Source organism: Lunatibacter salilacus (assembly GCF_009797935.1).
In the GTDB taxonomy this organism is placed as follows: Bacteria; Bacteroidota; Bacteroidia; order Cytophagales; family Cyclobacteriaceae; genus Lunatibacter; species Lunatibacter salilacus.
Genome location: NZ_VOLC01000012.1, coordinates 57672 through 173014, shown reverse-complemented (window position 1 = coordinate 173014; position 115343 = coordinate 57672). Strand labels below are relative to the sequence as shown.

Annotated in this window: 75 protein-coding genes (1 of these 75 only partly in view); 31 read left to right on the top strand and 44 right to left on the bottom strand. The window is 42.6% G+C overall.

Annotated features, from left to right (window positions below; genetic code table 11):
* The 3 genes from FQ608_RS16760 to FQ608_RS16750 form a co-directional block, all read left to right on the top strand.
* Positions 1–2189: the 3' portion of a ligase-associated DNA damage response DEXH box helicase gene (locus FQ608_RS16760; RefSeq protein ID WP_158859426.1), read on the top strand. Its footprint begins 268 nt before the window's first position; the window shows 2189 of its 2457 coding nt (coding positions 269–2457); its start codon lies off the left edge, out of view; the stop codon is at positions 2187–2189.
* Between the two features lie 87 nt (positions 2190–2276).
* On the top strand, positions 2277–3395 hold the full coding sequence (locus FQ608_RS16755) for a PQQ-dependent sugar dehydrogenase (protein ID WP_158859424.1): 1119 nt from the start codon (positions 2277–2279) through the stop codon (positions 3393–3395).
* Positions 3396–3644: 249 nt separating this feature from the next.
* Complete coding sequence (locus tag FQ608_RS16750) at positions 3645–4598, top strand: Rpn family recombination-promoting nuclease/putative transposase (RefSeq protein WP_158859422.1); 954 nt, start codon at positions 3645–3647, stop codon at positions 4596–4598.
* Between the two features lie 484 nt (positions 4599–5082).
* On the opposite strand, the gene gndA is transcribed toward FQ608_RS16750, so the two are convergent.
* Positions 5083–6981, bottom strand: coding sequence for an NADP-dependent phosphogluconate dehydrogenase (gndA, locus tag FQ608_RS16745; protein ID WP_158859409.1), 1899 nt, complete (start codon positions 6979–6981; stop codon positions 5083–5085).
* 339 nt (positions 6982–7320) lie between these two features.
* Here gndA and FQ608_RS16740 point away from each other — a divergent pair, with 339 nt between their 5' ends.
* Positions 7321–8178: a 3-keto-disaccharide hydrolase gene (locus tag FQ608_RS16740; protein ID WP_158859407.1), complete on the top strand. Its 858-nt coding sequence runs from the start codon at positions 7321–7323 to the stop codon at positions 8176–8178.
* Positions 8179–8442: 264 nt separating this feature from the next.
* Here FQ608_RS16740 and FQ608_RS16735 read toward each other — a convergent pair whose 3' ends face one another.
* The 6 genes from FQ608_RS16735 to FQ608_RS16720 all read right to left on the bottom strand — a co-directional run bounded on the left by FQ608_RS16735 (position 8443) and on the right by FQ608_RS16720 (position 14013).
* Positions 8443–9666, bottom strand: a complete 1224-nt coding sequence (locus FQ608_RS16735; protein WP_158859405.1) for a serine hydrolase domain-containing protein — start codon at positions 9664–9666, stop codon at positions 8443–8445.
* A 150-nt stretch (positions 9667–9816) separates the two neighbouring features.
* Positions 9817–11226, bottom strand: a complete 1410-nt coding sequence (locus tag FQ608_RS16730) for a Gfo/Idh/MocA family protein (RefSeq protein WP_158859403.1) — start codon at positions 11224–11226, stop codon at positions 9817–9819.
* 100 nt (positions 11227–11326) lie between these two features.
* On the bottom strand, positions 11327–12430 hold the full coding sequence (locus FQ608_RS16725) for an acyltransferase family protein (RefSeq protein WP_158859401.1): 1104 nt from the start codon (positions 12428–12430) through the stop codon (positions 11327–11329).
* Positions 12431–12660: 230 nt separating this feature from the next.
* Positions 12661–12738: a hypothetical protein gene (locus FQ608_RS28070; protein WP_394351663.1), complete on the bottom strand. Its 78-nt coding sequence runs from the start codon at positions 12736–12738 to the stop codon at positions 12661–12663.
* 59 nt (positions 12739–12797) lie between these two features.
* Entirely contained in the window at positions 12798–12896 is a 99-nt protein-coding gene (locus FQ608_RS28065; protein WP_394351662.1) for a hypothetical protein, read from the bottom strand.
* A gap of 25 nt (positions 12897–12921) precedes the next feature.
* Positions 12922–14013, bottom strand: a complete 1092-nt coding sequence (locus FQ608_RS16720; protein ID WP_158859399.1) for an SGNH/GDSL hydrolase family protein — start codon at positions 14011–14013, stop codon at positions 12922–12924.
* A 672-nt stretch (positions 14014–14685) separates the two neighbouring features.
* Here FQ608_RS16720 and FQ608_RS16715 point away from each other — a divergent pair.
* Positions 14686–16152: a Gfo/Idh/MocA family protein gene (locus FQ608_RS16715; protein ID WP_158859397.1), complete on the top strand. Its 1467-nt coding sequence runs from the start codon at positions 14686–14688 to the stop codon at positions 16150–16152.
* A gap of 304 nt (positions 16153–16456) precedes the next feature.
* Here FQ608_RS16715 and FQ608_RS27255 read toward each other — a convergent pair whose 3' ends face one another.
* Positions 16457–16669 carry a hypothetical protein gene (locus tag FQ608_RS27255; protein WP_262885516.1) on the bottom strand — a complete coding sequence of 71 codons (213 nt, stop codon included), beginning with the start codon at positions 16667–16669 and terminating at the stop codon, positions 16457–16459.
* A gap of 738 nt (positions 16670–17407) precedes the next feature.
* On the opposite strand from FQ608_RS27255, the gene glmS reads away from it, so the two are divergent.
* Positions 17408–19243, top strand: a complete 1836-nt coding sequence (gene glmS, locus FQ608_RS16705; RefSeq protein WP_158859395.1) for a glutamine--fructose-6-phosphate transaminase (isomerizing) — start codon at positions 17408–17410, stop codon at positions 19241–19243.
* Positions 19244–19263: 20 nt separating this feature from the next.
* Positions 19264–21477, top strand: a complete 2214-nt coding sequence (locus tag FQ608_RS16700) for a DUF4954 family protein (RefSeq protein WP_158859393.1) — start codon at positions 19264–19266, stop codon at positions 21475–21477.
* A gap of 109 nt (positions 21478–21586) precedes the next feature.
* On the opposite strand, the gene FQ608_RS16695 is transcribed toward FQ608_RS16700, so the two are convergent.
* Both FQ608_RS16695 and FQ608_RS16690 read right to left on the bottom strand, forming a co-directional pair.
* A complete protein-coding gene (locus FQ608_RS16695; RefSeq protein ID WP_158859392.1) occupies positions 21587–23554 on the bottom strand; it encodes a tetratricopeptide repeat-containing sensor histidine kinase in 1968 nt (655 codons plus the stop codon).
* 286 nt (positions 23555–23840) lie between these two features.
* Positions 23841–25220 (bottom strand): Gfo/Idh/MocA family protein, encoded by a 1380-nt coding sequence (locus tag FQ608_RS16690; protein WP_158859390.1) that lies wholly within the window; start codon positions 25218–25220, stop codon positions 23841–23843.
* Positions 25221–25490: 270 nt separating this feature from the next.
* Here FQ608_RS16690 and FQ608_RS16685 point away from each other — a divergent pair, with 270 nt between their 5' ends.
* Positions 25491–26600: a bile acid:sodium symporter family protein gene (locus tag FQ608_RS16685; protein ID WP_234364240.1), complete on the top strand. Its 1110-nt coding sequence runs from the start codon at positions 25491–25493 to the stop codon at positions 26598–26600.
* A 10-nt stretch (positions 26601–26610) separates the two neighbouring features.
* Here the strand turns inward: FQ608_RS16685 and FQ608_RS16680 are convergent, their stop codons facing one another.
* A complete protein-coding gene (locus FQ608_RS16680) occupies positions 26611–28188 on the bottom strand; it encodes a M81 family metallopeptidase (RefSeq protein WP_158859388.1) in 1578 nt (525 codons plus the stop codon).
* Positions 28189–28663: 475 nt separating this feature from the next.
* Between FQ608_RS16680 and FQ608_RS16675 the strand changes: the two genes are divergently transcribed.
* On the top strand, positions 28664–29950 hold the full coding sequence (locus tag FQ608_RS16675; protein WP_158859386.1) for a hypothetical protein: 1287 nt from the start codon (positions 28664–28666) through the stop codon (positions 29948–29950).
* A gap of 23 nt (positions 29951–29973) precedes the next feature.
* On the opposite strand, the gene FQ608_RS16670 is transcribed toward FQ608_RS16675, so the two are convergent.
* Positions 29974–32766 carry a c-type cytochrome gene (locus tag FQ608_RS16670; protein ID WP_158859384.1) on the bottom strand — a complete coding sequence of 931 codons (2793 nt, stop codon included), beginning with the start codon at positions 32764–32766 and terminating at the stop codon, positions 29974–29976.
* A 402-nt stretch (positions 32767–33168) separates the two neighbouring features.
* Here FQ608_RS16670 and FQ608_RS16665 point away from each other — a divergent pair, with 402 nt between their 5' ends.
* Positions 33169–33570, top strand: coding sequence for a hypothetical protein (locus tag FQ608_RS16665; protein ID WP_158859382.1), 402 nt, complete (start codon positions 33169–33171; stop codon positions 33568–33570).
* 108 nt (positions 33571–33678) lie between these two features.
* On the opposite strand, the gene FQ608_RS16660 is transcribed toward FQ608_RS16665, so the two are convergent.
* Positions 33679–35010 carry a PQQ-dependent sugar dehydrogenase gene (locus FQ608_RS16660; protein ID WP_158859381.1) on the bottom strand — a complete coding sequence of 444 codons (1332 nt, stop codon included), beginning with the start codon at positions 35008–35010 and terminating at the stop codon, positions 33679–33681.
* A gap of 198 nt (positions 35011–35208) precedes the next feature.
* Here FQ608_RS16660 and FQ608_RS16655 point away from each other — a divergent pair, with 198 nt between their 5' ends.
* On the top strand, positions 35209–36069 hold the full coding sequence (locus FQ608_RS16655) for a CPBP family intramembrane glutamic endopeptidase (protein ID WP_158859379.1): 861 nt from the start codon (positions 35209–35211) through the stop codon (positions 36067–36069).
* Positions 36070–36091: 22 nt separating this feature from the next.
* Here FQ608_RS16655 and FQ608_RS16650 read toward each other — a convergent pair whose 3' ends face one another.
* The 8 genes from FQ608_RS16650 to FQ608_RS16615 all read right to left on the bottom strand — a co-directional run bounded on the left by FQ608_RS16650 (position 36092) and on the right by FQ608_RS16615 (position 48441).
* Positions 36092–37858, bottom strand: a complete 1767-nt coding sequence (locus FQ608_RS16650) for an arylsulfatase (RefSeq protein ID WP_158859377.1) — start codon at positions 37856–37858, stop codon at positions 36092–36094.
* A 134-nt stretch (positions 37859–37992) separates the two neighbouring features.
* Positions 37993–38175 carry a hypothetical protein gene (locus FQ608_RS16645; protein ID WP_158859376.1) on the bottom strand — a complete coding sequence of 61 codons (183 nt, stop codon included), beginning with the start codon at positions 38173–38175 and terminating at the stop codon, positions 37993–37995.
* The gene (locus FQ608_RS16640; protein ID WP_158859375.1) at positions 38172–39797 is read right to left on the bottom strand and encodes a sulfatase family protein; all 1626 of its coding nucleotides are present in this window, start codon (positions 39795–39797) and stop codon (positions 38172–38174) included. Before FQ608_RS16640 ends, FQ608_RS16645 begins: the two co-directional genes overlap by 4 nt.
* 255 nt (positions 39798–40052) lie before the next feature.
* Positions 40053–41555 (bottom strand): BNR-4 repeat-containing protein, encoded by a 1503-nt coding sequence (locus FQ608_RS16635; RefSeq protein WP_158859374.1) that lies wholly within the window; start codon positions 41553–41555, stop codon positions 40053–40055.
* Positions 41556–41632: 77 nt separating this feature from the next.
* Entirely contained in the window at positions 41633–43051 is a 1419-nt protein-coding gene (locus tag FQ608_RS16630; protein ID WP_158859373.1) for a SusD/RagB family nutrient-binding outer membrane lipoprotein, read from the bottom strand.
* Between the two features lie 39 nt (positions 43052–43090).
* Entirely contained in the window at positions 43091–46504 is a 3414-nt protein-coding gene (locus FQ608_RS16625) for a SusC/RagA family TonB-linked outer membrane protein (RefSeq protein ID WP_158859372.1), read from the bottom strand.
* Between the two features lie 152 nt (positions 46505–46656).
* Positions 46657–47706, bottom strand: coding sequence for a FecR family protein (locus FQ608_RS16620; protein ID WP_158859371.1), 1050 nt, complete (start codon positions 47704–47706; stop codon positions 46657–46659).
* 126 nt (positions 47707–47832) lie between these two features.
* Positions 47833–48441 (bottom strand): RNA polymerase sigma factor, encoded by a 609-nt coding sequence (locus FQ608_RS16615; RefSeq protein WP_158859370.1) that lies wholly within the window; start codon positions 48439–48441, stop codon positions 47833–47835.
* Between the two features lie 211 nt (positions 48442–48652).
* Here FQ608_RS16615 and FQ608_RS16610 point away from each other — a divergent pair, with 211 nt between their 5' ends.
* Entirely contained in the window at positions 48653–49789 is a 1137-nt protein-coding gene (locus FQ608_RS16610; RefSeq protein WP_158859369.1) for a DUF4221 family protein, read from the top strand.
* A gap of 421 nt (positions 49790–50210) precedes the next feature.
* Entirely contained in the window at positions 50211–51338 is a 1128-nt protein-coding gene (locus FQ608_RS16605; RefSeq protein WP_158859368.1) for a DUF4221 family protein, read from the top strand.
* Between the two features lie 520 nt (positions 51339–51858).
* Here FQ608_RS16605 and FQ608_RS16600 read toward each other — a convergent pair.
* The 9 genes from FQ608_RS16600 to FQ608_RS16560 all read right to left on the bottom strand — a co-directional run bounded on the left by FQ608_RS16600 (position 51859) and on the right by FQ608_RS16560 (position 65569).
* Positions 51859–53340 carry an alkaline phosphatase D family protein gene (locus tag FQ608_RS16600; protein WP_158859367.1) on the bottom strand — a complete coding sequence of 494 codons (1482 nt, stop codon included), beginning with the start codon at positions 53338–53340 and terminating at the stop codon, positions 51859–51861.
* A gap of 4 nt (positions 53341–53344) precedes the next feature.
* The gene (locus FQ608_RS16595) at positions 53345–55225 is read right to left on the bottom strand and encodes a sulfatase family protein (RefSeq protein WP_158859366.1); all 1881 of its coding nucleotides are present in this window, start codon (positions 55223–55225) and stop codon (positions 53345–53347) included.
* 1304 nt (positions 55226–56529) lie between these two features.
* Positions 56530–58008: a RagB/SusD family nutrient uptake outer membrane protein gene (locus tag FQ608_RS16590; RefSeq protein WP_158859365.1), complete on the bottom strand. Its 1479-nt coding sequence runs from the start codon at positions 58006–58008 to the stop codon at positions 56530–56532.
* A 12-nt stretch (positions 58009–58020) separates the two neighbouring features.
* Positions 58021–61365: a SusC/RagA family TonB-linked outer membrane protein gene (locus tag FQ608_RS16585; RefSeq protein ID WP_158859364.1), complete on the bottom strand. Its 3345-nt coding sequence runs from the start codon at positions 61363–61365 to the stop codon at positions 58021–58023.
* A gap of 132 nt (positions 61366–61497) precedes the next feature.
* On the bottom strand, positions 61498–62580 hold the full coding sequence (locus FQ608_RS16580) for a FecR family protein (protein ID WP_158859363.1): 1083 nt from the start codon (positions 62578–62580) through the stop codon (positions 61498–61500).
* Positions 62581–62688: 108 nt separating this feature from the next.
* Positions 62689–63258: an RNA polymerase sigma factor gene (locus tag FQ608_RS16575; RefSeq protein WP_234364239.1), complete on the bottom strand. Its 570-nt coding sequence runs from the start codon at positions 63256–63258 to the stop codon at positions 62689–62691.
* Between the two features lie 540 nt (positions 63259–63798).
* Positions 63799–63963 carry a DUF1328 domain-containing protein gene (locus FQ608_RS16570; RefSeq protein ID WP_158859362.1) on the bottom strand — a complete coding sequence of 55 codons (165 nt, stop codon included), beginning with the start codon at positions 63961–63963 and terminating at the stop codon, positions 63799–63801.
* A 94-nt stretch (positions 63964–64057) separates the two neighbouring features.
* Positions 64058–64999 carry a M48 family metallopeptidase gene (locus tag FQ608_RS16565; protein ID WP_158859361.1) on the bottom strand — a complete coding sequence of 314 codons (942 nt, stop codon included), beginning with the start codon at positions 64997–64999 and terminating at the stop codon, positions 64058–64060.
* Between the two features lie 6 nt (positions 65000–65005).
* The gene (locus tag FQ608_RS16560) at positions 65006–65569 is read right to left on the bottom strand and encodes a LemA family protein (RefSeq protein WP_158859360.1); all 564 of its coding nucleotides are present in this window, start codon (positions 65567–65569) and stop codon (positions 65006–65008) included.
* A gap of 117 nt (positions 65570–65686) precedes the next feature.
* Here FQ608_RS16560 and FQ608_RS16555 point away from each other — a divergent pair, with 117 nt between their 5' ends.
* Together FQ608_RS16555 and FQ608_RS16550 are read left to right on the top strand one after the other, a co-directional pair.
* Complete coding sequence (locus tag FQ608_RS16555; RefSeq protein WP_158859359.1) at positions 65687–66082, top strand: hypothetical protein; 396 nt, start codon at positions 65687–65689, stop codon at positions 66080–66082.
* Between the two features lie 485 nt (positions 66083–66567).
* Positions 66568–67263 (top strand): class I SAM-dependent methyltransferase, encoded by a 696-nt coding sequence (locus FQ608_RS16550; protein WP_158859358.1) that lies wholly within the window; start codon positions 66568–66570, stop codon positions 67261–67263.
* Between the two features lie 196 nt (positions 67264–67459).
* On the opposite strand, the gene FQ608_RS16545 is transcribed toward FQ608_RS16550, so the two are convergent.
* Entirely contained in the window at positions 67460–67927 is a 468-nt protein-coding gene (locus FQ608_RS16545; protein WP_158859357.1) for a ferritin-like domain-containing protein, read from the bottom strand.
* A gap of 435 nt (positions 67928–68362) precedes the next feature.
* Here FQ608_RS16545 and FQ608_RS16540 point away from each other — a divergent pair, with 435 nt between their 5' ends.
* The 6 genes from FQ608_RS16540 to FQ608_RS16515 all read left to right on the top strand — a co-directional run bounded on the left by FQ608_RS16540 (position 68363) and on the right by FQ608_RS16515 (position 79711).
* Entirely contained in the window at positions 68363–69517 is a 1155-nt protein-coding gene (locus FQ608_RS16540) for an FAD-dependent oxidoreductase (RefSeq protein ID WP_158859356.1), read from the top strand.
* Between the two features lie 370 nt (positions 69518–69887).
* Positions 69888–73133, top strand: a complete 3246-nt coding sequence (locus FQ608_RS16535) for a SusC/RagA family TonB-linked outer membrane protein (protein ID WP_158859355.1) — start codon at positions 69888–69890, stop codon at positions 73131–73133.
* Positions 73134–73153: 20 nt separating this feature from the next.
* A complete protein-coding gene (locus tag FQ608_RS16530) occupies positions 73154–74602 on the top strand; it encodes a RagB/SusD family nutrient uptake outer membrane protein (protein WP_158859354.1) in 1449 nt (482 codons plus the stop codon).
* A 223-nt stretch (positions 74603–74825) separates the two neighbouring features.
* Positions 74826–77330, top strand: coding sequence for a zinc-dependent metalloprotease (locus tag FQ608_RS16525; protein ID WP_158859353.1), 2505 nt, complete (start codon positions 74826–74828; stop codon positions 77328–77330).
* Between the two features lie 11 nt (positions 77331–77341).
* Positions 77342–78928, top strand: a complete 1587-nt coding sequence (locus FQ608_RS16520) for an amidohydrolase (RefSeq protein ID WP_158859352.1) — start codon at positions 77342–77344, stop codon at positions 78926–78928.
* A gap of 405 nt (positions 78929–79333) precedes the next feature.
* Positions 79334–79711 (top strand): type II toxin-antitoxin system death-on-curing family toxin, encoded by a 378-nt coding sequence (locus tag FQ608_RS16515; protein ID WP_158859351.1) that lies wholly within the window; start codon positions 79334–79336, stop codon positions 79709–79711.
* Between the two features lie 225 nt (positions 79712–79936).
* On the opposite strand, the gene FQ608_RS16510 is transcribed toward FQ608_RS16515, so the two are convergent.
* Entirely contained in the window at positions 79937–80218 is a 282-nt protein-coding gene (locus FQ608_RS16510) for a hypothetical protein (RefSeq protein WP_158859350.1), read from the bottom strand.
* A 73-nt stretch (positions 80219–80291) separates the two neighbouring features.
* On the opposite strand from FQ608_RS16510, the gene FQ608_RS16505 reads away from it, so the two are divergent.
* Complete coding sequence (locus tag FQ608_RS16505; RefSeq protein ID WP_158859349.1) at positions 80292–80492, top strand: helix-turn-helix domain-containing protein; 201 nt, start codon at positions 80292–80294, stop codon at positions 80490–80492.
* A gap of 78 nt (positions 80493–80570) precedes the next feature.
* On the opposite strand, the gene FQ608_RS16500 is transcribed toward FQ608_RS16505, so the two are convergent.
* The 6 genes from FQ608_RS16500 to FQ608_RS16475 all read right to left on the bottom strand — a co-directional run bounded on the left by FQ608_RS16500 (position 80571) and on the right by FQ608_RS16475 (position 91450).
* Entirely contained in the window at positions 80571–81689 is a 1119-nt protein-coding gene (locus FQ608_RS16500; RefSeq protein WP_158859348.1) for a competence protein CoiA family protein, read from the bottom strand.
* Complete coding sequence (locus tag FQ608_RS16495; RefSeq protein WP_158859347.1) at positions 81673–84051, bottom strand: DUF2357 domain-containing protein; 2379 nt, start codon at positions 84049–84051, stop codon at positions 81673–81675. The genes FQ608_RS16500 and FQ608_RS16495 overlap by 17 nt, the downstream gene beginning before the upstream one ends.
* Positions 84051–85529, bottom strand: coding sequence for an McrB family protein (locus FQ608_RS16490; protein ID WP_158859346.1), 1479 nt, complete (start codon positions 85527–85529; stop codon positions 84051–84053). The genes FQ608_RS16495 and FQ608_RS16490 overlap by 1 nt, the downstream gene beginning before the upstream one ends.
* Before the next feature lie 251 nt (positions 85530–85780).
* A complete protein-coding gene (locus FQ608_RS16485) occupies positions 85781–87427 on the bottom strand; it encodes a response regulator receiver domain (protein WP_158859345.1) in 1647 nt (548 codons plus the stop codon).
* Between the two features lies 1 nt (position 87428).
* Positions 87429–90407, bottom strand: a complete 2979-nt coding sequence (locus FQ608_RS16480; RefSeq protein WP_158859344.1) for an ATP-binding protein — start codon at positions 90405–90407, stop codon at positions 87429–87431.
* Complete coding sequence (locus FQ608_RS16475; RefSeq protein ID WP_158859343.1) at positions 90407–91450, bottom strand: DNA cytosine methyltransferase; 1044 nt, start codon at positions 91448–91450, stop codon at positions 90407–90409. Before FQ608_RS16475 ends, FQ608_RS16480 begins: the two co-directional genes overlap by 1 nt.
* Before the next feature lie 1412 nt (positions 91451–92862).
* Between FQ608_RS16475 and FQ608_RS16470 the strand changes: the two genes are divergently transcribed.
* The 8 genes from FQ608_RS16470 (at position 92863) to FQ608_RS16435 (ending at position 99498) form a co-directional block, all read left to right on the top strand.
* Positions 92863–93090, top strand: coding sequence for a hypothetical protein (locus tag FQ608_RS16470; RefSeq protein ID WP_158859342.1), 228 nt, complete (start codon positions 92863–92865; stop codon positions 93088–93090).
* Positions 93071–93463 (top strand): putative toxin-antitoxin system toxin component, PIN family, encoded by a 393-nt coding sequence (locus FQ608_RS16465; RefSeq protein WP_158859341.1) that lies wholly within the window; start codon positions 93071–93073, stop codon positions 93461–93463. Before FQ608_RS16470 ends, FQ608_RS16465 begins: the two co-directional genes overlap by 20 nt.
* Positions 93464–93941: 478 nt before the next feature.
* A complete protein-coding gene (locus tag FQ608_RS16460) occupies positions 93942–94676 on the top strand; it encodes an EcsC family protein (protein ID WP_158859340.1) in 735 nt (244 codons plus the stop codon).
* 142 nt (positions 94677–94818) lie between these two features.
* Positions 94819–95058, top strand: coding sequence for a DUF433 domain-containing protein (locus FQ608_RS16455; protein WP_317168933.1), 240 nt, complete (start codon positions 94819–94821; stop codon positions 95056–95058).
* A gap of 71 nt (positions 95059–95129) precedes the next feature.
* The gene (locus FQ608_RS16450) at positions 95130–95372 is read left to right on the top strand and encodes a DUF2442 domain-containing protein (protein ID WP_158859339.1); all 243 of its coding nucleotides are present in this window, start codon (positions 95130–95132) and stop codon (positions 95370–95372) included.
* Between the two features lie 265 nt (positions 95373–95637).
* Positions 95638–95877, top strand: a complete 240-nt coding sequence (locus tag FQ608_RS16445) for a hypothetical protein (RefSeq protein WP_158859338.1) — start codon at positions 95638–95640, stop codon at positions 95875–95877.
* A gap of 197 nt (positions 95878–96074) precedes the next feature.
* Positions 96075–97952, top strand: a complete 1878-nt coding sequence (locus FQ608_RS16440) for a leucine-rich repeat domain-containing protein (RefSeq protein WP_158859337.1) — start codon at positions 96075–96077, stop codon at positions 97950–97952.
* Positions 97953–98760: 808 nt separating this feature from the next.
* Positions 98761–99498, top strand: coding sequence for a DUF3891 family protein (locus FQ608_RS16435; RefSeq protein WP_158859336.1), 738 nt, complete (start codon positions 98761–98763; stop codon positions 99496–99498).
* A gap of 1080 nt (positions 99499–100578) precedes the next feature.
* Here FQ608_RS16435 and FQ608_RS16430 read toward each other — a convergent pair.
* From FQ608_RS16430 to FQ608_RS16415, 4 genes are all read right to left on the bottom strand, one after another.
* A complete protein-coding gene (locus FQ608_RS16430) occupies positions 100579–103695 on the bottom strand; it encodes a PVC-type heme-binding CxxCH protein (RefSeq protein WP_234364237.1) in 3117 nt (1038 codons plus the stop codon).
* The gene (locus FQ608_RS16425) at positions 103692–104564 is read right to left on the bottom strand and encodes a phytanoyl-CoA dioxygenase family protein (protein WP_158859334.1); all 873 of its coding nucleotides are present in this window, start codon (positions 104562–104564) and stop codon (positions 103692–103694) included. Before FQ608_RS16425 ends, FQ608_RS16430 begins: the two co-directional genes overlap by 4 nt.
* A gap of 487 nt (positions 104565–105051) precedes the next feature.
* Positions 105052–105807 carry a 3-keto-disaccharide hydrolase gene (locus FQ608_RS16420; RefSeq protein WP_234364236.1) on the bottom strand — a complete coding sequence of 252 codons (756 nt, stop codon included), beginning with the start codon at positions 105805–105807 and terminating at the stop codon, positions 105052–105054.
* 20 nt (positions 105808–105827) lie between these two features.
* Positions 105828–107132, bottom strand: a complete 1305-nt coding sequence (locus FQ608_RS16415; RefSeq protein ID WP_158859333.1) for a Gfo/Idh/MocA family protein — start codon at positions 107130–107132, stop codon at positions 105828–105830.
* 202 nt (positions 107133–107334) lie between these two features.
* Here FQ608_RS16415 and FQ608_RS16410 point away from each other — a divergent pair, with 202 nt between their 5' ends.
* Positions 107335–110226, top strand: a complete 2892-nt coding sequence (locus tag FQ608_RS16410; RefSeq protein WP_158859332.1) for an FAD-binding and (Fe-S)-binding domain-containing protein — start codon at positions 107335–107337, stop codon at positions 110224–110226.
* Between the two features lie 420 nt (positions 110227–110646).
* Here FQ608_RS16410 and FQ608_RS16405 read toward each other — a convergent pair whose 3' ends face one another.
* Together FQ608_RS16405 and FQ608_RS16400 are read right to left on the bottom strand one after the other, a co-directional pair.
* The gene (locus tag FQ608_RS16405; RefSeq protein WP_158859331.1) at positions 110647–112248 is read right to left on the bottom strand and encodes a RagB/SusD family nutrient uptake outer membrane protein; all 1602 of its coding nucleotides are present in this window, start codon (positions 112246–112248) and stop codon (positions 110647–110649) included.
* A gap of 7 nt (positions 112249–112255) precedes the next feature.
* Positions 112256–115165 carry a SusC/RagA family TonB-linked outer membrane protein gene (locus FQ608_RS16400; protein ID WP_158859330.1) on the bottom strand — a complete coding sequence of 970 codons (2910 nt, stop codon included), beginning with the start codon at positions 115163–115165 and terminating at the stop codon, positions 112256–112258.
* Between the last annotated feature and the right edge of the window lie 178 nt (positions 115166–115343).

The window sequence follows — 115343 nt, the reverse complement described above, 5'->3', positions numbered from 1 at the left end:
TACAGCGGGCAATGCAGGAGGTTTGCGACAGCATGGAATTGCCGTGGAAAGTTGCCGTGAGAACGGGCGACACGGATACTAAAACCCGGCAGGCGCAGAAAAGAAATCCACCTGAATGCTTGGTAACAACACCGGAAACGCTGCATATATTGCTTTCCCAAAAAGGAAACGCTGAGCTATTCGCTGGAGTAAAAGCAATCATTATAGATGAATGGCATGAATTACTTGGAAGTAAACGTGGCGTTCAGGTGCAACTGGCATTGGCCTATATCCGGAATCTTTGCCAGCCCACCATACGACTATGGGCTATTTCCGCTACTATAGGTAATCTAGAGCAGGCATGTAACATTCTTCTGGGCGAAAATCTACCGACTAATATTATCCGGGCGAATATTGAAAAAGAGATCCAGCTCAAAACGGTGTATCCGGATGAATTGGATAAATACCCTTGGTCCGGTCATCTGGGCCTTCGGCTGATTCACAAAGTACTTCCTATCATTGAGTCCCAAAATTCCGTATTGCTTTTTACCAATACCCGGGCGCAGACGGAGTTATGGTATAAAAATATTATGGAGAAAAGGCCGGATTGGGCCGGGTTGGTTGCTATCCATCACGGTTCCTTGGACCAGCATACCCGGACTTGGGTAGAAGATTCCCTACATCAGGGAAAATTAAAACTGGTCGTTTGTACCTCATCGCTGGATTTGGGAGTAGATTTTAGGCCGGTGGAAGCAGTTATCCAAATCGGAAGCCCAAAGGGGGTAGCCCGTTTTATGCAGCGGGCAGGTCGCTCCGGACACAGGCCCGGCGTGCCGAGTATTATTTATTTTGTCCCTACCAATTCCCTTGAACTGATAGAAGCCGCCGCACTGCGTTACGCCATGGATACCGGAGACATGGAAAGCATCCAATCCCCTCAGCTCAGCTATGACGTTCTCGTACAGTTTTTGGTTACCCTCTCAGTCGGGGACGGTTTCTTGCCGGATCGACTTTTTGATATCGTCAAAAGCACCTATTCCTTTCGGGACATCACTCAGGAAACTTTCGATTGGATACTTCAATTTATCACGAAGGGGGGGAAATCACTTAGCGGTTATGATGAATTTTCCAAAGTTGAAATAGATGAAGAAGGATTATATCATGTCAAAGATAAGCGTACGGCAATGCGCCATCGCCTTTCCATGGGAACCATTGTAAGTGCCCCCATGTACAAAGTACGCTTCAAACATGGCGGGTACCTTGGAATGGTCGAAGAGTCTTTTGTCGCAAAGATGAAAAAAGGAGACCGGTTTTTCTTTTCAGGAAGAAACTTGGAGTTTCTTGCTATAAAAGACCTGAGCGTTTTGGTACAGTTATCCAAGAGGAAGAGTAATAACATCCATTCCTATTTGGGAGGCCGCATCTCCCTTTCTTCCAAACTAGCTGCCAATATGAGGAACATATTGGAACAGGCAATTCATGATAACTACTATTGCGAAGAGGTGGAGTTTATCGCCCCGCTTTTGGAGCTTCAGCAAAGTTTATCGCTGATTCCTGACAGCCATACATTTTTGATAGAAAAGAACCGGTCTAGGGAAGGTTACCATGTGATTTTCTTTCCGTTTGAAGGCCGGATGGTTCATGAGGTATTGGCGGCACTGATAGCTTATCGGATCTCCGTCAGTTATCCCATAAGCTTTAGTATGGCAATGAACGACTACGGGTTTGAACTTCTTTCTGACGTTCCCATACCGATTGAAGATGCGCTTGCGGAAGACCTTTTCAGCGAAATAAATCTTGAAGAAGATATTCTAACAAGCATCAACGAAACAGAGATGGCTAGACGGAAGTTTAGAGATATTGCTACCATTTCTGGCATGGTATTTCAGGGATTTCCGGGCAAACCTATAGGTCTTAAACACCTGCAATCGAATTCGGGAATACTTTATGGGGTCTTTGAGGAATACGAGCCGGATAACCTTTTACTTCTTCAAGCCCACCGGGAGGTGTTTGACTTGCAGATGGAAAAAGACAAGGTCCTACAGGCAGTTCAACGGATTAACTCCCAAAAGATAGTTCTGAAAAGTCCGGTGCAGTTTACGCCTTTCGGATTCCCCATCATGGTGGATGGTTTTTGGCTGCGATCCAGTCTAAGTTCAGAAACGTTGGAAGATCGGGTCATGAAAATGAAAGCTGATTTACTAAAATAACCCCTTAACATAAATTCAGATACTATACCGACAAAAATTGGTACCTTGTAATCACCATAATATTAATTAAACCAAAAACCCTATTTCATGAAACGATATATTATTTTAATGCTTTGGATTAGCAGTCAGGCCTGTCTCGCACAGACTCCTCCAAATGGTCCCGAAGTGACCGATTTAACTTGGGACAAATTCACCGTAGAAACGGTAGTAGATGACATCAAAGTTCCGTGGGGACTGGCTTTTTTACCGGATGGCAGCATGCTGATAACCGAAAGAGCTGGAGAATTGATCCATTTTAAAGACGGTAAAAAAACCAACATCCAAGGACTACCTGCAATCAAAGCTGCGGGTCAGGGTGGCTTGTTGGACATCACGTTGCATCCCGACTATGCTTCCAATGGCTGGATCTATTTTTCGTATTCATCCGAAGAGGGCGAAGAGGAAGGCTCCCATACGGCAATCAGTAGGGCGAAATTAAACGGTAATTCCCTTACCGATCTGGAAGTAATTTACAAAGCCGCACCCAATTCAAAATCAGGTTCTCATTTCGGTTCCCGAATTGTATTCGATGGGAATGGATATATGTATTTCACCATCGGCGAGCGGGGCGATCTGAACAACAACCCCCAGGATATCAAACGGGATGGAGGAAAGGTTTATCGCTTGCATGAGGACGGCAAAGTCCCTTCTGATAACCCTTTTGTAAATACGCAGGGAGCCAAGCCTGCCATTTACTCTTATGGCCACCGTAACCCACAGGGAATGATCATTCACCCCGAGACAAAGGAAGTTTGGGTGAACGAGCATGGTCCTCGCGGAGGGGATGAAATTAACGTCGTGAAAAAGGGAGCCAACTACGGCTGGCCGGTTATTTCCTATGGAATCAACTATAATGGAACCATCCTGACAGAAGAAACACACAAGGACGGCATGGAGCAACCACTATACTATTGGGTACCGTCCATCGCTCCAAGTGGTTTTGCTGTGGTGACTAGTGACAAGTATCCGGAATGGAAGGGAGATTTGCTGGTAGGAGCATTGAGCTTTGCCTACTTGGAGAAACTGACCTTAGAAGGAAATAAAGTAGTGAAACGAGAACGGGTCATCGATGGCATGGGACGTGTCCGAAATGTGGTAATGGGGCCGGATGGTCTGATCTATGCAGGTGTAGAAGGAAAAGGAATTGTGAGAGTTGTTCCGAATTAATAGTTGATGGGTTGATAGGTCGATGGGTTTATAAGTTGTTGAGTTGATAAGTTGATAGTCGATAGGGTATAAGGTAAAAGAGTGAAGACCTTACAGCTTAACCTGTTCCAATAATTCTCCGACTGGGTGAAGCAATTGGGTGAAGTATTAAATACACCCTTTTACTCCTAATCTCCGCTGGTACGTTTACTTTCCAAATATCCCATTTCAACATTTGTATCCATTCCAGATAATTTTTATATTTATCGCATGCAAGCCATTGCCCGCAACATAAATCCTTTCACCGATTTCGGGTTTAAGAAGATTTTTGGAGAGGAAGCCACAAAGGACCTGCTGTTGGACTTCATCAATGCCGTACTGGAGCCAGAGACAGGACCCATCGCAAGCCTGGAGTTTTCCAGAAACGAACATCTGGGAACAGGAAAGATGGACAAAAAGGTGGTGTTTGACATCTACTGCATAGCCGAATCCGGTGAACGCTTTATCGTGGAGATGCAGAAGGCTTTTCAGCTAAACCTCAGGGACCGCTCACTATATTACGCCACATACCCCGTTCAGGAGCAGGGTAAGCGGGGCAATTGGAACTACTCTCTTCAGCCCGTTTATTGCATTTCCATACTCGATTTTTCCATGGACCCGGAAGATGGGAGGTATCTACAACGGGTGGGTCTGATGGATATTGAGACGGGGAAACGGTTCAGCGACAAGCTCCATTTTGTGTATGTAGAAGTTCCCAAATTCCAAAAAAAGGAGTCGGAACTTGAAACAAAATTCGAGAAATGGCTGTATGTGTTAAAGCACTTGGAGTTTCTTGAAAGACTGCCGGGCAGCGTGCGGGAAAAGATATTTGAAAAAGTCATGGATATAGCGACAATCACAAACTTGGAAAAAAAAGACCTAAGGGCCTACGAGCAGAGTCTCAAGCGCTACCGGGATCTCAAGAATGCTCTAGTTGCCAGCGAGCAAAAAGGAGAACAGATCGGATTGGAGAAAGGTGAACAGATTGGACTGGAGAAAGGAGAACAAATTGGATTGGAGAAAGGTGAACAGATTGGATTGGAGAAAGGTGAACAGAAGAAAATTCGGTCCGGAATCGTGAATCTTTACAAAGAAAACATGCCCCTAAACCTTATCGCCCGCGTAATGGAAGTAAGTGTATCCGAGGTCGAAAAAATCCTGAAGGAACAGGGATTTGGGAGGTGAGGCGTTGGGGAGATACAGGAAGTGATACAGTAAGATTCTGTGATGCTGCCATTGACCGGATATAGTATCCACTACTTCCTTTAACTCCCAAAATTCTTTGAAGAAGTAATTCTTTTTATGCCAATTGCAATGGCATAATTGAGTACTTTTTAGAAAACAAAAGTTCGCAATTTTGACCACTGTCTTGCTAAGATTTGAAATAGATCCCGTTTATATACGTTTTTCGATTGTTGAAGTTGAAATATTGTAGCAATCGAAGCGAAGCGTAGACCCTGAGGAGCGTAGCGGTGCAGGGTACAGTTAAAACCTGCCTGCCGATAGGCTGGTATGGCCCAGCGTCCGAAATATCTCATAGCAATCTGTTTTCGTTTATCTGAAATAACGAGTCAACCTAAAATCCGCTCAGCAAATCCCCCCATAAACCCATAGACTTTTAAACCTATCGACTCATCAACCCATCAACCTATAGACCAATCAACCTCATCTACTCCTTCCAAACAGTATGAAAATGCTTTCCCTCAGGAGCATCCACACGTTCATAGGTATGGGCTCCGAAATAATCCCTTTGGGCTTGGATTAGATTAGCTGGACTTTCGGCAGTGATTGCGCCAAGGAAATAATTGATTGCGGCAGAAAATACAGGCAGGGCAAGTCCATGCTTAATCCCCTCCCCGGCTACAAATGCTAGTTTCTGATGGGATAGTTTCATACGGTCAATAACCTCTGGATGCATCAACAAATTGTCTGTAGTCGAAAACCAAGCTACGGCCGATTCCATTAAGCTGGATCTTATGATACATCCATTTGTCCATATACGGGCAATTTCGGAAAAATTCAAGTTCCAATTATGTTCATCACTTACAGCTTTCATCAGACTAAAACCTACTTCATGGTTGATGATTCTACAAGCCTGATAGGCGTCTTTAAGAGATTCTAAAAAATTGCTTCTATCTCCGGAAATTGCTTTCGGCTTATGTCCGTAGACTTGCGAAGCTTTAGATCTTTCGTCCTTCTTGAAAGAAATGGCTCTTGCCATAACCGCTTCAGATAAAACGCCATAAGGAACGCCATATTCCAACGCTGTAGTCACTGACCAGCCCCCTGTTCCTTTTTGGGCAGCTTTGTCCAGAATCTTATCCAACAACAATTCGTCATCTTCATAGGTATTAAGGATATCACATGTGATTTCTAACAGGTAACTAGCAGTATCTCCCTCTTGCCAAGTACTAAACACTTCAAATATCTCCTTGGGATCCATTCCCAAATGCCGTCGCATCAGGAAATAAGCTTCGGTCAAAGCCTGCATTTCCGCATATTCAATACTGTTGTGGACCATTTTGATAAAATGCCCAGAACCTTCCGGCCCAATATATGCAGTGCATGGCTTCCCTGATTTGTCCTTGGCTGCAATTTTCTCAAACAGTGAAAGTACCTTATCTACAGCTTCTTTTGGACCACTTGGCATGATGGAAGGGCCTTTAAGGGCACCTTCTTCACCTCCAGAAACGCCCGTGCCCACAAAAAGCAGTTCTTTCTCTTCCAGATAACTTACCCTGCGGTTTGTGTCTTTATAAAACGAGTTGCCTCCGTCGATAATGATGTCGCCTGGAGAAAGCAGAGGAATTAACTCCTCTATTTGATGATCGACTGCCTTTCCTGCCGGAATCATCAACAAGATTTTTCTGGGAGTAGAAAGCGACGTCACAAAGGACGGTAAATCATCAAAAGCCAACATGTTTTTCTGATCCGGAAACTGTTCCAATACCTTTGCTGCTACCTTTTCTTCTTTATTGGGTACATGCCTGTTATAGATAGAAAGGGGAACATCATTGTTTGATAAGTTTAAGGCCAGACTTTTGCCCATCACTCCCATTCCAATCACACCAAATGATGATAATTCATTCATGTTTTTTAAAAGAAAATGTATTTGTTCCACAATTTCAGCCGGAGTGGAATCAATTGAGACTTTATAACCATAAGCTGGCTTTTCCAAGGTAGCAAATTGAGATTCAAGCAGGGCGGGGTTCATAAAATGACCAACTCGGGCATCCAAACGCTCTTGAATCAGTTCCCTACTCCCATCCAAAAGGACCCAAATGGGATTACTCCCCCGTTTCAAGATTTTTCTATATTTCTCATTCAGTGCGGAACAGGCCAAAACAGCACCTCCGTTTCGATCCCAGGATTGAATTTTGATTCGCAAATTATTTAACCAAGGTATCCGGTCTTCGTCGGTGAGCGGTATGCCTTTTCGCATTTTTTCGACGTTGGAAGTCGGATGAAAATTATCCCCGTCATAAAATGGGAAATTCAATTTTTCAGCAAGCAACTGGCCAACAGTGGTTTTTCCACATCCAGTAACGCCATAAACGATAATTACCATACTCAAAACTACCAAAAAATCCGACTAATTCCCCCAGATCTATACCTTTCCTTTTGTCAATATCACCTAATAACCAATAAAAGTTTATTTGTCAATTGATTATCTGGAAGGCTGATGCTTGTCGGTTAAGGGGTAGTGCCCAATCTCCCCTTAGGTTAAGTCGCTCGTTGATCTGTCTGATGAAGTGGTCAACACCATATTCCGAGCCGGGAAAAAAACCAGGCACTTTGTTTACTTGGACCAGAACACAGCGTTTGAATTTGAAAAAATAAAGCTGTTTCCTAAAAAAAAGCTTATTTATTGACTAAATTCAAAATCTATTAAATATCTAAATCACCTATGAAGAATTACAGTTTATTTATTTTCGCTATTTTTCTAAGCATAATCTCGTGCTCCAACCCTGTTCAAACTGAAGAAATAGACATTACGGATGGATGGAGATCCCTTTTTAACGGTCAGGATATGGAAAACTGGAGAATAAAAATCGCAAAACACGAACTGGATGAAAACTTTGAGAATACCTTCCGGGTAGAGGATGGATTGATGAAGGTAAGGTATGATGGATATGAAGATTTTGACAGGCAATATGGCCACATCTTTTATGATGAACCATTTTCCTACTACCTCTATCGGGTGGAATATCGATTTGTCGGCGAGCAGGCACCTGCTGGAGAAGGTTGGGCGCTACGGAATTCGGGCGTAATGCTTCACGGCCAAAACCCTGAAACGATGACTAAGGATCAGGATTTCCCCATTTCCATAGAAGGCCAACTTTTAGGTGGAGACGGAGAAAACAACCGTCCAACAAGCAATTTATGCACCCCGGGTACCAACGTTGTGATTGATGAAGAATTGTTTACGTCTCATTGCCTAAATTCCAGTTCTAAAACCTACCACGGAGAGCAATGGGTGGTAGCAGATTTTTTGGTGTTGGGAGATTCCATCATCCATCACATTCTGGAAGGAGACACCGTACTTACCTACCATAAGCCCCAAATGGGCGGCGGCAATGTCAGCAATCATAATCCTGATGTAAAAGTTGACGGTCAACTGATCTCTGAAGGATACATTTCCCTTCAAAGCGAAAGCCACCCCATCGATTTTAAAAGAGTTGAAATTTTCGATTTGTCTTCGTACAAAGAGCAGGGAAAATTGGAAGAGGTACTTAAGAAATTAAGGGAAGCTGAAGGTTATTAGTAATTTAATTTTCACGAACCTCGGGTTTTGGCGGGAAATAAATGGCACGTCAACCCTCGCCGCTGCCAAAATGCCCCACCCCGTCCCTGCCCCTTTAGAGGAGGGCGATCGATGACGTCGATAAAGTCAATTTTTCTTTTTAAAACGGATTTATTTCGGGTGGCTAATAAGATTATACCTCTAAAGGGCTATGAAAGTCCAATTCATTTTCCAAATTCTAAAATCACAAATCTAAAATCTGAAATCTAAAATCCGAAATCACAATTACTCAGGCAATGCATCCAAAATCAGTTCCACCAACCTCGCTTTCTCACTGTTTTTGATCCATCGGGCTACAATTACCAAGTCATTTTGCTCATCGACATAAATCATGTTGGTTCCTGCCCCGATGTGAAAAAATGCAGACTCCGGTGCTGCGGGGATTTCTTTTCTATCTGTATTTAGAAAATAGTTCATAAATCCATATCCTGTCTGCACCGCCGTTGGGGTTCTGGATTTGGAAATCCAGTCGGACGAAATTAGCTGTTCATTTTTCCATTTCCCCTTATGCAAGGTTAGGTAACCAAACCGGGCCTGATCGTAAGCATTGATAAACATACCTCCACCCCAGTGTGAACCGCCACTAACCGACTGAACCACCTGTCCGTCCAAGACGATGAAGGAATTTTCGTAGCCAGTCCATCGCCAGGTGGGACTTGCTCCAATTTTGTCCATTATTTGTTCCCGTAGTACTATCGGCAATGGTCTTCTCCAAACATTAAGGGCAGCCAAAGCCAGGACGTTTACCCGTGTATCATTATACTTATACACTGTTCCCGGATCATTTCTTTTTCTGTCAAGCCACTCTGATGAATTATTCTGAGGGCGGTCTGCCCAATCCGGCTTACCCCAGAGTGTTCCCTCCCAATCCGATGTCTGTCTTAGTAAGTGTTCCCAAGTAATCTTCCTGTTGTGTTCCGTCTCAAATAGCTCAAATACATCTTCTTGTGTCAGGTGGTCTGCCTTATTGCGGAAGGCAAGTTGGGGATCATAAGGGATGATAGGTGCCATATAAGGATAGACTAGATCCTTTTCACTGTCAATCAATCCCTGGTCAACGGCCAAGCCAACTACGGCTGATAGAATACTTTTGGCAACACTAAAAGTAAGGTCAACCCGCTCCGGATCCCCCCATTTGCCGATAATGTACCCCTTGTAAATAATCAGCCCAGTAGCTTCTCCTCTATCTTTCAATGGTCCCACCGGAAACCCAAATGGTTCCCGACCGAAACCGCTCTGGTAGTGCGCAATTTTAAGATTTTTGTCAGCTTCACTCTCTGATTGCTCTGCAAAGGAAATTGCCTCTTGGATTTTATCCGCATTCATCTGCATCTCTACCGGATTCCTTTCCTCCCAGTGGCCCTTTTCGGGAAAATAAATGGTTTGGGAATAGCTGGGGGTAACAAGTAAAAATAAAAGTGGAAAAACGAGACAGGTAGTACGATTCATTGGTTTCAGAGTTGAGTTTTGAAGAGAAGTTAAGAAGAATATTTAAATTCTACTAAAAGCCTTGAAAAAATTAAAGGGCAAACGGATCTCCGTTTGCCCTTTTCATGACTAGTCAACATAAAATTACGCCGCAAATAAATGGTGTTGTTATTATACCCTTACTCCCGTAGTTCCCCCACCTGCCAGCGTAATGTCCACAGGGGAATTATTTGACCATGAGCCACCTGTAAAGTCCGGAACATCAATTGAATTGGATCTATTGGCTACCGACCACTCGCTTAATGGAGTAATTGCAGACCATAATGCCGCGTCATACACGTCCTGATCCAGCGGAAGCCCATTTCGCAAACAGTCTATCAGCCTCCAGTCCATCATAAAGTCCATACCTCCGTGTCCACCGATCTGCTTAGCCATTTCTCCAACTTTCCGGACGATTTCCGGGGTGTATTTTTCTCTAAGAGCAGTCATATCTTCCTCTTTCAGCCAGCCGTGACCTGAGGAAATTCCTTCTGTAGGCCACTTTTGTGCCATGCCTTTTGTACCGCTGATGAGGTGAATTCGTGAATAAGGACGTGGAGATGAAACATCATGCTGAATCATGATAGATTTGCCTTTTTTGGTTTTCACTACCGTAGTATTCATATTGCCCCTATATTTCTTAGTGGCATAGGTCGCATAAAAATTGTCTTCCTCCGCCAATTTCTCAGCGTGGGCCCGCATATGAAAATCGTTACTGGAAAGTGACGTCAAATAGTCCATCTGATCTCCCCGATTAATATCCATTATCTGACAAATCGGTCCCAACCCATGGGTTGGATAGATATTTCCGTCCCTATAATTTTCCTGTAGCCGCCACATTTCTTGGTACCCATCTCCTTTTTTGAAATTCAAGTCCAACAAATCGTGGATATAGGCCCCTTCCCCGTGAATAATTTCACCAAAATACCCGTCTCGAGCCATACTGAGTGTCATTAATTCGAAGAAATCATAACAGCAGTTTTCCAATTGCATGCAATGCTTCTTAGTTCGCTCAGAGGTTTCTACCAGTTGCCAGCATTCTTCGAGGGTGATGGCTATTGGCACTTCAGACACGGCATGTTTGCCAGCTTCCATGGCATATACCGCCATTGGTGTGTGCCATTCCCAAGGTGTCGCTATGTAAATCAAATCCAAATCATCCCTGTCTACCATCTTTTTCCAGGCATATGCAGATCCGCTGTAGGTTTCGGGCTTATGGGAGGTGCCTTCGAGACTTTTCATTACCTTGTCGACCATTTCTGGTCGCAGGTCACAAAGCGCCTTTATCTCAACCCCCTCTATTTTGCTCAGTCGATTGACTGCTCCCGGTCCACGCATGCCCAAGCCGATTACTCCGACCCGAACCACATTCATTTTGGGAGCTGCGAATCCAGACATGTTGAACCGTTGAACATGTTTGCGCTGGCTTTGGGCGTGTACCTGATTAAGCTGCTCGGGAGTGAACCCGGAAAGTCCTGCACCCAACAAGCCCATGCCTGTGATGCCTGAAAGTTTGAGGAAATCTCTTCTGTTATTACTCATAATGGTTTATTGAAAACGGTTTTGTCAGCGAAACTCTAGTAAATTTATTTCAAGGTAGGGCAAAAAACAATTGGATAAACAGTTTTTTACACCAACTGCATTATATTTTGAAGAATATTTTCTTTTGGTAGAGAAAATAACATATGTACCAGAAAGCACCCAAGGTAAAACAAGCATTTAAGAAATAAAGGACTGCCTCGCTTAGTCCAAGCGGACCAAGGAACCCATAGCTGAATATACTTATAAAATCGAACAGCCATTTTCCCAAAAGTCCTGCAAACATGTAGATAAAGATGGGATTCATTCCCACAATTATAAATGGAAATGTCCACGACTGAACTTTTTTCATGTCCACCAACCAGAAGAAGAATGCCAAAGTCAGTAATGCCCATCCTCCTGAGGCAAATACAAATGAGGTCGTACTGATGCGTTTGATTATGGGTGTCACACCGGACCAATCCATGCCATAACCAATCACCAGACTGATTAGCCCCGCAAATACAAAAGTTTTTACTTTATCGATATTGGCTTTGTCGGATAGCAGATAGTTTCCGCACATGGCACCCCAAAGCGTATGCACGGCCGTGGGAATACAATTAATAGCCACCCAACCTCCGCTGTTGATCTTACCCATAAGTATCATATCCGTATAAGAACCGAAATTTTCACCCTTAACAAAGGGAGTATCTGGGTTATAAAACCGATACATCAACTCCGTCAAAACCAATAAGGCAATTGAAACTCCAAATTGGATTTTAGCGGGCTGCCGAATAAATAAATATGTAAACAAAATTGTGAATGAAAGCTGGGTCAAAACATTCCAGAGCTCAAAAACCAGTTCCTTGCTATAAAAACAATGAAGTCCAGTTCCAAAAAGGAATAGAAGCATGCAGCGTTTCAGAATATGCCGAGTCACTTTATTTCTATCTGAGGATACAGCCAGTCGTCTGTTAAGTGAAAATGGCATCGCCACCCCAACAATAAACATAAAGAAAGGTTGAATAAGGTCCCAAAACCGTAGTCCATTCCAAGGGTGGTGAGTAAATTGTAAGAAAAGTCCGTGGAGTGCGGTTCCTTCGGGAAAGAGTTCCAAAAGTGCCCGATAGATCAACGCACTTTCCGCAATCAATAAAAACATGGTAATGCCTCTGTAAGCATCCAGGGAAACCAAACGCTGTTGAGGAGAAATAATGGCGTTATTCATGGTGTGATTTTAAGGGGTTTATCTAAAAGAAGAGTAATGTCAACTAAATGATTACAATCCAATATTTGTTCTATGGCATCAAATATAAACTTTCATTCTGCTCATCCAAAAATTAAAGATCAAAAATGCGTGGTAAAAAACTTCCGATTCTGAATTTTGCATTAATTATTAGAATCGATTGACTATAAATCTTTCCTTCGCTATCTATTCCCCAATGAAAAAAATCAGAATTAATTTTCCAGTATGATTCTTCGATAACTGAACAATGCGGGCTCCCCGCTATCTTTTATTTCTAATTTGATATGCAATCTAACTCACTTTGTCAGTTCTGACATATTAAATTTGAGCTCTTGGCTAGCAGGATTGGTTAGGATAGAATCTCCTGTATATCCACCGCTTCTTTATAAATAAACCATCGATAAAATACCGTTTCTCCATCTGGATCATTGCTGCCTTTAGCCGTCAAATGATGAAACTTTTTTGCAGACTAGTTATTCTTCCAAAATTTCATTTAGTATTTCCACATATGCCGAAGCGATCTGCTGCATTCCCCAATCGGAGGGATGCGTCCCATCCACCGTGGCATCCATATCCAATTGGATATCTTCTTTTGCTAATAAATAAATTTCCTCAATGCTATCGAAAAGCAGGTCCTTGTATACTTCTCTGACCCAGGTATTGACCTGGCCAACCGCCCCATCTCTTTCCCTATCCGTCAAGCTGTCTGTATAGCCTGCATGTTCGACCAAAAGGACAGGTGTATCGGGATGCTTCTCTTTAAGAAAACGTACCGCATGGTTCAGCCTGCTTTTTATTTCATTCTCCGTCCAGTTGCCTGACGGGACCAAATTGGGCAAGCAATCCAAAACATAGACCGCAGCCTCGGTATTTGAGATATGTTCCAATATCTCTGGTTCCAGTCGACCATTTCCTGAAAAACCAAGATTAACAACTGTGCGACCTAGATCCCGGCCCACAATCGCCGGCCATGCCATGCCTGGTCTGGAAGCGCAGGCACCTTGCGCTATAGACGTTCCATAGACAATAATTGGTTTTTCTGAGGATGGGGGAATAATTTTTATCAAACTATCTGTTGGCACACCTATTTCCAAATTTTTCACACCATTATAAAGTGGAAGGTATAGTTTAAATTCACGTTCCGCTTGTTCCGCCAGGTTGACTCGGAAAACATAGGCTACGGTGTCCCCAAAGGAATAAGATCCCCTCACCCATTCCAAATCACCGTTATTTTTCATATATAAATCCAATCCGCTTACGCCAGTAGCCGGCATATGCGCCATTTGAATATTACCGGCGGGGATAAATCGCACCTGAATCGTGGCTGCATCGGTCACAAAACGAAGCTCCATTCCGGCTGTATGACGCGAGAGGTTCCATACAGGTTTCCTTACCTGAGCCTCTGCTTCATCGGGAAGTCTGGCATAACCTACCGTGCCGCGAAGTTGACCATGAATTGAAGCACTCAGAGCCAATGGGTCATACCATTTAGTCTTTTGGGCAAAGGTCGAAATTGAAATTAAAACGAGAAAAATAAAGGGGTAAATGATTTTTCTTCTATACATAGGACAAAGGAAATTAAAAATAAAGAACTTCCAACTCTATATCACCTAAAATCGACGCCATTTCAGAATACGAACTCCAATAGGGTCCATAAATTTTTTCGGTTTTTGACAAAAGAAACAAATCAAATACAGCGTCTACAATCCCTTCTTTGGAATCCCTGCCACAGGTTTTTTCGTGGGTAAAAATAACTCCATGAAATCTTTCCTCAAAATGGGCTTCGATAGCAGGGTCATCGGTTGCAAGAAAAAACCGGTGTCGGATTCCTTTTTGATATTTTCTAAAATTTTATTTTCATACAAATAAAGTGGACTAATTGCAATTGAAATAATATTATCCGTTCTTCGGTTGTGGATGCCAATCATGTGCTTTTTAAATCCAAGTAGCTCCCTATTAATAGTTGAGGTGATTTCGTCCGTCGGCACAAAAGACTGAACGCCCTCTAAATTCGGATTAATATTGCTATCTGAAAAATTACCTTTACAAGTTCAAGAAAATTGTCAATTTAGATGTTTAAATTTATCGTTGACTAATTTATCAATGACGGTCACGATTTCATTCGAAGGTTAACCTAGCCTATGATAACTCCAAATTTCAGGCCACCTGAATTAATTGGGATAAAAAAGATTTTTTTCATACTTTACGGCCTATTTAATAAACCTGAATCAATTGACATGAGAGAACCTAAAAATCATCCGGAAGGAAATTCCCGGAGAAAATTCATTAAAAATGCCGCCATTGCTTCTTCAGTTATGATCGTACCGAGACATGTTCTTGGAGGGGTTGGATTTATTGCTCCCAGTGATCAGTTAAATTTGGCAGCGATCGGTGCTGGGGGAAAAGGTGCCAGCGATATAAAAAATGCCTCCGTAAATGGTCGGGAAAGGGTAGTTGCACTTTGCGATGTGGATTTTTCGGGTTCCGCTTCACGTTCTGTTGAAAACTTCCCCAATGCCAAGCGATACGCAGATTACCGGGAGATGCTGGACAAGGAAAAAGACATTGATGCGGTTACCATTTCCACCCCCGATCATGTTCATGGCCCCGCTGCGGCTTATGCCATGCAAAGAGGCAAGCATGTCTACGTGCAAAAGCCTATGACCCACAATATCCGGGAGGCTAGATTGCTGACCGAAATGGCCAGAACGGAAAAAATAGTCACTCAAATGGGAAATCAGGGCGGCTCAAATCCTCTACATAAATTGGTTCAGGGTTGGATTGATTCCGATAAGTTGGGCAAAATCGCCAAAGTACAGGTTTGGACAAACCGCCCCGTTTGGCCACAGGGAGGGCCAATGCCAGATCCTGATGCCAGCAAAAAGCCGGATGATCTTGCCTGGGATTTATGGTTAGGACCTGCTCCGTACAAACCGTACACGCCCAATATGCATCCCTTTAACTGGAGAGGCTGGTGGGATTATGGTACCGGTGCATTGGGTGACGTTGGATGCCATCTAATTGATATACCATTCCGTTCCCTCGGCTTAAAATACCCAACAGATGCCGAATGCAGCGTAGGTGCAGTTTACTCCAACATGTGGACAGCGGATTATAATCCTGAAGGATGCCCGGCAGCTTCATTTATTACGCTTCATTTTGATGAGACTCCCAAAAGCAAATCTCGGATAGAAATGACATGGAGTGATGGAGGTATCCGTCCTTCCCATCCTGACATCATCCCTGCCGATCACGACATTGGGGGGACAAATAGCGCCAACGGTGTGTTGATTATCGGAGAAAAAGGGATTATCTCTACCAATATAAATGATAGCTCACCGATGATGCCCAAACTTTATTTGAATGATGGCACAACAGAATTTGGCCCCGAGGTGGGCAGTGTGGATGAACCGGAATATGGGCATCAACGCCTTTGGGTAGATGCCTGTAAGGCTGGTTTCAACAGCAAAGAACATAAAGCACTTACCTCCTCATTTGACTACGCAGGTCCAATGACTGAAACGGTGTTAATGGGTAATTTAGCGATTCGTAGCTATATGCTCCGAAGGGAAAACAGCAAAGGTCAGAATGAATTCTTTGCCCGCAAAAAAATGCTTTGGGATGGGGAAAACATGCGAATCACCAACCTGGAGGAGGCAAACCAGTTTGTGGGTAGAACCTACAGGAAAGGTTGGGAGGTATAAATACCGACTGATTTGGGTACTTTCAATCAAGGGGTAAAGGACAAAAAAATTGAGTGTAAGATTTGAATCTAAATTCAAACCCATTTTCCCACAGATTGATTTGATATAAAAAAGCAAAGAGGGCATAAATGGCCCTCTTTGCTTTTTTCCATTTCTGGAATATATCGATAATCTCAATTTGTTTTTAATTTAATCGGTAAAAAAGGGAAGTATTTCATATGAGATTTTTTGGAAAGCAACTATTGAAATCCCGACACATATTAGATACTATAATCAGTTTTAATGGGTTTCAAATAAAAATGATTTATTGGCTCTTGCCCTCAAACAAATCCCTTCCCAATGTAAGTGCCCTGATTTTTGCATTGGCAATAGAGCGCTTTAGCATCCAAAATCCACAATCAGGATGGATGTATCGAATTCGGTGTTCCCCTAACACGTTAGCTGCATGTTCCAGTCTTTGGGCAATCAGGTCCGGGGTTTCCACCACTGTGGATTTAATGTCCACCACTCCACCAATCCCATTCCTATGCCTATTCCGGTCTTAAATCTTTGAAATATTCCAACTCTTTGTATCCCCATTTCCCAAAGGCTGGACAAAGTATTCAATCATGCCGTTTGTTTAAGGATGGTTAATATCAAATCGGTACAGTTCGCCATCTGCTATCACATCTATCCCCGCTAGTTCTTGGGTTTTCATTACGACCATGGTCGCATCTTCTAGTGCCTGCTGACTTGGACTTGCTTGAAGTCAGTCCAACATTGGGTAAGAACCTACTGATGTAGTTTTTATCATGCAAGTTTTGAGTTTAATCCTGTCAATTATATGTTGTCTGTCTTTCAGATACCGTATAAATTTACAATTTTCTTCTTAAATACTTTTTCGACTTCGCCTAAAAAAACTAAACCAGTAAATATATCGCTAGTTTGTCAATCATCTGAATCGATTTCTGAAAATATATTTGGTTTATGTTCATATATTTATTGTATAATTATTTCAAGAATTAAGGTGGGTTCTAACATTCGTACTAATAACTAGCAAAAGTTCACATTTATTATTTCCGATGTTTGTTACAATTATCAATTTTACATTAAAACCACCAATACTTTAACTAAAATTTACACATAGTATTGGTTTTATAACAATTCGTAAACAAATAAGATTGCTTTTCAATTTGTGATATTAAATTTTTTATGCCTAATTTTTGGCCTCAAAATCTACTTTTCATTTTTACAGAATCTCATTTAGATAATTATTATGTGTGGAATTGTTGCATACACGGGAAAAAGAGAAGCATATCCCTTGATTTTAAAAGGCCTCAAACGACTCGAATACCGGGGATACGACAGCGCAGGGATAGCACTGGTTAACCAAGGTATACAGGTATATAAAAAAATGGGAAAGGTAGCTGTCTTGGAAGACAGTTTACTGGGAATTTCCCTTTCATCCCAAACGGGCATTGGCCATACACGATGGGCCACTCATGGAGAACCTTCCGACCGCAATGCTCATCCACACCGTTCAAGTAACGGAAAGCTTGCTATGGTTCATAATGGTATCATTGAAAACTATGCGCTATTAAAACAAGAATTGTCTAACAAGGGATATCAGTTTGATAGTGATACGGATACGGAGGTTTTGTTAAAGTTTATAGAAGACATCCACATACATCATGCCGGTTCATTGGAAGAGGCTGTTAGGATTGCACTTCGGAGAGTGGTGGGAGCTTATGTGATCATTATAGTCGATGAAGATGATCCCGAAACATTGATTGCGGCCAGAAAAGGAAGCCCCTTGGTTATTGGCATTGGAAAAGGGGAACATTTTCTGGCTTCCGATGCGTCACCTATTATTGAATATACCAAGGAAGTGGTGTACATCAACGATTACGAGGTAGCGATCGTCAAACCTGACGAATTAATCCTGAAAAATCTGGGCAATGAGCGAATTACTCCTTTTATTACGCAACTTGACATGGAGTTGGCGGCAATTGAGAAAGGCGGGTTCGATCATTTCATGCTTAAGGAAATCTTTGAACAGCCAGTAAGTGTATACGATTGCCTTAGGGGAAGACTGGATGCCCAGTTGGGAACCATCCGAATGGGGGGAGTAGACCCACACCTGGATAAATTAACTAATGCAAATAGAATCATTATTATCGCATGTGGAACCTCATGGCACGCCGGGTTGGTAGCCGAATATGTGTTGGAAGAACTATGCCGGATCCCTGTGGAAGTGGAATATGCCTCGGAGTTTCGCTACAGAAACCCCGTCATCAGGGAAGGGGACGTGATTATTGCCATTTCGCAGAGCGGTGAAACAGCAGATACCCTAGTAGCAATAGATATGGCCAAAAAGCAAAAAGCGTTCATCTTTGGTGTAGTCAATGTGGTAGGTTCAAGCATTTCGCGCCAATCGGATGCCGGTGCCTACACCCATGCTGGCCCTGAGATTGGCGTAGCATCCACAAAAGCCTTCACTGCGCAACTGGTGGTGTTAATGATGATTGCCCTCAAGGTCGGTTACGCTAAAAAAAGTATTGATAAGGTCCGGTTCCTTCACTTAATTAATGAACTTAACGAAGTCCCTGAAAAAATAAACTTTATACTCCAATCAGCGGAAAACATTCAAGCTTTGGCTGAAAAATATAAAGATGCCAGGGACTTTCTTTATTTGGGTCGAGGGTATAATTTTCCCATCGCTCTGGAAGGTGCGTTGAAATTAAAGGAAATATCATATATTCATGCAGAGGGATATCCGGCAGCCGAAATGAAACATGGTCCAATTGCATTGGTAGACGAATCCTTGCCAGTTGTTTTTGTTGCCACTAAAGACGCTTACCACGAAAAAATAATGAGCAACGCACAAGAAATCAAAGCAAGAAAAGGAAAGGTCTTAGCAGTAATATCAGAAGGCGATGTTGAGTTTATCTCCATCGCGGATGATGTGATGGTGGTTCCTGTTGCTGATGAACTGATAGCCCCTCTGCTAAGTGTGGTACCGCTTCAGCTATTGGCGTATTATATCGGTTTGGCAAAGGGGCTGGATGTGGATAAACCACGAAACTTGGCCAAATCAGTCACTGTAGAGTAATTTTTTTACCCCGAAATACTATGAACCAAATCAAAAGATCTCCCCTATCCACGTTGGGTTACAATTTTGTTCCTTCCGAATTCCTTCCTGAGGGTGAAGACGAATATTACCTTCGAAACAAACAAAACAGAAGCGGGACAAACCACCGTCAGCTAAATGCCTTGGAAATAGAGATTTTGGTCAGAAACCGCAACCAATCTGATGACTGGAATAAGCTATTGGTTGCGGAAGATTTTAGTCCGGAACTGGTTAAAAACTGCAAGTTTTTCGGCCTGGTCCGCATCGGAAAACTGGAACCCTGTTACCTGGAGTACCACAATCTACGAATGCCGGTAGGCCTTTATAACAGTACGATCATTAGTTGTGATCTCGGAGACAACGTTGTAATTGACAATGTACACTATCTTTCCCACTATATTTTGGGAAATGAAGTGATTTTGGTAAATGTCAATGAAATGTCCACTACAAATTATGCGAAATTTGGCAATGGTATTGTTAAGGAGGGAGAAGACCCTTCCATCCGAATATGGTTGGAATTATGCAATGAGAACGGAGGCAGACGGGTACTGCCTTTTAGTGGAATGTTGCCGGCGGATGCCTGGATTTGGTCTAGGTACCGGACAGATCAACAACTCCAAGAAAAGCTCCTTGAGCTTACACAAAATCGATTTGACCATAAAAGGGGGTACTATGGAAAAGTAGGAGACCGATGTATTATCAAAAACTGCCTTATAATCAAGGATGTGTGGATCGGTTCCGATGCCTATATTAAAGGGGCAAACAAACTCAAGAATCTAACGATACATTCCCTACCTGACGCTACCTGTCAGATCGGAGAGGGTTGCGAATTGGTCAATGGAATTATCAGTGAGGGATGCAGGGTTTTTTATGGGGTGAAGGCGGTTCGGTTTGCCATGGCCTCCCACTCCCAATTGAAATATGGAGCCCGCTTGATAAACTCTTATTTAGGAAGCAATTCCACCATATCATGTTGTGAGGTGCTCAATTCCCTAATCTTTCCGGCACATGAGCAGCACCATAACAACTCGTTTCTATGTGCCGCCCTACTGATGGGACAAAGTAATATGGCAGCGGGGGCTACCGTAGGCTCAAATCACAATTCTAGGGGGGCTGATGGAGAATTTGTAGCTGGTAGAGGCTTTTGGCCGGGTCTCTGTGTCAGTTTAAAGCATAATTCAACCTTTGCTACATTCAACATTTTGGCTAAAGGAGATTATCCCGCTGAGTTGCATATACCCCTGCCCTTTTCTCTTATTAGCCATCAAGTTCATCTGAATAGGATTCAGGTAATGCCCGGGTACTGGTTTTTGTACAACATGTATGCGTTGGCACGAAATGCCTGGAAATACAAAGACAGGGATAAACGGATAGAAAAAATCCAGCATTTAGAATATGATTACCTGGCACCGGACAGCATTCAGGAAATATATGAAGGACTTGCAATTCTGGCCAAGGCTACTGGAATTTCATTCTTAGCCCAAGATGAGGATCCTTCGGGCTATGCTTTTGACCACCCAGCCGAACTGGGATCCGCCTTGTTGGGTAATCAGGATCCTCGGGTTGGGTGGGTTGAGATCTTGGTTCACGGCTGGGAAAACAGCAAGCGGCCAATCCAGCTGATAAAAGTACAGGACGCTTGGAATACCTACCATCGCCTGCTGGTCTTCTATACCGTGTCTACGGTATCAGAATTATTCGGCGTGAATGAAACCACAGATTGGGATGAGCTTTATGCATTGATTCCAGAAGAGACGATTAAATGGGAATGGAAAAATGTTGGTGGTCAATTGATGCCCTCCGGTGTCCTTTCCAATCTAATTTCAGAAATTAAGGACGGGAGCCTCCCGGATTGGGATCATATTCATAGTCAATATTCCCAACTTGCAACTGAATACCCGACTTGGAAAGTCCAGCATGCTTTTCAGTGCCTGCTGGCGGCGAAAGGCTTAACGAAAGGATTGTTTGATCAAAACCACTGGGACGATTTTATCACAGATGCCATCCACACCCGAAAATGGCTGTCGGATCAGGTGTTTGTTTCCAGACAAAAGGACTATATGAATCCATTCAGAAACATGGTCTACGAAAGCGATGAGGAAAGAGACATTGTGCTTGGAGCTTTGGAAGATAATAGTTTTATACAGCAGGAAAAAAGAGATTGTAAGACATTTATCAAGCGATTGGAAAGTATAAAGATGCCAAAAGCATCCTAACTCTTTTATCTCTAAACACCATTAGCGTTCTCTGTATGCCTTATAGGTAAGTTGGTTCACATAAAACTGACTGCATTACCCCCCAGTTTCCTGTTCAAGTTATACTATTTTATAAAAGCGGCATCTCCACAAAGAAAGTAGTTCCTTTACCTTCCTTACTTTCAAACCAAATACTACCCTCATGTGCTGTTACAATTTGCTTGGATATGGCTAATCCCATCCCATACGGGGTTTCACCGGCAGTGCCAACCCGCTTGCTGTTAGTAAACAATTCAAATACAGAATCTTTGATTTTGTCAGGAATACCTATTCCCATATCCTTCACAGTTATTAATGCTTTGTTTTGATTGCCCGACAATCGGACGGAAATTAATCCTCCAATTTCACTGAATTTGATGGCATTGGCTATTAAATTACTCATTACCCTCCACATTTTTTCCCTACTTACAAGGGCAGTCAGAGGAACAGTTTCCACGACAATTTTTTGTTGCTTTTCATCCGCCCTATGGCGTAACAAATCCACGCAGTAATGAATCATCCTTTCCAAATCTACTGATTCCTTTTTAATCCCTTCGGAGCCTCGGTTTACCTGCATCATTTCTGAAACAAGGTTCAGGGAGTTATCTCCGGATAGTTTGATATGCTCCAACAATGTTCGGTCCTCGTCCGACCAATTTTCGCTTTCAAGCAACACGTCAGCGATCATTGTCATACTGGATATTGGGCTCCTCAAGTCATGGGCTACCATGTGCATCATTTTGGAATTTTCCGCCTGGCTCTGCTCCAAAGCACCCAAAGCATCCTGCAATTCGATATTTTGTTTACTGATTTGCTTATTTATTAGCCGATGTCTTTTCAAGTGGTACCAGACTGCAATCAAAAAACCAAATGCAATCAGGGTAATGACTACTGAACCCATGAGGTAAAGTTTTTTCATGTCATTAGCCCTCGTTATATTAGCTAGTTGCAGTTGTTGCTCAGTACTCCGGAATGATTCCTCCATATCCAAATATCTGGATTCCGTAGCTTTCAATTCTGAAACTTTATAAAGTTCCAGGAAAGCAAGTAAATCCCTGTAAGCCGAATCAATGGTATTGTTGCTATCGTAATAGTGCCATCTTAAATTGTAAAATCGACTGAGAATATTTTCATAATGCTCGTTTTTGACTTCTATATTTTTTATGGAAACATCCAGCTTTTGAATTACGTCCAACGCATTCTCCGGCTGGTTCAATTTAAGGTAAAGATTCCCCAATTTGATTTTAGCAGTGCGGGCGTCGGGAATATCATAACCGGGACGGTCGTTGATCTGAATGCTTTCCTGTAAGGCCTTTTCTGCTTTCTCCACTTCTCCCATTTCCGCAAACACGCCTCCAATATTCCCCAATACCACCCCTCTGGCCACTTCTACAAAATTTGATTCAGCCTGAAAGGACGACTGTGGATAAACAATTTTCTTGGAGGCAATAAAATCAAGAGCAGTTTCATAATAATGGACTGCACTATCCAACTCCTCCAATTTTTCGAAGGCCAGGGCAATAGTATTCCAATACATTTGGGGATCTTTGACAGAAACGACAAAACCCGAACCGGAAGGACATTGCAAAACTTCATCCAACGCCCGTTTGACGTAAATAATTGCTTCTTGGTACTCTCGTTGGTTGTATTTAAACAATCCTAACTGATAGGTCAAATCTGCCGTTTGGCATGGCGGCAGGCGTTGTCTCGCAAACTCCCTTCCTTCATAATAGTTTTTGAAAGCTTCAGAAAATCTTTTATTCGCTTTCAGGACATCCCCTTTTACGAAATAATTCTTTGCAAATTCGGCTTGATAGATATGCTCTTTACCTTTCAACGCATAATTCATACTGTCCTTATATCGATCTGCCATTTCAAGGTCCGATACGTAGTTAAGGTAATACCTCGCTAAATGAAAATACCTATTCCACTCTTCCAAGGGTTGTATGTCTTCCATTTCAGCATATGCTGAATCCAAATAGGCCAGCGAATTGGCATAATGTCCAGAATTTAAGAGCCGGTTAACATTCTCGTAAATCAGATAAATTTCCGGTCGCATGTCTTGGTATTTTTGATTGTCAGACGTACAAGACCATGCCAATGACAAAATTAAAAATAAAAGCAAAAAACGTATTAACCGCATAGCACAAAATGACCCAATTGAAAAGTGTTAATATTGCAATGCTAAAGTTAGCGAAAAAAATGAAATATAATGGCGCTGGCACCTATAAACCAAAATACGGGCCAATCTAGGAGTAAAACAGGCAGGGGTAAACGATCCCCCGCCGTTTAATTCTCTATTTACATCTACTTTCAATGCTGTTAATTTTACCATAAAGACAAAATTATCCTTTGTACCCTTTTACCTTCCAACCCCTTCTATATTTTCTCGAAAGGTGTTTCTCTGCAGCCGGAAGATTAGCTATTTTCATTGTCTTTGCATCCCATTGTAAGATTTTTCCAGGTTCCTTTAAAGCTACCGTTCCTAAAATTATCGCCTCAGTCATTGGACCGGATTGGGCGAAATGACTTTCGGTATTAGTCTTACCGAGGCAGGCATCAATAAAGTGATGATAATGATCCCGGTCTGTTAATTTTGGTGCACGTACCTGTTTAAATTTCTCTTCAGGTAATAAAACAGGCATTTTTGTATGAGGGATCAACAAGGCTCCGTTAGTACCGACAAGCATAGCTGATTCGGCTGGGTAATCTTCCACGGAAAACAACTTTCTGACTTCTTCGGGTGGATAAAACTCCCCATCGAACCATTCAACTTTTAACTCACTTTCCGCTGTCATTTCGTTACCTGGAAACATCCAGGTGATGTGGTTGGACTGCGGCCATGTATCTCCCATCCGCTCAGGGGATGCCTGCCAGGAATCCTGTACACGTGCTGTGACTGAAACAGGATCCTTAAGCCCCATACCTTTCCAAACCGCGTCGAAAATATGGCAGCCGATATCCCCAGACCATCCCGTCCCAAAGTCTTGCCACGCTCTCCATTTTGAAGGATGGTAGATTGTGGGAGCATATTCCCGCATAGGTGCAGTGCCTACCCATAAATCCCAGTCAAGGGTAGCTGGTGGCGTTTCCCCCTTTTCAGGTCTTGGACCTTTGAACCGGTAAGCTTCCGTTGCTCCAGGGCGATTTGAGCATAGATAAACTTGCTTGATTTTTCCTATATGTCCTTCTTTTATCCACTGAACGGCAGTACGGTCTCCTAATCCGGAGGCATGCTGCGTACCCAATTGGCTGACTATACCTGCATTGTTTGCTGCTATGGTCAAGGCTCTCACCTCAGCCACATCATGACACATTGGCTTTTGACAATAGACGTGCTTACCCATTTTGATAGACTCAAACGCAATGGCAAAATGGTTGTGATCCGGTACACTAACATTGATGGAATCAAAATTCGCTGATTCATTTTTCAACAGCTCCCGCCAATCTGTATATGTTTTTGCATTGGGTAATGCATCGGACGCCCGCTTCAGATGATTGGCATCCACGTCACAAATAGCCACTATTTCAGCCTCTGGGTGGGACATAAACCGGTTTAAATCATGCCAGCCCATACCTCCCACGCCCACTGCAACATGGCGGACTTTGCCGGGTAATTTTGAAGCTACTGCCTGATGGGAAAAAATTAAGGGTGCGGTTATTCCTGCTAAAGCCGCTTTTTGAAGAAATTTCCTTCTGGAAATATCAGAAATGTCTTTTTTCATGATGTTTTGTACGGGTTGATTGTAAATTGTTTGAGAAATATAAAAAGAATATTTCCTAACATAGGTAAATCCTAAAAGTAATATTCCAGAATTCCACCAACGGCATCGAAAAATAAAACCATTTGATAAGATCTACCTTCATTTTTCTGTCAAAGGGTTAAAAAGTTCAACGTTAATTGTAAAAAATTATGCAAATGACCCTATCCAATCTGTTCTACTTCTAATGTAGAATCACTTGATTAAGCTGATAAAATTCTATAGCTTTCCCACATGTGGAAGAAAAGTAATTTGGCAATCTTACTTGGTGTCTTTTCAATGGCAATCTGGATAACGGCCCTTACATTGACCTTTTTTCAGATTTATCCGTTGGCAAAGTTAGCTGCCTTCTTGGGAATCGTCGGATTTTTAATCCTAATTCAATTTTCGTCAACGGTGAAAGGATTTTCATTCACCGCATGGGTTCTGGCTGCGGTTGGCATGGCGTTGATGTATCCACACCACATCACTGTCTTTTTAGGCTTTTCTACTGAGGATTGGATAGTACCATTAATTCAGTTGATCATGTTTGGGATGGGAACTACAATGGGAATCACCGATTTTTATGGTATTCTACGCATGCCAAAAGGAGTTTTGATTGGTTTGGGATGTCAATTCACCATCATGCCGATTTTAGCAGTCATTTTGGCCAATGTTTTTGGCTTTCCGCCAGAAATTGCGGCTGGTGTAATTTTAATTGGGTCTTCCCCAAGTGGGGTTTCCTCCAACATCATCACCTATTTGGCTAAAGGAAACCTGCCCTTGTCCATCACGCTGACCTCTTTTACCACCTTACTGGCCCCACTTGTTACCCCATTGCTAATGAAATACTTAGCTGGTCACTACATTTCACTTGACTATATGAGTATGATGTATGGCATTATCAAGATGCTTTTTATACCTGTTATTTTAGGAATTTTGGTAAACCGTTTGTTGCGCACTAGGGCAACTTGGATACAAAAGGCCATGCCAGGAGTCGCCATGGGTGCCAATGTGCTAATCATAGCCATTATCATCGCAGTAGGAAGGGACAGTCTCCTGACATTAGGAATAGCCTTGCTGCTTGGTGCCATCATTCATAATGCCATTGGGTTTTTGTTGGGTTATTGGAGCTGCAGATTTCTTGGAATGAGTAAAATTGATTGCCGTACCATTGCCATTGAAGTGGGTATGCAAAACGGAGGTATGGCAGCAGGAATTGCGTCGGATATGGGCAAAGCCGCCACAATGGGGCTATTTCCTGCTATATTTGGTACCTGGATGGATATATCAGGTTCGTTTCTCGCCAATTTATGGAGAAAATCCCTTCCTAAAACTGTCCAACCACTCAAAGATTCCAAATGAACATAAGAACCTATTCACCCATTCCAAACAACCCTGCTCGTACGTTTTTAAAATCAAAGTAAACTGGATTAACTGCGGTAGCACCCGGACTGTCTACAGAAATCATCACGGATGCAATTGGCTCATAAGCAGCTTTCGGAGCTATAGCCCCTTTCACTACAATGATTTTTTGCCTTTCCACATATACTCCGTTTGAAATTAGCTGATGGGCACTGTTTGGGCTGGAAGGACGGGTTGTGAGCAATACCAAATTGGGATCATCCAAGGTTGAACCATCGAGTTGAATTACCGCTGTCTTTCCCATATTCCAGTATCTACCACCCCCATGCCGAACCTCTGTTTCCAAGTATTGACCAACATGAAGGGATCGGACATGTCCGGTTATGGGCACTGGCTTCCCGTGTTGGTTATCCATCTTCCCTCCCACATCAAATGAAAAATCATTACCTACTCCCGCATTTTCAGCCACCTCATACCCCTGCTCGTCAAAAATGACAACCACAAACCCCGCTGCCCCCTGATTCATCAATTCTTCCAAAAGAAATGTACTGTCTCCCGTAGAGCCACCGCCTATATTATCTCCCTGATCAATCAAAACCACCGGCCTTCCCTGATGTTCCATAGCCATTTGAACGGCTTGTGCAGGGTTGGGTAAATTCAGTCTGGTTCTTTCCCGGGACTCCCACATCATTCCCGCAAGCCTGTTTGCCTCCCTTTCCGCGAGCTTTGGATTATTATCCGTAACTACTATCACTGCAGGTCCCATCCAAGGGACATCGGCATATTGATAGCCACCGACCACACTCACCGCTAATACCTCTGATTGATATTCCAGTTCCTTGCTCGCCGTTGTAATGGGAAGTAGAGGTTCTGAAAACGTGTGCTGAAAAACAATATTATAAACCATTGGTGGCTTGACCAGAAATTGGGTGGGTTTAACTTCTCCCCGCACGATCTTAGCCATGATGTTCACCGCTTGCACCCCCCTATCATACGTATCAACATGCGGATTCTCCTTGTAAACAATAAGCACATCCGAAAGCTCCACCAATTCAGGTGTAATATTGGCGTGAAAATCCAAGTTAACGACAATTGGCATTGCCGGGCCAAAGGCCTCCCGGACCCTCCTTACTATTTCCTCATCTCCACTAAAATGGGATTCCACCACCATGGCACCGTGCAGGTTAAGTAAAATGCCCTCAAGCTTCGGTCCTGACTTAAGTTGATCAATCATGGCACTTACCAACTTATCAAAAGCGGCATCCGTGACAGGCCCATCCGGCCGGGCACTTGCCAAAAGCGCAGGATACAGCTCAATTCCCTCCGTTTTTGCACCCGCTATATAGCCGGAGCTAACGGTTTTGGCATTTTCCAAGGAGAAAAAACGGGCTTTTCGTTCAGTCTCAGCCATTTCCAAATCCACACCAAACGCATCAAAGTCCGTCTTCTGTAAGCTAAATGAATTTGACTCATGGGATACACCTCCCACCCCTATTACGGGATTTTGTTGTGCAAGAATACGCTGCCCCACGAGCAGTGTGAAAATAATAAATGCAAACACCGAGAAAATTGAAGATTTATTGATCATAGGAAACCAATCTTTAATGGAAAATAATTACTTTTAATACACCATATTAAAAGTAGTTATTTTTAGCAATTATATGTGTTTTAACAAGTAAATTTATTTATTAGTTATTCTTAATTCCATAAATTGTCAGAAATACAACAGTTGAACACGAACATGAACTAACACCGCAGTCGAAACATGCTGGCTGTCATCCTTTAAAACATATCCCCATGAAATCGAGCATGAGGAAAACCTCACACGGTGGGATGGTTATCAAAGCGAGATTCCATCTGACCTTTGAAAAACAAAAAATAAACAGATGAAATCGAGCATGACGCAAGCGACGCACGGAGGGATGATTATAATTGCGAGATTCCATGTGGCCATTAAAAAACAATTATAAACACATGAAATCGAGCATGACGAAAACGTCACACAGTGGGATGATTATCATAGCGAGATTCCATCTGACCATTAAAAAACAAAAAATAAACAGATGAAAAGAAGAGAAATTTTGAAATATGTAAGTTTAGCCCCGGTAGCGGCATCTTTTACCACGTTTCTTCCAATCGACTCCGATGCAAAAACAGCTAGGCAGGCTTCTTCTCACCGAAGCCCAAAAAGGATAGCAGCCATCTTAACGGAATATCGACCAAATTCCCACGCCGATGTTATAGTTGGCAAATACTTGGAAGGTTTTAACCAGGATCAAAATCCACCTTACCCCCAGTCCAAAATTGTATCGATGTTTACTGAACAAGTTCCTGAAAACGATATGAGTAGGAAAATGGCTGCGAAATACAATGTTCCGATCTTCAGGACGGTATCAGAGGCACTTACTTTGGGAGGAGATAGCCTGGAGGTTGACGGTGTGCTGCTAATTGGTGAGCATGGGGATTACCCTATGAATGACAAAGAGCAAAAGCTTTACCCAAGGTTTGAAATGTTTTTAAAAATTACGGATGTGTTTCGGGAAACAGGGAAATCAGTACCTGTATTTAATGACAAGCACCTATCCTGGAGTTGGAGGCAGGCCAAACGGATGGTAAGTATATCTAGGGAACTAAATTTCCCCATGATTGCAGGGTCTTCCGTTCCGGTTGCATGGCGTATTCCTGCAATAGACACGCCTTTTGGCATTCGGCAAACTCATGCGGTCGCTATTTCATACAGTGGATTGGACATTTATGGCTTTCATGTATTGGAATCTTTGCAAGCGGTAGTGGAACGCAGGAAGGGTGGAGAAACAGGGGTGCGATCTGTCCAATGCTTTGAGAATGACGCTTGCTGGGATTTCATGGCAAACAACGCCTGGGTATCCCGATTATTTGAAGCCGCTATTTCGAATAGCCTGACTAAAAAACAGGGAGACATAAAATCGTTAGTCCCCACTCCTACCGTATTCGTGATAGAATATTCTGACGGACTATTGGCAGCAGCGTTCCTGATGACCGGGCTTGTTGAGGATTTTACCGTAGCCGTGGATGTGGTTGACCAAGATCAACCCTACGCAACACTTATGCGCCTTCAACCCGGAAAACCGCACCACCATTTTGGCTGTCTCGTCAAGAACATAGAACAGCTCTTTGAAACAGGAATTCCTCCATATCCTGTGGAACGCTCCCTTTTGACAAGCGGCATATTGGATTTTGCCCTCGAATCACGATTTAAGGGGTACAAAAAACTGCGCACCCCCGAGCTTGCAGCAGTTAGTTACGAACCTTCCAAAACTTCATCATTTTGTTCACAGGGTTGGGATGAGCACGGCAAAAGATTGGATTAGTTTCTTCAAATTTTTAAAGTATGCTACAAAGACCGAATATACATTACCAGTGACCGAATATCATTTTCAGTAAGGACACCCAGAAAAGAGGGCATTCCCTCGTCAAACCCTTTGACTATTTTTTCACTGGGTGCCACAATGGATTCTTTAAGATACGCTTCGTCGGCAACGGCTGAAGATCCGTCACTAAATTCCCTTTCCGACCCGAATATTCGCTGCATCCCGGGGCCAATTTTTCCATCGTTATTGCCATCAATAGAATGGCAAGCAATGCAATTCATCTTTGTGTATAGGTCCTTTCCATGGTCTAGAGTAGGTATTACATCTTCAATATTGGAAACGGTAGAAATATCGGAGGATGCAAGAAGCCGGTTGAAATCTACTTCCTTAAAGCCTTCCGACAGTAGGTTAGGTGCGGCAATATCGTTTACTGTCAACCAAAGCTTATCATTAATATCCATCCCTAATGTGCTCATGAGCGTGTATCCGATTTCCATCTGTTGGACTTCTGTCATCATTGGTATGACCAAGAAAATGGCCTTTTTATCTTCCGATAGCTGCACATCCAAAATCGGAAGCTGTTCTTCTCCATTGTCACCATCCAATTTGAAATGACCCGACCCGTATTTTTGAGTGCGCAGGTAATTCCATCTTTTTACCGAGTAATTAGCAGGATTTAGCGCAACAGCTTCCTGTAGTTCAGTGGCAAAGCGGATCATTATTCCTGCATCCCTCGCCTGAAACTTTTCCGGAAGATGGCTTTCTTTTCCGGTGTAACGTAGACGTAACATCGCACTGAGCATCTCGGAGTTATGACCCCAAAGCGAAAAACCGGTAATATACATCAACCCGTCTCCCGGGTTCATGTCGGCTTTCATCGTAGGAGCGGGAAAATCAGCATCAATAACCGTAACCGCTCCCTGAAGTGCCTTTCCCGTATCGTCTACCAACACCTGAAACAATCCTGGCCTACCATAGGAAAGGTGAACCAACTTGCCGTTGAGCGGACCCATTTTATCACTATGCACCCACACCTGACTGACCCCGGATCGGTCCTCCGCATGAGGAATCCATACCAAGGGGGAAGTTATTTCAGGTATTTCCGCACGGTGCGCTGTAGCTGGCACGCCATAGTAATCATCTTGTTTGATTGCCATGATTGGGGTAGAAGGCATATAATGTCCCTGTTGATCAGAACCGGTCAAAAAACCTGTCTTCGGATCAATACCCAAATACGGTCCCCGAAAACCGGAGGCTACTTGGGACATCGCACGCCCATCCGCTGAAATTCTATGAACGGCCCCCCCATGCTGGGATCCAGCACGGAAACCCATAATGGCCTTGGGTGAGGACGTTTCAGGCCCCATATCCAAGGCACCGAATTTGGCTATATAAAAACCACCTGCCGGATCTACAACCATGTCGCTGGCCCATTCCCTGGTTTCAATCGACTGTGCCATCAAATTGGAGAAGTTTTCATAGAAATCTGCCTCCCCGTCACCATTCAGATCGTGAAGGCGGACAATTCCCTCTTTTCCGTATACATAGATCTCTTCGTCTACTACTGCTATGGATTGGGGCTCATAAAACCCTGATGCAAAGCGCTTCCAAGCCAATTTGTCCAGCTTGGCGCTAATCCCATCCAAAATCCATACATCTCCCTCGAACGTGACAACAGCAGCTTTCTTTTTATTGAAAAAAGCCATATCCACCACCCGTACGTTTCTGTTCCAAGGATTAGGAACCGGAAGGGTTAACTTATCCGTGACGAAAAGAGCTGTGTCGGGAGCCAATTGGCCCTTTGTAAGCACCTTTTCTTTCCAGCGGGATTGGCTGCCTCGCTCAACCTTCGGAAAGGAGGTGTCCATTTGCGAAGTGAGTGTCTCGACTTGCTGCTGATTTTCCGAAGCTCCATGCCAGACACCGACCGAAAATTCTCGGGATTTACTATCCGCAGGGATGGAAAGGTATATATAGCGGTTATCTTTGATTAGAATTTCACTTCCAGAGGACGCTCCAGCTACGGAAACAGCAGTTACCAAATTACCATCTTCTCCATGGTAAAGGTAACCAGTATCCCCCTTAACCTCCATCGAAACGCCGTCAGTAACTTCTGCTAAAGCTAGAATCAGCTTGGATTTTGTGGGAGAAAGGTTGAAATTTCTGGTAAATAAGGTTTGTCCATCCTGCTGTACAACTCCCGGATTTTCCAAAACAGAAACGTCATTAACCGTATACGAGAGTACCAATTCATCATCAACCAAATAATGCCCTTCCCATCTTACCTCATCAGCTGCCAATGGCCCCCAGGAAGGTGCATTGGGGTAGGGATTTGCTGGTCGGGGGTCGGTAAAAACAGGTTCCTCTACTGACCATCCCGGATACTGTCCGGTGGCAAAATGGGGCTCCCCTCCTATGCGGGGAATTTTGTTGTTCTTATCATAAAAATTCTTGTAAGAAATCTGGGCCATGGTCACCATGGGTAAGAAATCACCTGTCCATGCAACCGACCAGCGCAACATATCTGGATCAAAACAGGCATAGGCACCGTCTGCCAACCGCATGGCAATAACCCGGGCGGAAATATTGTCTGTGGGAAAACCAGTTCCCAAGTTGCGGGCATCCATTGAGGTTGTAATATACGGGAAATCCGGCTCCACAAAATCAGCAAACTCAACCTGGGTAAAGTCAACAGACTCAATCCGAGGTTCCTCCTTGCAGGAAAATGCTAAAACTAACAGTAAGAAGGATAAACTTAAAAGTGAATATGCCCTCAATTGGGAAGCTTTTTTGATTAGGGATTTGAAAACAGTCATGAAATGCTTTTGGATAATATTGTTTTGCATGCAAATAACAATCAAATAACCAAAATGTAAAGGATAAGTTGAGGTAAGGTGGAAATATAGTTGAAATATGGCCTACGGCTGAAATATTGAAAATAAATATTGGTGGTATTGGATATTTATTGATATTAAAAAGGCTGTAATATAGTGGAAATCGAAGCGTAGTTCCTGAGGAGTGTAGCGGCATGGTCTATGACCGAAATATGCCTACGGCTGAAATATGGAAGAAATATACCTTCGGCGAAATATTGTTGAAATAGAATTGAAATCGGAGTGAGGCGAGATTCCTTAAAAACATTGATATTTGACTATTTTCGATTCTACTTCAACAAACTGTGGATTTTTTGCGTCATGGGAGAAAATGGAACTACAATTATGAAAAAAACGACTGTTCTCACTTTTGTCTTTGGTCTATTGCTCTTCTCTTGTATGGAAACGGAAGATTTAGGACCGGTACCGGTAGGCTCTTGGAGTAATCTAACGCATGAATCCAATGGATTTGTCATGGAGCGTGTAGCAAAACTGCAGGATAATGCCTTAGGCTATCGCTTTTTAAGCAATGGCCAATTAATCCACCGGACATATAGTGGCTGGTGTGCCACACCTCCCATTGTCACCTCAGATTATGTGGGAACTTGGGAACGAACTGGGGATACCATTACCTTAATGGCTCCCTATTGGGGAGGAATCCATAGACAGGAATGGATGATTCGTCAATCCTCTGATCAGAGTATTCAGGTAGAGATCCTCAGCAGTGAGTATGATCGAAATGAGTAATAAGTATTTTGCCAAGACTTTTTATTAAACAGACAATTGGGTTGCCATCAAATCTAATTTGGGGGTACCTATAAAAAAAGGCCCAACCAAAAAGGCTGGACCATTATGCTAGTTCATAGCAACCGTTTTATCCTCCTGATAAAATACCCGCCAAAGCTTGCCGGACACTGAGTCGGAGATAATGACTGTTCCATCCGGTGCCTGGGCGATTCCGGTTGGTCTGTGAAGGGCATCACTTGGCGCTTCAATTTTTGCCACACCCGCAAATCCCTCCGCCAAAGTTTCGTAGTCTCCGGCTGGGCTTCCGTTTTCGAACGGTACATAGGCTACAAGATATCCTTTTTGCTCCAAAGGAGCCCTGTTCCATGAACCGTGGAACACTACCAAAGCACCGTTTTTATACCTTTCCGGGAATTGATCTCCCGTATAAAATAACAGGTCATTTGGCGCCCAATGAGCCGGAAAGGTCATTACTGGTTGGTCGGTTCCCTCACAACGACCTACATTTTCGCCATCCCCACCATATTCCGGCGACATGACACGCTTATCCTTTGCCGGGTCAAAGTAGCAATAAGGCCATCCAAAATTTGCCCCGTCCGTTAGCCGAAACATTTCCTCTGCAGGGATTTCAGCATTGTCTGATTCATCATAATTATCCGGAAAAAGACTGTTTAGGAGATCCCTACCGTGCTGGACCGCATAGACGTGCTTGTCAGCGGGATTGTATTCCAATGCGACTGCATTCCGAATACCTGTGGAAAATTTGTGCCCATGTTCCAATTGCGTTTGTCCTACCGTTTCCGCGCTAAATCGCCATACCCCACCTTGCCGTTCCAAAAGTGGGCAGGGGTCCATGGCTGGGGATCCTTTTGCCCTATCCTGTTCCTGACAGGCATTGGATGGTGCGCCCACGTTGACATACATATTACCCTGCTCATCGAATGTAAGTGATTTCGCGGCATGGGCAGTCTGAACCGGTAAGCCCGATACAATGGTATCGGGAGCGGAAGCATTGTCCGGAATAAGGTTGCCTTGTGAGAAAGAAAAACGGAAAACCGTGCTGTCGTTTGACGCATAAAGATTTCCATTATAAAAGGCCATTCCAGTACCCCCGAAATCCCCAAAATATTCGATTTCATCGGCTCTACCGTCGCCATCTGTGTCCCTAAGGGCAACGATTCCTCCTTTGTCATTCGGTTCCCGCAAATTCATATAAATATCTCCGTTATCATTTACAGCCACGTGCCTGCCCCTTCCGATATCCTCGGCAATCACATAGGCTTTCATGCCTGATGCCAGGTTCAATCCCCCCTGATCATCATCGGCGGTAAAATAAGGTGTTATTTCTTCTGTACTTTCACCCTGTTGCCCGCAGCCGGAAAACAGGAATCCAAACATAACTATCGTTGGTATAACGAGAAAACTGGTGATTCTTTTCATGAAGGAGTAAGTTTTGGTGTATGATAAAATTACAGCTTAATTTAAAAACATCCAACGATTTCACATAACATCGGTCACCTTGACGTATTTAATTTTGATTTCAGGAAAAAAATACGAAATTACATTGCTGCTTTTACCCAAATTTATTCTTCAATTTTCTATTTTTACTGCTTTTAAACCCGAAAAGCCTTTTACATAATGAAGCCTTACATTCCAATCAGAAATTTGGTCATCTTTAGCCTAGTCGCCTTAGCTATAGGTTGGATTGGCGTTTGGCTGGATAGCCAAATCCCGGATCAAGAGGAGGAAGAAACACTGGGTATGGCCCTTTGGCTGACAGCTCCCTTAATCGTCGTTATTCTCCTTAGAACATTCTTTGGGGATGGATGGAAAGACGCGGGCCTTAAACCAAATTTTACTGGAAACCTTCACTGGTATGCCATCGCCTTTCTTATTTTCCCAGTCGTTACAATTATTTCGTTGTCTCTAGGAGCGGCATCGGGCTGGATGGATTTTTCCGGATTTGACTCCGGGAGTTACCTATCTGTATTTGTATCCCTTTTTGTGGTCAATATTGTGAAAAACATCTTTGAAGAATCGGTCTGGAGGGGATACCTTACGGCCAAACTTATACGGCTAAACCTAAGCGATCTCTCCATCTATCTGATAGCGGGTTTGGTTTGGGGACTATGGCATCTCCCCTATTACATGGAATTTCTCCCAGAGGAAGCCATGTACACCGTGCTTCCTGTAAGCCGTCTTTGGTTTGCGGTAATCGCCATTGGGAATATGGTTGTCTGGACAATCATGTTCACCGAATTGTTTCGGTTGACCGGGTCGGTTTGGGTTGTTGTCCTGCTGCATGCGGTAGAAGATGCGGTAATTAACCACCTGATAATAGACGGGTATGTGGTAATCAGTGCCGGAAAGGAGATTCTTATCTCTCCCATTTGCGGGATTATCCCAACAGTTATTTACTTATTGATTGGTTTGCTGCTGAGGCAGCAGCGAATCCAACAACAAAAAACCCAAAGCAGCGATCGGGAAGCATCAAGTTAACTACTAGGAAACCGAACGGGGATCAATCTATTCGCTCTAAGGAAACCCATAATGGAAAAACCCGCTTCCCTTCTCCTGTAAAATAGGGTATCAAATCGCTTTCGGAGGCTGGTAATTGCACATTCTCCCATACAATCATATCCTCAACCGGCACGGAAGTTTTCCGCTGCCAAATGGAGCCATTGGTTTCCAAGGTCATCGTGCCCTGTGCAGACAACGGGTTGATAAATTTAAAACGAACGGTATAGGTGCCTGCTTCTATGGCGACTTTCCAAAGCCCAAAGATATCCTCCTGCGTCCATACGCCACGCTCACCACCAGCATCGTTCCTGTTAAGAAAAACCGGGTTTTCCTCTGGACTGCCAATCACAATTCGTTGGTCTTTTAGTAAGTTTGGTGATTGGGATAGTTCCAATAAAAGCTCATCCAATTCCTTCTTTAAGCTTTTGGCTACCTGCGGCTTATCTTTCACGATGTTGGTTAGCTCAAATTCATCAGCAGTCATATCATAGAGGTCAAAATCACTCGGTCCCGCATCAAAACCCGTATTTCCAACTAACTTATAGTCCCCTTTCTGTAGGGCAATATTGGTATAGCGTTCAGGATATTTACGTGTCCAATAGAAAAATAGCGAGCGATTGTCCAAGTCATCAACGGATTTCCCCTGTACCAAAGGCCAAAAGCTCCGTCCGTCGATAACCCGGTCTGTAGGTACTTTCGCCCGGCAGATTTCTGCCAATGTGGGTAACACATCAATATGTGCCAGTGTCTGATCTATATCCAATCCGCCTGGGCTACCACCGGGCAATTTCATAAAGAAAGGAACTCGTACTCCGCCGCGAAAAACAGTTCCTTTTAAGCCCCGCATGCCGGCATTGTATCGGCGTTGTTGGGGGCCGTTGTCGGTCATAAAAATAACCACTGTATTATCGTCAATTTGAAGTTCCTCCAGCCTTTTCATCAGCTTGCCAACGTTGTCATCAATATTGGACACCATGGCGTAGACCTTTCGGGCATCCTCTTTGTCTTTTTCGCTCATTTCGGCAAAGGGAATTCCCGAGTTGTCCAGCCCTAAGGCAGGGTCTATATCTCTATACCTCTCATAATATTCATCCGGTACCTGCAAGGGAGTATGGGGAGCATTAAATGACAAATAGCAAAAGAAGGGCTGCTCTTTTTGGGTTTCGATAAATTGAATGGCTTCATCGGTGAAAATATCAGAGCAGTATCCCCCGTAAGATTTTTGCTCGTTGTTATTCCAAAGAACCGGATCAAAATAGCTGCGGTCGCCTTGAAAGAAGGTGGTGAAATCACCGGGCTGCCCCATGCCACCAGCCAAATGAATAACGGACTCGTCAAACCCCTGATCACTTGGCCGGAAAGGATAGTTGTCTCCAAGATGCCATTTTCCAAAAATCCCTGTCCGGTATCCGGCATCTTTTAGCATTTCTGCGAGGGTAATTTCCTCTGTGGCCATGATGGCACCTCCATTATAGGTATCCCTCATCCCTGTGCGTAGGGAATATCGTCCCGTCATCAGGCTTGACCGGGTCGGGGCACAAACCGGGGATACATAAAACTGGTTAAGTCGCACACTTTCCCGGGCCATGGCATCCAAAACGGGTGTCTGTACATGGGGATTTCCGGTAAAGCCCAGATCCCCATATCCTTGATCGTCAGTGATGATTAGAATGATATTGGGAGATTTGGTGGATTGGGCAAGGGCGGCGGAACAAAAAAAGAAAAGGGCTAATAAAAATGTCAAGAAGTATTTGAAGGTGTGCTGCATGGTATTTGAGCTGAATTTTGGATTTCAAGATAACAAAAAACTGTAATCTCTGTGCAGTCCTTCGAGATTTTCATAGCTTTCCGCTCAAAAAAAATGGAGATCAGTTTGAGAAAAAAACTGTAAATTTTGAGAAATCAGATAAAATAAATTCCAAACGTCTTGAATATAGCCCTGCTGACCACAGCTCGAAATAACAGTCTGTGTTCAAAAAACGTTACCTCATCCCCTTCTTTGAATCTCTTCTCACCAAAATTCTGCCAATAAGCTAAAGTCAATCTGTCATCGGTATGGCCGTATTGGAAGGGTTTTAGTGTCATCTCGTGGCTGATATATCTTCTGGACTCGGAAACTCCCTCATAGGGCTATATCTTATATAGGAATCAAAAACTTCCTTATCCGGACCTACCACTCTTGGATCTCCTGTATCGGTTAATTCCGCCATAAGCTCTTCCTGCATTTCGCTTTTTAGCCCCATATAATCCGGATCTTCGGCTAGGTTGACAAGGCAGTAGGGATCGTTTACCACATCGAATAGTAAATATTCCGGAATTTTGGCAAATGCCGCATCGAAAAATGGCTTTACATTTTCATCCTCCCAATTTTCAATGATATATGATTTGGTAGGTGATTCATCCACGTCGGTAAACGCCCATTCAGAGTGATGTACCCCATTTTCATCAATGCCGTACATGGGAAGCAGTTCGTTGTCAGTTCCCGGCTTGATCGCTTGGGGAGCTCCGGCGGGCCAACGATCGGGTTTTGCGTTCCAAACTAATATATGGTCCTTAGTCCGAACGGCTCTTTGGGGATAACCCCAATTTTGATAGCGGGAAGCAGAATGCCTTTCCCGACCGGAAAACACATATTTAAAGTTCTCATCAATATGACCCTGCTTATCCGATTCCAATAGATGGCGGAAACTTCGTCCTGTTATGGGTAACATTCCCTCGTGACTCGTATTTGTTAAGTCAAGGATTGTAGGGGCTAGATCGGCAAAACCTATAGGATCATTAACAACCCTCCCTCCAGGAAAGTTTTTTGGATAACGTACCGCAAAGGGTACATGCACACCATATTCGTAACTATTGGCTTTGGCTCTGGGAAAAGGCATTCCGTTATCGGAGGTTACAATAATTATGGTATTATCAAGCTCTCCAATTTCTTCCAGGTAATCAAGCATTAGTTTCAAATGATGATCAAACCATTCAATTTCTACCGCATAATCCAGCATATCTCCCCTAACAATGTCATGATCCGGGAAAAAACCGGGGACTTCAACATCAGAAAGTTTCTTGTCAGTCCGTTTCCACGAATCCTTCTCATAGGCCCGATGAGGTTCCGTTGCGCCATACCAGAAGAAAAAGGGTTGATCAGACTTCACATTCTCCATGAAGAACTTAAAATTTTCGAAATAATTCAAATCACTGATTTTATCGGCAGGTCTTGGATCATTGCCAGCTTCATAGCGAATGTTGGAATGAGATATTCCGGCAGCATCAGAGGCTCTCCAAAGAGAATCATTTTCGTCTCTGGCATATCGAAAGGGAGTTACACCTTTGCCTGTTCTCCCGGTTACATATCCATTTCCGTCAAGCAAATCTACAAATGGCACATATTTTTTTAGCCAAGGGGCGGCATGCTGGCCAGCCTGTTCATTTTGCCAATGATGTCTTCCTGTCACAATTGCACTTCTGGAAGGCGCACAACCCGGAGAACCCGCCATACAGTTGGTAAAATAAACCCCTTCTCGGGCTACCCTGTCAAATGCCGGGGTATTGACAAATTTACTTCCTTCAAAACTCGTGTGAGCGAAAGATTGGTCATCACTTATTACAAATAGGATATTAGGTTTTTTGTCGTCGGATTTGGCTTCATCTGTTGAGCATCCTACGAATAGAGCACCCAACAATATGCCGAATATTAGTCTTATTGATTTCATATTGCTAATATAATGATTTAAATAAAATCTAAAATTCAAATAAAAGCATAAAAAGCAGTAAATTATTTCAAATCAAATTTTTTTAAAAAGTCATTGGCTTCATCTTAATATTCTCTTAAAAAGAAGACAAATCTTTACTTTTGGTTGACAATATAACGGTCAATCTGGTTAGAACTATTGATTCTAAGCAAAACGGTATGCTGTTCTCCCAACAAAAAAGGTGTAGCATCCCGCTACACCCCTATTCCGTTAAATTTACTTTTTAAACCTCTTGAGTTTCATCAGATCCTTGTCCATTTTTCTGGGCAATCTGTAGACCTTTCCATCTTTAGTGGCGAAATATAAACTGGATTCGGAGGGCTCCCGTCCGTGACCATCAGCCCAAAAGGCATAAAAATCAGGATGCGCATCTATCGGTTTCCGGGCATAAGAATGGTTCTTTTCACTGTTTGAAGTAAGTTTCTTTTCCTCTCTCCATGTTTTACCCTTGTCTTTACTTATCCAGATGACCATCTCACCTCCTGTGTTGAACAGTTGGGGGCCTGGTTGGGTGGGTCCTATGATACGCCAGGTACCGTCATCTTCCAAATAGATGGATCCCATATCATAATTGTTATCCGAAGCTGTTATCTCACTGAATGTCCATTCCGTACCTGTCCAGAAAGCCAAGTTCCAAGTTCTCGGGTTATTGGAGGGGCCGGCTTCATAGCCTCCGCTAGTTACGTACAATATTGCAGGATTACCGTTTTCGTCAAAATTGACATCGTTTATGTACACATTCAACCCTAGGCTAACATAGTCCTTTACCAATGCCTTATTTTCGATAGTAGTCAGAGGCAGATCCATTTTATCACCCTGTACGTTTTGCCAAGAATCTCCAAAGTCAGTTGTTTCAAGGTAGTACAGATTTGTTCTGTAATTAAGGCCGGAACCTTTTTCGATGTTGGGGTGATGGTTAAAGGTAGTGGCCACCTTTCCGTTTTTGTAAAAACTGGTCTGATAATGGCCTTCTTCAATATTTGCGATGTCTTTCCACGCTGACCAGTTCTCTCCGTCGGGGCTAGTCATATAGCTAATTATCCGGCTTTGTTTTGTGCCATACCTAAGTTCCTTTTGCTCATAATGTGTAAAAAGCCCGAAAAATCCAAATTCAGGCTGATAATACATTTGTACATAGGAGAAATTATCCAAAGGGACTTTTTCGCCATTTTCAGTTTTTACCGCATTAACCGGCTCAAATTCACTAATGTCGTAGGGACGGATGCTTCGATGGATATAGGATGGTCTCCAAACACCATGAGATGTAGAAAAAAGCCAAATATAACCATCCTTGTCCATACTCATTACTGGATTATCATGAGCATCATTGGTTTTCTTGTCCAAGACGGCTACAGGTCTGGCTACCTTGTTGGTCTTGTGATCAAAATAAGAAACTGCATGAATCAGACTGCCCACATCATTCACTCCCCCAAAACAAAAGAAGGTCTTATCCACCTCCTCAGAATAGATTGAAAATGGATAATGATTGGAAGGATAGGTTCCTAGGCCACCACTATATTTGTAGACAAATTCATCGGAAGAAGGCTGGTTGGCATACCAAATCCCCTGAAAACCATCCATAGGTTGGTTGAGCAAAACAGCCTCCGCATGCTGCGCATCGGAGTGGATTGGCCGATTGGATGAACTGGGTTGCTGGGCGATCAATAACGTAGGAGCGTAAAAAAATAAAAGCAGTATAAATAGTTTTGATTGTTTCATATTTTCTGGAGTGTTTTTAAGAAGAAACTCGGATGAAGACACAGAGTGTCATTATCCAAGTTTCTTTAATAGTAGAATTAATTTTGCCTTGCCCACCAAACCGGGGTGGTGAAGATAGTCACGTCATTAATTTCGGTCGGCGTATTCGGATTTCTGTTTACTTCAGAAATTGGGTAAGGTATTCTGAGAGGTGTCCCTATCGGGTTGTTCATTTCCGGGATACCTGTTCTTCTAAAATCATTGAAAGCTTCCAAAGGTTGATAAAGCCAAAAGGAAATGTACTTCTGCCCGATAATGTGATTTAATGTCAAATCATCACCAGAACTTGGCATGCCCGGACCCCCAAGATAATCATCAATCTCATTAGCCGGCACGGAAAGCTTCTGGAGAGCGGCTCTGACTCCTTCTTGGAAGGCTTCAAAGGCATTTTGGTTGTTTTGTAACCTAAGATATGCCTCTGCCTCGATAAATTTCAATTCATCAAACTGTAATAGCGGCTGGGGAGCTCCGTTATAAAGAATCTGAGATCTAGACGGTTGTGAATACCTGCTATGTGATGGGTCTGCCAGATTCTCACCTGTCGGCGCACCTATTATCGCTCCATTTACCAGAGAAAACCAACGATTAGACCTTGGATCATTCGTTAAATCTCCCGCAAAATTTTCCATTTGATCGAGAAGAGTTTGTCCTACTGCAAACAACTCTTGTGAATTCTGGAATGCGGACCAAGGGTTGTTATAAACACTGCTCTCTTGCTGATAGCCATCAAATACGAATCCTTCATTAATAGAAGTATAGGAATTGGAAATTGCTGTCAAGGCCGCATTTGCGGAATTCTCAGGATCATGGTTGCTTAGTCTGTTATGAAACCGTGCCTTCAGCCCATATGCGGCTTTCCTCCACATTTCCAAATCACCCCTAAAGATCATGTCCGTATTTCCGGGATTACCCACAGATTGTCTGTCTAGATTACTTATTGCATCGTCCAGTAATGATATCATATTTGCGTATACCGCTTCTTGAGAATCAAACTTAGGTGTACGAAAATCACTTCCCTTTACTGCTTCGCTCATAGGTATATCACCGTACAAATCGGTCAGGTTACTGAGTAAAAATGCGTAAAGAATCTGACCAATCCCCAAGTAGGCATAATTGGATTCATCCTCAGCCTTTGCAATCAAAAACTCCAGATCGTTTAATCCATAATAACAACTTGACCACATGCTCTCACTGACGTTCCATGGATCGATAGGGTTAATACGCACATTCGCAGAATGTTCTACATATGTCGACACCCCAAAGATCGTCTGATTCCCTGCAACTGTTCTGACAGCATTCATTATCACTTGAGGCAAAAGGAGATTTATAGACACATCTTCCGGAGCATTCGGATTGGTGTCTATCTGATCCATGATATCTTCGCTGCAGGATAGGCAAAAACAAGATAGTGCCAGTCCTGAGATAATTACTTTTATATTTTTAGCTAAATTTTTCATTTTTCATTAAGGTTACATCCAACATTGGAAATGAACTTTTTAAAAGGAAACACGAACTCCTCCTCCAAAACTTAAAATTTGTGGATAGACGATGTATTCCTCACCTTGTGCATTACCTCCTCCCGAACTCAGTTCTGGATCAAAATAAGGCAAGGAAGCATTTAGCCATAAATTCCTACCTGACAAATAAACTGAAGCAGATCGAAGGTTATACCGCTGTAGCCATTCGCCGGGAATATCATATGCTAACCTAATTTCACGTAGCCTTACAAATGAAGCATCATATACGTTAGACTCGATAATGGGATCTTCATTTATCCGGTAAAAAGTCTCACCTCTATTGATTTCAATGGAATTGTCTCCTTCAACCACCAAGGTTCCATCTGATTGAAAGAATCCCATTTTTCCCTCAAAAATATAGGACTCTGCTCGAGCCTCTGTCTCAAGCAAGCTTCCGTAAAGCTTGCCTAATCGGTTACTTCCTGATGAAATGTTACCACCTTGTCTCCAATCTATTTGAGCAATAAAGGTGAAATTTTTATAACTCACCTGGTTGATAAACCCGAATTCAAAATCCGGATTGACACTCCCCAAATTTACGGGCTGCGTAGACCGCAGTGGCATACCATACCTCGTATTGACGTTACCATTTGGCAAAGTAGGCCTTGAATCTACCACTACTTCCCCACTAGCCGGATCTCTTGCATACCCAATTCCTCTTAAATAGGGATATTCCTGCCCCGCTTCTGCAACGATGTTTGCTCTAACGCCCCCTAAATTCAGCCGCTCTACCCCCTCAGCGAGACTTTCAACCATATTGGTAAATGTTGTGAAATTGGTTGTGAAATCCCACCTGAAATTTTGTGTTTGGATGGGAACAAGATTCAAGACAATTTCATGCCCTTTTACTGACATTTGACCTGCATTTCTCAACTCAGTTCCATACCCGGTAGAAATAGGCACTGGCACATTGAAAATCTGACCATCGGCTATGGTTGTGTAATAGGTATAGTCTAGGCTTACCCTTCTGTTGTAGCCTCGCAGGTCGATTCCGATTTCCGTCGTTCTGGTATTCTCGGGTTGTAGATTCGCACTAATCAGATTGTTGGAGCGGGTAAATGCATTAAGCCCATCAAAAGGAAATACAAATCCCCCTCCCGCATTGCCTCTTACAAACACTGTGTTAGCAACGTATATTGGACCAGCCTGGCCAACTTCTGCTATACTGCCTCTTATTTTTCCGAATTCCAGAAATTTAGGCGTGGTGTTCATAAGTTCTGTAAAAGCAAAACCGACCCCTAAGGAGGGGTAGAAAAAGGAGCGGTTTCCCCTTGGCATATTTGAGACAAAATCATTTCTACCCGAAGCATTAAAAAACAACATATCCTTCCAAGCCAAGTTAAGATTTCCGAAAAACCCCGCTACCCGGCTCCTTTGTAATGATTCTGTGCTGTTTTGAGAGGAAGTGTTTGAGATATGGTTAAACCCGCCAATGGTGATATCATTGCCAACTACCTGTAGGTTCTTGTTGTAAATGTCGAAAACCTCATTTCCCATCAAAAAATCAAATTGAAAATCCTCGCCAAATGATTTGTTGACATTTATGTTAAAATTGGAATTAAAATTCCGACTATAAACCATCTGATCCGTGATACTTCCACCACTGGGAGGATTGGTTCTTCCCCCGTGTTGCCCTGAACCCAACGCATATACAACTTTATTGTTTGTGCTAAAATAATCAACTCCGACACGATAGTTTACAGACAACCAATCCAATGGCTGATATTGTAAATAGGCATTTCCAAATGTCCTTACTGTAGCAGAATTATTGCTATTGTTCTGAACTGACCAATAAATATTATCGTGGGCATTTCGGAAATTTATCTGATTATATGGATTATCCGGCTGGGCTATCGGTTTCCCTTTGAGGTTATAGGACACCGGCGCAAAAAAGGCCGCATAGAAAAGACTGGAATTCCCTCCCCCATCTACTACTTCATCCCGGTCAGAAGAGGAAAAATTGACGGAGGTACCTATTTTTAGTTTATCTGTTATTCTATAATCAGATGCTAATTTGATATTTATACGATCAAAGGATGAGTTTTCTATAATTCCCTGTTGACCTGTATACCCCACGCCAATTTGATAATTTCCTCTCTCAAAGGTGTTTGCTATATCAACATTGAAATTCTTGGTGCCTCCTGTTCGGAAAAAATCTCCTGCATTGTCATATACCGCAGCTTGCTCCTGCTCGCCCAAAAAATTGGTATATGTTCCTAGGGTATCAATCCTAGGACCAAATGAAAAGGCACTTTGCTGATCAAATTGACCATTGTTACCTTGGGCATAGGTTGTTTGTAACTTGGGAAGACGGGTTACTTGATCAAAATTATATCCTGTCTCCACAGAAATTACCGGTTTTCCAACGGCTGACTTCCCACGGTTGGTAGTAATGACAATAACTCCGTTGGAAGCTCGCAAACCATAAAGTGCTGCCGCCGTTGGACCTTTCAAAACATTGACTGATTCAATATCACTTGGGTTTAGGTCGATGATTCTACCGGAAATCGGTAATCCATCTACGACATACAACGGCTGATTGTTTCCAGTAATTGATCGGCTTCCACGAATATTGACCGCCGGAGAACTTCCCGGAGCACCCGTTGTTTGGCGGATAGTTACACCTGCAATTTTGCCCTGTAAACCATTAAGAATATTGGGATTTCCTACTCTAGAAACCGCCTCGCCATCCAGCTTCTGCACAGAATAACTCAAAGCCTTTTCCTGTCTTTCAATTCCAAAAGCGGTGACAACTACCTCATCCAAGGATTCTGAATCCTGAACCAACACAATCGTGAAGGCAGTCTGTGAACCTACCTGTCTGGTTTGGGTGACGTAACCGATAAAGGAGATGGATATGGTTTGTCCTTCTTCGACCGTCAAGGAAAAATTACCATCAACATCAGTCACTGTACCAGAAGAAGTTCCGCGTACGGAAACTGTCGCACCTGGAAGGGGTTCGTTAGTTTCATCTGTGACTTTCCCCGTAACCGTTATGGGGTCATCCTGAACAACTAGTATTTGCCTCTTCTCATCCTTCAGCACGTCAATACTATGATTGTATTGCCTAAATGATAGAACACCCTGCCTCGCAGCCTGAATTAAAAAGTCTTCCAATATACCCTCCGTTTCGGTAAACGTTAGCGTAGTCATCCGATCTACCTTCCTGCTGTCATAGCTAAACTTAAACGGTGTCTGCCGTTGCACTTCCCGGAAAAACTGCCCTACAGTAAGCTCTTCGCCGGATAATTGGATTTTGACTTCCTCGATGCTTTTATACTGTCCGTTGGCATTGACTGCCAGACCGAAGTTTAGGAACAGCAACTGGATCATAAAACCATATAGGAAATATCTGGACAACATATAAATTGTCTTAAGTAATTTATTTTGCATAATTTTAAAGGTTTATTGAATGAAATGTTCAGTAATCCTGATCGCAGGTTGTGTCATTCCCCAATGCGTTTGACCTGCTAATCAGCCGTGAGCCGGCCGGAATCCATTCCGGTCGGTTTTTTTTTTAGGGTCCGTTTGCTTTTTTCATATCGTCAAAATTTAAATTTTACCTGTTTCCCATCAAGGGAATATTCAAATTGCTGTATATACGAAAGGCTGTTTAAAACATCCTCCAAGGTTTGATTTTTATATTCGGCACTGTATTTCCATCGGATGCGTTCACCGTTTTCAATTTGTATTTTTACCCCATACCAATCTTCCAATTGCTTTACAACGGAAAGAAGTGTTGCATCTTCAAATACTAAATTCCCTTCCTTCCACGCCATCACCTGATCTATATCAAAAGCTCGAACCTGTAGCTTTCGGTCATTGGTAGAATATCTAAGCTCTTTTCCAGGATCCAAGAAGATGTCCTCTTGATCAGAAGTGGATGAGATTTTGACTTTCCCGCTAAGCAATGAAACATAAATGCGTCCCTCATTTTTGGTGGTGATATTGAAAGAAGTTCCCAAAGCGGTGGTGGATAATCCGTTGGTTTCGACGATAAATGGACGCACACTGTCTTTAGCTACTTCGAAATAAGCCTCGCCGGTTAAAACAATTCGCCTCTCCAAAGTGTCGAATCTTTCGGGAAACTGGATTTCTGTAGCTGCGTTCATCCAGATTTTTGTCCCGTCTTTTAGGGTCAACCGGAGTTTTTCACCCGGTTGGGTAAATTTCGTCAGCGTAGCAATTTCGTCTAAATGCGTTTGTGAAATATCAAAAAATTCACTTGGAATCAGCAACCAGGCCAAGCCCAATCCAAGGATCAAAATGGCGGCAATACGGTGAAGTTGGCTTAAGTTGAAGTAGTTGGTTTTCTTATTGGGCTGAGCTAAAGGAAGGACTTTAGTAGATGAGGAATCGGATTTTCTGGACGGTGTTTTGAGCAAGTCTGTTAGGATCTGTTCCTTTGTGCCCTCATCCGCCCTGATTTCATTATATTGAACACGCATTAAAAATTCCCTCGCCAACTTCAAGGTTGAAAGCTGATCAGGATTGGCTTTGATCCACTTGGTCCAGTAATCGTCCAGTTGCTTAGTTGGGTTTTTCACCCACTCGACAAATTCCGGATTGGTCAAAAAGTCTTGTATGGATAACATGCAGTTTTTTTGATTTTGGGGTAAATGCAGCAGCACCTCCAAAAAACACCCACCTAAAAGAATAATTTCTTAATAAAAATTATAATTACCTGAAAATCAATTAAATAATTCTTAGTATGCTTTTTTTTACCTTAAGCAATCACGTAAAAAATTCAACGCCTTATACATCAGGTTGCGGGTAGTTTTTATATTCTCGAGCCCCATAATCTCCTGCGTTTGCTCATAAGTCAAACCTTCATAAAAAAAATAATAGATGATTTCCTTTTTTCTGGGGCTAAGCTGTTCTATTGCCCTGTTGAGTTTTTCCCGTTCCTCCTCACCAATTTGCTGATCAATCAACAATTGCTCGGGAGACATGGAGAATTCAAAATTACAGTTGGGATCTATGGACTGTCTACGTCCCTCCCATCGGGAAGAGGATCTGTAAAGCTTTCGCTTCAAGCAGGTAAACAGATAAAATTTGATAGAATCAGTTGGCCCGACCTTGGGCCTTAATTCCCTCAGATCAAAAAAAACTTCGTGAATGCCGTCCTTTACCATGGCATGGTTTCCGGTGATTCGCACGCCATAGGCGTACAAAGCATCAAAGTAGCTTTCGTAGATCTCGACAAAAGCCGCATCACTCCCCTTTCTATACGCATCCCATAGCCGACTGTCCGAAGAGACGGTAACTTCTCTGGCAGGAACAGCCACTCCCTCCAACGGAGTAAATCGTGATGGATTTTGTTTGAACATTTTGGGTTAATATGTTGCTTTTTGCAATTATTAACCAAGTTTACAAAAAATCACAGTGTTTTTAGTTAAAATAATCTAAAAAAAGTTAAACCTCCTCGAATAGGGTGTTTTTAAACTATAAATCTCTGTAGCTTTAATTACTTGCAATACAGGAAATTAGTAATCCGAAACTAATATGATAGTCCTCTTTAAAACCCAAACTTAAAAAAACATGAAAAATTATGCAATCCTTTTCACCTTGTTGATTCTAATAAGCTGCTCAGAAAACAAGTCTACATCTGAAAGCGATCTGGATTTTTTGTTGACCCAAGATACGGTTATAATTGATCCAAAAGGCAGCATCATAAACCTGAAATATGGGCTTACCCGTCCCGAGCTTTCCAATGATGGTAAATATCTATATCACTATACTCATGGAGAAGCTAAGTTCGATAAAATCAATCTGGAAAATTTGGAGTTGGAGGAGACGCTGCAGTTTGAAAAAGAAGGACCCAATGGAATGGGATCCTACATTGGAAGCTATGCGCTGACGTCATTAGACCAATTAATGATCTGGTCCTATGGACTAGATGCTGTTTTTGACCAAAAAGGAACCAAAATACGGGACTTAAAACTGACCCACATTGCCCAAGAACTCAAGGGGCCGGAGGCATTTCCCTTTCGCCTGATGGAGCATCCCAGTGACCCGAATACAATTTTTGGCTTATATGTTAAAAATCCTGAAAACCAGTTTATTATAGCCAAGTTTGATCTGGAAAACGAAACCTACGAAAAAATTTCACTGCCTGAAACGGAGAAACTCAATAACTACAGGATGGAAATAGAACAAGGTGGTAGGCCCGCTGGAGCTTTTAGCCCGGTGCCCATGGCGACTAAAATCCGGGATAATAAAATCGTATTGACCAACGGTGCTTACAATGAAGGGTATGTCTACGATATATCGTTGGATTCGCTCTACCTGATATCCTGGGACAGTAAGCTCACGGGTAACCAAAATGAATACAAACTCCCAAAAACCGTAGAGCTGGAGCAAGCGGGAGAACACAGAAGGAAATTCTACGAATCTATCAATTTCCTTGACCCCCAATGGGACCCTATTTCGGAGCGATACGTTCGACTTTCATTTAAAACCAAATTTTCCGCCGATTTGAATGAGTATGGGGATGCCGAAGAGATTGGTGCAGAAGTTTTCCTGACTGTTTTGGACAAGGACTTGAATATTATCAAAGAGACCTTCCTCGAAAATTATCAGAAAAACCCCCGCTCCCACTTCTTTCTTGACAGCAAAGTTTGGTTGTATGAAAATATAAATGATGAGTTGGGGTTTGTGAGAATTGCCGTAGATTAAAAGGCACGTCTAAAAATATGGGTGTGGGCAATTGCAAATGGCCTGTCGAAGATTGCGTTTCCTTAAGTAATTTCAGGTAGAAAGGTTTAGTGGATACAGGTACTGAGTTCATATCTCCCATACCATCTTTTTCACAGTATCTGATGGTGTCAGGATAGTAAGGATCATTGGTAAACGGAAATTCATATAACTATTTTTTTCTTGAACCCCAATAATAGGGAATAATCCAAGGCAACGAATATGCCAGATAAAGCGTGCTTTTCAAAGACATGATTCGAAAGCAATTGAAAATTAAAAATTTCGGAGTTTTTTTAATTAAACTAATTTTTTAATTATATTTGATCAAGTTTGCTACTAAAAATAATTTAGCGTTCCCGCTTTTTCAAAATAATACATATTGGCCAAAATAAATCCGAAAAAAATGAAAACTTATGCGTTAGTATTTTGCTCGCTCTTCATTTTCGCCTGCTCAGAGAATAAATCCCATGGCGATTCGAGATTTTTATTGACCCAGGATACCGTAGTGGTTGATCCAAAAGGCAGCATCATTGACCTTCGATATGGGCTAAATTATCCAGAACTTTCCAATGATGGTAAAACGCTTTATCACTACACCTTTGGAGAAGCGAAGTTCGATAAAATTAATCTGGATAATTTACAATTGGAGGAAACGCTTCAGTTTGAAAAGGAAGGCCCCAATGGAATGGGGAGACAAATAAGGGGATATGGGTTGACTTCTTCGGATCAAATCATGATCTGGTCCCATGGAATCAACGCCCTTTTTGACCAAAGTGGTAAAAAAATCCGGGATTTAAATTTGAATAAAATAGCTCCGGAATTTGACGCTTCCCGGGCAATTCCCATCCGCCTGATCGAGCATCCAGATGACCCGAATACGATTTTTGGTCTATATGCTACCCTAACAGATTATCGATATGTACTTGTAAAGTATGATCTGGACAAAGAGTCCCATGAGAAAATTCCCCTGCCCGAAACAGAGAAACTTAAAGAATACCGGATGGAAGTCTTTCATGGCGAAATACCAGCGGGAGTCTTCAGTCCAAGCCCCTCCTTAACCCAATTCCAAGATAAAATACTGTTGACCAACGATGCCTATAATGAAGTTTATGTCTATGATATTCCGTTGGATTCCCTCTACCTGATTTCATGGAACAGTGAGTTGACGGAAAATCAAAATCAATATAAACTCCCAAAAACAACCACTCCTGATCAGGCGGCTGGGGAAATAGGGAAATATAAAGAATCCATTAATTTCATGGCTCCTAAGTGGGATCCTGATACGCAGCGTTTTATACGGCTTTCCTATAAGACATTATATGGGGAAGATCAAACAGAGCGTGGAGAACCTATAGCAACGGGAGCGGATGTTTTCCTAACTGTTTTGGACAAGGACCTAAATATCGTGAAAGAAACCTTTCTGGACCGATATAACAAAACACCTCCGCCACACTTTTTTAAAGACAACAAAATCTGGTTGTATGAAAATATAGATGATGAAATGGGGTTTGTGAGGATTACGGTAGACTGAGAGAAGTGTCTAGAAAAATTGTACTGGGCCATTGCAAATGGACTAATGGAAAACGTTCTTACTCGTCAGGTAGAGGATCAAGATACTGTGTTCACAACTCTACCAAATAGTTTTATTAAATTTCTATGTGGACTCCTATGTTCCTATGTGTTAAAAAAATCCTTTCGGGATGTACATCAAAAGACCTTCGGGGTTTGGGAAAACCCCAAAGGTCAGATGCCGCAAACCTGACCTTTTAAAAAGCTCTATGTGAACTACTGTGAACTATGTGGTTAAGAGCATTACAAGGAGATAGTTAAAAGACCTTCGGGGTTTGGAAAAACCCCAAAGGTCAGACGCCGCAAACCCAACCTCGATAAAACCTCTATCTGAACTATGTTTCTATGTGGTTAAAATTCTTATCGCAATGTGCTTTAAAAGACCTTCGGGGTTTGGGAAAACCCCAAAGGTCGAGGATCTCCTCAAAGCCCATATTTCGCCGAAGGCATATATCAATGTATATCGGGTAGCATATATCATTTCAATAAGGCGTCAACTCACTCCTTTTCAATACCAAAGTATAAAGCACTTCCCCATCCTCACGTATCAACCGAAACGTCACCTCGGGATCGTTTAACTGGGTGTCAAAAGAAAATTCTCCAAAGGCATAGGTATTGTCAAATCCAAATAACTGCGTTTCCCACTCCGGATTGGTAGCAGCGGGTCCATGGCGGCCTCCTAAGCTGGCAGGTTCGAATTCGTAAAACGAATACCCCGATTCCCTTGGAATGGTAAATCCACGGGCACCATGCCGATCGCCGGAAATCAGCAACACGCCGGGAATCCGGTGCTTCTCGATCAATTGAAAGATTTTCTCCCTTCCCTCCGGGTCCCAAACACCCCAGGAATCCTTGCCACCGGAAACATAATCGCTCCACATGGTCCCACAAGAAAGGATAATAAACTGGCCTTTGGCTTCCAGCAACTGCTGTTCCAGCCAGTCCATCTGGCCTTCTCCGAGAAATGCTCCGGTTTCTTTATCCCGAAAAAAGCGGTTGTCCAGCATAATCACATCAACTGGACCTATGCTGGTTTTGAAATAGACGCCTTCCTGATTGTCTGAGTCTCCGAAAGCTGGATTTGCCCAAGATCGGGTAAACACCTCCCGAATACCCGTCCTATCTGCTGCCGTAAAGCCCTCTGGAATTCCAGAAAGGTCATCATCCATATAATCGTGGTCATCCCATGTGGCGTAAACAGGAATTTGCGAACTCAACTCCCGCCAAGCGGGAAACAGGTCCCGCATCAGGTAATCAAATCGGTGCATCCCAAGCTGATCTCTTCTGTCCTGCACAGCAATATCGCCGCCCAACAGCATGGCATTGGGTTTCCGGTTTAAAACCTGTTTTACCTGCTCCCTATTCCCCAATCCCCAACGGTGAAAACAGGTACCGAAAGCAATTCGAAGCGGATCCTCTTCAGGAAGTGTTTTCAAAACAAGGGGTGAGTCACCGGACCATGTTTCACCATCCACCATGATTTTAACAGGATAGGAATTGCCAGGTTCCAGTCCGTGTATTTTTACTACTGCACTGAGGTCCGTCTGCGCATTCGTTTCCACAGGTCCGAACAATCTGACTGTACCATGATCCTCTATGGCAGCGACTACCATGGCAGGCTTGGCCGTTCGTATCCATAGATCGGCACCTTCTTGCGTGACATGACCCCATACTGGACCACCCAAAAGCAGTATCTCCTCCCCTTCTAACCAATCAATATAGTCTTGATCAAATACCAACTTATCGAAACCTGCTTCCTTTTCAGACGAAAAAACGGAATAGGCGATCTCTGCAAGTCTACTTTCCCGGCTTAAATCAAGGGTATCTGCCCATTGATGTAGCATATACAAGCTGGATTCCAGCGACCGGTTTTTACTCAACTGCTGATGGGTACGGTCACCCACGAGTTGGGCAATGGATGGGATGGATAAAAGTAGGAAATGGATCAAAAATAAAACTCTCATATACTTACCAATTCATTTCGATGCCCAAGGATTTTGGATCAATATCCCATTTGGAAAAGAGAAATTTAGCCATCCTTAGGTCATAATTATTGCTTTTGAATTCTCCGACCCGCTTGACCATATCGACCACAGCTTGGCGCATTTCAGGCCTATTTTCATCCACATTATCCACTACATTGAGCGCATGGCCCCGGGCAAAGGGATTATCGGAATTCAATGCCCGTAAAAGGGTTTCTTTCCCAATTTCCTTTTCCCCCAATACATACAGCGATTCAGCGGCTACGATGGCCCCATTATGCGACTGATTTGAAGCTAGTGCCTTAAGTTTGTCCATAGCCGGCCGGGCATTTTCACCCAGAATCAAAAGCCCGGTCGCCCCCCAATAGGTAAGCGTGGGATTATCGGATTCCAGTATGTCCGCAAGCTTTTGGGGATCGGGATTTGGGTTGGTCGCATATTCGGCGGCATCCACCAACTGCGTCAAATCCACATTACCGGAACGCATATAGTCGTATGGCGTGGTATTTTCGGTGAGATCTACCAAGGTTGCCTCCGGGATAAATCCCGCATCTTGAATATCTAGAATCCAGCTTCGGTTTGCGGCACGCATACGCTCTAATACTTCCCTGTATGCTGGGTCGGCGGCCAAGTTATTCACTTCCCAGGGATCGTTTTCTGTATCGTACAGTTCTTCAACTGGTTTGATGTTCCAAAAAATCGATTGTACGGCATTGCACTCCCCGGCCGTATAAGCAGCCTCCCAAGATCGAATGGATGGGGCTCTCCAGAGGTAATCGATATATTGACCATAGATCCGGTAGGGCATATAATTTTTGATATAACGGTATTTTTGGTTCCTGACCGCCCTACTCATATCATACCGCTCGTCCATTCTTCCCCGAAACATATAGGCGTATTCCGGATCTTCCGATTTCTGCGGTCCCAAAAAAGCATTCCCCTGAAGGTAATCCGGAACATCGATGCCGATGATGCTTAACAGCGTAGGAACCAAATCCACAAAACCAATCAAACGGTCCACGGTAGATCCCGGAGCTTCTGCCGGATAGAGGTGTTTGTATTTTTCGGGAATGTGGACGATAAACGGAACCCTCGTGCCAGACTCATAAACAAAACGCTTGCTGCGGGCTAATACGCCCCCATGATCTCCATAGTAAAAGATAATGGTGTTTTCCTTTTCGCCACTTTCCTCCAGTTCCTTTAAAATGCCTCCCATCCAGGTATCCATATCCTCAATCTTGTCATAATACTGCGCCCAGTCGTGCCGCATATCCGGCGTGTCCGGATGATAAGGAGGCAGCGTGACATCCTCCGGTCTATGCCTCAGGTCCTCTAGCGGCGTCCGGGTATGGAGGGAGCTTTCATGGGAAACGGTGGAATTGAATATTGCGAAAAATGGTTTGCCTTCAGGCCTGTTTTTATAGTGCGCATCTTTCCCCAAATCATCCCATGTATTTTGAGTCAGTTCAGGATTGATGTTAAAATCTTCCTTTTGGCTGTTTGTGCAATAGTAGCCCGCTTCACGAAGATATTCGGGATATAACTTTACAGATGCTGATTTATCGTAGTAACTCCGCATATGCTCGTGTCCTCCGGAGTTGGCATAGACTCCTGTAATAATAGTATTTCTAGCAGGAGCGCAGACAGGGGCATTGGCATAAGCGTGCGTGTACAGAAAACCCTCTGCGGCCAATTTGTCCATGTTCGGTGTAGTCGCAAAATCATCCCCATAGCATCCTGCAAAAGGGCTGTTATCTTCACTGGTAATCCAAACGATATTAGGGAGCGGCAGATCAGTACTTGGATCTTTAGGTGGGGAGCAAAAGCAAAATAAAAAAGACACAAACAATAAAGAACCGATTCTCATATCTTGGGTTTTTGAATTGATGGGAATTAGGCGGGAAATATACAAAAAAAATGGTTGGGTGGCGGTTTAGGGATTACCATTTAAACAATATAAGCTATTATTTTAGAGGAAGTCGATTGAAGTAATCCTCTGAGAAAAATTATTTTATAACCATATGAGACATATAAGGGTATATGAGGGGGTACGATGATCTCCACTCCGTAACTGTCTCACCCCTTCCCTCTCCTCTAGGAGAGGGCGATCGATTCCGTCAATCAGGATATTTATTCCATCGACACATAAGTTTAAGCCTTAATTCAAGAAGAATGATTGATTTCACTGCCGTTATTTTCAAACTACATAGGAAACCTGTTCTCCCGCTTTAGTCACCTGGTTATAAATCCAATTCAGCCTACCCATTTACGGCAAAACCGTCACTGGTTAGTGATTTATCACAAAAAAGAATTCAGCCTCCCGACCGCCTCACCCCTCCCTCTCCTTGAGAAGAGGGCGATTGATTACGTCAATCATGATTTTTATTCTTTCGAAACATAAGTTTAAGCGCCATCTAAGTTAGGTACCCAATGAAATCAATTCACCCAAAAAATCCACACAAATCCGCGTTCCAATTCTTTATCAAAAGGCACCAACTACAAGGTTCCGGTTTTGGCGGAAAAGCATAGCTTTTCCAATGTTTTTCGCTGCCAAAAGATGACGATACACTGTTTCCAATCCAGGGGTTCCTCTACCGCTACACCCCTGGTTATTGAGGAGTTGAACCCTTTTCGGGTTCGATAAAAACGATTTTATATATATCCAAATATCCAATAGTATCCAATATCTATAAAAATCAAAATTTGTTGAGATTCTCGCTTCGCTCCGATTTTCAACATATTTCCACTATATTTCAGCCGTAGGCATATTTCTACTATATTTCACCTTTTCAATATCAATTAGTATCCAATATCAATTAATATCTTCTTCCTATCTGGGCCGATAGGCCATACCCTGAACCGCAAGGGTCTCCGCTTTGCTCCGATTTCCACCATATTTCAGCAGTAAAAAATATTTCAATTATATTTCGGCCGTAGGCCATATTTCTACCGTATTTCAATATCTCAATATTCAATATCCACCAATATCACATTTCAATATTTCGCCATAGGCATATTTATATTTCGGCCGTAGGCCATATTTCTACTTTATTTCTACTTTATTTCTAATATCCATCAATATCCAATATCAACAAATATCAAATAAAAAAATCCCCTCCAACCCTCAACCAAACAACAGCCAAACGATCAAAGGGGATTTCCAAAAATTTCCTATCTCAAATTCGGGTTATTCAAGGTTTCCGTAAGTGGCAAGGGGAAGAAATAATCTTCCTTGCTAATCGAACCAATAGGTTTCAAATCCCATTCATGTTTGTCTTGATTGGCTTCTTCCACCATTTCCAGCCTGACCAAATCAAACCAACGTGTCCTTTCCGCCGCAAATTCCCAAGATCGCTCGTCAATTACGGCCTCAATAAATGCATCTGTTGACAAGTTTTCCAGATTCGCCAATCCCGCACGCGACCTGATTTGGTTTATCGCTGCATAGGCATCTGCCGGAGGTGATCCCTGCGCCCTGGCACTCGCCTCTGCATATATGGTCAGCACATGTGCATACCGCAACATCACCAAGGGCAAGGAAGAAAACCACCTCTTCACATCATTTGCCTGATAATACTTGTTGTAATACGGATGACGTGTCTGAATTTCCTGCCAAGTCAGCACCCGGCCATCGGATAGGGTAAACTCCGTTCTAAAGGTCATGTCCTTGCGTGGCCCTTCGGGAAAATTGTTGAAGAAATTAATTTCCGCAAAGAAATCGTCCCAACCTGATTCCTCACCGGGCATGGAAGCAAATCCATAATGCGCATTCATGGTCTGTCCAACACCGTCAAACGCATACAGGGCGAAAACTTCCTCGGGCAAGTTCATTGCGGTTTGGTCATTTGCCCAAAGCTCCTCGTAGCTATCCATCAACTCAAATCCATACGCTCCGGCATTGTCAATCACTTCCTTGGCTTTGGCTGCGGCCAGCGGGTATTTGGACGCATCATTGATCGGCCAGCCACCCATAGTCAAATACACATCGGCCAAAAACGCAGACGCCGATCCTTTATTGGGTCTGCCTGGGTTCCGCTTGGTGTTTGGTAACCTCAACTCAGCCTGCTCAAAATCACTGATGATCAACGCATAGATTTCCGATCCCGGGTTGCTACTTACTGTTAACAAATCTTCCGAAAACGTCGGCGTGGTTATGAGGGGAATACTCCCGTACAACCGAACGAGCCAATAGTAAGAGAATGCCCGAAGGAAATAAGCTTCTCCGACAATCTGAGTGATCATCGCTTCTGAACCAACGGTATTTTCGTAATTTTCGATGATATTATTGGCTCCCTGAATCGCTTTGTAGCAGCCAGTAAACATTTGCCCTGTACGGGAGTTTCCGGGAGACACGGCAAACTGGTCAAATTCCCGAAATTCTTGTTTGTTACTTGCCGGATGGGTTGTAATATCATCACCTCCCATGGTTCCTCCCATGGCTGTGGCATGGAAAAAACCCATACTCCAAGTCCATCCCAATCCTTTATATGCTCCTGTCAGCGCAGCATCAAGCCCTTCCACTGAACTTAAGGCTCCAGCACCCACCAACTGCCCCTGCAAATCTTCCTCCAGAAAACCACTGCAACCTACTCCTAAAAGGAGTGCGGAGGAAATACTTAGTGATAACATGATTGATCGTATATTTTTCATGGCTATAGTCTTTTAGAAGGTTAAATTAATTCCTGTAGAAATGATCCTTGCATTGGGATAAGCCCCGTAATCAACACCCAATGCGGTATCTGCACCCGCTACGGAACTTGATTCCGGATCAATTCCTGAGTAATTTGTAAAGGTCAACAGGTTGATTCCGCTTACAAATACCCGGATATTAGCTACATTTCTTAACAGCACGGTTGGAACATCATAACTTAAACTGACGTTTTTCAGTCTCAAGAAATCGCCGCTTTCCAAAAAGCGGGTAGATTGGGTGAAATTTAAATTTGTCAAGCTGAATGCGGGAATGTCTGATGTTTCATTTACACCGGGAATGTACCTGTTTTGGATTTCGGTAAGTACTGGCTGTCTGGCATCCGCACTTCCGGAAATTGCCGCCGCACGTGTATAGTGCAACTTATCAAACCCAAACACACCCTGGAAAAACACGTTTAGGGTAAAGGCTTTGTATTGAAAGGTATTGTTCCAACCTAGGCTGGTAATAGGAATTCCTACACCGATGACTTGAAAATCGTTGGAGGTGATAGCTCCATCATTATTCAGATCCTCATACCTGGAATCACCGGGAACTGCGCCAAAAGCTTGGGCTTGACTTTCCTCACCTGGCTTCCAAGTAGCCAAGTAATTCAACCCCCAATATGAGCCCAGCGGGCTTCCAGGTTTTACCACATATTCTGACTGCGTGGACATTCCGGCACCCACATTGGTATTGGTGAATATTCGATCAGCAATCCCGCCCAGACTTTGCACTTCATTTCTTACGTCAGAAATATTGAAGGAACTGGTCCAGTTCAGATCCCGGTTTCTCAGCACGTTGGCCGTAAGGGTTAGCTCCCAGCCACGGTTTTGTACTTTACCCAAATTTCTAGTAATAGAGCCTGATCCAACATATCCGGGAAGTTGTTGGTTAATCAACAAGTCTCGGGTGTTTTTGACGAACACATCACCTTCCAGATACAATGCACCGTCCAAAAATTCCATTTCAACTCCAATATTACTTTGCTCAGTAGTTTCCCACCTTAAGTTGGGATTGCCCGGATTTCCCAGCATTATTCCACTCGCCACATTATTTCCGGTGAAAGACACCAATGGATCAGTTCTATATGTAGACTGGGTGGCGTAGGGATTTATCGCCTGACTTCCGGTAATGCCCCAACTACCTCTAAGCTTGAAAAGGCTTAAAGTGGTTTGGTTTTTCATAAAATCCTCGTCAGATATGTTCCACCCGGCGGCAACGGAAGGGAATACACTCCATCGGTTTGCCTCTTGGAATTTGGATGAACCGTCCCGTCTCAAAGCCACCGTCAAGAGGTATTTATCCCTGAATGAATAGTTTGCCCTACCAAGGAACGACATCAAGGTCCATTTTTGATAGGCGGAATTCAGATTAAAAGATCCCGCAAGTCCCATATTGTAAAAACTAAGGGAGGGATCTTTCAATTGATTGGCAGTAGCTGAAAAACTGTTGTTGGTAAACTCTTGCGTTTCAAATACACCAACCAAATCCAAAAAGTGCCCGTCTCCTACCGTCTTTGTATATGAAAGAGCGGCCGTGCTTTGCAGCGTAATTTGTTCGCTGGAAGATCGGGTAGCCCGGGGATTTCTATTGGTTACAAAAGTGCCGTAAAAGTATTTATTCTGCTGATTGAAATAGTTTATAGCATACTGAACATCAAGCGACAAACCCTCAGTGATTTCGTATGTCATTCCCGCAAGGACATTTCCCGTAGTACGCTCTTCGATAAGTTCTCTATCGTAAAGCAAAGCCACCGGATTCTCTTTCACAGATCCAACCGGATCATTCATGGTATACTCACCGGCTGAATTGAATATAGGTGTAGTGGGTGCCCATGCCAAGGCCTGTACCAGCGGACTTGCCGTTCCGAATCCTATCGTCGAAGTATTCTTGTTTCGTCCTCTCGATCCAAACATATTCACCCGAAATGAAAATTTATCGTTTACCTGGGTAAAAATATTTGCACGTAACACCTGCCGCTTAAATCCTGAATTTTCGATTATACCATCCTGATCCAGGATGTTTCCGGATACCATAAATGTAGTTTTTTCACTACCTCCCGATACGCTAATCTGGTGTTCCTGGCCTCCAGAGCGACGGAAAATCTCGTCCTGCCAATCGGTGCCCCCATTCTGGCGGAATCCTTGGATTTGTTGGTCCGTATATAGCGGCAACAGACCAGTAGCATCGCTTCGCTCATTGGCCACCTCAGCAAATGTTGCGGCATCCATGGTGTTGTATCTCTTCAAAACCTCAGATGAAGTGAATTGGTTATTGTAATTCACTTTGATGTCACCGGCCTTTCCCCGCTTGGTAGTGATGATAATGACGCCGTTTGCTCCCCTACTGCCATAAATTGCCGTGGAAGACGCATCTTTCAATACCTGAAGGCTTTCTATATCATTGGGATTGACCGTAGAGAAATCTGCTCCTACATATCCGTCGATCACATACAGTGGATCATTACTACCGGTAATGGAATTTGCACCCCGGATCCGGATTCGCACCTCTCCTCCTGGAGCACCGCCACTGTTGGTTACCTGAACCCCGGCGGCCCTTCCCTGTAACACTTGATCTAAACGAGTTACAGGCTGGTTTTCAAATTCCTTGGTGCTGATTGAGGATATAGAACCTGTCAATTTGCTCTTTGCCTGAGAACCATATCCTACGACTACCACTTCTTCCAGTGAAGATGCATCCATGGCCAAGCGAACATTCAATACCCTTTGGGAACCCACTATTATTCGTTGAGTTTCATAGCCTATGTAAGAAAAAACCAAGGTAGCACCTTCGTTCACATTGAGAGAAAATTCCCCATCAATATCGGTGACTGTTCCTAAAGAAGACCCCAGAACCGAAATGGTTGCTCCGGGCAGGGGTGCACCCGATTCATCGGAAACAGTGCCGGTGACTTCAACAAATTCATCTACAATAACCTGACTGGATGAATTCCTCGTGGATTTTTTTACATAAATCGTATAATCCACCTGTCTAAAATTCAAATTGGATTGAAACCCAATTTCCTGAAGCAGGTTATAAAGATTCTTGCCGTCACTGCTGATGCTAATGGGCGGCAGACCGTTAAGTTCCCGTGTGGCAAACACAAAATTAAATCCTGTGTTGGCTTCAATTTGATTGAAAGCACTTTCCAGCGGAACTTCCATCAGCGAAAGATTGACGCTGACCTCTTCCATGTTTTTAGTTTGTGCAATACCGTCTTTGGCTACCAATAGGCTCATGGAAACGAACTGGACCATAAAGACAATAACGAATAATTTAGTCATGCGGATTACATGCTTTAGTAAGTTATTTTTCATAATATTGAAGGGTTTATTTTGACGTTTTCTGAATTGTTTGAATAAACACGACCTGGATAAGATGGCAGTCTATAAGCCAGGGTTCAATTTCAGCCGCAGGTAGTAATACCTGCGGTTTTTTTTCATAGGCAGTTAGTTTTTAAAGGTTAGCGTTACGTTATCTTGATTTATTTCAAAGTCAAACCTGCCGGTATAACTCATCCCCCGGAGCACATTTTCAAGGGTCTGATCATGAAATTTTCCGGATATCTTAAGGTTGGTGGCCGGTCCCTTAGGATAGGAAATCTGGACTCCGTACCAATTTTCCAACACCCGGATTACTTCAAGCATGGGGGTTTTTTCAAATCTGATGGTTTTTCGTGTCCATGCAAGTACGATCTCCGGGTCAAAGGACTTCGAATCTCCATCAGTTCCGGCGTAATATGCAAAACCGGGAAGTAAAGTTGTTGAACCTCCATCCCCTACCTCACTTTCCACAGCTACTTTTCCTGAAATTAAAGCGACCATCGTTTCTTCTTTATTAATTGCTTTGATCAGAAATGATGTGCCTAACGCTCTGGTGACAAAACCGGAAGTTTTCACCACAAAAGGACGTAGACTATCTTTAGTGACTTCAAAGAAAGCTTCACCTGTCAAAAACAGCTCCCGACGATCCTTCTCAAAATTAGAGATATAGCGAAGGGTAGAACCTGAATTCAGCAATACTTTTGACCCGTCATGCAGGGTCAGGCCTACTTTAACTCCTGGACGGGCAATGTGTTCCTCATATGTGTCATCCACCTCAGTCACCGGAGTCGCTTCATACCCCTTCCACTGTAGCAGGGTAGCAATGGAAAAGACAACAACTAGAATTAACAGCCAAAAGAATTGAACAGGAAACCTAGTCCTCGATTTTGCGTGAAATTCCCTGTCTTTCAAAGTACCAAGGGAATGAATGGGAACCGTCTTTCGCTGCCCAGGACCTGAATCCGTCTGTTCGATGGCATTGGATATGTTCCGCCAACGCATTTTTAATACATCCTCACTGACTTCAAATCTTTCACGGGCCAGAGATAAGACAAGCAACCGTGCATCCTGAAGCGCCTTCCATTTTGACGGATTTTTCTCCAAATACTCCCCCCAATAAATATTAGTCGTTTCATCCGGAGATAACACCCATTTTCTGAAATCAGGATCCAACACAAAATCCGCTACCGTATAATTTAATTTACCCATGCTTTTTATTTCATCCCTTTAGAGGAAGAAATAGAAAATAGTTATCCTTCATTTGGGATTTATTTTAAAAAAAAACTTGAATTTTTGTTGTGAGAAGTAATTTACAATTCAAAAAACACTTTTGCGTAGACTGGTGATCGCTTTCCAAGCCAGGGTATAAACTGATCTTAAGTTGATTCCCATGATTTTAGAAACTTGCTCGTACGACACTTCTTCAAAAAATAAATAGTGGATTACCTCCTTTTGCCTGATCGGCAAGCTTCCTAGAGCCGTTGCCAATTGATGCGTTAAAATCTCATGCTGCTGCTTGTCTATTAGCTGCTTTTCCACTGATTCCGAACAAGCATAGCGTTTTAGGTTTTCATGGAGAGGGATACTTTTACGTTGTTTGCTTTTTTTTATTTCCTTGAAAATTTTATGATTTAATGCCCGAAATAAGTAGAGATGCACATGATCCACCTTGGGTAGATTTTTGTGGTATTTCCAAAGATCGATAAATACTTCCTGCAAACAATCGGCTACAAATTCCTCATCCTTAACCACACTCATTCCCATTTGGAAAAGTCTCCGGTAAAGTAAAAAATATATACCTTCCAGTCCATCCTGCTTTCCATTTCTCAAGGAATCCCAAAAACTGTCAATGGTTTTTGACGCAATAGAAGATTTCGTATTATTCAAGCTAGCTAGTGGGTTTATTTGTATCTACCAAACTTAATCAAAATCCACTTCTTTTACCTAATTTTGTGATATTAAATTTATTACTTTTCCACTACTTTGTGCCCTTAGTGTGATAAGCAAAAAAGAGGACCCCTGAGGACACCATCATACCCAAAGAACAAAGAGGTTTGATAACTAATTTGTGCCTTCTGCTGCTCCACAAGGCGTGTGTGTGCGATTATCATTCACTATAAACCAATAGGGAACACGGATGAAGCGGATTTTTTTTGTGTTGAATTAAATCTCGGTGTCAATAAAAACAATCAGCGGAAATCAGCGCAATCCCGAAAACACTGGACAAGTTCTGCGGGCCTTACTTTTTAGAAGTAAAATAGAACATGAAGATTCTCAATAACCAAAATGTATTTTAAATTCACCCTTGCGTCCTCTGCGCCTGCTTTGCGCCCTGTGCGGTAATAAAAAAAACCGCTATCGGGAGCTTTAAAAAGTCTCCCAATAACGGTTTTGTTGGTTAGGTTTGCTTAAAATTAGTGTTTCAAGTTAAAATCCGTTGACAGCCCCAATAATTAGGCTAATAGCCAAAAGAGCTAAAAACAAGTAAAATATTATTTTAGCCAATGAAGCGAGGCCTGATGCCAGGGTGGTAAATCCCAACACCCCCGCAATCAATGCAACAACAAGAAAGACAATAATCCACGTAATCATAGTAGTAATAGTTTGATGAATGATATTTTGAAAATTACAAATACCATTCCAAACTCATTCCTTATCTGTTAAATAGTTGATTTTTAACAGTATACTAAAATTGCTCCAAGATTTTTATCCGCTTGTCGATGGGAGGATGGGTAGCAAATAACCCGGTAATTGCCGACATCATCCCCGAGGACTTATCCGGTCGGTTTTCAATAAAGAGTTCGGCAACATCATCGCTTTTCACGTTTTGCACCTGGTAATTGCCGGAAATTTTCCTCAAAGCTGAGGCTAAGGCCCATGGCTTTTTGGTCATTTCCGCAGCACCACTGTCGGCCATAAATTCGCGCTTTCTCGAAATGGCAAAACGAAAAATCATACTGAGCAAAAATGCCACAAAGGCAATCACCATGGCAATTAACATGGCTCGGTTGTCACTTTTTTCCCTTCGTCTTCCCGCCCCAAACAGCATGTTTCGGAAAAGAATTTGTGCCACAAATGAAAAGATCCCCACAAAAATAATGGTAATAATCAACAACCGTACATCCTTGTTTCGGATATGCATAAGTTCATGTGCAATTACACCTTCCAGCTCATCGTCATCGAGTTTTTCAATGATTCCCCTGGTTAGAGTAACCGTGTACGATCTCTCATTAATGCCGCTTGCAAAGGCATTCAATGCCGGATCTTCGATAATATTGACTTTCGGCATGCGCATTCCTTTGCTCATGCACAGGTTTTCCACCAAATTGTACACCCGCATATTCTCTTTCCTTTCCAATGTCCTCGAGCCAGCAGCACGGTTTATCATCCTGTTGTGGAAAAAAAAGGCAATTCCAAACCAGATGCCTACTGCGATCAGTACACCCGGTATGACCTGGACGAAAGTCTCATTGATAGGTTCAGTTTCCATACGTACCTCGGCAGGGGAGGTAAAGTATAGAAATGCATAAACCGCCGCTAAAACCAACACCGGAAAACCCAACAACAGCAGAACAGACTTGAAATTATTTCTTTTGATTTGGGTGTGAATACCTACATAACTGCTCATATCAAATTAAAATTTGATATCCGGAGCCTTGTCCAAACGCTCTCTTTCCGTAGTTCCCACGTCAAACATGGCTGCAGTGTGAAACCCAAACATGCCTGCGATAAGGTTTGAAGGGAAGCTTTGAACTGCCACGTTCAATTCTTTTGTAGCTGAGTTAAAAAACCGGCGGACGGAGGCAAGCTTATTTTCCACGTCCGAAATTTCTTCCTGCAGATGCAAAAAATTGGTATTGGCTTTTAGGTCCGGATAAGCTTCCACCTGAATTTGTAGTCCCTGCAAGGCTGACCCAAGTTCCTGTTCGGCTGCGATTTTTCCGTCTATACTTGTGGCTCCCATGGCTCTGGAACGAGCCTCAGTTACGCGTGTGAGAACTCCTGCCTCATGTTCCATATATCCTTTGACCGCACTGACCAACTGAGGGATTAGGTCATGCCGCTGTTTTAACTGGACATCAATATCCGCAAAGGCATTTTCCCGGTTGTTTTTCAACGCGACCAGCTTGTTGTAGAGGGATACTACAAAAATAACTAATACGACAGCAACTATAATTACAATCCAAAGCGTGCTCATAGGGTCAATTTTTTGTTTAGAAAATAAAATTAGACAATTACGCCCAATTCTCTACCCTATACGGTACTTAAATTATTTCTTTTGTCCTTATATTTATGAAATATTAAAAACTATCCCATGAAAAAGTACGCTGGCCCCATAGTTATCGGTTTGGTTGTCATCCTGTCCATCGTCATTTGGTGGAGATATTATTTCGTTTTTGCCGAAGGGGTGAAAGCCGGCAATCTGAATTACTTCGAAAAAAAAGGCTTTGTGTTTAAAACATGGGAAGGACGATTAGTTCAGGACGGTTTTCAAAGCCCCAACCCTGGAGCCCTACAAAGTAATGAGTTTCGCTTCAGTGCCACCGGTGATTCTGTAGCCAATCTACTTGAGCGGTCAGGAGGTAGTTTTGTGGAGTTGCGGTACAAAGAATACCTTAACCCCCTACCATGGCGTGGTGCAAGCAAATATGTGGTAACAGAAGTGTTGGAGGTGTCAGGTTCTGGTAACAAAAGTTTGCCAATTCAATAGCAACTTGGAATTCCGCGAAAAAAACCAACAATTGTTTCAACGGTTTCATTTTATTCCAAGTACTTTATCGCCAATTCTGATCAGAAGGCTATTTATTGATGCAAATATGGTAACTTACTTCGGCCTGAAACTTTAACCCTACTATTTTATTCAATACACGAATGTGGTTTAAGGATTTATTTTTAATATTATTTTTAGTAAAAGCTTTTGATAATGTAAAATATAGTGTTTAATTTCACAGATGCTATTGTATTGTTCGTTTCTATTTTTTTACTACATTTAATAATTTTATTATGGTAGAAATAAAAAAAAATTTGCCGGAAATATCAAAAAACATCAAGGTATTAGCTAAAAAATCCAGAAGTAGATTACCTTCCCACGAAGATGGGTACAAAATTGCCAGTAAAAGGGTTTTTCGTCCGATTGATTATATGAGGTGCGCCGAATTTGTCGCGGTTTTAAGGAATCTTAAAATTGAGCCACAAATGAAGATACTGGATGTTAGTAGTCCACAATGGTTTACATTATATCTAGCAGCAAAGTATCTAGAGACAGAATTCATTTATATTAACATTACAGACGATCAAGTAAAACCCTATAAAAATATAGCCGAATCGCTTGGGATTTTCAATCTCACTTATTTCAAAGGGGATGTGAGAAAACTGGACTTCGATACAGATGCTTTTGACAAAGTAATAAGCATATCTGTCTTAGAACACATTTACCCCGAATTGGGTGGTGATGAAGAAGCATTATTGGAAATAAAGCGTGTATTAAAACCTGAGGGAGAATTGCTTGTGACTGTACCATACAAGGCTATTCATAATGTCGTGTATAAAAATGGAGCAGTATATGAAAGAGGTGAGAACAAACGAAATTTTTATGCCAGGGAATATGATAAAGAAACCTTTGATATGCTGATTGAAAGTTGCCAGTTCGCATTTGAAAAAGAATTGTTTATCTGCGAAAAAAAAGGCTTTCTTTCAAAAGATTTCTACCAATTCGGTCCGGGAAAATCAAAATGGTTTTCTAAGTATCTTATTAAATCCCTAAACCTGTCCGAGAGAATTCTTCAGCATCCTTTTGATGAAGCATTGGCAGAAAGGTACCTGGAAATTTCTGAAAACATAAACCATCGGGTCGTAAACGTATTCGCCTTGTTGAAAAAAGTAGCCGCATAATCCGGATAAGTACTTTGCATTTAATGGGAAATGAATTTCCCAAAGTGGGTTAAAGGAAATTAAGCTAGGAAATAATTGATTATGTGCCTCATGTAAGAGATCCAACTGCATTTCTTCAAAAAAAAACTCCGGAAATATCCCGGAGTTTCTGGTATAAATAATATGTTGGTTTGTTTAATTAACTAACGCGACTTGCTTACGATACACTTTTGTGCAGGTCTCGAAGGGCTTTTATTTCATCATGGTCCACCCGTAAACTAGCCCTCTGGCTTTGAAGCAATTGAGCAGTTTCCACTGTCAGTCCTTCTTCACTTTTCAGCGCTTCTTTATAAGCTTTCAACGCAGCATCTTCACCTGATTCACAAAGTTCCAAAGCCGAAGTACGGTCATCAGCACTGAATGCAGATTTAATATCCATCCAAGTTCTGAATAACTTTCCCGAAGCCGTAGTACCTTTGGTTACTTCGCCACCTAGGGTTAATACGTGTTGGGATAATTCTTGTATATGGCTTCTACTATTTGAGATCATCTTAGAAAATACCTGAATTAGATCTACATCTGTCGGGTCCACCGCTTCGATTGCTTTCTCGTATCCCCGAATACGGTCATTATTGATTTCGACCAAATCATTTAAATTACTGATAATTTCTTCTATTCGTATCATGGTGTTTAAATTGGTTATTTTTAAATAATTAATTTAAACAGTAATTTACAATAACCAGTCCAATCCTACCTACTAGGATAATTTTTTATGTTTTTTATTATAAAATCTGTTTTATTGCTGGTTGATAGATTTGGTTATGTTAGGTGTTGCTTGGATTGTACTTTTGAATACGGACAACGATTAGCAGATTTTTTAAATTACACTCAGAAAATAGGTTTAAATACACACCTATTTTCTATCTATATGTGTTATTTTTTTATTTTATGGATATTTTTTAAACCTCAAATTTTTTAATTTCTTTTTTGTTGCTACATTTCAGGACCAAAAAGTGCCAGGGGAAATCCCACCCCATACCTCCACAGTTTGCCCAAAATTTCCCTCAAGATCGATCTGCATCGAAAATATAAATACAACCACTAACACCTCTTTATCATCATGTACACACATCGAAGGGATTTTATCAAAAAAGTCACCGTAGCCGCCTTGGGCGCGGGGTTAATGGCAACCGGAACAACTGCGGTTGCAAATTCAGTAGCCGATTTCAACATTCATTCCAGGCTGAAACTCCCCAAAGTAAACGTTTCGTCCACCCGGGTGATCAAAGAAACCGTTGGGTTAAGGCCTTTCAGGAAAACTGGGCCTAGGATTGAAAAACAGGCGTTGGGCAGTAAAACAATTGTCCATAACTACGGCCACGGAGGTTCTGGATGGTCTCTTTCTTGGGGCACTGCGCTTATTGCCTCCGAACTGGTGGATCAGACCCAAGAAAAGAAGATTGGATTAATGGGATGCGGCGTGGTTGGATTGGCCACAGCCAGGACGCTACAGCAAAAAGGGTATGAGGTCACCATTTACACCAAAGACTCCTATCCCAACATTACTTCCGCAATGGCTACAGGAACATGGTCCCCCACTTCACGATTGATATTGCCGCAGCATGTCACTCCAGCATTTGCCGCTATGTACCAAAAAGCCTGCACGCACTCCTACCGGACCTTTCAACGTCTATTGGGCATAAACCAAGTTGTAGACTGGATGGACAATTACAGTATCCGTTCTGGGGAACAACGAAGAGGTGACTATTCAGACGAACTCCGAAGCAAGCTGGAAACTCCCGAGGTTAACTTCTACCCGAAAGGTGTGCCTCTTAGCAGAAGGGAAAACCCATTCAAGTTTGACCATGTCAGTAAAAGTCCCACTACCATATTCAATATTCCCTCCTATCTCAAAATGATGCGGGATGATTTTCTATTGGCAGGAGGAAAAATCGAATTTAAAGATTTCAAAAAACCAGAAGATGTAGATGCCTTGCCACAAAAGTGTGTAGTCAACTGCACCGGATTGGGATCCCAAGAGATCTTTGGTGACAATGACCTGATGCCGGTATCAGGGCAATTGTGTTTCCTAATCCCACAACCGGAGCTTACTTATAGGGCTAATATGGGAGGTGTGTATTTTATTCCACGTAGAGATGGCATCATGATCGGGGGTAATGGAATAGACGGTAATTGGGACACTGCCCCTGATCCGGCAGTGAAGGAAAAATACCTGACGGGTGTTGAAGAAATGATGCAAAATCTAAGGAGTTAGCCTAGCTCATTTTTTAATTACATTTTCATTATATCTAACATAAAAGCATTTTTATAGATATTATTTTTATCTATTTTCTTATTTTTTTATGTTTTTAATAAATTATTGGTTTAAATTTAAACCATGGATTGAAGCTACACGCAGCAGATGAGGCAATATGCCCACAATCAGGTCTATTGAAATCCTCTATTCTTGATACACTATAAGGAGTTCGTTCACGAAAGAATCAATCAATCAATCAAAATCTGCCAATTTATTCCTGCTTCGTTTACCCAAAAATAACAAAAAAAAAGAGACCCCGGATTAGGCCCCTAGGATCTCTTTGTATTGAAACAGTAATAGTTGTGTAAAACTAAAACCGATTAAAGTTATGAAAAAAAAGTTACAAACCACGTCAAAGTGGTTATGTAGGCAGTTATTTCTTGGTATCACCGCAAGTTTTTACTGCTCGCATGCCCTATTTGCCAACAACCCTTCACGCTCACTACCAAAACTATCTGAATCATACGAAACAGCTTCCTTTGAAGATGTAGATGTAACAGGAACTGTCCTGGATGGTGATTCTGGGGAACCGCTCATTGGCGCTTCGGTAATGGTAGTTGGTACTACAAATGGAGTTGCTACCGATATAGACGGCAAGTTCAGCATCAATGCGCCGACAGGCGCAACCATCCGGATAAGCTATCTTGGATTTAAAACCAAGGACGTTACTGTTGGCAATCAAAGCTTAATTAGCATATCCCTGGAGCCTGACTCTACCCTGGAGGAAGTAATTGTGATCGGCTATGGTACCCAATCCAAAAGGGAATTTACCGGATCCGCGGCCTCCGTCGGAGGAGATAAATTGAAAGATTTGCCAGTTCAGAGCTTTGATCAGGGTATGGCCGGACGAGCCACTGGGGTTAATATTTCCCAACCAAACGGTGTATTGAACAACCCGCCCGTCATCCGAATCCGGGGCATCAATTCGATTTCCCTAAGCTCCTACCCGCTTATTGTCGTAGACGGTATTCCTATTAATACAGGCAACGTATCCGGCAATGCGAACGTCGCCAACAACCCACTTGGAGATATCAATCCAGCGGATATTGAATCCATTGACATCTTGAAGGATGCCGCGTCCACATCTATTTATGGTTCGAGGGCGGCGGCTGGTGTCTTGCTAATTACTACCAAGCGTGGAAAGGCTGGAAAAGCAAGAGTAAATTACGAAGGTTGGGGCGGAGTCACTAATGCCGTCCGGCTCCCTACCATGCTCAATGCGGAGCAATTTATGATGATCAAAAATGAGGCTGTGCTGAACGCAAAAATCATGGGGGGAAACGAGAGCAATGAGAACGTCGCTTCTGAGTTGTTCTTTCCCTCATATAATGCAGACGGAAGTTTAGTAGATACGGATTGGTATGACCATGTGTATCAGACAGGCGTCTCACAAAACCACAGCTTGAATATTTCAGGCGGATCGGAAACGACAACCTATTTCTTTTCCACCAACTACAGCAAGCAGGAAGGCATTTTGGTAGGTAATTCATTCGAGCGGAAGGCTGTCCGGTTTAATGTGGATCACAAAATCAACGATTGGCTGAAATTCACCGGAAATGCCAACTACAACAACACCATGAACGCTTCACCAGCCACAGGCTCTTTACAGGGAAATGCTTTTGGTCTTGTCGGTGCGGCTAGATTGGCTTGGTTGACGGCCCCCAACGTGCCGGCATATAACGAAGACGGCTCCTACAATATATCAGCAGGTGCCCGAATGGGTATGAGTAATAACAATGTGGCGAGTAACTTTTACCACCCCTTGCCGCTGTTGGAGCTGGATAGATACGATTCCGAAAATGACCGGATCATTGCCAATTTCAATCTAACCGCCACGCCTATCGAAGGACTAACGCTTACCATGGGATATTCCGTGGACCGTCTTAGAACGGAAAACCTGACGTTCAACAACTCCCTGCACGGACCAGGATTTTCTCCAGGAGGGCAGGCAATCAATGTCACCGGATTAAGGGATAACTGGAATTTTGTTTCCACAGCAGCTTACCAGAAATCCTTCAACAACCGACACAACTTATCCTTATTGGTCGGATATGACGCCCAAAGCTTCAATAATTCAGCATGGGGTGCCAACCGTTCAAACAGTTCCGATGATTTCTTCACCAACTTTCAGGGCAATTACGGAAATATTAATCCTGTAGGAAACTTTATTGATGAGTTCTCCTATATCTCCCAGTTCTCCAGGTTTAGCTATGATTTTGACAAAAAATACTTTGTCACCATGAACGTGAGAAGGGACGGGAACTCCGCCCTGGGAGCTGACACCAAGTACGGTTTATTCGGTGGCGTTTCCGCAGGCTGGGAACTATCCCAGGAAGATTTCTATGCCAACTCAACGGTAGCAGACTTTATAACCTCCGTCAAACTGCGGGGAAGCTGGGGAGTAGTGGGAAACGGTAACCTATCGAATGCATTTGGTTCCTTAGTTTTGTTTGACGCTTCTCTCTATGGCAATGCCCCGACTTGGACTTTCGGACAGGCTGGAAACCCAAATCTTGGCTGGGAAACAAGTGAACAGACCAACATTGGAGCAGACATTGGGTTTTTGAATGATCGATTCCAACTGGATATGACCTATTTTTACAATAATGTGAATGGACTTATATTAGGAGTGCCTCAGGCACCGTCCAAGGGGATTCCGGGAGGAAGTATCCTCAGCAATGTAGGCTCAATGTACAATCGGGGACTAGAGGTCGCCCTAACTTCCAATTTAGTCAATAACGGGAATTTCCAATGGTCCGCTACGCTGAATTATACCAATATGAACAATAAAGTTACCGAGCTAGCCGGAGGGGATATTGTGGGTGTTACCAGTGGATCTGCAGAAACAACCAATATTACGCGAGTAGGCTATTCCGTAGGCAGCTTATATGGTGCCATCACGGATGGCGTAAATCCGGAAACCGGACTGAGGGTATTTGTAAATGCAGCAGGAGAGCGGGTGCAATATAGCCATGTATCCCGCCCCGGGGAGAGCCGATGGACCTATCTTGACGGTTCGGCTGCGGACCCTATTACCGGAAATGATTTTGACCTGATAGGCAACGCACTTCCAAAATGGTATGGTGGACTGGATCAAAATTTCAGCTTTGGTAATTTTGATGTAAACATACTCCTCACTTACTCTGGAGGCAATTATGTAATGAATGGTTCCCGTGGGACTTGGAGAGATCAGCGTTTTTGGAACAATTCCACCGTGGTATTGGAAAGATGGACTACACCCGGACAGGTAACTGATATGCCACGGGTAGTGTATGGAGATTTGCTGTCAAACGGATCTTCATGGCCAATTTCTGCAAATGCTGAAAAAGCAGACTTCATGCGGCTTCAAACGGCTTCTATAGGCTACCGTCTTCCCGCTCCGATTTTAAGTAAGTTAAAATTATCATCAGTAAGAGTCTATACTCAGGTATTCAACGCTTTTGTATGGACCAAATATACCGGTACAGATCCTGAAATATCATCCAACGGAAACTCCAATATTTCCCCGGGAGTAGAGAAAAACTCCGTACCACAGGGACGGACATTCACTATGGGAATCAATATTGGATTTTAAAACATTACCTTAAGATGAACATGAAAAAATTAATCAACAAAAATATACTGCTGTGTCTAATTGGGCTTTTCCTGGCCTTTAGCGCATGCAACGAGGACGAGCTACTATACCCAACCCCTCAGACCAATCTGACAGAGGCAAATATCTTTGACACCCCAGAAAGGGTACTTGGATTGGTAAATGGGGTTTACAACGGATTAAAAGCCAACTATTTTTATGGTGGAAGGTATGTCATGTACGGAGACTTCCGGGGAGAGGATTTCGTAAACGTGACCAACAATATCTTCACAGGATACGATACATGGAGTCATACGGTTAACTCCAATTCCAACGAAGTGGAAATACTTTGGAGAGATGCCTATGCCACCATCAATTCCGCAAATTTCTTTATTGAGGGGATACGTGCGAACTCGGGGGTTGTTTCGGAAGAGCTGGAAAACCAATATATTGCGGAAGCTAAATTTGTCCGTGCCTTAAGTTATTTTGCTTTGATAACCTTGTATGCCAGACCTTTTACTGAAGATCAGGGAGCCTCCCCAGGGTTACCACTTCGACTCCAATCTGAAACAGACACGGAAAATAATGATTTGGCCAGAAGTACGGTTGCTCAGGTATATGCACAGATACTTATCGACTTAAACGAGGCGGAAGCAGGCTTGCCCGAAACGCGGCCGTCTCCGCTACTAAATACCACACGAGCACATAAAAATACGGCTATCGCACTAAAAACCAGGGTTTATCTGACTATGGGTGACTATGCCAACGTTATTTCGGAGGCGCAAAAAATCGTTTCTGAAAGCTCCCCTTTTAGTGCTCCATCCGGAGTAGCCCATGAATTGCATGGAGATGTAATGGAGGTCTTCAGAACCAATTACACCTCTGCCGAATCAATCTTTTCCATGCCCATGACCGAACTAAGCAGTGCAACGGGTCAGAGTTCTCTTGGATTTATTTATAATATCAGTGCGGAATATTATATGAATCAAGAGGGAATCTGGGGTAACCCGGAATGGAGATCCGAAGATGCCAGAAAAGGAATGTTCCGGGTAAACAACGGAAGGTATTTTATGACCAAATACGCCAAACCAGCTCCTTTCTTGGATTTCGTGCCTGTGATCCGCTATGCGGAAGTACTTCTAAATTACGCCGAAGCAGCGGCACTTACTGGTGATCTTCCCAAAGCGTTTGCCTTATTGGAAGAGGTTCGGCAAAGGTCAGACCCTGACTATTCCTTCCCGGCTTCCGCAGTTTCTTCTGCCGATGCGCTTGTGGAAAGCATTCTTACCGAACGTAGGATTGAACTAATTGGAGAAGGTTTCCGCTCAAATGATTTGCTGCGAAAAATGGAAACCATACCTGCCAAGGGAAGTAGCAGCCTTTTTGCCCCTGCCATTACCCCAAACCAGACGGAATATACCTTTCCAATGCCTAACTTGGAGATCTTGAATAACAAAGCCTTAATGAATTGATTAAAACGTCAACCAACTTATGAAATCGAGCATGGTGGAAATCGTCATATTGAGGGATGATTATCAATCATGCGAGATTCTCCCGAATAAATTCGGGACAGGCTATCCGACCAATTAAAAAAATATATACAGATGAAATCGAGCATGACGCAAGCGACACAAACTGGGATGACTATCCGCCATGCGAGATTCCATGTGACAACTGAAAAACAATTATATACACATGAAAAAAACAATCAGTAGTTTAATTTGTGGTTTATGCTTGCTGATGGCCTCCTCCCACCCGGGAGGAGGTATTGGCATAGCTAACGCCCAAAACAGCCCAACAATAGCCTCATTGACCGAGGGTATGGAAAAAATGCCCGGCTTTATCACCCTTTATTGGGATGCCAAAAAAGGGAAAATCTGGATGGAGATCAGTGAACTGGACAAAGAAATCCTCTATTATCCTTCCCTCGCTGCCGGGCTTGGATCCAATGACATCGGCTTGGACCGGGGCCGCATACTTCCCTCCCACGTAGTAGCCTTCGAGCGGTCCGGAAATAAAATCCTGATGATCGAACCCAATTACGGGTATAGAGCGCTTACGGATAATGTACTCGAAAAAAAGGCTGTGGAAGAATCCTTTGCCAAATCGGTGCATTGGGGATTTGAAATCAGTGCCGAGGAAGGTGGAAGTGTTTTGGTCGATGGAACCGGCTTTTTCCTTCAGGATGCAGCCGGTGCCGCGGCAGCTATCAGCCGCACCCGGCAGGGCACTTATAAACTGGACTTATCCCGAAGTGCTATTTACCTGCCAAGGACCAAAAGTTTCCCCAAAAACACGGAAATAGAAGCTACCATCACCCTTACCGGGGACCAGGCTGGACCATACCTGAGGGAAGTGGCCCCGTCAACTGGAGCAGTCACGCTACGAATGCACCATTCTTTTGTGGAGCTCCCAGACGATAACTACGTACCTAGGGCCTTTGATCCGAGGGCAGGTATCAATTCGGTCAGCTTCTATGATTATGCCTCTCCTGTCAATGAATCCATTACCAAGCGCTATATACGAAGACACCGATTGGAAAAAAAGGATCCAAATGCCGCTGTCAGTGAAGTGGTGGAACCCATCGTCTATTACATCGATCCGGGAACACCGGAACCCATACGCACAGCGCTAATGGATGGCACCAAATGGTGGGCCGAAGCCTTTGAAGAAGCTGGATTTAAAAATGCGTTTGAGGTTAAATTATTGCCGGAAGATGCCGATCCCATGGATATCCGCTACCATCTAGTACAATGGGTTCACCGATCCTCCAGAGGATGGTCCTATGGCGGGGGTGTCACTGACCCAAGAACTGGGGAAATTATCAAGGGAAAAGTAACCTTGGGCTCCCTTCGGGTAAGACAGGATTACCTCCTAGCCCAAGGTCTAGTAGGAGAATATGAGGGAACGGATGAAAATCCGGCTATGATGGACATGTCCTTGGCGCGTATGAGACAACTAGCCGCCCATGAAGTCGGCCATACCTTGGGATTACCCCACAATTATATAGCTAGTACTTTCGAAAGGGCCTCTGTCATGGATTACCCCCACCCTACCGTAAAACTTACTGCCAGTAACACCATTGACATCTCCGATGCCTATCCGGAGGGAATAGGTGCCTGGGATAAAGTAGCCATCAAAATCGCTTACGCTACCTTCCCCGAAGGATCCGATGAGATGGAGGAAATCGACAAACTGGTCAAAGACTATCAGGCGAAAGGCATGAAATTTCTCTCCGACCAAGATGCACGTCCTCCGGGAAGCGCCCACCCTGAAAACCACTTGTGGGACAATGGCGCGGATGCGGTCGAAGAACTGGACCACACCATGAAAGTGCGGAAAATTGTATTGGACAACTTCTCCGAGAAAAAAATCCCCGTGGGTACCCCCATGGCTAACTTGGAAGAGGTCTTGGTTCCCATGTATATGTTTCACCGCTATCAGGTAGAGGCTGCTGTAAAAGTAGTGGCGGGTGCTTCCTATACGTATATGCTTCGCGGCGAGGCGGGTGAGCCTATCACTCCCGTACCTGCGGCGGCCCAAACCAAAGCACTTCAATCCCTGCTAAATACACTCAAACCCGAGGTGCTGGTATTGCCAAAGAATATCACTTCTTTGATCCCGCCCAGACCTTATGGCTTTCCGGCAAATCCACGGGAATCCTTTAACCGGAATACAGGATTGGTATTCGATCCGCTTTCTCCCGCAGAAATTGCCGCCAACCTGACCATCAGTCTATTATTGAACCCGGAGCGTGCTTCTAGGCTTGTGACGCAGCATGCACTGGATAGCTCACTGCCAAGTTTGGAGGCTGTGCTGGATCAACTGATAGCTACAACTTGGAAAAGTCCGGTCAAGAATGGATACGAAGGGGAAGTACAACGTGTCGTGGCCAAACTGGCCCTTCAGCATCTGATTGTGCTATCAACGAATAAAAATGCGTCTTCGCAAGCAAGAGCTGTTGCTTTGCTCAAAACGGCTGAGATCAAAAACTGGATTGCCATTCAAAACCCAAGCAGCGTCTACCAAAAAGCGCATTACCATTACTGCCATGCGTTGTTGGAAGGCTTTGAGAGCAATCCACAGGAAACGGTAACGCTTCTAACTCCCCTGGAAGCGCCTGCGGGAGCACCCATAGGTAGCACGGGGCAAAACTGGCTGGAACCAGTATGCAGTCACGACCATGGAAACGGATATTAAACCAACTAACAATGAATAGAATCAGTTTAGTTTTTTTGATGGGATTCCTGCTTGGGAATCCCTTCCTTTCCTTCTCCCAGATGCGCTCTGCCAAGATCGCCAGTCTCAAGCAGGAATTGCTGGAAGAAGTGGACAAGCAGCAGAAGCTTGTGCAGGTAATGGTTGATAAGGTATTTAGCTTTTCGGAGATGGGTTTTCAGGAATATGAAACCTCCAAATACCTTTCCGGAATTCTCGAAGAAAACGGTTTTACCGTAGAGCGGGGCGTGGCAGGCATGCCAACAGCATGGACGGCCACATGGGGTTCGGGAAGACCGTTTATTGCCATAGGATCAGATATTGACGGTCTTCCAAACACCAATCAAACTCCAGGCGTTGCCTATCATAAACCCCTAGTAAAAGGGGCACCGGGCCATGGGGAAGGCCACAATTCCGGTGTACCGCTTAGTATTGCCGCTGCCCTATCGCTGAAAACCATTATGGAACGTGAAGGCATTCAAGGAACACTGATGCTTTGGCCGGGAATCGCCGAAGAACAATTGGCCGGAAAGGCATTTATGGTCCGGTCCGGGATATTCAAAGAGGCAGACGCCTGCATCTTTACCCATGTCAGCAGCAATATGGGCGTTTCTTGGGGGGATTCTGGAAACAACGGCCTTGTATCCGTGAAATTTGATTTTGAAGGACAGACCGCCCATGGCGCATCTGCTTGGAATGGGCGAAGTGCCTTGGATGCCGTGGAATTGATGAATGTGGGATGGAATTTCCACCGGGAGCATCTACAGCCCACCCAACGCTCCCACTATGTAATCATGGACGGAGGCGACCAGCCCAATGTGGTGCCTGGCACTGCATCTGTATGGTACTTTCTACGGGAACGAACTTATGAAAAAATCCTTAGCCTCCAAGAAGATGCCATACGCATTGCTGAAGGTGCCGCAAAGATGACCAACACCACGGTCAGCCACCAAATAATCGGCTCTTCCTGGCCCGGACACTTTAATAAGGCCATAGCGGAAACAGTACAAAAAAACATCGAACAGGTAGGTTTGCCTACATGGAGTGAGGCAGACCAACAACTTGCGAAGGCCGTTCAAAAACATATCAACCCGGAGAAAGGTGAAAACCAAACGGGACTGCTGACGGAAATAAGCGAACTTAGAGGACCGGCGACCTTCTCCATGGGAGGCGGATCGGATGATATTGCCGATGTGTCATGGAATGTACCCACCGTGGTCCTCCGATACCCGGCCAACGCACCGGATCTTCCAGGCCACCACTGGACCAATGCCGTTGCCATGGCGACGCCTATTGCGCATAAGGGGGTACTGGCGGGAGCCAAAGTAGAGGCACTGACCGTATTCGACCTATTGTTAAAGCCGGAGATCCTTGTTGAAGCGAAGAAATACTTTGAGGAGGTACAGACAAAGGAAACCAAGTACACCCCGATAATGGCCGAAACCGATGAACCGGCGCTATTCCTAAACGAGCGGCTTATGGAAATCTACCGTCCCCAACTCGAAAAATTCTACTACGACGAGACAAAATACGACAGCTATCTGGAGCAACTAGGGGTTAGTTATCCGACGTTGGAGTAAATAGATAGGCACGATTATACAGGATAATAGGCTATCGTGTTGCCTAAAATCTTTTAAAAAGTTGTCTTTTGTGGTAACGAAAAGGTTTGACCATAAGGATCCTGTTTCTTTAGGAATTTGCGGAAATGTGCAGTAGATTTATATAGTCTATTGCAGGCACAGCAGGACACTCACATGGCGAACCAACTAATTCGATAGAACGTTTAGAAAAAATATACCGGATACAGATATGGAACCCAAAAACGAAATAGTTCAAATTGTTAACAAGCTGCCAGACGAAGTGTTGGGCGAACTTTTACAATATCTTCGCCAAGTAGAGAAAACATCACCGGAGAAAATGCGACTTTCACTTAACCTTAATACAATATTAACTGAAGATCGAGAACTGCTCGAGAAATTAGCGAAATGATTGGTTATGAAGAGGTTATTGAGATTCATAAGATTTTGTTACACGAGTTCGGCGGTTCGCCGGGGGTAAGAGATGAAAATGCGCTTAGGGCTGCACTTGAAAGACCATTTAGCGGTTTTGGAGCAACTGAATTTTATCCAAATCCAGAAGAAAAAGCAAGTGCTATTTTGGAGAGTATAGTCAAAAATCACCCGTTTATTGACGGTAATAAAAGAACAGGTTACGTGTTGATGCGGTTGGTTTTGATGAATTTTGGCAAAGATATTCAAGCCACTCAAGAAGACAAATATGATTTTATAATCGCAATAGCGTCTGGAAAATTAGACTTCTCGGAAATAGTAACTTGGATAAAGAAACGGGTTACGAACAAGTAGAAAAGCCAGACTTGCATTACAAAATCATCTGAATTAGTGAGTTATACGTCCGAAACTATAATCCTAAACAATATTCCATCCACAAGCATTAACTAGGGTATTTTTTAAGCTACCTTTAATTTAGTTGGAAAAAAAGGGGAGGCAAATTGTCTCCTCCTTTTTTTTATCAATTACTCTTACATTTATTCAGTAGATTTTGCCGAGACAAAAACAGTGAACCTATCCCTACTCAATATTTAACACCTCTGTGAGTCGTTCATATAGAAGTTGAAAGCCTATATCATAAATATCTACCCCTGCCCTTTCGCAAACCTGAATACATTGAGCAAGCATATCATTTCTTAACTCAGCTTCTTCCGGGGTGTAGCTGGGGGAATTTGCTTTGGCTCCTTCCCTACAGATATAATCTTTAAAATCATTATCCGGATGGAAATTAAGTAACTCCACATCCATAAGAAGTGTAAAGAATTCCTCAACGTCACCGATATTTCGTATTTTCGTTTTCATGGAACAATCAGTTTAAATGAACCAAAATCCATGATAAATATAAACAAAATGTTTACAATAGTCAACATTAAAAGTGAATATTAAAGAAAAATTCGGTCTGAGAATCCGTGAAATCCGAAATCAGCAAGGCATGTCCCAACTAGATCTAGCAGAAAAATCCTGCCTTAATCGGTCCTATATCTCCGGAATTGAGCAGGGTAAGAGAAATGTATCCTTGGAGGTAATGGAGAAGTTGGCGGAGGCGCTGGGGGTGGGGATGGGTGAGTTTTTTTGAAATCAATTTGCTTATCTCTTTTTCAACCTTTCTTCTATTTAGGGGCGAAATCTTTCTAAAAGGATCGTTTTAATTCTATTAAACATCTTTAATCAAACCTGATTCTAGTTTAAAGCTACATAATTGATATTTGTTTGGTTCCATAACAACAGAATCATCATAATATTTACAGAAATTACATAACCTTAAGTCTAAATCTTTTCTTTCAATAATTGCTTTTAATCCACTTCTAAGCAAATCTGAATCGTCTGGAAGCTGACCTCCTAAATTTGGTAAAAGGCTTGTGTGGATTTTTTTTCCTTGGAAGTATATGTATTCTTCCCAAGAATAATGCCCATATATTTTTTCATTCCAAAACTTTCCATCTGCAATTTCCTTTAAAATCGGATGAGAATAATATTTAGATTTTTTAAAATAGCCAAAAAAATCAATTTTTTTTGGACAAATCCGAACCTTATTATCAATTACCTGGATCACATTTAGATTATTAGTCTTTAATTCTATAATCTCTTGATTTTTTTCCTCTGATTTGGCTTTGGCTTTTATTTCCAAATCATCAATATACCCTTTATCTAGAACTGGATTAGCTATCCAATATATTTTTGGGCTTTTTGAAAGAAGAAAATCTTTTATTGAAGATTCCTTTAATATTTGATCGGATAAGTCAATTTCTATAAATGGAAAACTTCCATTTTTGATCTTCCTCTTTTTATCTGAATCCACAAAATGCGTATGGGCGAATTCAACAAACAATTTTTTTTCTCCTCTTCTGCATTCAACATCTGCCACAATAAATTCTTCTCCTGTTTTCAATCTTTGTTCATCCACAACCTCTTCAAAATCGATGATTTTTAGACTTTTATAAATCGAATGTTGATTTCTAGAATTATAATCGAAATGGAAATCTGGAAGTTGAATTTGTTTGGTTTCCTTTAGAATTTTTTTGGCCAATAAGTGAAGTGCTGATTCATAGGCACCTGAGCAATCCGACCCGGAACTATGTGCAAAATGTGGTTCTTTTTTATATTTTTCCGTTTTGATGTTTGCTTTTGCAACTAAAGGCTCAAAGCACTTAGGACATAAACAACCGCATTCCTTTCCATTTGGAACATTTAGTACATGTGTCAGAACACCATCCTTTAGAGCATATGTCAGTAGCTTTTCCATCTCGATTTCATCTTCAATCCTCTTTTTCAACCACCCGCATCAATTCTGACAAAGTCACGGTAAATGGTATTCCAACACGCTTCCTAATATTGCCATCGGTCTCAATTACTTTTTTGTAAGCCTCCAGATCTTTAAACCTCCATTTGACTGCACCAAAATCAGAAAGCGCAACCCTTTCAATTTCAATAACAAGGTAATATTCCTTAAGGGATCCCATTGGGGGGTAATTTAATTTCTCGAGTTTTTCCTTTGAATACACCTTTGGTCCTGCGCTTTTTATTCTGAAAAGCTTATCCGCTTTGTCCTTTTTATTCTCCCGAAGAAGCAAATATTTGGCATCTGCCACTTCTTTGCTCAAAACCAAAGAACCAGCATCATCATCCATACGGAAATTGTACAATTGTTTTTCCCTATACCAATCCATTCGTTCAGCAGATCGACAATATCCGATCAATACGAAGGTTTCATCGGGAATAATTCGCTCAGAACCTTTACCATTATGGTATTCAGGAACTGGCTCATGCATTACATTATCATCGTCTTTATCTAAGAGATGGATATCATATACTTTTTGAGAAAGTCGATCTCTTTGCGAACTTCGATCAAGCAAGTGCTTGACAACCTTATCTACAAAATCCGACAATTCAGAAATCCCTGTATTTTCTTTGGAAGGATTGATTGCAAATGCGCCAAGTCCAGGTATAATTTCATGAAAACCCCGAAAGGGATCTTTTTGAGGAGTGCCTGGATATAGAACATATGCTCCTCCTGTCCTTCTAATAGCATCCTTATAGGCATGCATTTTCAGCAAATCTGCATTCTTGTAATTTCCCTTTCGCTCTTCTTGTTTTTCTTCATCCAAATCAGTCTCTGATTTGTCAACTTCCACAAGAAACTGCGTAACCTTATATTTAGCGTCAAAGTGTATATGGACTATCAACTCAGACTTCTCAGCCTCCTGCTCGGATAATCCTGTTGGCCAGAAAGTTAAAGAGTAGTCAGGTCTCAAAGTCGCAGTCCAACTTCTACCTTGATTACCTTTGTCTGTTCTGTATTTACTACCTCCTTTGTAGCTTCGGTTATAAGAAAATTTAATATTCAGGGATTTTGAATCGAAATTGCATTCACCTTCCAGAGCAACATGCTTTCCTGCTTTGACCAACAAATTAACCCCCGCTTTATCCATTTCAAACAGATGGTCGTAGGGCTTATCGTTTACACTAAGATTGTTAAGGTTGAATTTTTCTCTTACCATATCATACAGAGTAAAAAACAACCAATATTCATATAGCGTAGCGATATCCCTTTTTCCGGCTTTATAGACATCATCTCCACCTTTCCAGATTAATTTTGCAGCCAAGTCATATTTCATCCACGAATTCAAAATTTCCCGGTAACCGCCTTTTCTCTGGAGGACGGGACTGTTTAGCCTTAGGGTAGTTGGTCTGGATATTTCTTTGAAAAAATTGTGGTTTAGATAATTTTCCAAAGTTTTTGCCAACACCTCGGCCTCTTTTTTTTCTCTGGTGCCTACAACGAAAACATCCCTACACTGTTCACAGAAGGTCAGATAAACTTCCATGGCATGTTTGATAAACCTATTCTCAGGATTATCCAGACTTTCAACTTTTCTGATCCCTTTAATTTTTGCAGGGATTGATTCTAATCCATAGGATCTTAAATGATGATCTAATGGCAAAATCGTCCTATTGCTTCCCGAAACCAATTGCCTGATCGCAGATTGATTGAATCTTTTGATCCTACGCGTATCGACATTTTCTGACGTTTTGCTCCAACTGGTTTTTGGATTGCTAAAGATCTTTTGCAAAGCTTCTTCAAATTCAGTGGCATTAATGATCGAACGGACAAAACAAAATCTTTGATATACAGTCCTGTTGTCCTGATCGAAATTAATCTCATAATTTTGATGGACAGGAGAATTGATTTGCATCAAAAGTTCAGTCGACTTTTCGGTAATGCTCTCCAGCATAAACCGATAATTTTCCCGGTAGCTTTTATCCTGTTCATTATCAAACTTACTGGACAGCACCTCAAACGCAATTGGAAACTTCGTTTCTGGAAATTCTTTATGATAAACGTATGCAATCAAAGTTCCCACATAAATATTGGGTACTATCCTTCCTCCTGCTCCACCAGAAGATTTTGATTGAGTAATAAGATTACTATAGTCTGTGATTAATCGATATTCCGAACTAGAAAATTTATATTCATAGGACTTTCCCTCCAATAGCTGAACGGGGGCTTCTCCAAACTCATAGGCCTCCTCTTCAGATAATTCCCTTAAGAAATTATTCCCTTCAGGATAAACATCGAGTTCCAATCCTTCTTGTAGCTTGTCAAGGGAGATGGAGACAAATTCTACTGTTTCCATTAGGCCTCAGCATACGAAGTGAAACCATTATCCACTACATTTTTGTGCATACGGCATATCTTCTCCAATGAGATTGGGAATTTTACATTTTTATCCGCAAGCAAGTCAAGCTCCACCTTTTTAAAAGCATCAAAATATGTTTCTCTTACATTAGTATCTTTGGAATCATTAAGACATATCCTCGCCAGAGTCTCCAATACACCTACCAACTTACTTCTTGACCCATGTAGCTTGGGTAACAATTTTTGCATGATAGCAGCATCTATTACACTGTCAAAATCCCAATCTGGATCAAGTTTCTTGGCAATCCCCACAAAGCGCCTTATTTCAGAAACTGATCTATAGCCAAATTCAGCACCTGTCTTTTTCAGTTCTATGAAAAAATTAACGAGGGCTTCATTTAACCTTCTATCGTCGTCAATGCCGAAATCACTTCCTTTTGCCAGTTTTACAAAGTCGGCAGCCATATTTGCTCCTTTTCCTTTAAGCATAGAAAAATTTATTGTTTGATTAGAACCTAGATACATTTCCAATTCAGCTTTGGAAATTCTAAACTCAATCACATTCGCCCTGTCGAGTACTTTAGGACTAAACATGTAGGTGGTCTCATCTATATTGACAGTTCCTATCATAAAAAGATTCTTAGGCCAATCTACTTTACTGGGTATTAACAGTCCATCTGAACTATTTCTAACGGCCCCACTATACAATGTGATACTATCCTCAGACTCCATAATGGACAAAAAATCCGCAAAATACCGCTCTACGTGGCTTAGGTTCATTTCATCCAATATTAAAAAATAAGGCAAATCCTTATTTTCATTTGCTTTGATAATCAGATCTAGCGCTTTAGAATCTGGCTTAACATATTCCTTTGCATCCAGTGCATTGGGATAACCCAATAGTGGTTCCCGGTTAGTCCAGTCAGCACCAACTGGAATAATAGAGTATTGATTATTATCCTGGCAAATCCATTGCACAAATGCTTGGGCAAGTTTGGTTTTTCCCGAGCCGGAAAGTCCGGTAAGTATGACGAAGGGTTTGGTGATGAGGGAGGCGGTAAACCGAATATTTAAAACTTTTGTGTAGCGAAGACCCGAACTACTTAAATCATTTTGAAAAAACTCTACATTAAATTCCTTTTTTTCTACAAACACGGGGGAACTATTCAACTTATATTTTAAAAACTCATTATATTTTGCAAGGCTTGCAGAATAAAAACCTTTATTACCATAGCCTGGTGCATTGTTATTAAAAATATAAGACGACTTATCTTTTTGAATTTGAAGAACTTCTGTATAAAGGGATTCAATCAAATCAGTGCTTTCTACATTATAAATTGATTTGGTTTCTATTTTTCCTTTTTGATAGAATTTTTCAGAAAGCCATTCTAATGATGTCAAATACGATGGACCAGCATTTGACCTTTCACCCATATTATTCAAAATCCATTTCTTGAATGCATCTTTATTTTTCATTTATCTTTTAAATAGATTATTTTAGTAAATTTTCTTAATTAATATGTAGAACTTAGATTTAAGTATTCAAGGGTTAAAATTGGCTACAACCCTTGCTAAATTTGTCTTCTTGAAATAAAAAAACCATTTGAAATATCTAAATTAATAGATGTATTTCAATATATTTTGACTTATCGGATTAAGATATTTAGTTTTTTAAGATTATTATTGTATAGTAAAATATAAGTTATAGGTTATCAATGTATTAATTTCTAGTTTCCAGACCATCGTCTTAGCCATTCTGATTCGTCCAACCCGACTCTAGAAATTTGAGATGCAAATTTATGAACCTCACGCTGCGCATGAGAATCTTTAAGGTCAGCTAACCATAAAAATCGTTCGTTGTGATTTGACTTAAAATAATAGTTATTTACTCGTTTGTAAGCACTAATGAAATCCTTTCCAGTTTTAGGCTGAAATTTTATAGTTCTTAAATCAAATGCTGATCTTTCAATTCTCAATCGGATTAAGTCATCCCCTTCATATACAACTAATTGGAACGGTTTCTCATCTACAATCTTCTCTAAAGGAATAAAAAGAAACTTTCTTAGAGCATCAATTCTAACACTATCACATTTTGCCTGAATACATAAAAAGTATCGCTCTATTTCATTTTCCCTATATACTTTTCCCGCCTTGGGTAGTTGTTTGACTAATGTTCCTAAAGTTAATTTTGGTACGATTGAAGGTTGTTTTAGATTGCTCTTGTGATGTGTAAGAATTGAAAATTCAGCATCAATATCGTAGGCTCCAGATTTAGTGAAAAATTCTGATGCTTTTTTCTGAAACTTTTTCTCAAGTGTCTTGAATTGGTTGTCAGGTGTATTTTTGATATTACTAAATCCTTTTTCTACCCACTGCTTTCTGCACGCTTCAATAAATGAGCTTTTGACCCAAACTTTTACGAACTCATTATTTATTTCGATAGATTGACTTCCATTTATTGAGATAGTTTGATCGAATAAGTAAGAGTCAATCCAATTTAAAATGTTGGTTTTAGATACAGAATCCCCTGAATTATTATAGTTTAATAAGGCTTGAATTGATTGCGACAGTATTTCGATAAGGTGGTCTTTTGTATCTTCAGGATTCGTTAAAAGTTGCCTGTGAGCGAGAAACGATATATCCAATTCCTTTTTGTAAAGTTTGACTAATCGGAAAGTGTTACCCCTGATTACTGCCAATGATTGCAAAACGAAATTGGTAAGCAACCCAGACGTCATTTTAGTAAACTGTGTTAGTATAAATTCAGGAAGATCTTCGTATGATACAATTTTGCCTCTAAGCTTGGGATTGTGCCTAAATTGAATTTCACTAGCCTTCTTTGCCAATACAAGAATCCGTATGTTCTCTGTGAAAATTGTGCAGTCACCTTTCTGAATATCATCAATTTCCTGCTCCTTTAGATTATGGTGAATAGCATCTGTGATACCCGGCAAGTCCGTTTCGCCTGTGTAAATCAAAATTAGCTTTAAACTGCCTTTACCGGTTAAAGGATCAGATAAAATTTCACGTATGATTTTGAGTGTATGTGGACCACGTGGATCAATTTCTTCCGCATCTTCTTCTCCATTTTCCTCAGGAATTTCATCCTCTTTTATTTCAATTCTCCAATCAAGTACCGTTACATCCGCTTTTTTTGCGAGAAGAGCTAGGTTACCGATATCTTGAAGATTTTCAGGACGGTAAACCGCACAAATCTTTCGACTTTTGGCAAAGGCACGTGTTATCTGGACGGCACTGAACCCATGTTCGTTGGTTTTTTTCTCCTCGATAAAAGCTCGATCATCGATAAAAACTACACTTTGAAGGAATTCATTTGCAATGGTTTTAGAAGTTTCGAAAAAATCTCTGCTCATGTTATTCGGGTTTTATTGATTCAATTTTAAAAGTAACTGTTGATCCTTCCCGAGGACTGTCAAGATTTATGTTGTAGTTTTCGGCATTCAATACCTCTCTGCTTATATGTAATCCCATACCTCTTCCATTCATTTTCCTTGTAAATCCCAGTTCAAAAATTCGCTGATTGTCTCTAATCTGAATTTCAGGTCCATTGTTTGATATGTAGATTGCATTAGTATCAGCATGAAGACGGATAATCTTTTCCTCAGGAGTACCTTGGTTGAGCCAATGAATCGCATTATCAACAACGTTTACAAATACTGGATAAAAGGTAGATCTGAACCCATGTATTTTCTTTCTTGAAAAGTCCTTTGTATGCTTGAATTGTATGTTATGACGTTCCAACCTTGGCTTGAATAAGTCTAGTAAAAATGTCTTTATTTCTAATGCTCCAATATCTTCCCGATTTCTATAAAGCCTTCTATTGAGTGGAGTAAACAGATTCAGATATCCATCAAGATGCTCAAAGTTAATTTTAAGATTTTGGTAGACTGCATCTAGATTCTCATTTACATCAGCCCAAGCACGGAGGTCTTTTATGCTGCCTCGAATTGAACCCACTGTGCTGTTGAATTCGTGGTGAATAACTCCAATAGCAAGGCCAAGTTGACTTAACTCGATGTCTGCATGAATTTTTTCTTTGAGCTCGCCTAGTTCTTCTGCCATAGCATCGGCTATCTGGTCGCTAGTTATGAAATCATTGTTCGAATCTTTATCCCAATAAATGCCCTGCAATTGTTTGATAACACGTTCTAAAGTGCCAGTAACCCTTTCTTTACCATGGTCTATGTCGGCTTCCATGGCTTTTCGTTCCTGTACTAAATCAAAATCTTCAGAGGAATCAACAGAGAGTGTTTTAAATCGGCCTTTCACTTCTCGAATTTGATTGTCCAGATCAATCATAAGCTCGTTCGCCAATTCTTTTACTTTTGCAGTAATTTCGGAAACGGCTTCTTTGGCTTCTTTTTCTTTTCCGGATGCGGCTTTTTTTGCTTCGGCCGAAATAAAATCAACGGCTTGTTCGAGTCGTTTTCGCTTGCTTATCTCTATATTTAGGCGGATTGTATAGTCCTGCACATAATTGTCAATTTGGTAAACAGATTCCTGAAAAATCCCAAATTCTAAACGCTTCATTTCGTCGAGATATGCTTCATAATCCTTGCGGGTTTCTCGTGATATGTTAAAGCCTTTGGGCTGAGGTATTTTTATTTTTAGCTTGTAGGCTTCTATCTGTTTTCGAGCTTCCAATTCCCTAGCAATTAAAGTTTGGCTAGCTATCTCAGGATCCTTTATGGAGGCAATTGCTGCAAAATGCTTTTCTTGATCCATGAGTAAACCCTCAATTTCAGCTTTGAATTGGTTTTTGCCAAGATCATCGAAAAAAGAATTAAGAGATTGTTGGAATTTTCCTTTTCTAATTTTAGACTGTTTATCTCTCCTTTCTAGGGCTTTATAATATACCTCTCTCTCATTTTTCTTCTGAGTCCAGAACTCAGCCTTCGGACTTGCACCACCCTCTCTGAAGAAATCGGCCGCAAGCTGTACAAAAAAGTTTTTTAAGATTTCCTGTAATTGCCTGTAAGCTTTATTTTCTATAAAACCCTCGCGACCCGCTTTTTCTTTAAGGCTATCGTTCTCGTTTCGTGTGATATCTACGACACCAAACATTCTTCGATAGGAAAAAAAGTAGAATGACGCACTTTTAGTTCTGTTCCTTTCAACGTCTAAAAAGTCATAATCTGAATCTCCATATGGTAATATCCTAATGTTATCTCGATAGATATATATACCGCCAAATTTATCCCCTTTAGCCTTAACCCTTGCCCAGTTTTCGGAGTCAAGTACTGAGTGTCTGAGTGCTCCTTGCAAATAGGCGAAATTTATGCTAAATGGCCCACAATCTGTAGATCTGAAATTATTCCCTACCCATGAAATTTTATGTTCGAAAACCTTTTCTTGGTATACTTTAATTGAGCCTGAAAACTGACCAAAATCGTCAAATTTTCCTTGAAAATGATGATCTGCCAAATCAAAATCTTCAGGAGTAAAAAATTGTTCTTTATCTAAAATATCAAAGTATCTGCCGTCATCACTGCGATAATCTCTAAACGCGACATCTATTAAAGGTTTGGGGTGGCCGGGAGTCATGGTATTGGTAAAACCTACCAACATTTTTTCGATTTTGGTGGCATCCTCGCTAGCTCTATCTCCATCAATATCGTGATTTAGCGTTTCATCAACCGGAGAAATATAAAAATGAGTTCCGCTGTTATTTCCATTCAATGGGAAGTTTCCAACAAGCGTCCTGTTAACCTCTATTGAAGAGAAATTAAATTGGGTTACTGTTTCTGTAATCCTGATTGCATCAGCTTGAGTGATATCATCTCTTTCGACTAGTTTTTTGATCGAGTCTATAATCTCCTTTTTCATTTGATCGATTTCCGAGCCATTCGGCAAATCATCAAATTCTCGAATGGGAACAACAACGTCATCCAAGTCAAGTCCTGGAAGTTCAAAAATGCTCCAATTGATTAGTGCAGCAATTATTTTGTGATTTTTATCTGGCCGCTTTGCTCTTGTCAAAACCAAAACTTGACTACCTATTGACGCAATTGCTAATCTTCCAATCCCTTTTTCTCCCATGATTGGTCGTTCGGGTTTATTAGGGTCTTTAGGCGGAAGGGGTGTTTTTCGGTTAGAGAATTTACTTTCTGTTCCCAATGTCAACCAACGTGATTCGAAATCTTTTTTTGTCATTCCGAGCCCATTATCGCGCAAGACTAAAAGTTGATTTTTTCTTAAATAATCAATCTCAACATTGTCAGCATAAGCATCATGAGCATTTTTAAATAATTCATTTATAGCTGTTGGAATACCTGCTATTTGTTGACGCCCAAGTAAGTCAAGAGCTCGGGCCCTAGCTTTGAAATTTGCCATTAGTTTTTAATTATACTTTCAGCAATTCTTTTAGCCATTTCAGGAGGAACTGCATTACCAATCTGTTTTGCAATCGATACTAGTCCTCCTATGAATTTGTAGTCTTTAGGGAATGTCTGTAAAGTTGCTCCTTCTCTTAAAGATAATCCGCGGTCTTCTTCTGGGTGCCCAAACCTACCACAAGAAACGGCGATAAACCGTGTGGTTATCGTTGGTGCTGGTTTGTCCCAACTCATTCTCCCATAAATCGTTCTAAAGATGTTATCTTTTCCCATATATGCAGGTATTTGTAGTCTTGGATTCTGACTCCATGCCTCCCGAGTACCTCCATTTTTTGGAGTTGATCTAATTCTTTCAAGATTTAATGCACTCAGGGATGAGGTGGAGTGGGCATAATCACTTTTATCTAGATGGCCAGCGTCAATTTTAGCAAATCCTTGATCTGGGCCTATATAATTCCTGACGTTAAGTTTGTTAGTTATTTCTGGTTCAGGAAAGACGATTTTGTCCTTTACTCTCGAGGCAATAAGAACGAAGCGATTTCTTTTCTGAGGAACACCATAGTGATCTGTTCTTACTATCCTATGTTCAGACCTGTAACCTTGAAACGTTAAAAAATCTAGAAAATCCAGAAGAATATGGTTGTTTTTTTTATTAATTATCCCTGGAACATTTTCCACAACAATATAACCAGGCATAAAATACTTGATGAACCTTTGAAAATCCCAAATCAGGTTGTTGGTGTATGCTGCTTTATGCTTCGTGGTGTTGATTTTGCTCCAATACTGACATGGGCTACATCCAATAAAAATCAACTCATCGTCAAATTTGGCAAGATTAAGTTCTTCTTGAAGGTCCTCTGGTTGGTATCTAATTATGTCTTTGTTGATGAATTTTGCCCCTTTATGATTTGCCAGATAGGTCTGTTTAAATTGATTGTCAATATCGATTCCTGCTAATATTTTTACCCCTGCTTGAGAAAAGCCACAGGACATACCCCCTGCACCACTAAAGAAGTCTACAGCCATGAATTTGTTTTTCATTAAAAAAGGAATTTTAATTGAAATTAAAGTTTTTTTAAAAATAAAAGCAAGTTGTTACTTATTTGAAACAATTCCAAAATTTTCTTGATATCTAAAAATTTATATTCAAGTGTAATATCTCAATTTCTCTCACTAGTTTTAGCTTGCCTCAGCTAGGGATAGTTTGAACTGAACCTCCGCTACTAAAGAAAATTACTATTCTGCATGAGAAGGGATTAACCGAACATACTAATTTCGTCTGCATTGTATTTCTATGACATCCAAGTTATCCTGGAACCGCTTCAGAACCTCCACTCGGATTCATCGCCATTAGCATTGTTACCAACAAACCCTATTTAATCTTGGTGAGATTAAAAAACATGAAACCGGATTATCTTTTTGACCAACAATGAATCCGTCTAACTTGGGCGCAACCCGGGGAGTTAACAAATAACAGAAGGTTTGCGTTCTGGCCGCACTAATTTTCAATCTCCCGCACCTTGTCCTGACGTAGTCCGTGGGCCTTTCCGTCAGAAAACATTACTGTCTGAGCCGCAATTCTTAATAATATCAAGCTAGCGATTCGATTTGCGTCACCCGGGAGATGGCAGGATCAACGAGACTCTGGTTTGGCGTGAGAGACTGGCTTCTTCAACCATCTCCGCAGCCAAAACTTCCCCCGCTAAGTGTAGTATGCCACTACACCTTCCTATCAATAGGAATTTGTGATTCCGTTTGTGAAAGAATTTTCCGGATTTCGAAATCAAAAATCCCGGAGGGATGGCCGATATAGTAGCTTTGTGTTTCAACCCTATACAAAGTATCCCCGATTTGGTCGCTACCATGTCAATCCTGTATAGCCCTCCCGCCAAAATCTTTCGCTGGTTGAGCTGCCATCTTTGACTCGAAATCAACCAATTTATTAATATTCCGACATCCGAGAAAAGGCGGAACCGGACAGAGTTGGGTTTTGGCGGGAAAGAAATGGTACCTCAAATATCCCTGCGGCCAAAACACGATCGACATGTTTGTACTTAACCTAGGGCTCCGCTGCGCTTCTCCCTAGGCTATGGTATTTCGCCCTTTCAGGGCTGGAAATCCATGATTCGAAACGATAAAATATACGTTAGTATATTGATTATCAAATATTTGAAAAATATAATAATCATCTCTAATAGATACCCCAATAGGATTTGATTTCTAATTCGTAATTCTCAAATCGTAATTTTTAATTCATATTCAACCCATCAACCTACGACCTATCTCCCCCATCCGACAAAAGGGAAGAACCAGCTATATCCGGGTTTTCAAGAACTTGCCCAATTGATTCCGATTATCGGTGCGGGGGTCGGAGCGATCGCTAACTACCGATTGGTAAAACTAAAACTAACAAAATTAAATCATTTTCGTAAATTGAAAATAAAAATAACGATATGAGGACACTTAATATTTCCATTTCTGATTTGGAGTTCAACAAGTTTGGTATTAAGAAAAACAACCTTACTTTTACCGAGTTTGTAGAACTCATAAGCAGTGAACTGATGCGACAGAACCTCGAAAAGTGTGTGGAGTTAGCCGAAAGATATGGTTTATCTTCTATGACCATGGACGAGATAAACGAAGAAGTAAAAGCGGTGAGAAATGCAAAAAAACGTCATTGATACCAATGTCATAGTTTCTTCCCTTATCCAACGGAATTATCCCTACAAAATCATTTACGAGCTATTTACACATAACAAGTTTATGCTTTGTGTATCAGAAGAACTAATGTCCGAATATTACGAAGTTTTATCAAGACCAAAATTTGCGAAATTTCCAGATTTTTTTGGTAAAGCCGAAAATTTGCTTGCGGATATTGAGACCAAAGCCACGAAATTCGTACCAAGCTTGAAATTTGATTTAATTTCGGATAAAGACGATAATATGATATTAGAACTTGCAGAAGCATGTAAAGCTGACTTTATCATTACCGGCAACACAAACGACTTTACGTTTTCGGAGTTTAAAGAAACTAAAATTGTAAGCCCAGAATAATATTGGAAGAATTATACACCCGAATAAAGCTGGTCTTCCCAGCCCACGTGCATCAGAGATAGCTCGGAGGGGGAAAAACTGCCCCCGCTGGGTGAGTTTGCAACTACACCTTCCTATCAAAAGGAATTTGCATTCCGTTTATTGAAAAAAGCAGAACCAGATAGTCCCGGTATTTGGCGGAAAAAAAATGGCTTCTTCAACCGTCCCCTCTCACAGACGGAGGGACTTAGAGAAGGAGACACTCAGGGACCGAGGCCTTAAGCTTTTCAACTTTCCTAGAGATAGTGAAGGTCCAGATCGTACTCAACCATAGTAAAGTGATTTCGGTATGGATATTGGTATGGTATTATTAGGACCACCATTAATTTGTGATAGAAATTAAAAAAGGGAATAGGCAACGTTTCAAATTTGACTATAATTATTAGAAAATAATTGAATCGGTCTTCACACATTTCCAATTATCCTTATATTTTAAATCATGGACTTCTATGAAGAATTAGCAAGGTCAGAAATGAACTTCTGGTATATTAAGCAAAAGAAAAAGCCCTCCTTTATCAATAGGTTATCAAAAGGAACCCAAAGAAGGATTAATAATCTTATACCGGAAAGGATTCATAAAATCATCACCTATGCGATTGAAAAAATGGTAAAAGGTGTATTATTTGGAACCACTTATATTACCCCCTCGATCTTAAAAGAAAAATCGTTATGGGTGAAGGAGCAGCTGGTGGATGAAAAAATAAAATTTTACCGGAATACCGCTTCTGCGGAAGGAGCTATAACCGGAGCAGGGGGAATTTTAATGGGCTTCGCGGATTTTCCTGCCTTTTTGGCCATAAAGATTAAATTATTGTTTGAGATTGCCGCGACATATGGGTATGATATCAAAAATTATAGGGAGAGATTGTTTATACTATATATTTTCAAGCTCGCTTTCGCCAGTCAAAAATCCAGAAATGAAACCATACAGATTATTGCTTCCTGGGACAGTTACAGTGAACAGCTTCCGCAGGAAATAGAATCTTTCGATTGGAGAAATTTCCAGCTGGAATACAGGGATTATCTGGACCTTGTCAAACTTGCCCAATTGATTCCGATTATCGGTGCGGGGGTCGGAGCGATCGCTAATTACCAGTTGGTAAAACTACTTGGAAAAACAGCCAAAAACTGCTACAGAATGCGGATTTTTAAAGAAATGGAATTGCTAAAATAGAACCAACATCATTTCCTAGGCATCGCTGTCAAAATCCCGTCTTCCCAAGGTGACATTTGCGATGATTCTGTAAACTTACTTGAATTAGCCCTGTATATTTGAAGCTCAGCACAAAAACTAAACAGCTTATCAGGATTTTCGTATATCGGCAATAGAGAAGCTATTAAAAAATATCATCAATATTGACCCGGAGATTCTGGGAGGACAGCCCGTTTTTAAAGGTACTAGGGTTCCAGTAGATTTATTGTTAATGCATCTTGAACAGGGCGTTTCTTTGAATGAATTTCTGGACGACTTTCCTACAGTAACTCGTGAACAAGCAGTTGGAGTACTTGAGCTTGCTGAAAAACTGGTGACCTCGAAAAATACAAAAAAACTCTAGTACGATTTAATTATCAAATTGACTCAATCGATAAATGAAAAAACTGAGGGTGATAAAAAAATTGATTAGTTATGATAGTTTCAATTGACAAAGCAGTTTACCTGGACGGGTATAAAATAAAATTTGACTTCTCAGATGGTGTGAGCCAAACCATTGACTTCAAGGGGTTTTTAGAAAATGCTAAGAATCCAATGACAAAAAAATACATGGACAAAGACAAGTTTAAGGATTTTACCATTGAATATGGTGACATCGTTTGGAATGACTATGAATTGTGTTTTCCTATATGGGACTTGCATGAGGGAAAAATATAAAAAACATTCGCTAACGACCCCGCTTGGTGTTGTTTGCAACTACATACATTAGTACATTGATCCTCAACCCGTTGGTTTTATTAAGGATGAGCAAAAATAGATAACTCAATAGGATTTGGTTTCCAATTCGCAATACGAAATTCAAATCCTACCCATAAACCAACGATCTATCTTCCCATCCAACAAAAGGCAGAACCAGACATATCCAGGTTTTGGCGTAACAGACAGGCTTCATCAACCATCCCCGCTGCCAAAACAAAACCTAATGATTCGATCCTTACCAGGGGCTCCGCTGCCGCTACACCCCTGGCTACTAAGATTACACCCCTACGGGGCTGGAATTCAAAATCAACCCAAAAACCAAACAACCCATCAACCTACGACCTATATCCCCATCCGACAAAAGGCAAAACCAGATATATCCATGTTTCGGCGTGAGAGGTTGACTTCTTCAACCATCACCGCTGCCAAATCCAAACCTAGCTTTTGTAATCAAGTGGGGTGAGCGTAGTCGAATCCCCGCTGCCGCTACACCCTAGGCCAAGTGATTTCGCCCTTTCAGGGCTGGGATTAATCTGCTAAGTCAGCTTTTAATTACGTTTTGCAGAAAAAAATCTTCTCGGAGGATAATAAAATAAGGCTCATATTCTCTAACTTTCTTACGAAAATAATGCGGTGTACTTTTTCATCAGTTGGACGCTTATGGGTAAGTTTATTTTAATAAGAAAGCAGGTATATCTGCTGTTTATTTTAGGTTTGATGCTTGTTGGATGCCAAGGCACAGATGACGGCAACGAACCGGTTATTCCCCCTCCACCGACGAACGGTGGGGCTGATTTTTTCGATGTCACCGACTTTAGCGTCACCTTATCGGCAGATGACCTTCTGGCTAATGAGACGGGAAAGTGGGCTATACACAGTGGGCTTGTAGACAATAAGGTTTTTTTCAGCAGCGAGACTAACCCAAAATCGGTTTTCCACGGCCTACCGGGAGAGCAATATAATTTACTATGGCAGGTTAGGAACGGCGGCAAGGTGACTACGGACACTGTGAAGGTGCATTTTTCACCTCTTCAAGCCGAAATTCTGGATGACAGCCACTGGTACCATCAGACTAGGCGTAGGTTATATGGGAAATCCTATGACCGGGGTAAATGGACCTTCGAGGGGAATTATCACCATATCAGGCCCCATTCCTCTAATGCATTGTCCGACGACGAGGCCGAAAACATTACGTTCTACGGGTATGAAAACACAGACTATAAAATTACTTGGACCACTTGGTACGGGAGTAAAAGTGCCTCCGTTACCTTATCATTTACGACAGGTGAGTATGGTCAGGACGAGGCGTTGGAAGATTTAGGGAAGGTGAATAGACCATATTATTTTAAGAGAAATGACGCTGGCGATGTGACAGAGCTATATATGAATGGCGATCCCTACGGCTGGATATTCGGTGACAGTGTACTGTTTCCGGCACTTAAAGCGTTAAAACACCTTACCAAGCTGCAGCTAAACGGCAGCAGTTTGTCCAATATCCCTCATGTCATCTCGGCATATTACCATAAACTACAGGTATTGGACATGGGACATACCAGAATAACGCATTTAGGGGATGATTTTGGCAATCTAACGGAGCTCGATACCCTCTACTTGAACATCCTAGACATACCGTCTTTACCGGAAAGCTTCGGAAACCTAAAGAGTCTCCGATACCTGGAAATGACAAAGATGGGGCTAACAAGTCTTCCTGAGAGCTTCAGTAATCTAAGCAATCTCAATTACCTCAGTTGCGAATTGAATTACATAGACAAGCTGCCTGAGGCAATCGGCAATTTGAGAAGCCTTGAGACCTTCCGAGGTCCCATTCTGACAAAAAGTATTCCCGCGTCCTTCTCAGACTTGACGAACCTACGCTTTTGTTTTTTTACCGTAAACGAACGACCTGCTATTCTGCCTGATGATTTTGGTAGGCTTTCCAAACTTGACACCTTATGGCTTTGGGGAGATTACAGGGCACTTCCGGAAAGCTTCTCGTCACTTGACAGATTGAGGGATTTATGGGTTCTTAACGGAAGTGGGCTTAGTAGTATTCCAGCAAGCTTGGGGAATTTGACAGAATTACGCATGTTGCGTTTGGTGGTAAGGGTCTCCGAACTGCCGTTCAATGTTTCCGGGTTTGCAAATTTGAAAAATTTTGCGCTTCACGGTTTTTTGGATTATTTGCCGGAGAATATAGGTACGTTGACCAATTTGGAAACATTGGGAGTTAGCCACGTAAAGTTAAAAGCAATACCAGAAAGTATAGGTCAACTGAAGAAGGTATGGAGTCTTAACCTGAGCGGCAATGAAATAACGGAAATACCGACTTCAATTGCCGATATGTCCAGCCTGAGGGACCTGTACCTCGGAAGGAATAAGATTACGAAATTCCCAAGAACGATGGATCGCCTTTCTGGTACTTTACGGGATTTGCAGATAAATGGCAACCCCTACCCAGAAGAAGAATTGAAATATTTGCGTGATGTGCTGCCAAACACAAGTATCCTAACCTGGCTTGCGGGGGATAATTTGTATTGAATCTTCGCTTTCGTACCCTTGAGGCCTATTTGGGTGCCCCCAAGGTGTAGTCTACCCCTACACCTTCCTATCAATAGGAATTTGCAATTCCAGTTTAGAAAGAATTTTCCGAACTTCTTAATCAAAAATCCCGGAGGGATGGCCTATATAGTAGCTCTGGGGTTCAACTTTACACAAAGTGTCCCCGTTTTGGCCGCTATCCTGTCAATATACGTAAATCTCAATTCGTAATTCTTAATTCATATTCAACCCAAAAACCTAACAACCCATCAACCTACGACCTAAATTAACAGATTCTGGTTTTGGCGTGAGAGACTGGCTTCTTCGACTATCCCCGCGGCCAAAACAAAACCTAGCTTTTATAATCAAGTGGGGTGAGCGTAGTCGAATCCCCGCTGCGCTTCACCCTAGGCTATTGATTATGCCCCGTTGGGGCTGGTATCCAATAAAAAATAACTCGATAACTTAATAACCAATCGACCTATCAACCTACGACCTTTCTCAAAAGAGAAAACCGGACTCATCACTCATCATTCATAACCCATAACTTAATTCAATTTGGCTCGCAATCCGCAATTCTCAATTCGTAATTTTTAATTCGTAATTCAATTTCAACCCATCAACCCATCTGGAAAATAAATTGTTGCGAAGAATAAAAAACTGATTGGCACGGTCTGTGGTTTATTTTCCAATATGAGCCCTATCCTGTCTTTTTGAATCAGATGCCAAAACCAATTCGGATAAGGTTTGAAATACATCAATTGGAATTGGAGTCCCCCATCTTGATGAAAAAGTAAAATAAAAAAATATGATTGTAAGGAAAACACATCAAGGGTTACATATTATTTTTCAGGCAAGCCATGGTTTGTTATCAGGAAAGATTGCAAACGAGCTAATGATTAAGTATAGGCCGCCCTTATGGCTGGAAACCTTGGTGGCGGTTGTGGAACACGACGACCAACAACTTAATTTTAAAGAAAAAAACTATTTGTCAGAACTTGGAATACCATTGGATTTTACGGAAGGTTCCGAAAGCGTAATAAAATCAATCAAAAGAGCAAAAAGGGTTTTTCACCATGCAAAAAGTAAATCTTTATGGACCGCATTGCTGGTTTCTTTTCACTTAGACTTTTTATATGAATCTCTCAGGGAAAAAAGTGTAAAAGCAAATCAGTTTCTTGATGAACAAAAAGCATTTCGTAAAGAGACGGTTTCTTATTTTGGGGTTGACGAAGATAAAGCTTTATCGCATGGCGCGATCCTTAGGTTTTGTGACCGCTGCTCTTTGATTTTATGCAAAGATGAAGTTCCTGACGCGGAACGGAAACTTGAAATCAACACTTCCATTAATGGTAAAACTTACTTTATATACCGCCAAAGAAACGGTAATCTCAGTATCACACCTTGGTGTTTTGAAGCAGATTCCTTTGAACTTTCCATTGAGGAAACAGTTTTGGAACAGACAAAATTTAAATCCCAAAAAGAATTGAAGGATGCGTTAGATGCAACGTCTAGAAGAAATATAATATGGAAATTTGAAAAATGATTTTTTACAGGGTCGAACGATTTCATCAATCTTTCTACGTTTTTTGAGCTTGTTAAGTTTTAGTCAATTTTTCCGTTTGGGCTGGTGTACCAACCCGTTATGACGCCCTTTCAAAGCGAGTGAGGTTTCTGCCTTCAGGTAGTTTAGACCAATCCGTTTTCGATCCAAGATTTGTCTGAATTTGCCTGAGCGATGAGAATTATCGGTTCCAAGACAAAACGCTGTACCAACCGGGAAGGGGTTTTGGCGGTAAGGGGTTAGCTGTAATTAACGGTTTTGGCGGCCAAAACGCAAACTAAACGTAATTCCCAAATCCCCGGGTTGAAACCCGGGGTTATTAAATCGGCCATCCCTACGGGATTTTTTTTTGATGGATAATGGATCTTTTATTTCTGTATCTCTGGGATATACACCCGAAAAGAGAATTACTTTTCACCATGCACTAGAAAGGGCGAAATAAATTTAAATTTGTGATAGGACTAACAATGAATAAAATTTTGATCTGTGAACTTTTTTCAGGACGGGTCATATTCAACCCATCAACCTACGAGCATTCTCCCGCATTTACGAAAAGGCAGAATCAGACGTATCCGGGTTTTGGCGGGAGAGACTAGGCTGCTTCATCCATCCCGGTGGCTTAGGGACGGAGGGACTTAGGGATGGAGAGAATTAGGGACGAAGAGACTTAGGGACTGGGCACTTGTCAACTCATCAACTAACCTAGGGACTGAGAGATGGCAGAAACGGACCTATTTGGGTTTTGGCGGGTGAAATTAGGCCACTTCATCCATCATCGCTTCAAAAACGAAACCGGGCTTTTGCAAATCAAGTGGGGTGTGCGTAGTCGAACCCCGCTTCACCCTAGGCTATGGTATTTCGCCCTTTCAGGGCTGGAAATCCATGATTCGATCCCATAAAACACACACTATTATATTGATTATCAATCAATTGGAAAATTTAATGATAAACTCAAATAAATATCTCAACAGGATTTGGAAACCAATTCGTAACTAGTAATTCTCAATTTGTAATTCCCAACTCTCAATTCGTAATTCCCAATTCGTAATTAATCCAAACGACCTATCTCCCCCCCATTCCATCCGGCAAGGATCTCAAAAATGCCATCAGATCGCTTAACTCCTGCAGGGTAAGCTGCTCTTCCCAACCGGAGGGCATTAGGGATACCTCTGAATGTGAAACTTGTGTTACTTCTTCCAAACTGACCTGCCGTTGCACACCGGGACCGATTTCTACCATATAGGTGGATGCGTTTGACTCCGTAATTATTCCGGTTATCGTTCCTTGGGCTGTCTGTAGTTGGGAGGTCTCGTATTCCCGGGCAAAACTTGCGCTGGGGTAGATAATGGCTTCGAGGATATCGTGGGCGGAGCGGATTTCGCCTATATTGGTAAGGTCCGGACCGAAGGTACTCCCCTCCCCCGCCACGGCGTGGCAGGAGGAACAAGCTGCTTTATCATAAAAAACCTCCCTGCCTCTGGATACATCCCCTTTTCCCAGACTTTCTTCCAAGGCGGTTAACTGATTTAAACGCTCCCCATGGCGTGCCCGAATCTTTTGCAGCAACGGATTTGCCTCTTTCTCCAGTGCGTTGGGAAAGGTAGCCAGCAGGGTTTCCACTTGGGCGAGCGGCACTTTGTCCAATTGGGTATCCAAATTCTCAATTACCCGAATCAATTCCAAACCCATCGCTTCCGATTCCACCCCATCAAATAAAGACAGCCAATCCATCAGGTACCGGACTTCCATCTCCGGAAGCACTTCCCGAATGATCAGTTCCTGCTGAGATACCGAAAGCGTATTTCCCCGCAACACCGCAAGGGTCAATTCCATTTCTTGTCCCTGTTTCAGCGCACTCGCATCAGTGATAACATCAGTGATCTCCCGCTCCGAAAGGACATATCCCCCGGATCTCATGGCCTGTAACGCCTTTAGTTTCACCCCATAGGTCGGATTAGTTGTCAGATTTTTTAGACCGGATTCAAATCCGGTCAAGCCTTTCGATATAATCAAATCCAATACAGCAGCCTGAACGTTCTCCCCTGATTTTTCAAGCCAGTTTCGCAAGGATGTTCGCCAAGCAAGCGGAAAGTCATCCGCAGGTACGGGTTGCAGCAAGGCCAACAACAGTTGCTGTTTTTCCGGACTGTTTTGTGATTCCCGCATCAATCTGGTAACGGTAGCTTGAAAGGCAGGGGCCGAGCCAAAAACGGCCATAAGGGTTTTCATCGAAGCCTGCCGTTCGGTATTTTCCATCACAAACAACCGCTCAAAATACCCGGCCGCCAATCCGGTCCATTCCGGATGGTGACTAAGCACCCAACTCCCTGTTTCTTCCAATAATGAGTTCTCGCTGGCTAAAAAGGGTTGAACCAATTCCTCAGTCAGTAAATTATCCCGCTTTTGATCCAAGGCGATTAGTGCTGCCCGTTGTTTGAGGGGATTGGCGTCCGTAAGCGCGACGGTAAGCTCAGATTCACTTTCCAGTTGAATCAGCGCATAAATGGCGGCATGATTTAGCATCCGGTCTTCGGTGCGGCCACTCAGCTCAAGTAGGGCAGAAACTGCCGTTGAATCTTCGGTCCGGCCCAGTGCCGTGGCCGCCTGTCTGACCACCAATGGTTCCGTATCATTTAACGTAGCTATCAATTTGGGAACTGCGGAACTCTCCCTGGCCAACCCCAGCACCCGTGCAGCAGCCGCCCTGACCTCGGGGTCATTGTCCGCCAATGCCGGAATAATAGCCGCTATTCCCTCCGGGTCTTGTAGGCGGTAAAGCAAAAAAACAAGTTGAATTCTAATGTTTTTATCGGCCTCGCTTTCCAACGCCTCTCTAAGTGGGCCAACAGCACGTACGCCCTCCCCAAGTATACCTTCACTTGCCCGCTTTCGGATAATTGGGCTTGAATCACCCAATAGTTTTATTTTCTCAGATAGGGATAGTTGCTCCCACAAAATCTGATTGCCAAAGAAATCACCCAAAGCGGTACTTCCCTTTTTCCGGATATGGTAAATGCTTCCCTGAAGTTCCGGCTTGGCGGTGCGGGACAGGGGACATCCGGCGATAAACCAACCACCCGTATTTACCACCAACAGTCCACCATCACCCGCCTGCAAGACATCCGTGGGGTGAAAATTGGTTCGGCTGCTTTCTAAAAAAAATGAATCTTCAGTTCTAAAACTGCCACCTTCGGGTATCAGCTTGCTGCGTACAATCCGGCCTGTATTAAACTGGGCATGAAACAAACTCCCATCATACTCACTCCCCCATTGCTCCCCATCCATCCGCGTCAAACCTGAAGGAGATACCCGCGCCATTTTGGTCATTACGGGCATTAAGTCCCCGGTTAGGACTAAGTTGTCGGCTTCGATTACAGGGTTGGGCTTGGGATAAACGCCTCCTTCCACCCAGTGCATCAGCGCATCCCGGTACCCGCCTTGGGGGTCCACAAAGTAGGTCATAGTGCCAAATACCTCACCCGAGGGAGAAAAGACCAGCTCTACCGCATTGTCAAATCCACCCCCTGCAAAAGATTCTAACTGACTACCATCGGGCAGGCAACGCCAAATTCTTGCCCCTTTGCCATCCAACATATCTCCCTCTTGGGTAGTGATTTCAAATCCCCGCCTCGCATCGGCCATATACAGCCATCCATCCGGCCCCAAGAAAGGACCGCTCAGAATAGCCGCGTTGTGGTTGAGTTTCCAGCCCGAAAGCAGCACTTCTTTTTCGTCTGCCATACCATCGTCGTTGGTATCGGTAAATTTCAGCAAATCGGGGACAGCCGTAACGTACAGGCTGCCGTTCAAGAAAGTTCCGCCCATGGGAAAGGGCAACTTGTCTGCATAGACGGTCCGCTCGTCAAATACCCCATCTCCATCGGTATCCGAAAGAAGAAGAATCTGAAAAGTGGGATCATCCAAGCTCTCCTGTGTCCCATCGGTATGGCCGCTTGATTCAAACACAAAAAGTTTACCCGTATCCTCGTAAACCGCAAACATGGGATAGGTTACCAGACCGGGTTTTACGGCCTCCCGAAAATCAAACCCCTCGGGTACAGTCAGTCCGGGTACCTTTTCCGTACTTTCAACTGCGGCCAACCAAGTATATAAAACAAAAAGGATTATCAGGAACAAAATCCCGATAATCCATTTAAACCGATTTGTAGCGGACTTCATTGATCACTTAAAAGAGGAAAAAACTGCCCCTCCATTTTTTCGCCTTTTTTCACAATGGGAACTCCCTGCAGCAATTCCCCATCCGTATTGGACGTGGTGCCATCGGCAAAGACATTGAGCACAAAAGCCCTTCTGGATCGGGATGATTTGTTTTCATAACTGCCATGCACAGTCAGCGGATGGTGAAAGGTCGCATAACCTGCCTTCATCTCTACGGGAACGGGATTAAATGCTGCCTTTTGCTCCGGAGTCAAAAACTGCATCAGCCCATCCATTTCACCAGCAAGCTTAGGCTTATCCAGTAGACCCCAGGTATGGCTTTTTGGAATATAATGTACACAGCCGTTTTCTGTGGTCGCATCATCCAATCCCACCCAGCAGGTCAGGTGCTGCATGGGTATAGTCCGGGTCCAATAGGAATAATCCTGATGCCAGGCAACCACGCCACCGTGATTTGCGGGTTTACAAAACAGTTGATCGTGCCAAAATCTCACCGGCTTGTTGCCCAATAGCTGACTGGCTGCCATTACAAAGGCTGGATTCCACAGAATATCGTGAAAGCTTGGCATAATCCGCCAATGCCCCAAAGAATGGAAAAGAACGGCATTTGGATCACCGGATTCATTGGAATGAAACTCATGGAACAATTCCGAAGCCGTATAATCTTTGTCCAAAATCTCCGCCAACTCACTGTTCAACTGGTCCACCTGCCACTGATCAAGCAGCTTGACATTGTGCAGGTAGCCATTCTCATTGAAAAAAGCGATTTGTTCTTCACTAAGTTTATATTGTTCCCAATCGCTTTCCTGCTGGGGCCATTGGAATAGATCTCCAATCAGTTCATGGACAAGGGATAAGTCTTTTTGCATAGATATGTTTATTAGTCGATAGGTTGATGTGTTTATAGGTTTATTAGTTGATAGGTTGATTGGGTTGACGGAACAAGTCTCTAAGTCCCTTCGTCTCTCAGTCACGTACTTCTCCTGTCTTCCCTCCTCTGTCTCCGGTCTTCCGTCTCCAGTCTAAAATAAGTTGATATGTTTATGAGTTGATAAGTTTATTGATTCAGTCACTTTGTCCCTAAGTCTCTTCGTCTCTCAGTCTCGTACTTCTCCCGAGTCCTGTCTTCCCTCTTCTGTCTCCGGTCTTCCGTCTCCAGTCTAAAATAAGTTGATATGTTTATGAGTTGATANNNNCCGGTCTTCCGTCTCCAGTCTAAAATAAGTTGATATGTTTATGAGTTGATAAGTTGATAAGTCTATTGATTCAGTCACTTTGTCCCTAAGTCTCTTCGTCTCTCAGTCCCGTACTTATCCTGTCTTCCCTCTTCTGTCTCCGGTCTTCCGTCTCCCGAAGTTAATTAGGTAATAAGGGTGCGATTTGCTCCATAGAAGTAACTCCTGGAGGCAGTTCAGTTACGGTGAGGTTTCGGAAATGAATGGGTGCGCCTTCGGATTCCAAACAGATATACCCTTTCTTCTGGGACGATTGTTGGATTCCGTTAACAAATTTACCGTTGACGGAAAGTTTGATTACCCCATCCACGGAGACTACTACATAGGTATTCCATTCGCCTCTGGGAAGGCATCGGTTTTCGATGGATTTACTCCGGGTACCGCGGGGATTGTCGGGAACGGTTTCCACGCCACCGACACCAAAGAGTTCCCCATGCACATAGGCAATGGGAGGCAATTCTCCTTTGTCGTTTTTGTTTTGGTTAACCCAATCCAATTCTAGCATCTGCACTTCCACGCCATCGGGCAAACGGTTATTGCCCGGTACCGCGGAACTCCACACAAAAGTGCCGGAATTTCCTCCCAGCTCCTGATGGCTCCACTCCACGTACATGATAAAGTTTTCATATTGCTTCTCAGACCGGATAACCCCGATAGGCAAGCCCTCACAAACCAATTTATCGCCCTCAAAGCGCCAAGTATCGGTTTCAGTATTGACATTATACCATTTTATGGGATCATTGGAAGCAGTTTTACCACTGATAAGCGTTTCCATACCTTGTTCTTTACCAAATTCAAAGAGGTATTCCTGTGCACACAAGTGACCGGGCAGGAATGCAATTCCCGCCATTACTAGTAGACTTATTATTTTCGACATATTTTTTTGAATCCTTTAACTTACACGACTTTGGTAACTCCTGGAATGGCAATGGGCGGTACAGGCCATTTCAAATCCCAAGCATAGGCCTCAGGTGCGGGACCCAAAATCATATTGGAATTCATGGCATCTTCCCAGGTGATGGTTTGACCGCTGTAGCCAACCATCCTACCCAACACCGCCAACATGGTGCTGTTGCCCATCAATTCTCCCTCATTCATTGGTTTTCCAGATCGGATAGCCGCAAAGAGTTCTTCATGCTGGGTTTCGTAAGGATTATTGTGTTCTCCGTCATAGGCCCAGGCATTTTCCCCGTAGGTAGCATGGATTCTTTTTCCGATATCGACGACGGCATTGCCATTTCTGCCTGAAACTTCTACCTTGTTTGTGTTGGAGCAGCCTTTTTGCTGCCGGCTAAAGTGTACGCCTTTTAAGTTATTTCCATAGTCGTATTCTATGGCAAAATGATCATAAATATTACCGTATATTTCTTCGGTTCGGGATTGTCTTCCGCCCGTGCCTGTGGCACTTAGCGGCAACTTGTCACCAAATGCCCAAGACATCATATCCAGGCTATGCACCATCATTTCTACAATATAATCCCCGGACAACCAATCATAGTAATACCAGTTTCTCATCTGATATTCCATTTCCGTCCATTCGGGCTGCCTTGGCTTATACCAGAGACCACCGCCATTTCTAGCAGTAAATACTGTGGATACCTCACCGATATCGCCCCGGTTGATTCGCTCGAACAAGGCTCTTTTGGCAAAGTCGTAACGGAAAGTAAACCCCGAAACCACGGATAGTCCCTTTTCTTGGGCCTTTTTGGCTGAGGCCAACACACTCCGTACTCCAGGCGCATCGACGGCTACGGGTTTTTCACAAAAGACATGTTTCCCTGCATTCACGGATGCCTCAAAGTGGCTGGGCCTAAAGGCCGGAGGGGTGGTCAAGATGACTACATCCACATCGGATTCCAATACTTTTTGAAAGGCATCAAAGCCAACAAATTTATGAGAATCGGCAACCTTTACCTGGGCAGGGTTTACTTTCATCAGGGATTGGTAGGATTCCTCGAGGTAATCGCCGAAGATATCCGCCATGCAGGTCAAGACCGCATCCTTATCTGCCTTGAGGGCTTGGGCTGCCGCACCGGTTCCCCTTCCCCCACAGCCGATGAGTCCAACTTTCAGCGGAGCACGCTGTGCGGCCATGCCGGATGAAATGGAAAAGGTCATGGGCAATACGGAACCTGCGACAATTGCCGTTCCGGTAGATTTCAAAAATGTCCTTCTGTCATTTTTGTCAGATTTATCTAACATACGAATTGCTGTGTTTTGATGATTTTTATATTTTGAGTGTTTAAGGAGCTTTAACAGATTGAAAAATACGATTTGTATTGTCTAATTCAAACCTTTTTTACACCAAATACGGAATTTACTACTCAAAATGGCTCATTGGTTGAAATTGATTCCCAAAATATAATATATTTGGCATTCAAGCATTGACAATACCCTCCTCAACATGGCCCATACACTAACCAAAAATAATCCCTTAATTTCCACCTTAAAAAAGAAAATCAAAGGAGACGTACTCACTGACGAATACTCTCTGGGCATGTACAGCACCGATGCCAGCATTTACCAAATCACTCCTATTGCCATAGTTCTCCCAAATGACGAAGGTGATGTACGGATGGCAATTGAACTGGCCAGAAAGCATGCCGTTACCATACTTCCCCGTGGCGGGGGTACCAGCTTAGCCGGACAGACGGTTGGGAAATCCATTATTTTGGATTTTTCCAAATACATGAACCAAACCTTGGAAATAAACGAGGAAGAACGCTGGGTAAGGGTTCAACCTGGAAAGGTTCGTGATGTGCTTAACGATGAACTAGCTCCTCTTGGACTGCACTTTGCAGTAGATCCCGCCACCTCCAGTCGGGCCAATGTGGGCGGTATGACCGGAAACAATTCCTCCGGAACCAAAAGTATTTTATATGGAAAAACGGTGGACCATATTCTGGAAGCCAAAGTGCTGCTGGTAGATGGAACCGAACTACAATTAACCCAGCTAAGCCCGGAAGAGTACGCCAAAAAGACCCAGCAGAATAACCGGGAAGGCGAAATCTACCGGGAGTTTCAGGAAATCATTGACCGGAACAAAGTATTAATCGAAGAAAAATTCCCCAAGGTCATGCGACGGGTTGGCGGATATAATCTGGATGAATTTATTTATACCGACCAATGGAACCTAGCCAAATTGATCACCGGAAGTGAAGGCACGCTGGCAACTACACTTGAACTTAAAATCAACCTGGAACCCCTGCCCCAGTACAAATCTGTCTGCGTCATTCATTTTTCGGATCTTTTGGAGGCCATCGGATCCGTGACACCAATTCTGCAATACAACCCCTCCGCAGTAGAGATTTTGGACAAGATTGTTGTAGATCTTAGCCGGGAAAACCTAACTACCAAGCGGCATTGCCATTTTATTACCGGCAATCCGGCGGCCATTCTTATAGTAGAATTCTACGGAATAACCCTGGAGGACGTGATGGAGCGTCCTATGAATATGATAAAGGAGCTTCAGGAAAAGGGATTGGGTTATGCCTATCCGCTATTTCCACAGGGAGAAGCTTACGAAGACGTATGGTTGGTTCGGAAAAAAGGGCTGGGCCTTATGTTGGGCATCAAAGGAAACAAAAAGCCGCTGCCATTTATCGAAGATGCGGCCATACCTACCGACAAACTCAAAGAATATATAGACCGCACACTCCAAATCTGCAAAAAACACGGAGCCGACGTTTCCATGTATGCCCATGTCAGCGTGGGTGTCATCCACGTACGCCCCATTTTGGATTTGCGGCAGGCGGAGGATATTGAGCGTCTGAAAAATATCGCCGAAGATACCTTTAACCTGGTACTGGAATATGGCGGGTCTTGGAGTGGTGAACATGGTGACGGACTGGTAAGAAGCGCATTTAATGAAAGGTTTTTCGGAAAAGAAATTTATCGGGCCTTTGTACAGGTCAAGCAACTATTTGATCCGGAGAACCTAATGAACCCCGGCAAAATCGTAGAAGCACAAACCATTGAACACAACCTGCGCTACGGTACGGCATACGCCGACCAGCCTGTAAATGCTTCCTTCCACTATAGATCCGAGCAAAGTTTCGAAGAGTCCGTACATATGTGTACAGGTGTTGGGGAATGCCGGAAGTTAATCGGCGGCACCATGTGCCCCAGCTTCAAAGCCACCAGGGATGAGGAGCACTCGACCCGAGGCCGGGCCAATGCACTACGCCTAGCCATGTCGGGTCAACTAAATGGCAACGGTCTGACCAGCGAACGCCTGCAAGAAACCCTTGCCCTCTGCCTCTCCTGCAAAGCCTGCAAGTCCGAATGCCCCAGCAATGTGGACATGGCTAAGATGAAAAGTGATGTGATGCAACTGTATTACGACCAAAAGGGACCAAGCCGTAGGGATAAAATGATCCGGGACTCATCAAAAGCCGCCCGGATGTTTGCTGGAAAGCTTGCTCCTGCCATCAATGCGCTACAAGCTTCTGCTCCATTTAAGGCCAGCCTTGAGAAAATGGCCGGATTCGACAAAAAGCGAACCTTGCCCGAATACACTTCGCAACCCTTTTATAAGTGGTTTTCAAAAAACGGTTCGAATCAGCCCAAGCTGGACAAAAAAGTTGTGTTATTTGCGGATACCTACCTCAATTACCACGAGCCGGAAATCGGAAAGGCGGCGCTTAAGCTACTCAATGATTGTGGTTATGAGGTTGAACTCGCCCATATCGGGTGCTGTCAGCGGCCAAAGATCTCCCACGGATTTTTAAGGGAGGCCAAGGCTCAGGGGCAGGCTACGGTTGATAAGTTGATGGGTTTTATTGATCAGGGGTTGAAAGTTGTGGTTTGTGAACCAAGTTGTGCTTCGGCATTGAACGATGATTTTCCGGATTTGTTGGACAGTGTGGATATTGCCAAAAAATTGAAGGAAAATGTAATGCTGATAGATGTATTTTTGGCGACAGAAAAGGAAGCAGGCAACACCCAAATCAAGCTGAAACCCAAAGGTGACAGCATGCATATTCACGGCCACTGCCATCAGAAAGCCCTGTATGGCACGCAGAGTATGAAGCAGGTATTATCGAAGGACGATTCCGGAACCGTTTTGGAAATCCCATCTGGTTGCTGTGGAATGGCGGGGTCTTTTGGCTATGAAAAAGAACACTACAAGATCTCCAAAAAAATCGGTGATGAGATCCTTTTTCCTGCTGTCAAAGCCATGGATGAAGCGACTTCCCTCGCCGCCAACGGCTTCAGCTGCCGCCACCAAATAGAGCACTTTACCGGCAAAAAAGCGAAACATTGGGTGGAGCTGGTGGAAGTGGTGAGGGAATAAATAGCATCCTATGCTACAAAAATAGGGAACCACGGAGGAGTCGGAGAGATTATGGGACTCAGAGAACATAGAGATTTCTAGCCAACTCTGAGTTCTTTGTGGTCCTGTTTTAAGAGCTCTACATACATCTTCAATTTAAACGAAGATCTAAAAATACCTTTGCGTCCTTTGCGCCTATTCTGCGCCCTTTGCGGTTAAAAAGGAGGAACCACTTAAGAACACGGAGGTACTCGAAGAACACGAAGGTTTCTCAAATCTCTTTGTGGCCTTGTGGTATTTTTTAAAGGGAACCACTACCGACTGTGAGAATCCAAATGTTTTAAAATCTTTTTGCGTCCTGAGCGTCTACTCTGCGTCCTTTGCGGTAAAAAAAAGCCTGCTCAATAACTGAGCAGGCTTTTTTATTTATTCGAACCGGTATTAGTAACCCGGGTTCTGTGTGAGTCCAGGCTCAACACGCAAACTGTTTTCATGAAAGGGCCAAAGGTAATTGGCTGGGAGAAATGACCTATCTTCAATTTTCAAAGATTCCAATTCATTCCCATCTCTTACTGTGTGGCCCAAAGCAGGTTCATTAAGAACGTCTTCGGCAATTCTCCAACGAATAATATCGTCATACCGTAAACCTTCTCCGGCGAATTCAATTCTTCGTTCGTTTCGGATAAGTGCAATCCATTCTTGCTGATTTAAACTGGCATATTCAGGTCCCGTAACATCGGCAATTGACATATCCAAGCCTGCTCTTTCCCGGACCGAATTTATGGCTTCCTTAGTCAGGTCATCGATTTCATTCAGCATAATTTTTGCCTCTGCATAAGAAAGAAGAACTTCGGCATATCGTAGCAAACCGAAGTCAAAGTTGCCCCCCCCTCGGAAAGCATCCGCATCGGAAACGTACTTTTTAAACCAATACCCCGATTTGCTAGCCCGCTGATTTTCAAAATACATGGGGTTGTTGGTATTGTAAATATCGATGGTTTCTCCATAGAACTCATCGCCATGTCCCATTATACTGGCTGTGTATCTTGGATCCCTGTTCAACGTAGGATTAAGTTCGTATTCTTCTTCGGAATACAATGGACAGGAATCAATAGGTCTCCCCTGTAAAGTCCAATAGGAATCAACCAACGCCTTTAGAGGAACTACGAATGATTGTCCATTCCCCGTCCGGAAATGGGGGCCCATATCTCTAAAAGAATTGGTAGCCCTATTGCCATGACTTTGTCTGTCAAAATGTACAATAAACTCATTGTTTGTAGCTGCGCCTTCATATTGAAAGAGCTCAAAATAATCGGGGTGGAGATCAAATTTTTCGCTATCCATTATTTCCTTTGCCAAACGTGCTGCCAATTCGTATCTGCCGTTATATAGCGCATATCTCATTGTCATTGCTTTAAAGGAATACCTGTTAAACATATACTTGTCTGAGGTATATTCGTCCTCTGGCAATCGACTTGCAATCTCATCCGCCAAGGGAAACAGCTGTTCCAAAATTTCAGCTTTTGGCGTTGTGGGCTGAAGCGCATCCACCAAGTCAGCAGGCTGTAAGTGGAAGGGAACATCACCCCACTTGAAGGTGAGTTTAAAATAATGCCATACCCTTAGTGCTTCAAGGATACTCTTATATTTTACCCTTACCGATTCATCCTCTACATAGGGTATGTCAATATTTGCCACAAAAGTATTAAGCCGCCCCAAATGCTTCATCTGCAACTCATAATAATACAGAAATGCCTGTGTGGTACTGTTTATATTGCCATTGGCAATACGCTGATGATGGTGTCCGTCCACACGGCTGTAAGCATTATCTGACTTTCCCTCTTCCATATAGAATAGGGTTTGGTGTACACCCGGATTCGTAAATACATCCAAATAACTGCTGTATACTACCCGTCTTAAGTCTTCTTCGTCATTAAAGAACTCTACAAATGAAGTAGCCGTTGGGTCAGTTTTATCCAAAAATTCGACACAACCTGATAGGCTGATCCCAATTATTCCTAAAACTATAAATATTTTTTTCATCTTCATCTTAATTAATTGTGGCCTTTACTCCCAAACTAAATGTTGCCATTCTAGGATAATTTCCGTTACCCCCGTCTCTTTCCGGATCTAAGCCTTCCCATTTGGTAAATGTAAAAGCATCCTGAGCGTTAAAATATAATCTGATGTTTTGTATGTTCCTTCCAACTCTTGGAATCGTATATCCGAATTGCAACATCTTCACTCTAAAGAAAGCGGCATTACTTAACCAAACGTCACTAAGTACGGCATTGGGACTGTTTCCGGTCCAAACCCTGGGAAATCGACTGTCCAAATTATTGGGAGTCCATCTGTTATTCATATAATACTCCCTAGGTGCTCCGAGATTATTGTTGACGCCATCCATCAAAACTGGATATCCTTCCATTCCATTTAGTCTTCCCAAACGTTTTCCCACACCTTGACCTAGGAAACTGAAATCCCATCTTTTATAAAATAGATTAAAATTAACGGAATAATTCAAATGCGGGAACGGGTCTCCAAGGTTAACTTTATCCTCATCATTTATTATCCCGTCACCGTTTTGATCCCTATACCTAATATCACCCGGGTAGGTATTTGGCAGCTTGGCAGCCGTTCCGTTTACTTCCTCCTGAGAATTGAAAAAACCTTCGCTCTGATAGCCAAAGTAATTATCTATCGCTATGCCTTCATACCAAATCATATCGGTATTGTTTTTGAAAATCAAGGTATCGGCTCTATCGTAGCCTGCCTTCAAAACCCTGTTGATGTTGTCAAATAGCATTCCACCTATGCTATATTCAACCTGACCGATCTTATCCGCATAATTAGCCGAAAACTCCCAACCTTTATTTTCAACTTCACCAATATTCACTGAAGAAGTCAGGTAATACGATCCTGTCAATGGAGGTACAGGAAAATCCGAATAAATCAAATCGTAAGAAAATTTGTGGTAATATTCCGCAGTAAACGACAGTTTATTATTAAACGTTGTGAGGTCAACACCAAAATTTGACTGGCGTTGCTTTTCCCAGCTAAAGTCCGGATTTGGTACACGCATAGTCCATCCCCATGTATTGACAACTTCCTGCCATAAGTAGGGAGCTACGTTTTCATTACCGATAAGTCCATAGGAAGCCCTAAATTTAATGTTGTTGATTACGCCTGAGCTTACCAAGCCACTCATGAATGATTCATTGTGCAAATTCCACGCAAAAGCACCTGATGGGAAAAAGCCCCAACGGTTGCCGGGTGCAAATTTACTACTGCCATCTGCCCTACCCGTTGCCTCAATCAGAAACCGGTTATCAAATGAATAGTTAAGCTTTGCAAAGAAAGAAGACTTTGAAAACTCCCTATAATCTGTATAGGTGTTGTTCATAATTTCTGTTCCTCCCAGCAAATATATCTTGTCTTTGCTATTTCTTAACTCCTTTTCGTAATTGACCATCGCCCTTGCCGTAATTTGGCTGGAACTTACCCCCTGGGTTGCGCCAACTGCGTTTCCCCAAATCTCCACCGGCTTGCCATCTCCATCAAAAAACTTATGCGTCAAGCGTTGATATTTTTCAGCGGACTTATTGATCAAATAGGAAACATTTCCCTCAAAACTCAAATTGTCATTGATGAAATATTTGGGTCTTAAGTTGATTGTACTTCTGTCATGTAATGCATTCCAAGAACCCCCATGATTAATTGATGCCAGAGGGTTGATGTTATTGTGCAGGATATAACTACCTTCATTTTCGGCTCCATATGAAATTGGCTGGGTGGGATTCATTCTCCACGCCTGCTGATAAAGCCCGTGACCATTGGTATTTGCATAAAGGCGATCAACTTGCAGTCGATGGGCGTAGAAATCCGCTTGAAGTACAAACTTGTCCGCAATATTTATATTAGTATTAAACCTTGCTGAGAATTTCTCGGTGCCTTCTTGGTTATTTAGCCCATTTTCATTGATATACCCGAGCATTAGGTTAAATGTTCCGACACCACCTCCACCAGAAATATTCGCTGAGGTGTTGTGGGAATACGCCTGCCGCTGCATGATTGCGCCAAGCCAGTCATTTTCGGTATAATCTCCGCTGGCAGCACTTGCAATATCCTGCTCCGAGAAAAGAGGGTTTTGCCCCTGATATCCCCGAGCCTCATTATTAAGGCGCATGTAATCTTCCGCACCTACAAAGTCAGGTATATCGATGGGCTTGTGAAGTGCAGCCCACGAATGTAGATTTACTCTAAACTGTCCTGTCGTGCCACGTTCCGTTTCAATAATAATCACACCATTAGCACCCCGCGAACCATACAAAGCGGCTGATGCGGCATCTTTTAAAACCGTTATACTTTTTACCTGGTTTGGGTCAATATCTGTCAACGATTGTTCCATGCCATCGACGATAACTAACGGAGACGCATTCTGCAACGTACTAATACCACGTATTGAAATTGTACCAGGCACGCTGCCAGGCAAGTTATTTCCCTGCATGAGGGTAACTCCCGGAATTGTGCCACTGAATGCCTCTTCCAATTTGAAAAGCGGACGGCTGTTTATCAGGTCCATATCCATGACTTCCACGGATGAGGCGAGATGTTGTCGTTCTACTTCACTAAATCCGACGACGACGACTTCATTTAGGTCAAGCCTTTCCTCCGCTAATACTACATCTATACGGTTTGAGCCTCTAGTATTTATTTCCTGGCCCGCAAAGCCTATCATATTAAAAATCAGTGTAGCCTCGCCACTAACTGCAATTTCATAGGACCCGTCAAAATCGCTGGTAGTCCCAACAGTGGAACCTTTTATCAATACCAACACGGAAGGTATACCTTCTCCATTTTCATCCGTTATTGTACCCTGGATGGTCCGTTGTTGTGCGTAGGTTTGAATGAGAGGTATAGTAGCAAAAATGAATAGTAGTATTCGTATCTTTTTTAACATAATATTTTAATTAGATTAATAAAATTTTACTCAAATAATTTAATTAATTATAACATTTTATTTAATGAATTTTCCAACCTATTTTAGAAGTTGATTTTTAATTTTAGGGAATTTATTTTAGTTCAGACCTCCTCACCTCCTTTCATTTTGTACCATTCAAAAATTAATACGATTTTTT

What these genes read in the sequence shown, in the direction of transcription:
- FQ608_RS16755 (WP_158859424.1), top strand. Translation starts at nt 2,277, where the DNA reads ATGAAACGATATATTATTTTAATGCTTTGGATTAGCAGTCAGGCCTGT.
- FQ608_RS16750 (WP_158859422.1), top strand. Translation starts at nt 3,645, where the DNA reads ATGCAAGCCATTGCCCGCAACATAAATCCTTTCACCGATTTCGGGTTT.
- gndA (WP_158859409.1), bottom strand. Translation starts at nt 6,981, where the DNA reads ATGGTAATTATCGTTTATGGCGTTACTGGATGTGGAAAAACCACTGTT.
- FQ608_RS16740 (WP_158859407.1), top strand. Translation starts at nt 7,321, where the DNA reads ATGAAGAATTACAGTTTATTTATTTTCGCTATTTTTCTAAGCATAATC.
- FQ608_RS16735 (WP_158859405.1), bottom strand. Translation starts at nt 9,666, where the DNA reads ATGAATCGTACTACCTGTCTCGTTTTTCCACTTTTATTTTTACTTGTT.
- FQ608_RS16730 (WP_158859403.1), bottom strand. Translation starts at nt 11,226, where the DNA reads ATGAGTAATAACAGAAGAGATTTCCTCAAACTTTCAGGCATCACAGGC.
- FQ608_RS16725 (WP_158859401.1), bottom strand. Translation starts at nt 12,430, where the DNA reads ATGAATAACGCCATTATTTCTCCTCAACAGCGTTTGGTTTCCCTGGAT.
- FQ608_RS16720 (WP_158859399.1), bottom strand. Translation starts at nt 14,013, where the DNA reads ATGTATAGAAGAAAAATCATTTACCCCTTTATTTTTCTCGTTTTAATT.
- FQ608_RS16715 (WP_158859397.1), top strand. Translation starts at nt 14,686, where the DNA reads ATGAGAGAACCTAAAAATCATCCGGAAGGAAATTCCCGGAGAAAATTC.
- glmS (WP_158859395.1), top strand. Translation starts at nt 17,408, where the DNA reads ATGTGTGGAATTGTTGCATACACGGGAAAAAGAGAAGCATATCCCTTG.
- FQ608_RS16700 (WP_158859393.1), top strand. Translation starts at nt 19,264, where the DNA reads ATGAACCAAATCAAAAGATCTCCCCTATCCACGTTGGGTTACAATTTT.
- FQ608_RS16695 (WP_158859392.1), bottom strand. Translation starts at nt 23,554, where the DNA reads ATGCGACCGGAAATTTATCTGATTTACGAGAATGTTAACCGGCTCTTA.
- FQ608_RS16690 (WP_158859390.1), bottom strand. Translation starts at nt 25,220, where the DNA reads ATGAAAAAAGACATTTCTGATATTTCCAGAAGGAAATTTCTTCAAAAA.
- FQ608_RS16685 (WP_234364240.1), top strand. Translation starts at nt 25,491, where the DNA reads ATGTGGAAGAAAAGTAATTTGGCAATCTTACTTGGTGTCTTTTCAATG.
- FQ608_RS16680 (WP_158859388.1), bottom strand. Translation starts at nt 28,188, where the DNA reads ATGATCAATAAATCTTCAATTTTCTCGGTGTTTGCATTTATTATTTTC.
- FQ608_RS16675 (WP_158859386.1), top strand. Translation starts at nt 28,664, where the DNA reads ATGAAAAGAAGAGAAATTTTGAAATATGTAAGTTTAGCCCCGGTAGCG.
- FQ608_RS16670 (WP_158859384.1), bottom strand. Translation starts at nt 32,766, where the DNA reads ATGACTGTTTTCAAATCCCTAATCAAAAAAGCTTCCCAATTGAGGGCA.
- FQ608_RS16665 (WP_158859382.1), top strand. Translation starts at nt 33,169, where the DNA reads ATGAAAAAAACGACTGTTCTCACTTTTGTCTTTGGTCTATTGCTCTTC.
- FQ608_RS16660 (WP_158859381.1), bottom strand. Translation starts at nt 35,010, where the DNA reads ATGAAAAGAATCACCAGTTTTCTCGTTATACCAACGATAGTTATGTTT.
- FQ608_RS16655 (WP_158859379.1), top strand. Translation starts at nt 35,209, where the DNA reads ATGAAGCCTTACATTCCAATCAGAAATTTGGTCATCTTTAGCCTAGTC.
- FQ608_RS16650 (WP_158859377.1), bottom strand. Translation starts at nt 37,858, where the DNA reads ATGCAGCACACCTTCAAATACTTCTTGACATTTTTATTAGCCCTTTTC.
- FQ608_RS16645 (WP_158859376.1), bottom strand. Translation starts at nt 38,175, where the DNA reads ATGACACTAAAACCCTTCCAATACGGCCATACCGATGACAGATTGACT.
- FQ608_RS16640 (WP_158859375.1), bottom strand. Translation starts at nt 39,797, where the DNA reads ATGAAATCAATAAGACTAATATTCGGCATATTGTTGGGTGCTCTATTC.
- FQ608_RS16635 (WP_158859374.1), bottom strand. Translation starts at nt 41,555, where the DNA reads ATGAAACAATCAAAACTATTTATACTGCTTTTATTTTTTTACGCTCCT.
- FQ608_RS16630 (WP_158859373.1), bottom strand. Translation starts at nt 43,051, where the DNA reads ATGAAAAATTTAGCTAAAAATATAAAAGTAATTATCTCAGGACTGGCA.
- FQ608_RS16625 (WP_158859372.1), bottom strand. Translation starts at nt 46,504, where the DNA reads ATGCAAAATAAATTACTTAAGACAATTTATATGTTGTCCAGATATTTC.
- FQ608_RS16620 (WP_158859371.1), bottom strand. Translation starts at nt 47,706, where the DNA reads ATGTTATCCATACAAGACTTTTTGACCAATCCGGAATTTGTCGAGTGG.
- FQ608_RS16615 (WP_158859370.1), bottom strand. Translation starts at nt 48,441, where the DNA reads ATGTTCAAACAAAATCCATCACGATTTACTCCGTTGGAGGGAGTGGCT.
- FQ608_RS16610 (WP_158859369.1), top strand. Translation starts at nt 48,653, where the DNA reads ATGAAAAATTATGCAATCCTTTTCACCTTGTTGATTCTAATAAGCTGC.
- FQ608_RS16605 (WP_158859368.1), top strand. Translation starts at nt 50,211, where the DNA reads ATGAAAACTTATGCGTTAGTATTTTGCTCGCTCTTCATTTTCGCCTGC.
- FQ608_RS16600 (WP_158859367.1), bottom strand. Translation starts at nt 53,340, where the DNA reads ATGAGAGTTTTATTTTTGATCCATTTCCTACTTTTATCCATCCCATCC.
- FQ608_RS16595 (WP_158859366.1), bottom strand. Translation starts at nt 55,225, where the DNA reads ATGAGAATCGGTTCTTTATTGTTTGTGTCTTTTTTATTTTGCTTTTGC.
- FQ608_RS16590 (WP_158859365.1), bottom strand. Translation starts at nt 58,008, where the DNA reads ATGAAAAATATACGATCAATCATGTTATCACTAAGTATTTCCTCCGCA.
- FQ608_RS16585 (WP_158859364.1), bottom strand. Translation starts at nt 61,365, where the DNA reads ATGAAAAATAACTTACTAAAGCATGTAATCCGCATGACTAAATTATTC.
- FQ608_RS16580 (WP_158859363.1), bottom strand. Translation starts at nt 62,580, where the DNA reads ATGGGTAAATTAAATTATACGGTAGCGGATTTTGTGTTGGATCCTGAT.
- FQ608_RS16570 (WP_158859362.1), bottom strand. Translation starts at nt 63,963, where the DNA reads ATGATTACGTGGATTATTGTCTTTCTTGTTGTTGCATTGATTGCGGGG.
- FQ608_RS16565 (WP_158859361.1), bottom strand. Translation starts at nt 64,999, where the DNA reads ATGAGCAGTTATGTAGGTATTCACACCCAAATCAAAAGAAATAATTTC.
- FQ608_RS16560 (WP_158859360.1), bottom strand. Translation starts at nt 65,569, where the DNA reads ATGAGCACGCTTTGGATTGTAATTATAGTTGCTGTCGTATTAGTTATT.
- FQ608_RS16555 (WP_158859359.1), top strand. Translation starts at nt 65,687, where the DNA reads ATGAAAAAGTACGCTGGCCCCATAGTTATCGGTTTGGTTGTCATCCTG.
- FQ608_RS16550 (WP_158859358.1), top strand. Translation starts at nt 66,568, where the DNA reads ATGAAGATACTGGATGTTAGTAGTCCACAATGGTTTACATTATATCTA.
- FQ608_RS16545 (WP_158859357.1), bottom strand. Translation starts at nt 67,927, where the DNA reads ATGATACGAATAGAAGAAATTATCAGTAATTTAAATGATTTGGTCGAA.
- FQ608_RS16540 (WP_158859356.1), top strand. Translation starts at nt 68,363, where the DNA reads ATGTACACACATCGAAGGGATTTTATCAAAAAAGTCACCGTAGCCGCC.
- FQ608_RS16535 (WP_158859355.1), top strand. Translation starts at nt 69,888, where the DNA reads ATGAAAAAAAAGTTACAAACCACGTCAAAGTGGTTATGTAGGCAGTTA.
- FQ608_RS16530 (WP_158859354.1), top strand. Translation starts at nt 73,154, where the DNA reads ATGAAAAAATTAATCAACAAAAATATACTGCTGTGTCTAATTGGGCTT.
- FQ608_RS16525 (WP_158859353.1), top strand. Translation starts at nt 74,826, where the DNA reads ATGAAAAAAACAATCAGTAGTTTAATTTGTGGTTTATGCTTGCTGATG.
- FQ608_RS16520 (WP_158859352.1), top strand. Translation starts at nt 77,342, where the DNA reads ATGAATAGAATCAGTTTAGTTTTTTTGATGGGATTCCTGCTTGGGAAT.
- FQ608_RS16515 (WP_158859351.1), top strand. Translation starts at nt 79,334, where the DNA reads ATGATTGGTTATGAAGAGGTTATTGAGATTCATAAGATTTTGTTACAC.
- FQ608_RS16510 (WP_158859350.1), bottom strand. Translation starts at nt 80,218, where the DNA reads ATGAAAACGAAAATACGAAATATCGGTGACGTTGAGGAATTCTTTACA.
- FQ608_RS16495 (WP_158859347.1), bottom strand. Translation starts at nt 84,051, where the DNA reads ATGGAAACAGTAGAATTTGTCTCCATCTCCCTTGACAAGCTACAAGAA.
- FQ608_RS16490 (WP_158859346.1), bottom strand. Translation starts at nt 85,529, where the DNA reads ATGAAAAATAAAGATGCATTCAAGAAATGGATTTTGAATAATATGGGT.
- FQ608_RS16485 (WP_158859345.1), bottom strand. Translation starts at nt 87,427, where the DNA reads ATGAGCAGAGATTTTTTCGAAACTTCTAAAACCATTGCAAATGAATTC.
- FQ608_RS16480 (WP_158859344.1), bottom strand. Translation starts at nt 90,407, where the DNA reads ATGGCAAATTTCAAAGCTAGGGCCCGAGCTCTTGACTTACTTGGGCGT.
- FQ608_RS16475 (WP_158859343.1), bottom strand. Translation starts at nt 91,450, where the DNA reads ATGAAAAACAAATTCATGGCTGTAGACTTCTTTAGTGGTGCAGGGGGT.
- FQ608_RS16470 (WP_158859342.1), top strand. Translation starts at nt 92,863, where the DNA reads ATGAGGACACTTAATATTTCCATTTCTGATTTGGAGTTCAACAAGTTT.
- FQ608_RS16465 (WP_158859341.1), top strand. Translation starts at nt 93,071, where the DNA reads ATGCAAAAAAACGTCATTGATACCAATGTCATAGTTTCTTCCCTTATC.
- FQ608_RS16460 (WP_158859340.1), top strand. Translation starts at nt 93,942, where the DNA reads ATGGACTTCTATGAAGAATTAGCAAGGTCAGAAATGAACTTCTGGTAT.
- FQ608_RS16450 (WP_158859339.1), top strand. Translation starts at nt 95,130, where the DNA reads ATGATAGTTTCAATTGACAAAGCAGTTTACCTGGACGGGTATAAAATA.
- FQ608_RS16445 (WP_158859338.1), top strand. Translation starts at nt 95,638, where the DNA reads ATGATTCGATCCTTACCAGGGGCTCCGCTGCCGCTACACCCCTGGCTA.
- FQ608_RS16440 (WP_158859337.1), top strand. Translation starts at nt 96,075, where the DNA reads ATGGGTAAGTTTATTTTAATAAGAAAGCAGGTATATCTGCTGTTTATT.
- FQ608_RS16435 (WP_158859336.1), top strand. Translation starts at nt 98,761, where the DNA reads ATGATTGTAAGGAAAACACATCAAGGGTTACATATTATTTTTCAGGCA.
- FQ608_RS16430 (WP_234364237.1), bottom strand. Translation starts at nt 103,695, where the DNA reads ATGAAGTCCGCTACAAATCGGTTTAAATGGATTATCGGGATTTTGTTC.
- FQ608_RS16425 (WP_158859334.1), bottom strand. Translation starts at nt 104,564, where the DNA reads ATGCAAAAAGACTTATCCCTTGTCCATGAACTGATTGGAGATCTATTC.
- FQ608_RS16420 (WP_234364236.1), bottom strand. Translation starts at nt 105,807, where the DNA reads ATGTCGAAAATAATAAGTCTACTAGTAATGGCGGGAATTGCATTCCTG.
- FQ608_RS16415 (WP_158859333.1), bottom strand. Translation starts at nt 107,132, where the DNA reads ATGTTAGATAAATCTGACAAAAATGACAGAAGGACATTTTTGAAATCT.
- FQ608_RS16410 (WP_158859332.1), top strand. Translation starts at nt 107,335, where the DNA reads ATGGCCCATACACTAACCAAAAATAATCCCTTAATTTCCACCTTAAAA.
- FQ608_RS16405 (WP_158859331.1), bottom strand. Translation starts at nt 112,248, where the DNA reads ATGAAAAAAATATTTATAGTTTTAGGAATAATTGGGATCAGCCTATCA.
- FQ608_RS16400 (WP_158859330.1), bottom strand. Translation starts at nt 115,165, where the DNA reads ATGTTAAAAAAGATACGAATACTACTATTCATTTTTGCTACTATACCT.